Below are 110,795 nucleotides of genomic sequence, written 5' to 3' on the forward strand. Positions count from 1 at the left end.
CGTCGACGACCATGCTCGAGTTGCCGGCCGCCGGAGCGGTGGCGCACTGGTCGTTCGCCGTCCACGCCGCCGCGAGCTGGTCGAGACCGTTGTACTGGTAGCACTGGGTCTCGGCGGTGGCGGCGTTGCCCGACCGGGTGCCGGTCTGCCCGGTCAGGTTGCCGGCCTTGTCGTACGCGTACGTCTGCTGATCGGTTGTCGTGGTGACACCGGCATCGGTCCGCTTGATCAGCTGTTTGGTGGTCTTGCCGGTGTTCTCGTCGTACCAGTACCCGATCGTGGAGAACGTGGTGGTGGACGGCCCGAACTTGGCCTCCAGGGGCCGGCCGAGCTCGTCGTAGCTGGTGGTCTGGGTGTACGACGCGAGGCCGGCCAGGCTGTCGGGCAGGTCCGTCTGGCTGAGGTAGCCGTGCAGGACCTGCTCGGCGGGAAGACCGCCCTTGGCCTGGTAGATGTCGCGCAGCGGCAGCCCGAGGTTGGTCGTGTAGGTGTGCTTCGCCAGGTAGGTGCCGGCCAGGGTGCCCTCGGCGCCGCTCGGGATCGTGAGGCTGGTGCCCAGCGACTCACCGAAGATGTTGAAGTCCGTCTGCTGCGTCGTGTAGGCGAGGTGGTCGATGTACGCGGTCGACGTGGTGAGCTGGCCGATGGCGTGGGTCACGGCAGCGACGTTGTTCGCGTTGTCGTACACCCAGGCCGCGGTCTGGTTGCCCGCCGCGCCGTCCACCTGGGCGTCGGCGGCGGACGCGTACGTGCCGAGCCTGCGGTTGAGGGCGTCGTACTTGTAGGAGATCGTCTTGCCGCGGCCGTCGGTGCTCTGGGTGAGGTTGCCGGCCTTGTCGTACTTGATGTTCGTCGTCGTGCCGGCGTCCGGGTCGGACTTCTGGGTCACCTGGCCGCGCAGGTTGTACGTGTCCGTCCAGGTCGGCCCGATGCTGCCGAGCGGCGCCTGGGTGGTGACGGTCTGCTTCCCGTGCCCGTCGAAGCCGTAGCTGATCGACTGGCTGCTGCCGCCGGAGATGGCGAACCGGCCGGTGAACGTGTCACCGGGAACGGTGAGCGCCGGGCGGGTCAGATAGCTGTCGAGCTGGACCGTGCGGCCGAGCGGGTCGATCCGGGTGGTGGTGACGGTTCCGCCGTCGGGCGGGACGACGGTGGTGCGGTCGCCGTTGTAGACGGTCGTGGTGTGCGAGACCTCGACGCCGTCCTTCGCGCTCTGGTCGATCACGACCTGGCCGAGCGAGTTGTAGGTGTACAGGTTCTGCATCGGCACGCCGACCTTCAGATCCGTCGGGTTGACGGTCGTGGTGCCGGGTGTGTTCTTGTCGTCGTACCAGTTGGTGTACTTCGCCGACACCCAGCCGCGGCTGTCGTAGAGGGTGTCGTTGATCAGGCGGCCGCCCCGCGGCGTGGGCTCCTGGGTCTGCCGTTCCCGCAGCAGCCCGTCGTAGAGGAGCGTCGAGGTCTGGTAGGCGCCCAGCTCGTTCAGCTTGTCGGTGGTGACCGCGGTCGGCCCGGTGTTGCTGATCGCGTAGGTGTACACGAAGTTCGCCGCCGGAGTCGGCCAGGCGTCGTCGGTGACGACCCCGGCCCGGCTGTCGAGCCACACCGCGGCGGCTCGGCCCAGCGCGTCGTACCGCCGCACGATCACCGCGCCGTTCGGGTCGGTGCTGGACAGGGTCGCACCGCGCTGGACGTCCTGTGTGGTGCTCGACGCGTGCCCGAGGGCATCGGTGATGGAGGTGCCGGTGACCCGGCCGAGGCTGTCGGTGACGTAGCCGGTGTGCGTGTTGTTGCCGGCGCCGTCGTAGGTGTCGGTCTGCCGGCCGACGCTGTCGAACTTGGCCTGCCCGTCGACCTGCCAGGAGTACGCGCCGCCGGTGTAGTTGTCGGCGACCTGCGTCATCGTGACGTCGCCCTTGGACGGGGCGGTGGCCTGCGGGAACGTGGTGGCGAAGTTCGGATCGTCGTAGAAGGTGCGGGACGCCTTGACGACCTGGGCCGGACGGCTCACCGAGGCGGGTGCGGTGAGGGTGTTGACGCTGCCCGGCACCGAGGGCACGCCGCCGGCCGTGTAGCCGCCGCAGGCCACGGAGAGGGTTTCGCTCTGCGATTCGAGGCCGACCAGGTTCTTGGCGGTGTTGGCGGCCGCGTAGGTCGTGGTCTCGCAGGTGCTGTAGTTGGCGTCGACCGGGATGGTGTGCATGAACTCCCGGACCGGCAGGCCGAAGTTCGTATCGGTCGTCGTGTCGACGTACGAGGTGTCGGTGGCGGTGTAGCGCCAGGTGGTCGTCCCGCCGGAGGTGACCGCCTGCCGGGAGAACTGCTCGATCGGCGCCACCCACCGCGAGGTCAGGGCGGGCAGGCCGGTGCGGGACCGGGAGGCGGCCGCGTCGGAGACCCAGTACGAGGTGATGCTCGAGTGGTCGACGACGTCGCCGAGGAAGGCGCTGCTCTCCAGCGGCCGCCCGGCGAGCTGGTTCACGTCCTCGTGCACGCCGCCGAGGGAGTCGGGCACGTTGACGACCGTGGTGCTGTTGTTCTTCGACATGCCGCGGTAGAAGGTGGTCTCGGTCTTCGACGTGCGGTCGTTGGTGCCGTCGCCGACGGACGTGACGACGTCGCCGTAACCGCGGAACTGGCCGTAGGTGCGGTACTTCGCCTTGACCAGCTCGTTGTCGTCGTAGTGCCAGGCCGCACCGCCCGGGTAGTCGTACGAGGTGATCTTCACCCGGGCGCCGCCGGTGGGGTCGTCCTGATGCACGGAGAGCACGGCGTACTTGTTGAACCAGTCGATGACCGGATCGGTGTAGCCCTCCGGGGTCCAGGAGACCGGGTAGCAGGAGTACGTGTTGGACGCGGCCGACGGCTTGGTCGACGGACACGGCCGGGGCAGCCCGTACTCGACGGTGATGGTCGACCCGGTCTCGGTGTGGATGGCGCCGAGCCGGTACCGGAAGTAGGCCGGCAGCCCGCCGGCGTCGGTGCGGTTGGCCATCTGCATGGTCTGGTCGAAGGTCACCGCGGGCAGCGTGATCGCGGTGGCGTGCCCGCCGCCGGCGCCCGTCGCGGCCGCCGTGTGCACGACCTTGTCGAGCCACAGCGCCGGTGACGTGCCGTCGCCGGCCTGCGGCATCGACTGGGTCAGGGTGTAGGTGTCCAGGTCCACGTACTTGGCCCCGGACACCGACCACTGCTGCGCGGCGACGCTGGTCAGCCGGACGGTGGAGAAGTACGTCGGCGAGAACTGCTTACAGGTCGCGCCGGACGCGCAGAGCCGGTCGACCGGCACGTCCGGCCAGTTGGCGGCGTTGGCGTCGGTCAGCGCGCAGTTGGTGGCGAAGCACCGGGTGCCGGTGCCGAACGCGTACCGGTTGGGCACCGTGCCGTAGGCGTTGCCGTCGGTGAAGCCGTAGTCGATGTGCAGCAGGTGCTGGTCCCGGACGTAGGACTTCATGCTGGCGCCGTTGTAAGCGCCGTAGTAGTTGACGTCCTGCCCGTAGTAGTAGGACATCGCGTTGCTGTGCGTGTCGGTGACGTAGTCCAGGTTCCACCGGTACGGCATGGTGCAGACCGACGAGGAGAAGCCCGCCGACGAGTAGCACGGGTCGCCCGAATGAGCCGCGTACACCGGCTGGTAGGCGACCGAGCTGGTCGCCGTCTTGGACGAGGTCCAGCCGGGGAGGTGGTTGAGGCCGAACGAGTACGAGGCGCCCGACCGGTCGGTGATCTTCCACCAGTCGTTGTAATAGGTGCCGGTCGCGTTGCCGGTTCCCGCGACGCAGGTCGGGTCCGCGAACGAGGTCTGGCCCGCGGGCAGGACGCAGTAGTGGGTGATGACCGAGCCGCCGGCCGACTCGGTCTTGAGCACCTGCTTCGCGGCGTCCCAGACCAGCGCGCTGGTCTTGCCGTTGAGCGACAGCGAGTAGATCGGCCCGTCGTAGCACTGGTCGTAGGTCTTGGCCGGCGCGGCGGAGCCCTCGGGGCTCTCCGAGCAGGTCTGGAACGACTGCTCGATGTACGACTCCGGGGTCGACCAGCCGTCACCGGCCCACGACGACTGCGGCTCGACGGTCGCGGTCATCCCGTCGACCGACGCGGAGTCGTAGGACAGGCTCATGCCGGGCTCGAGCGACGACGGCGTCTCCGCGCCGGACATCGGGTACGAGTACGCGAAGCTGCCCGCGCTGCCGCCGCTGCTCCACGAGCCGGACGGGCTGAGGCTGGTCGCGTTGTAGGTGCCGAGGTTGCTGCCGCCCGCGTCGCCGGTGGCCGCCGCGGCCGCCGCCAGCACCAGGGACTTCGCCGCGGGAACGCTGACGGTCGCGGCGACGGTCCGCGTACCGGGGTCGTTCGTGGACTCCAGCGGGGCCGGCCGCTGACAGGCCGGGACCGATGGCGTCGTGAGCACACAGGACGGGTACGCGGACAGCGCGAGGTGGGCGCCGTAGTTGCCGCCGTAGGCCTCGGCGAAACCGCTGTAGTCCAGGCCGATCCGGGCCTCGCCGGCCTGGTCCGCGGCGACCGTCAGCAGGACTCCCTTGACGCCGGCCGCGGTGGCGGCGGCGTGGTCGAGGACGGTGACGTGCAGGGTCCGCGGCCCACCGGCGGTGCGGCCGCGGGAGGCCTGCAGAGCGGATCTGGCCGGCGCCGGAGTGGCGGTCACCGGCACGTCGACCGCGCCCGCCTCCGGCCAGGTGGTCCGGCTTGCGCGGTACGGCTTCGGCTTGGCGGCCGGCTTGGCGAACTTCGCCGGTACCGCCGCGACCCCTCGGACCGGTCGCACTCCCGGCGGCGTCTCCACCGCGGTCGAGCCGGAGTCGGGCGGCGCGCCGAACGCCACTCCCGCCCCAGCGATGATCATCGTGCTCGCGGCCACGGCCACGCCCAGCGCCCGCCATCCGCGTCGCTGAAAAACCCCGTATAGGTACATCCACTGCTCCCCGTTATGACCATCATTCGTCCAAATAGGACAAACGCCGGACGGCGCACTCCCGTTGCGCAGCAACGAACGGGAGAACCGCAGCCATCCAGCCGGAACAATTTCATGAACAACGGGTAAAGCGCGTTCGGTCGATGATCTCGATTTGGTCACGAACGCGGGCCGCCGCGGGGCCGCGGCCATTGATACGCTCCGCTGCCTCACCCCAAGGAGGGACACCGAGGTGAAGAAACTATCCAGCGTGGCGTCCGTGCTCGCGCTCGCCGTCGGCATCACTGTTGCCGTGACGGCGCCGGCCTACGCCGCTACGGACCGGAGCGGGGCGGAACGGCTCAACATCCCGAACAGCAGTGCGTGCCGGGCGGGTCGCACCGTCCTGGAGGGCATGGTGGCGGGGCCGGGTGGCGCGCTCTACATCATCTTCTCGAAGGGAAGCGCCGGGGAGCCGGTCCTGTCCCGATGGGTGCGTGACGGCACGACCTGGGACGGCGCCAGCTGGATCTGTTCCGGGGCGCCGATCTCCATGCCCGAGCTCGGCCACGGCAACGACCTCGCCTACAACGCGAACTATCTGGGCGGGGGGCCGGCCCTGATCGCCACGCAGGGAAGTCAATCCGCGTTTCCGAGCGACGATGTGACGATCGTGCACCTGGGCACCGACGGATCCATCGGCGCGACCTCGACAGTGCATCTGCCGACCGGCAACATCAGCGGCCTCTGCTACAGCGCGACGGCGGCCGGCGGAGCCGGCAAATATGCCGCCCGGCGGTTGAATTCGCTATGGACCCACCCCGGCGCCGGCGCGCTCACCAGCGGCTGGACGCTGGTGACGAGCAGCCTGACGACTCACGACAATCGTTCCGACCAAGGCATCGACTGCTCGGAGAACTACATCTGGAACACCAAGTCGATCAATGATTCGACGCCCGACACCGGATGGAACTGGGTGTATCAGTACAACTGGTCCGGCGGCGATGTGGAGAGCGACATCGGAGTTCCGGGCAACACCCTGACCGACGAGATCGAAGACATCACCCACGTGGGAAGCGACTTCTTCGTCGGCGTCAACCGGAACGGCGGGGTCGCCGACTCCGTGAAGGTGTTCACCGAGTGAGCGGGATGAGCATGGGATCGCCGGAGGCCCACTCGCAGTCGTCGGCGGGGACGCCGATCGGCTGGTAGTAGACGCTTACCTCGAAGCCGGCCTTCTCGGCGCTCAGGACGAACCACCACGGGCAGTTGCCGTCCGGTTTGGTCGCCGAGTAAAGGCCGGCTTTGGTGTCGTCGGGTGTCCAGCCCGAGCGCCGGGCGAGGTCGGCATAGTAGGCGCGAACGTCCGCAGGGGACGTCGACGTCGTCAGGCGCCGGCTGACGGCGCCGTTGGAGACGAAGCTGATGAGGTCGCCGGCCGGCGGCGCGGTGTTGCACGAGTACGCCTCGACCGGCTCGTCGAGGGGGCCCGCGCGCGGCGGCTGGTTGAGCACCGGCTCCGCCCGGATCGCGCGCACGGTCTCCGGCCGGCCGCGGCAGGCGCCCATGGCGTCGTCCCGATCGTCCTTGTGCGACACCTGGTACACCACGCCCGTGACCAGCAGCGCGCTCACGAGCACCGGCCCGGCCAGCCTGCCCGCCCAGGCGAGCGGGCCGCGGCGCGGGACTGGCGCATCCGTGCTCATCTGTCTTCTCCCCCGTGACGGTGTCGCACGATGATAGGCAACGCGATGCGATACTGCCGCCCATGTTGATCACGGGGAAAATCAGGATTACCTATGCCGTGTACCGCAAGATGGCGCTGACGTCCTACGGCGTCCGGCCCGCCATCGGCCGTGCGCTGCCCTTGCTGTTCATCGCCATCGGGCTCGGGCAGTGGCTGATCGGGAAGCAACCCGGCAGCACGTTCCTGCCGGCCGGAGTGTTCTTCCTGGTCATTCCGGCGGTCTACGAGGTGCTCGCGCTGGCGGGCTGGATGCTGCGCCGCAAGACGTTCGCGCAACCGTTCCGGTACGAGTTCACGGCCACCGGCATGACGCAGGTGACCGCCGCAGGCCGCACCGACGTGCCGTGGGCCGAGGTCACCCGGGTGGATCGCTGGCCCTCGACCTGGGTCGTGCGGCTCGGCCGTGGGCGGCACCTGGCCGTACCGCGCAGAGCTCTCGAACCGGCGGACCGCCGCGCCCTCAACGACTTCTTCCTCGCCAGCCCCGTGGTTTTCGGCTAACCGCGGCGCGGGTCCTCGCCCTGCTGCTTCACGAGGCGGTCGCCGACGGCGAGCTCCTTCCACATGTCCCGGCCGACCTTGACGTCCATCTGGGTCCCGTCGTCGAGCCGGACCTTCAGGCGCCGGTAGAGGTTGGAACCGTCGAGCATCGCGCGGGACTTCTTCACCACGGTCCCGGCCCAGGCGTCCTTGTTTGTCGTCATGGTCCAACGGTATGAATCCCCGAGATCGGGCGCGTCCGACATGAGACGGGTCTTGCCTCTACGACTTTAGGCGGAGGCCGCCTCAGCGGCGCGGGGCGACCGGCGCGCTCAGCCCGACCGAGAAGAGACGCTGGTCGACCTCGTTGAGCGCGAGCCGCAGCGCGCCCAGCGCGACGCTGTCCGCCCCGAGAGTCGACGCCCGCACCTCCGGCATCCGCAGGACCAGCTTCCGCAGCTCGCGATGCAGCGGCTCGAGCACGAGGTCGGCCGACCGGGAGAAGCCACCGCCGAAGACGACGACCTGGGGGTCGAGCGCCAGTACCAGCGCCGCCGTGCCGATCGCCACGTCCTTCACGTACCGGTTGACGGCCGTGCGGGCGTCCCGGTTGCCGTCGCGGGCCGCGTTGAAGACCCAGGCCGCCGCGTCGTCGGGCCCGACCGTCGGCGGAACGCCGGGGCATCTCTGCAGGTGGGAGGGGGCGGTCAGCCACTTCACGGCCTTGAGGGCGCCGATCTCGCCGGCTGCTCCCCCGAAGCCCCGCCGCAGCACCCCGTCGATGATGAGACCGGCGCCCATACGCATGCCGGCCAGCAGGAAGACGATGTCGTTCGCGTCGCGGGCCGTGCCCCGCCAGCGCTCGGCCAGCGCGGCCAGCTTGCAGTCGTTCTCGACGATGACCGGGCAGGTGAATCTGTCGCTCAAATGGGTTGCCAGGTCTACCGTTTGCCAGCCGGGCAGCGGCGTGAACAGCGTGGTCTTACCACTCGCGTCGACCGGGCCGGTGACGCCGACCGTGACCGCCCAGATGTCCGACGCCGTCTTTCCCGCGTCGCGCAGGCAGGCGGCGAGGATCTCGTCGAGGGCGGCCAGGCGCGAGGCCGGGTCGGCGTCGGCCGCGACCGAGCGGCGGGCCGTGTGCACCACGTTGCCGTCGAGGTCGGCCAGCAGCACCAGTATTTTGTGGCCGCCCACATCGACGCCGATGACGTGACCGGCGGTGGCGCGGAACCGGTAGCGCCGGGCGGGCCGGCCGACCGTGCTGCTGCCGCCGGGCTCGACGACCGTCGCCCACCCGCTGCTGACCAGGCCCTGGGCGATGACATCGACCGCCGGACGGGACAAACCGGTCACACTGGCGAGCTCGGTGACGGTGGTCGGCGGCTGGTCGCGCAGGGCCCGGACGACCGTCAACGAGTTGAGTTCCCGCAGCCGAGACAGGTCGGTACCGGCGATGACCTGTTCAGTCACAGTCTGCCCCTTGACGCGTGGAGTCGATCGGCCGCAAATATTGCTATGGAGTTTACAAAGTACGCGAGTGTTCGCAAGTCCGGTGGCGACGTGGTCACGCTCGCCGTAGTCGGAGCCGGCCTGCGCGGCCGGCATTACGCACGGCTCGCCGAGGCGAGCGGACGCGGGCGGGTGGTCGCGGTCGCCGAGCCGGACCCCGCTCGCCGTTCGGCCTTTTCCGACGCGCACGCGCTGGAGCCGGCCCAGGTCTTCGCGAGCTGGGAGGAACTGGGGGCGGCCGGGCGCCTCGCCGACGTCGCGATCGTCGCCACCCAGGACCGCATGCACACCGATCCCGCCGTACGGCTCGCCGGGCTCGGCTACCACCTGCTGCTGGAGAAGCCGATGGCGCCGACCGAGCCCGACGCCCGGCGCATCACCGACGCGGTCGAGGCGGCCGGCGTGATCGGCGCGGTCTGCCACGTGCTGCGCTACACCCCGTACACCCGCGCCCTGAAAAGCCTCATCGACTCGGGCCGCCTCGGCGAGCTCATCAACGTGCAGCACCTCGAGCCGGTCGGCTGGTGGCATCAGGCGCACTCGTTCGTGCGCGGAAACTGGCGCAACACCGCCGAGTCCGGCCCGATGCTGCTCACCAAGTCGTGCCACGACCTGGACTGGCTCGCCTACCTGATCGGGGGCGCCCCGCACGAGGTGGCCTCGTTCGGCGGCCTCACCCACTTCCACCCGGGCAAGCGTCCCGAGGGTGCGGCCGACCGGTGCCTGGACTGCGCGGTCGAGTCGACCTGCCCGTACTCGGCCAAGCGTCTCTACCTGAACTGCCTCGACGACGACATGGCCGAGTGGCCGCTCCCGGCGGTGACCCCCGAGCGCTCGCGCGAGGCCGTTCTCCAGGCGCTGCGCGAGGGACCGTACGGCCGCTGCGTCTACGACTGCGACAACGACGTGGTCGACAACCAGGTCGTCGCCATGCGCTACACCTCGGGCCTGACCGCCACGTTCACGATGACCGCCTTCACCCCGATGCAGCGCCGGCAGACCCGGCTCTTCGGCAGTCACGGCAGCGTCGACGGCGACGGTCGTTTCCTCACCGTCACCGATTTCCGCACGGGCGAGACCGAGACGATCGACGCGAGCGGCCCCGAGGACAGTTTCGGCCACGACGGCGGTGACGGCGGCCTGGTCGACGCCCTGCTGGCCGCCGTCACCGCCGGCGATCCGGCCCTGCTGAGCTCGGACATGCCGGCCAGCCTGGCCTCGCACCGCGTCGTGTGGGCGGCGGAGCGGGCCAGGCTGACCGGGACGGTGGTGACCATCTGACTACTGGTAGCCGATGCTCTCGATCGAGATCGTGCTGTTCCCGCCGTACCAGAAGCCCATGGCGAGCTGCCCGGGGCTGGTGCGGCTGATCCCGTTGGCGGCCATCGGGATCCGGATGTCCTGGTAGGCGGCGGTCAGCACCGGATGGCCGCCGCCGTCCAGGACGAAGTCGCCGAAGACCTTGGTCGTGCCGCCCAGCGAGACGTTGAAGTCGGCCGCGTTTCCTCCCTTGATACGAACGACGAGATAGCCGTACGCGGACAGATCGGTGTTGACGTCGCTGCCGAACCAGCCGCAGTTGTTGTACTGAAGAGTCAGCGCCCCGCCACTCACGACACCGCTGCCGGCCCCGTTGAGGAAGCAGTTCCCGCCCGTCCACTTGCCGAGGTCGTTCTTGGCGGCGGACGGGTAGGCGGGCGTGCCGTCGAAGTCGTCGAGCACCAGCCCCACCGGCGGTGGCGGGGTGGCGGTCGCGGCGGTCAGCGGCGCCGACGCGGCCGAGATGTTGCCCGCCGCGTCGCGGGCCTTGACCGTGTACGTGTACGACGACCCGCTCGGCAGGCCCGAGTCGGTGAACGTCGTGCCGGTGGGCGTGCCCACCTGCGTGCCGTTGCGGAACACCAGGTACCCCGTGACGCCCACGTTGTCGGTGGCCGGGTTCCAGGAGAGCCCGATCGACGACGTGGTGGTGCCGGTGACGGCGAGCCCGGCCGGCGTCGTCGGCGCGGCGGTGTCCACCGGCGGCGGCGTGCAGCCACCGGTGCAGGCGCCCACGGTGACCGCGTTCGCCAGCACGTTGTAGCCCTTGCCGCCGTCCCAGATCCCGGTGTCGGCGAGGCGGATCGAGTACGCGGGGTTGCCGCGCAGCCCGGTCGCCTGGTCGGGCAGCCACAGCGCGAGCTTGTACTGCCCGGCCACCATGTCGGGCAGGGTCACCGTCTGGGTGGGAACGGTGACCGCGCCCGGCTTCCAGGTGCGCGGGTCCAGGCCGGCCAGCGGCACGTTGTAGCGGTGGGTGCCGTCGTCGAAGACCAGGAAGACCGGGCGAGGCTTGATGACGCCCGCGTAACCGTCGTTGACCAGGTGGGCCGAGAACGTGTACGCGGCCCCGCCCGTCGCCTGGTTGCCGAAGGTCGCGTCGACCAGCCGCAACCGGTAGCCGAGCAGCCGCTTGACCCGCGTGAAGAGGGTCTCCGACGGGTTGCTCACGGTCGTGCTCTTCCACTGGTCGATGTTGACCGGCGCGTAGTCCTCGTTGAGCTCCGTCCAGTGCTGGTGGGAGAGCTCGTACTGGGCGTTGACGCCGGCCGCGTCGTTGCCGCCGGTGGAGTTGCACGTCTCCCCGCCGACGATCTTGTTGCCCCCGGTCGACGTCGTCATGTCGTACACCCATTGCTTCTTGGTGGTGACGTCGAACCAGCCGAGCCAGGAGTTCTGGTCGTAGGTGCCCATGTCGGCCGAGTCGGCCAGGAAGCAGTCGTCGTGGAAGCCGATACGGTCGAAGTCCTGCGTGGTCAGCAGGCAGTTGTCCGGCAGCGGGCAGCCGGCCGGCGGGGTGGTGCGCTGGGCCATCTCGTAGTTGAAGATCGGATAGCGGATCGCGACCGGGATAGTGGGCGGCGTGCTCGCCAGCAATTTCTTGACCAGGCGATAGCGTACGGGCGCCTGACTCTCCTCGGACGAGGCCGTGTACGGGCTCTCGTGCCATTCGCCCCAGGCGCCGAAGAAGCCGGCCTCCAGGTGCATGAGAACGTCGGCGTTGGCGGCCAGGACCGGCGCGAGCTGGTCGAGGTGCCGTTCCATCTGCGGCTCGGTGACGGCGGAGTAGCCGTCCCAGACGTACGCGAACCGGAGCACGATCTTCAGTCCCTGCGCCCGGATCGCGGCCAGGCCGGTCCCGAGGTTGTCGAGCAGTGCCTGCGGCAGGTCGGTGGTCTGGTACTTGTCGAGGTGGACGTAGCTGTGGATGAGGGTGTCGCCGTCCGCCCGCGCGCGGGCGAACGTGCGGTCGAGCATGTCCGGGTTGAAACCGGGGATGGTGTTGCTGGCGTAGTCGTTGACGGCCGGGTCGTTCACGATCTCGTAGCGGTTGTGGAAGCCGCGCTCCGGGTTGGCGAAGACGCTGGTGAGGTCCCCGGTGTAGGTGACGGTCGTGGTCGCGGCGTGCGCTGTTCCGGGCGTACCGGCCAGGATCAGGGCGAGGGCGGCCGCGGCGACAAGGAGTCTTCTCATCGTTCTCCTCAATTCGAGAAGGAGAAGCTGTCGATGCTGATCGTGCTGTTTCCGCCGTACCAGAAGCCCATGGCGAGCTGGGCCGGGCTGGTGCGGCTGATGCCGTTCGCGGCCATCGGGATCTTGATGTCCTGGTAGTCGCTCGTCAGCACGGGGTGGCCGCCGCCGTCGAGGACGTAGTCGCCGAACACCTTGGTGACGCCGCCCAGGCTCAGGTTGAAGTGGGCCGCGTTCCCGCCCTTGATCCGGACGACCAGGTACTTGTACGCGTAGACGTCCTGGTTGACGTCGCTGCCGAACCAGCCGCAGTTGTTGTACTGCAGGGTCAGCGCCCCGCCGGAGACGACGCCGTTGCCGCCGCCGTTGAGGAAGCAGTTGCCGCCGGTCCACTTGCCGAGGTCGTTCTGCGCGGCCGACGGGTAGGCCGGCGTGCCGTCGTAGTTGTCGAGCACCAGGCCGGTGGGCGTGCCGCCGCCCCCGCTCGTGGTGGAGACGCTCAGCGCGGCCGAGGCGGCCGACGTGTTGCCGGCGGCGTCATAGGCCCGCACCGAGTAGCTGTACGCGGTCGACGCGGTCAGCCCGGTGTCGGTGTAGGAGGTGGTGGTCGTGGTGCCGACCTGGGCGCCGCCGCGCAGCACCTGGTAGCCGGCCACGCCGACGTTGTCGGTGGACGCGTTCCAGCTCAGCGAGACGCTGTCGGACGTCTGGGCCGGCGAGGCCAGCCCGGTCGGCGTGGACGGCGCGGTCGTGTCGGTCCCGCCGCCGCTGCCGACGCCGATCGAGCCGAGGCCCAGCCAGCCGTCGGCGTTCTGGGTGGCGTTGCCGAAGCGCAGCTTCTTGGCGGCCGGGCTGAGCGCCTCGAGCGGGTTCTTGACCTTCAGGACGAGCTGGTACGAGCCGCCGGCCACGCCGGTCGTGCTGACGCTGGTCTGGAAGTACTGCGGGTAACCGAAGTCCCGGTAGGCCGGGTCGGCGCCGACGTTCCAGTCCGGGAACGCCCGGATCTTCAGCGGCATCACGGTACGCAGATCCCAGGGGGTGTCCCAGGTCTTGACGACCGTGCCGGCCGAGTTCTTGAGCCCGAGCGAGACCGTCCACGGGTAGTAGAACGGGGCGACGCCGTTATTGGCGATGGTGACGCCGACGGTGGCGGTCGAGCCGGTGACCGAGTTCGGGTAGTACGCGTGGGTGGCCGTCAGGTCGTACCCCATCAATCGGACCGCGGCCGCGACGTTGGGATCGGAGCCGGAGTAGCTCTGGCTGGTTTGGTTGATCTTCCAGGTGGTGTGCTCGAGCTCGATGCAGGCCTTCATGTTGTCGACCTGCCCGGAGCCGCCCGGCCACGAGGTGAACGCCGAGCTCTGGATCTCGGGTCGCACCTCGCCGCCCATCGAGTCGGTGATCCACTTGTTCTCGACGCCCATGTTCAGCGCGCGCTGCAGCTGGGCGTAGTCGGCGCCGCCGAGTGACTGCGGCAGCGTGACGCCGGCCAGCGGCGAGCCCTCCCGGTAGCAGAACGAGTCGTCGTGGTACCCGATGTCGCGGGTGTTCGCGGCGCCCCCGGCCGAGTCCGGGTAGCGGATCTCCAGCTTGGTCCTGCTGAACGCGTTGTCGAAGGCCGTCACGATCTGCGCGGCGTGCGCGTCGGTAGGCATCAGGTTGGGGTAGCCGTCGGCCGTGTCGGTGTCGAACGGCCAGGTGTGCCACTCGCCCCACAGCCCGACCAGGCCGAGGTTGATGAAGCCGATCCGCGGATCGCCGTCGTAGCGGGCCCCGAACGCCGCGATGAAGTTGGAGACCGCGGTGAGCAGATAGGCGCTGTCGTAGTCGGGCGAGACGGTGCCCCAGAACGTGTTGTTGCGGTAGGTGACGTGCCCGTCGAAGCAGTGCGGGATGGCGTTGCCGGGGTGGCTGCCGGTGCCGCCGGGGTACTCCATGTAGAGGCGGATCGCGGCCTGGTTGCCGTACGAGGCGATCTCGTTCAGTGCATTGTCCACAATGGACCAGTTGTAGCTGCCGCAGTCGGTGGCGCTGGTCATCACCTCGGACAGGCCGAAGTAGCTCCAGGACAGCGAGCGCGGGTAGCCGAGGCTCTGGTCGTCGCCGGGGAAGTAGAACCGGGCGAAGCCCTTGAGCGGGTTGTCCAGCGGGCTGGGCGCGGCGGTGAGCGGGTGGTCGGTCAGCGAGGGGCTGGGCGAGGACGGCGGGGCCGGCCGAGGTGGCGGACCGGCGGGCGCGGCAACCGCCGCCCGCGGCGCGAAGAGCACCGCGGCGGCCACCACGCAGAGCGTGACTACACGGGCAAAGCGCATGGATCAACCTTCCGACGAGAGGACGAGATTTCGAGGAGGTGTTGACAAAGTTTCCATGAGCTTCATCATTATTAGCGGCCGACCGGCCCGCGCCGCAAGACGCAAATCTCGAAGATCTTCGATAGCTGAAAGAGGACGGATCGTGACGACATCCCCTCCCCTCGCGGCGCCCGCGCCACCCAGAGTCACGCCGGTCGTCACCGGCAAGCGGCGTCGCGACGACCGGCAGGTGGCATGGCTGTTCCTGCTGCCGGTGCTGATCGGGTTCGCGGTGTTCTACCTGTATCCGACGGTCCGCGGCGCGTGGTACTCGCTCACCGACTACAGCCTGCTCAACACCCCTCGCTTCGTCGGCTCGGACAACTACGCCGATCTGATCAAGGACCCGAAGTTCTGGGACTCGATGAAGGTCACCGCGTACTACGTCGTCATCAACATCGGCTCGCAGACGCTGATCGCGCTCGGCCTGGCCGCGCTGATGCACCGGCTCACCCGCTCGGTCGTCCTGCGCGCCACGCTGCTGCTGCCCTGGCTGGTGCCGAACGTGACCGTCGGCCTGCTCTGGATGTGGCTGCTCGACGCCAACCTCGGCTTCGTCAACCACCTGCTGAACGGCCTCGGCCTCGGCACGCAGGGCTTCCTGGCCTCGCCCACCGGCGCGCTCCCGTCGATCGCGCTGATCAACACGTGGGCGTACACCGGGTACACCGCGCTGCTGCTCTACGCCGGCATGCTGCAAATTCCCCAGCACCTGTACGAGAGCGCGGCGCTGGACGGCGCCGGCGAGCTCCGGATGTTCCGCAAGATCACGCTGCCCCTGCTGCGGCCCGTGCTCGCGCTGGTGCTCGTGGTCTCGCTGATCGGGTCGTTCCAGATCTTCGACACGGTCGCCGTCACCACCGCCGGCGATCCGGCCGGGGCCACCCGGGTCATCTACTTCTACATCTACCAGCAGGCGTTCACGTACTTCCACATGGGCTACGCGTCCGCGGCGGCCATGTTCCTGGTGCTGGTCCTCGGCCTGCTCACGTTCGTGCAGATGCGGTTGCTGCGCGCCTCCCGTTCCGATCTCGCCTGAGAGGCAGCCATGAGACTCAATCCCGGCCGTCTCTTCGCGTGGGCCGTCCTGATCGCCTTCCTTCTCCTGACGATCTTCCCGTTCTACTGGATGGTCCGCACGGCGATCACTCCGGCCGGCGACATCTTCACCGACAGCACCAGCCTCGTCCCCCACCATCCGACGATGATCAATTTCTGGCGGATCCTGGGCCTGGTCGACGCCCAGACCGCCCGGGAGGCCGGCGGCTCCGGCGCGAAAATCAACTTCCTGCGGTACACCCTCAACTCGGGCATCTACTCGCTGGTCATCGCCGGCGTGCAGACGTTCTGCTGCGCGATGGCGGGATACGCGTTCGCCCGCCTGCGCTTCCCGGGGCGCGACTTCGTCTTCGCCGTGCTCATCGCGGCGCTGATGGTCCCGCCGATCTTCACGCTGCTGCCCAACTTCACCCTCGTGAAGAACCTCGGCCTGATCGACACGTTCGCTGGCATGGTCGCCCCGTCGCTGCTGATGACGCCGTTCGCGGTGTTCTTCCTGCGCCAGTTCTTCCTCTCCGTGCCCCGGGAGGTCGAGGAGGCGGCGGTCATCGACGGCGCCGGCCGCTGGGGCATCTTCTGGCGGGTCGTTATGCCGATGAGCCGCGGCCCGCTGATCACGATCGCGCTCACCACCTCGGTGTGGGCGTGGAAGGACTTCCTGTGGCCGCTGCTCGTCGGCCGCGGGGAGCAGACCCGGGTGCTGACCGTCGCGCTCGGCGTGTTTCTCCAGCAGTCCCCCAACACCCAGCCGGACTGGACCGGGCTGATGGCCGCGTCCGTGCTCTCCGTCCTGCCCGTCCTCGCGCTGCTCGTCTTCCTCGGCAAGCGCCTCGTCCAGTCGCTCAACTTCACCGGAATCAAGTAGAACCCTCCGAAGGGAAAACTCCCGTGCTCCGTCGATCCTTGGCGGCGGCGCTGACCGCCGCTGCGCTCACCACGTCCCTGGTCGCCTGCTCCAACGGCGACTCCTCCGACAGCGGCGGGCCCGTCGCTCTCAACTACTGGCTCTGGGACGACAAGCAACTTCCCGCGTACCAGGCCTGCGCGGACGCGTTCACCAAGGCCAACCCGAACATCACCGTCAAGCTCAGCCAGACCGCCTGGGACCAGTACTGGCAGAACCTCACCACCCAGCTCGCCAGCGGCAGCGCGCCGGACGTCTGGACCGACCACGCGTCGTACTACGCCCAGTTCGTCACCAGCAACCAGATCCTCGACATCCAGCCGTACGTGGACAAGGACAAGGTCGACCTGAGCCAGTACCAGGCGGGCCTGGCCGACCTGTTCACCAAGGACGGCAAGCGGTACGGCCTGCCGAAGGACTGGGACACGATGGCGGTCGTCTACAACACCAAGCTCGTGAAGGACACCAGCGGACTGGACGCCCTCACCTGGAACCCCAGCGACGGCGGCACGTTCGAGAAGGCGATCGCGGCGGCCACCGTCGACGCCAACGGCAAGAACGGCCTCGACCCGGGCTTCGACTCCAAGCACGTGAAGGTGTACGGCTTCCTGCCCGAGTGGGCCGACGGTGCGCAGGGCCAGAACGGCTGGGGCGACCTCGCCGTGTCGAACGGGTTCACCTACCTCGACAAGAACCCGTGGGGCACGCACTACAACTACGACGACCCCAAGCTGGCCCAGACGATCGACTGGTTCAAGCACCTCATCGACGCCGGCTACGCCCCCAAGTTCGACAAGCAGTCCACGCTCAGCCGCGACGCGGTGATGGAGTCCGGCACCGGCGCGTTCACCATCGTCGGCTCCTGGACGATCGGCACCTACCTCGGTGACGGCGCCAAGCAGAAGTACGCGTTCGCGCCGCTGCCCACCGGCCCGGCCGGCCGCAAGACCGCCATCAACGGCCTGTCCGACGCCATCTACGCCGGCACCAAGCACCCGGCCGAGGCGTGGGCCTGGGTGAAGTTCCTCGGCTCGCCCGACTGCCAGAACATCGTCGGCGACAAGGCGGTCGTCTTCCCGGCCATCAAGTCCGGCACCGAGAAGGCCCTCGCCGCCCACAAGGCGGCCGGCCGGGACGTGCACGTCTTCACCGACGAGGCGACCGCCGCCGGCGGCACGTTCTTCCTGCCGATCACCGACCACGGCAACGAGGTCAGCCAGAGCGTGCAGGACGCCATCCAGTCCGTCGTGCTCGGCCAGGCGCCGACCGCCGACGCCCTCAAGAAGGCAAACGACGAGGTCAACGGCCTCCTCAAGTAACACCCGCTCGCTCACACCAAGGAGAATCATGGCTGAGCTCGTGCAGCTCGACGGACGTCCCTTCGCCCTTCAGCACTCCGGCGAGGGGACAGCACGGCCCGTACCCGGCGGCGTCCTGCTACCCCCGGGCCGCGTCGCGATCCTGCACGGGCTCGGCGATGCCTCCTTCTACCGCCACGGCCAGAACTCGTGGAGTCCCTGCGGGTGGCGGCGGCTGAGCGACCCGCCGCTGCGCGTCCCCCATCCGGAACGGCTGGTCACGGCGGACGATCCCGCCTTCGACGACCCGGCCCGCCATCACGGATCGGCGGTGGCGGCCCTGCGCGGCGACGACGGGCGGACGCTTCTGCTGGGCGCGCTCGGCCTGGACACGCCGCGGCTCGTCGCCGACCGCGACACTCTCACCGGGTGGTACGCCGGCGGCGGCGACGACTGGTTTCTGGCGTACGGGGACGAGCTGGAGGTCTTCCGGGCGTACGCGGACCGGCTGGCCGACCGGTTCGGCGCGGGCACCCGCCGGGCCGGCAACGTGTGGTGCAGCTGGTACGCCTACTACGAGAACATCACCGAGACCCAGCTGGCGAAGGACGTGGCCGACCTGGCCGGCCTGCCGTTCGACGTGGTGCAGATCGACGACGGCTGGGAGGAGCTGGTCGGCGACTGGCGGCCGAACGCGAAGTTCCCCAGCGGCATGCGGGCGCTGGCCGGCCGGATCGCCGACGCGGGTTTCACGCCCGGGCTGTGGCTGGCGCCGTTCATCGCGCTGCCCCATTCGCGGCTGGCGATCGAGCACCCCGAGCTGCTGCTGCGCGACGCGTCCGGGCGCCCGGTCGAGGCCGGCTACAACTGGGGCGGCGCGTACTACGCCCTCGATCTGGACCGTGCTGACGCGCGTACCCACGTGGCGTCTTTGATCCGGACGGTGGTCCACGAGTGGGGCTTCCGCTATCTGAAGCTCGACTTCATCAACGCGGCCGCGGCTCACCTGCCCGGCCGCGATCGCGAGCGGATCTATCGGGACGCCCTGCGCGTGGTCCGCGAGGCGGCCGGCGACGACGTCTACCTGCTCGGCTCCGGCGCGATCCTGATCCCGTCGCTGGGCCTGCTCGACGGCCTGCGCAGCGGCCCCGACGTGGCCCCGATGTGGGACAACTACGCCTCGATCGACCCGTCGGACGCCACCGCCCGCAACGCCGTCGTCAACAGCGTCCACCGCGTGTGGCAGTCCCCGCTCATCGAGGTGGATCCCGACGTCGTCTACTTCCGCAGCAAGCTCAACCTGCTGACCCCGCAGCAGTTGCAGTGGCTGCGCGACCTGGCCGACGTGTGCGGCTTCCGGGCCATCTCCGACCCGCCGAGCTGGCTGACCGCGCCGGAGCTCGAGGAGTTGCGCGACTACCTCGACGCGAAGCCGGTGATCCGCCAGTTGAGCCGGTACACCTTCAGCATCGACGGCCGCGAGGTCGACTTCGCCCCCGCGGTGTCCGGCGACACCGGCGCCCAGCTCTACCCGATCTCTTGACAAGCTCCAGATTCACAAGCAATATCTTGTACAAGGAATTGCTTGTATATCGAGGAGATGTGAGATGGAGACAACGACGGAGGACTTCACCGCGGTCCTCACCCTGCCCGCCCGCCCCGCGGCCGTGTCGCGGCTGTTCACCTCCGCCGACGGCGTCAGCCGATGGTGGGGGCCGACCGAGGGCGACGCGGCGGTCGGCGGCACGCTCGTCACCAGCTTCGGCGCGTACGGTGCCAACGCCATGCGCGTGCTCGAGGCCGGGCCGGGCCGGGTGGTCTGGGAGTCGATCGCGCCCGCCGAGGGCAAGGCCACCGCGCACACGCGGGAATGGCTCGGCACCCGGATGGAGTTCGACATCATCCCCGACGGCGAGGGAACGCGGCTGCGCTTCCGGCACGCCGGGATGACCCCCCGACTCGAGTGCTGGGACGCCTGCTTCGCCGCCTGGACACAATTCATGGCCAGCATCCAGGCCTTCGCCGAGACCGGCACGGGTACGCCGTTCGAGGGCTGAGGAAAGATGAGGGGCATGGCCGACCGACCCGACACGGACACGGACACGGTTCTGCGGGCACTCGCCGACCCGCACCGCCGGCAGATCCTGCGCCTCGTCCAGCACGCCGAGCTGCCGGCGGGCCGGATCGCGGCCTCCTTCACCCTCACCCAGCAGGCGGTCAGCCAGCACATCGGCGTGCTCAAGCAGGCCGGGCTGCTCACCGAGCGCCGCGAGGGCGCCCGCCGGCTGTACGCGCTGCACCACGAGTCGCTCGCCCCGGTCCGCGAGCTGCTCGCCGAGTTCTGGCCGGACGCCCTCAGCCGCCTGAAGAAGGCGGTCGAGACCGCCCATCCTCGCCCCGGAAAGGGTCAGGCGTGACCGCCGAGATCCGCGACGACGTCATCGTCGCGACCGAGCACATCAAGGCGCCGCCCGAGGTGGTGTTCCCGTACTTCACCGACCCCGCGCTCATCGTGACGTGGATCGGCGATCGCGCGGAGCTCGACCCGCGCCCGGGCGGGGTCTTCGCCCTCGACATGGGCGCGAGCCTCGCCCGCGGCGCCTACCTCACCGTCGAGCCGCCGTACCGCGTCGTGTTCAGCTGGGGCGTCCCCGGCGACGACACGCTGCCGCCCGGCGGCTCGACGGTCGAGGTGGTGCTGACCCCGGACGGCGACGACACCCTGGTCGTGCTCACCCATCGCGGTCTGCCTCCGGTCCACCTCCCCGGCCACCGCGAGGGCTGGGAGCGCCAGCTCGGCCATCTGCCGGCCGCCGCCGGCTGACACTCCGCCGGGGATGTCAGTGGTCGACCGCGCGGAAGCACCCGTGGAGGTGGTCGTTGACGATGCCGACGTTCTGCATGAACGCGTAGACGCTGGTGGGCCCGACGAAGCGGTATCCCTGCGCCTTCAGTTGCTTGGCGAACGCCTCGGCCGGCGCGGTCGCCTTGGGCAGGTCGGCGAGTGACCGGGGCGCGTGCTTGCGGTTGATCTCGTAGGACCGCGCGAGCGCGGCGAGATCGGGCACCGCGGACATCATCGCGCGAGCGTTGCCGATGGTTGCCGCGATCTTGGCACGGTTACGGATGATCGAGGCATCCTGTGCCAGCCGGTCGAGGTCGCGTTCGGTCATGGCGGCCACCTCGGAAACGTCGAATCCGCGGAATGCCGCCCGGAACGCGTCCCTCTTGCCGAACACGATCGACCAGCTCAGGCCCACCTGGAAAACGCCCAGGGTGAGCGACTCGAACATGGCGGACTCGTCGTAGGTCCGGGTGCCCCAGACCTCGTCGTGGTACCGGCCGAACGCGGTGTCCCCGGCTCCGGCCCAGGCGCAGCGTGGCTTCCCGTCGTATCCGATGATCACGTCGCTCATCGGGAACTCAGGTCCTGTTCACAGAAGGGCGGTCAGCGACACGTCCGGGCCGGCGGTCTCGAGGCCGAACTCGAGTTCCTCGCGGATGTCCTCGATCGTGTCGTCCTCGCCCAGCACCTCGGGCACGTCGTTGCTCAGCTCCAGCTGATCGAGCAGGTCGTATGCCTCGCCGAGCGTCGACGCGCCCATCTCCTGTGCCCAGCGCAGGGTGTTCCGGGCGCCGGCCGACGGGGCGAACTCCTCATCCCATGGGTTGCTCACCGGCCCCATCCAACCACCGGCAACCGTCCGACAACCGGCGCGACCGCTTCCGGGCGCGCCGGCCAAGATCCGGTCAGCCGCAGAAGGCGTCGTTCAGAAAGTCGTCGACGGCTTTGTCCGGGTCGCCGCGGAAGTTGGGCGTGAGCCCCAGCGTGGCCTGGCGGCGCCCGTCCTCGGTGGAGTACGACCAGGCCTGATAGGCGACCGCGTCACCGTCGTTGCCGTACACCCGCACGCCGCACGAGGTGTCCCGCCACCAGGCCAGTCCGAGGCCGTACCGTGCGCCGGCGACACCCGGCGTCTTCATCTCGCCGAGCAGGCGCGCCGGCAGGAGGCGTCCACCGAGCAGCGCGGCGAAGAACCGGTTGAGATCCCTCGTCGTCGAGATCATCCCGCCGGCCGCGCTCAGCAGCGACGGATTCATCTCCGTCAGGTCGGCCAGGCGGGTCTCGCCGTTCCGCTCCACCGGCGCGTAGCCGTGCGGATGCGGCCCGGGGATCACCGGCGACGTTCCGGGCACCGACGTGCCGCTCAGCCCCAGCGGCCGGATGATGCGGCGATCGATCTCCTGGCCGTACGACCGTCCGGACGCCTTCCCGATGATCTGGGCGAGCAGCAGGTAGCCGGTGTTCGAGTAGGCGAAGGCCGAGCCCGGCGGTTCGAACGTCGCCGGGTTCGCCACCGCACGCGCCACGAGCCCGGCGGGGGTCCAGGTCCGCCACCGGCCGGCCACGAACTCCGGCGCGGGCGGCAACTGGAAGGTGTGCAGATAGTCGTACAGCCCGCTGGTGTGGTTGAGCAGCTCGCGCACGGTGATGCGGTCACCGTCCGGGACGGCCCCGGGCAGCCACGCCCCGACCGTGTCGGTGAGTCGAAGCCGGCCCTCGCCGACCAGCTGCAGCGCGACGGTGGCCACGAACGTCTTGGTGATGCTGCCCGCCCGGAACCGGCCGTCGACCGGGACCGCCCGGGTCGTGCCCAGCTCGGCGGCGCCCGCGGCGGCTCGCCAGGTGCCGTGCTCGTCGCGGACCTCGGCCAGCGCACCGACGGCGCCGGCGGCGACGATGTCGTCCAGCCGGCTCCGCAGCCCGGCCCGGTCCGGGGCGGCGGCGACAGCGGCCGGCACCGAGAGAACCGCCAGGGCCGCCGTCGCACTCATCAGTGGGCGGAGAAGAGTCATCAGATTCATGCGATCGAGCGTGGGCCTTCGCCAACGGCCGGCGCGTCCCTCGCGGGTAGGGGGCCGGATACCTCTCCCGTCGGGTGTCGGGCGAGGGCCGGCCTCGGTAACGTCGCCGCGTGATGGCGCGCTCGGGATCGAACCGCGGGCCGGTGCCCACCAAGCTCTGGTGGTGGCTGGGCACGGGCCTGCCCGCGCTCGCACTGGCGTTCTTCAACGTGGCGGTGGCCGCCTCGGAGCTCGGCGTGCCGCCGGCGGCCGCGTTCCTGGCCGGCATCGGGCAGAGTGCCGCGCTGGTGCTGATCCTGGTCCGGCCGCGGGCGGCGACCGTGCTGCAGTTCTCGGCCGTCGCCGTGTTCGCCGTGGCCATCCCGCCCGGCTCGGGACCGACCTGGCCGTTGACGGTGCTGGGCATGATCGCGCTGGTCGCCCACGTCGGGCTGGTGACCGTCCGGACCACCCGGCGGGCGGCGCTGACAGTCTGGTGCGCGAGCCTGCTGCTGCTCGTCCTGCTGGTGCTGGTCGATCCGCGCGGCCGGTCCGTCTCGGACGCCCTGCCGATCACGACCGTCTACCTTCTTCTCTCCACCGTCGTGGTCGGTCTCGCGCTGGCGGTCCGCCGCTGGCGGGAGATCCGCGGGGAGCTCGCCGGCGCGCGGCGCGACGTCGAGGCCGAGCAGAGCCGACGGGCGGTCGCCGAGGAGCGCACCCGGATCGCGCGCGAACTGCACGACGTCGTCGCGCACAGCATGTCGGTGATCCACATGCAGGCCACGTCGGCGTCGTACCGGATCAAGAACCTGGACCCGGAGGCGAAGGCCGAGTTCGGACGGATAGCCGCCGGCGCTCGGTCGACGTTGGGCGAGATGCGGCAACTGCTGGCGGTGCTGCGCGACGAGAACGCGGACGCGGAGCTGGCTCCGGTGCCCGGCCTCGGCCGGCTGGCGGAACTGGTCGAGTCGGCCGGGCGCGCGGGGGTGCCGGTCGAGGTGCGCGAGGCCGACGCCGTGCGGGCGGCGGCCGTTCCGGAGAGCGTCGCGCTGGCCGCGTACCGGATCGCCCAGGAATCGCTGAGCAACGTCATCCGGCACGCGCCCGGCGCCCGTACGACCATCTGTCTTGATCTTGAAGGTTCTGATCTTGTCTTGTCCGTCGTGAACGACGCCGCGACCCGGCCGGCCCCTTCGATGGAGGCACCCGGCCGGTCCCGTCACGGACTGCCGGGGATGCGCGAGCGAGCCCGGCTGGCGGGGGGATCATTGGAGACCGGCGCACGCGGCGAGGGCGGCTATCGGGTCGCGGCGCGACTGCCGATCGGGGGCCGGGCGTGATCCGCACGTTGATCGTGGACGACCAGTCGATGATCCGGGTGGGGATCCGGGCGATCCTCGAGTCGCAGGACGATATCACCGTCGTCGGCGAGGCGGAGAACGGGCAGCTCGGCGTCGAACGGTGCCGCGCCCTGCGCCCCGATGTCGTGCTGATGGACGTCCGGATGCCGGTGCTGGACGGACTGGCGGCGACGAGGGCCCTGCTCGGGCCGGAGCGCACCGAGGGGCACCCGCCGCGCGTGCTGATGCTGACGACCTTCGACCTCGACGACTACATCTATGCCGCGCTGCGGGCGGGCGCCAGCGGGTTCCTGCTCAAGGACAGCGAGCCCGAGGAGCTGATCCGGGCCGTGCGGGTGGTCGCCGGCGGCGACGCGCTGCTCGCGCCGAGCATCACCCGCCGGCTCATCGAGAGCTTCGTCGAGGCGAGGCCGCGGGAGCCGGCCGGCGCCGCCGCGCTCAACGGGCTCACCGACCGGGAGCGGGAGGTGCTGCGGCTGATGGCGCGGGGCCTGTCCAACGCCGAGATAGCCGCGTCGCTGTTCATCGCCGAGCAGACCACCAAAACCCACGTGAGCCGGATCCTGCAGAAACTGGGACTGCGCGACCGGGTCCAGGCCGTGGTCTTCGGCTACGAGACCGGCCTCGTCAAGCCGGGCTGACCTACAGTGACTGGCGTGAACACGCGGCAGCTGCGCAAGGAGGAGACGCGGGCGCGGATCGCCGCCGCGGCGCTGGAGTTGTTCGCGGAACGCGGCTTCGAGCGGGTGTCGGTCGCCGAGGTCGCCGCGGCCGCCGGAGTGACCGAGAAGACGGTGTTCAACCACTTCGCCACGAAGGAGGACCTGGTCTACTTCGAGGACCAGGCCTTCGAGGACGCCCTGCTCGGGGCGGTGCGGGACCGTGGCGCCGGCACGCCGGTGCTGGTCGCTCTCCGGGGGTTCTTTCTTGAGGCGTACGCGCGTGGGGCCCAGCGCCGGGCGACCACGCTGGCCGAGCTGCTCGCCTCGAGTGCGGCGCTGCGGGTGCGGGAGCGGGAGATCCTGGCCCGGTACGCCGACCGGCTCGCGGAGGAACTCGGCGCCCGGCCCGGCGATCTGCGGCCGGCGGTGGTCGCGACGGCGGTCATCGGGGTGCATCAGGCGGTGATCGCGGGGTACCGGGAGGGGCTGCTCGCTCGCGAACCGGCCGCGGCGCTGGACCGGCGGATGCTGGCGGCGGCCGGCGAGGCGTTCGACCTGCTCGCCGACGGCCTCGCCGGGTTCGGGTAGGCAGGCCGCGGCCGGACGGCTCAGGCGAAGGTCGGCGTTCCGGCCAGCAGGCCGCCGTCGATGACGAGCGTGCTTCCGGTGACGAAGGCCGCGTCCTCACCGCACATCCAGCGGATGGTGGCCGCGACCTCGTCGACGGTGCCGAGCCGGTGCACGGGAACCGTCCGGCGGACGTGCTCGCGGGCGGCGGCCCCGGCCCGCTCCAGCTGCTCGGTGTGGATGGGGCCGGGGGCGATCGCATTGACCCGCACGCCGTCCGCGGCATAGTCGAGGGCGGCGACCTCGGTCAGGCCGATCAGCGCGCGCTTCGCGGCGACGTACCCGGCCAGGCCGGAGATCGACCGGAGGCCGGCGGTCGACGCGACGTTGACGATGACGCCCCCGCCCGCCGTGATCATCGCGGGGATCTCATTGCGCATCGACAGGTACGTGCCCCGCACGGTCACGGCGAGGGCCTGCTCGAACTCCTCGGGCGGGGTCTCGGCGAGCGGCCGCGGCCGTGACCCGTGGGCGGCGGCCGCGTTGACCGCGACGTCCAGCCGGCCGAACTCGGCGATCGCGCGCCCGACCATGGCCTCGGTCGCGGCGACCTCGCTGACGTCGGCCGGGAACGCGATCGCCGCTCCCCCGGCCGCGGCGATCTCCTTCCGTACGGCGTCGAGGCGCTGCTCATCACGCGCGACCAGGACCACCGATGCCCCGGCCGCGGCGAATGCTCGTGCCGTGGCCGCACCGATCCCTCGGCTCGCGCCGGTCACCAGGACAACCCGGGTCATCGACTTCATTACAGTGACTGTAACGAAGTCGAGGACCAAAGGAAAGGTCAGGCGGCTTCCCGGTGGAGGCGGCGCTCGTTGATCTCCCAGGCCATCACGTAGAGGCGGATCATCTGGGCCATGCTCTCCGGCGTGTCGAAGGTGAGCACGACGTGCCGGCCGGGGTCACCGTGCGGGGCCTCGCGGACGGTCAGGATCGTGCCGCTCAGCTCGACCTCGCCCGACGTGCCGAGCCGGACGGCGGCCCGCAGGGCGTCACCGGGGGCCAGTGCCACCGGCTCGTCGATCCAGCAGCGCAGACCGCCCTCGCTGATGTCGAGGAGGGCCCCCTCGATCGCGTGGTCATCGGTCGCGAGACGGACGGCGGCACCGCCACCGCCCCGGACGTACTCGCGGCGGTTGTTCTGGCGCGGAGCGTCGGTGGCGGTGAGCGTCCAGCGGTACGGCGACTCGTCGGAGATGGCGATCAGGCGGGTGGCGAGCACGATGCGGGTGCTCGGCGGCACCCAGAAGACGTCGAGCTCCCGGCCCGGCGTGGGGGTGGCCGGGCCGGCGGTCTCCAGCGGCGCGGCGACCGTGAAGGTGTCGCCGTCGACCGACACCAGACGGGATCGGAAGTTCACGCCGTCGCCGAGGACGAGGAACATCGGCGTGCCGACGGCGGGGAGCTCGGTGGCGACGGAAGCCGAGACGATCATGTTGAAGGCACCTCGCGGAAGGGGGGATCCGGTCGAGTGCCTTATTCGGCCGGCAGTGCGGAAGCGTGAGCATTGTGGTTGCGATCCGGGAGTGATCCAGGTCTCGCCGGCGGGGTGGCCCGCTCCGGCTCCCCGGGAGAGCATGAGGCCATGGACGTGGTCAGCACCGACGGGGTCCCCGCCGAGGAGCGGTTCGCCTACTGGCGCGAGGTGAACGCGAAACTCGACCTGCCCTACGACCTACGCTGCGAGCCTCGGGCGCAGAGCGGGTTCGGGGCGAGCGTCGGTTTCAGCGCATTCGGCCCGGTGCAGACGGCGCTGGCGACCATGGCGCCGCACTCGACCCACCGCACGACCCGGCTCATCCGCCAGGCCGACCCCGGAATGCTCGAGGTGGGCTGCACCGTGCGCGGCCGCGGCACGGTGACCCAGGACGGCCGGCGCGCGGAGGTGTGCTCCGGAGATCTGGTTCTGCTCGACACGTCCCGGCCGTACGAGGTCGAGCACGCACCGGAGGCCGCGGTCAGCCGGGTGCTGCTGCTGCGCTTCGCACGCTCGCAGCTGCCGTTGCCGCCGAAGGAGCTGCGTCATCTGACCGCCGTACGCATCCCGGGCGATCGGGGCCTCGGCACGCTCCCGTCGCTGGTGCTGTTGCAGCTGGCCCGGCAGCTGCCCGAGCTGAGCCCGTCGGACACGTCCCGGCTGTCGACCCTGGTCGTCGACGTCCTGACCACGGCGCTCGGCCACGCGCTGGAGACCCGGAGCGCGGTGCCGCCGCACAGCCGGCAGCGGACGCTCAAGACCCAGGTGTACGCCTTCATCCAGCACAACCTGGGCGACGAGCGCCTGACCCCGGAGGCGATCGCCGCCGCTCACCACATCTCGCTGCGCTACCTGCACAAGCTGTTCCAGCAGGAGGGGCACACTGTCGCCGGCTACATCCGCGGCCGCCGCCTGGAGCAGTGCCGGCACGACATCGCCGACCCCGGGCTGGCCGCGAGCCCGATCCACGAGCTCGCGGCCCGCTGGGGATTCCCCAGCTCCGCACATTTCAGCCGGGTGTTCCGCGGCGCGTACGGCCTTTCCCCGGCGCAGTTCCGCCGGCAGAGCGCTCCCTAGGGCGGCGGAATCCGAAACCTCAGAAATGCGGGTCGAGAGCGCTGCCCCACGTGTACCAACCGTCGGACGGCAACCGGAAGTAGCAGGTGATCTGGTAGGCCCACCCGTGGGTCTTCTCGGTCAGATAGCTGTCGTGCCGGTAGTAGCCGTTCTGGTAACTCCCGGGCCAGAGCTGGTCGGTCCAGATGTACGTTCCCGCGAGAATGTGCCCGGTGAAGTTCTGGCAAGTGCCGATCGCGGCCGGGTCGACGTACGTGTACCACCCGTACGTGCCGTCCCAGAGGGTGATCTCGCGCCGCACCATCGACATGGGCATGGTGTTGGTCGGAGCGGCGGTCAGCCATTGGTTCTTCAGGTTGTACGCCGTGGGGGCCTCGGCGTACGCCGGCCCTTCGACCGCGGACACGACGAGGGCGACGACCACCGCCGCGATCAGGCCGAGCTTCTTGAATGCGAGGCGCATGAATACCTCTTTCTCCGGAATTGCGGGCCGCGGCATGTCACCGCAAAGCCTGCCCGCACCGCCCGGAGAAAGCGTTGCCGGTGCGCGTACGGCTCGTTGCCCGTACGCGCACCCGGCTCAGCCCTCGGCGTTGCTGGTGAGGAGGTAGTCCTCGCTCTCGGGGCTCCAGCGCAGGTCGACCGCGCCGCTGGTTGCCGCCGCGCGGGTGAACTGGAGGAAGCTTCGGTAGCCGAGCTTCTTCTCGCTGAAGTCGGGGGCCACCTTGCGCACCTTGTTCTTCAGGCCGGAGAGGGCGACCGCGCCGTCCGGCCCGGCCAGATCGCGGACCACCGAGCGGAGCAGCACGAACGCCGCCTCGCGGTCGCCGTGCTCGGGGAGGCTCACCTCGGGGTCGCCCTTGGCCGAGCCGGTGGCCAGCTCGACCACGTTGTGGCCGGCCAGATGGCGCAGCAGCTCGCCGAAGGCGCGGAAGCCGTAGTCGGCCTCGTTGAAGGTCGGGTCCTTGCGGAGCAGGGTCCGCTTCAGCGTCGATGCGGTGACCGGGCCGTTCGAGCTGCTCTGCAGGCCGGCCACGGTCTGCGCGACCAGTGAGGCAAGCGTGTCGACGTCTCGCGGCGAGGGCGGCGCCGACTCCGGCGAGGGCGATGGCGCCGAGGAAGGCTTCGGACGGGCCGGCGCCGGCACATCGACACCCTCGAGGCGGTCGTAGTAGAGGAACTCGTCGCAGGCCGGCGGCAGCAGCGCCGACGTGCTCTTCTCGACGCCGACGCCGATCACGCGCTTGTTGAGCTCGCGCAGCTTGTGCACGAGCGGGGTGAAGTCGCTGTCGCCGGTGCCGAACACGAACGTCGAGATGTAGTCCCGCTCGAACGCCATCTCGAGGGCGTCGACCGCCATCTTGATGTCGGCGGCGTTCTTGCGGGACGCGCCCATCCGCTGCGGGATGTCGATCAGCTCGACGTGCGACCGGGTGAGCATGCGGCGGTCCTCGTCGAAATAGGACCAGTCCGCGTACGCGCGACGCACGACCACCCGGCCTCGCTCGGCGAGCGCGTCGGCGACCGGACGCAGGTCGAAGGTCATGCCGCCGAGATGCTCGCGCGCCCCGATCGCGAGGTTCTCGTAGTCCAGGAACAGGGCGATGCGTTCCTCTTGATCCACGCCGGTCAGCGTACGCCGCCGGCCAGTTTCGCCACGTTCTCCGGCGCGAAGAACTCGGCCGGGGAGGTCACCCCGGAGTTGAGCCGGGCGAAGGCGTCCATCGCGGGCTGGTTGCCGGCGATCGCGGAGACCAGCTGGATCATCTGCTCGTCCGGCGGCTGCAGCGCGGCGATCCCCAGCGTCATCTGGTAGACCGGCATGGCCCGGGCGTCGCGGCGGGCCTGGTAGCCAGCCATGGCTTCGTCAAACGGAAGATCAGCGCTGAGGGCCTCCGCCAACGACGAAGCGTCCAGGAACGCGTCGGTGATGCCCTGCGCGGTGATGAAGTCGCGGCTGTAACCGGCGTCGCCGACGAGCGCCCAGCCCGGCCCGTACGGCGTACGGAAATAGTTGGGAACGGATGCCCCGGCGATCCGCTCCTCGCGCTTGGCGTCGCGGATGCGCTCGGCGAACGCCGGCGAGAGCTCGAACGTCCGCATCAGCTCGCCCTCGATGTCGGCGCGGTGGTCGGCCAGCTCGGCGTGCGGCCAGCCGCCGACGACCAGCGTGAGGTCGTCGTTGGTGGGGCACACCGCCCAGCCGCGCCCGGGCCGGCTGTACGCCTCGAACGTGTCGGTCGGCAGGTTGCTCCAGTACGAGTAGTACCCGACCGTGAGCGCCGGCACCTCCTCGTAGGCGGCCGGCCGGACGGCCCTGGCCACCACCGAGTTGCGCCCGTCGGCACCGACCACGACCCGGGCCCGCTCCTCGACGCGAGAAGCGCCCGAACCGCCGCGGATGCCGACGACCCGGCCGTCGGAGACCAGCACCTCGTCGACGACGAAGCCCTCGCGGACCTCCGCGCCGGCCGTCACCGCGGCGTCGACGAGGATCTTGTCGAGCAGCTGGCGGCGCGGCGCGTACGCGTACGGCATCTCGGGTGTGCCGGGAGAACCGGCGAGCGTGAGCGGGCCGAAGTCGAACGAGTAACGCCCCACCGGCGGGCACCCGGTCGCCGTGACCTGGTCGAGCAGGCCCCACCGCTGAAGGGCGGCCACGCCCGGCGTATGGACGACGTGCGTGGAGACCGTGTCGCTCGGGAAGGTGGCCCGGTCGACCAGGAGGGTGCGAAGGCCCCGGCGGGCCAGCAACATGGCGAGCGGCGCCCCGGCGCAGCGTGCCCCGACCACTATGACGTCATACATCACGCCATAGTGGACGACGCGCCACGCCGGGGCAAACGATCAGGCGTGAAGATCGAACCGGTCGAGGTTCATCACCTTCGTCCACGCCGCCGCGAAGTCGCGGGCGAACTTCTCCCCCGCGTCCTGCGTCGCGTAGACCTCGGCGTTGGCCCGCAGCTGCGAGTGCGAGCCGAAGACCAGGTCGACCGCGGTGGCCGTCCACCGGAGCTCGCCGGTGTGGCGGTCGCGGCCCTCGTACAGGTTCTCGCCCTCCTCCGCCGGCTTCCACTCGGTGCTCATGTCGAGCAGGTTCCGGAAGAAGTCGGTGGTGAGCGCGCCGGGCCGGTCGGTGAGGATGCCCTCCGAACCGACGTTCAGCGCCCGCAGACCGCCGACCAGCACGGTCATCTCGGGCGCGGACAGATCCAGCATGTACGCCCGGTCGAGCAGCAGCGTCTCGGGCGGCAGTTTCTCGCCGGAGCGCAGATAGTTGCGGAAGCCGTCGGCCCGCGGCTCGAGCACCGCGAACGACTCCGCGTCGGTCTGCTCCTGCGACGCGTCGGTGCGGCCGGGCGCGAACGCCACGGTGACGTCGTAGCCGGCGTCGCGCGCCGCCTTCTCGACCGCCGCGCCGCCGGCCAGGACGATCATGTCGGCCAGCGAGATCCGCTTGCCGGACCGCTCCCGCACGCCGTCGAGCACGCCCAGCACCCGGGCCAGCTGCGGCGGGTTGTTGACGTCCCAGTCCTTCTGCGGCGCGAGCCGGACCCGCCCGCCGTTGGCGCCACCGCGCTTGTCGGTGCCGCGGAAGCTCGCCGCGGCCGCCCACGCCGTCTCCACCAGCTCGGGCACGGTCAGGCCGGACTCCAGGACCGCCGCCTTGAGCGCGGCCACGTCCGCCTCGGTGACCAGCTCGTGGTCGACCGCGGGCACCGGGTCCTGCCACAGCTGCGGCTCGGGGATCCACGGGCCGAGGTAGCGCGGGAGCGGGCCCATGTCGCGGTGCAGCAGCTTGTACCAGGCCTTCGCGAACGCCAGGGCGAGCTCCTCCGGGTGCTGCCAGAAGCGCCGGGCGATCGGCTCGTAGATCGGGTCGATCTTCAGCGCCAGGTCGGAGGTGAGCATCATCGGGGCGTGCCGCTTGCTCGGGTCGTGGGCGTCGGGCACCGCGTCGGCCGCCGCGCCGTCCTTCGGCTTCCACTGCTTGGCGCCCGCCGGGCTGGTGGTCAGCTCCCAGTCGTACCCGAAAAGGTTGTCGAGGAAGCCGTTGTCCCAGGTGATCGGCGAGTTCGTCCACGCGCCCTCGAGGCCACTGGTGATCGCGTCGCCGCCGACACCCGTGCCGAACGAGTTGCGCCAGCCGAAGCCCTGCTGCTCGATCGGGGCGCCTTCCGGCTCGGGGCCGAGGTATTCCGGCTTGACCGCGCCGTGCGCCTTGCCGACGGTGTGCCCGCCGACGATCAGCGCCACGGTCTCCTCGTCGTTCATCGCCATCCGGGCGAACGTCTCCCGGATGTCCTTCGCCGAGGCCAGCGCGTCCGGGTGGCCGGCCGGGCCCTCCGGGTTCACGTAGATCAGGCCCATCTGCACGGCACCCAGCGGGTGGGCCAGCTCGCGCTCACCGCTGTAGCGCTCGTCGCCGAGCCAGGTGTCCTCCGGCCCCCAGAAGATCTCTTCCGGCTCCCAGATGTCCTCCCGGCCGAAACCGAAACCAAAGGTCTTGAAACCCATCGACTCGTACGCGCAATTGCCCGCGAACACCAGCAGGTCCGCCCACGAGATCTTCCGGCCGTACTTCTGCTTGATGGGCCAGAGCAGGCGGCGTGCCTTGTCGAGACTCACGTTGTCGGGCCAGCTGTTGAGCGGGGCGAACCGCTGCGCGCCGCTGCCACCGCCACCGCGGCCGTCGGAGATGCGGTACGTCCCCGCGGCGTGCCAGCTCATGCGGATGAACAGCGGACCGTAGTGGCCGTAGTCGGCCGGCCACCAGTCCTGCGACGTGGTCATCACCGCGAAGATGTCGCGCCGCAGCTGCTCGACGTCGAGGGTCTTGAACTCCTCGGCGTAGTCGTAGTCGGCCCCCATCGGATTGGCCCGGGGCGAATTGCGGTGCAGGACCGACAGGTCCAGCTGGTTGGGCCACCAGTCCCGGTTGGTGTGCGGCCGGCCCGCCTTGACGGTGGGAGCCGGGATCTCGGGATTTTCGCTCTCGCTGACGCTCTCGGTCGCGCCCTCGTAGTCAGACACCGTTGTCATCTCCCTACGCAGCCAGCCGGCTGCGACGACGTCGTCGGCACGGTGCGAGTCTCGTCCTGTTTCTGGAACCAATCAAGTCTCAGAGCACCGTTGCGACCCTACGCCGCATAGCGTGCACCCGGGCGGGGTATGGCGGCATTCATGTCCCTCGCAACGATCCGCACCGACGTCCCCGCCCGGCTCGACCGCCTGCCGTGGGCACGGTGGCACTGGATGATCGTCATCGGGCTCGGCACGGTCTGGATCCTGGACGGCCTCGAGGTGACGATCGTCGGCAACCTCTCCGGACGGCTGTCCGAGCAGGGCAGCGGCCTGGACATTACGCAGAGCCAGGTCACCGGCCTCGGCGCCGCCATGTACGTGGCCGGGGCCTGCGTCGGCGCGCTGTTCTTCGGCTGGCTGACCGACCGGTACGGCCGCAAGAAGCTATTCATGATCACCCTCGGGGTCTACCTGTTCGGCACCGCGATGACCGCGCTGTCGTTCCACGCCTGGTGGTTCTTCCTGTTCCGGTTCATCACCGGCGCCGGCATCGGCGGCGAGTACGCGGCGATCAACTCGGCGATCGACGAGCTGATCCCGGCCAAGCACCGCGGCCGGATCGACCTGGTCATCAACGGCACCTACTGGGCGGGCGCGGCGTTCGGCGCGCTGCTCACCGTGCCGATTCTGACCCAGTTGCCGGTCAGCTGGGGCTGGCGGGTGGCGTTCGGGCTGGGCGTCGTGCTCGGCCTGGTGATCCTGCTGGTCCGGCGGCACGTGCCGGAGAGCCCGCGCTGGCTGTTCATCCACGGGCGCGGCGACGAGGCCGAGGCGCTGGTCCGCGGGGTCGAGGAGGAGGTCGAGCGGGAGGACCGGGTCACCCTCGACCCGGTCGACACCACGATCGAGATCCACCAGCGGAAGACGATCGGCTTCGGCACGATCGCGAAGACGCTGGTCACGCGGTACCCGAAACGGTCCGCCCTCGGGCTCGCGCTCTTCATCGGGCAGGCGTTCCTCTACAACGCCATCACCTTCGGGTACGCGCAGATCCTGCAGACGTTCTTCAAGGTGCCCTCCGGCAACACCGGCTACTACTTCGCGGCGATCGCGGTCGGCAACCTGCTCGGCCCGCTGCTGCTGGCGCCCCTGTTCGACTCGATCGGCCGCAAGGTCATGATCACCGGCACCTACGTGATCTCCGGCGTGCTGCTGCTCGGCACCGCGTGGCTGTTCGGCCACGGCGCGCTGAACGCGACCACCATGACGGCCTGCTGGTGCGTCGTGCTGTTCTTCGCCTCGGCCGGCGCCTCCTCGGCGTACCTGACGGTCAGCGAGATCTTCCCGATGGAGACCCGGGCGCTGGCGATCGCGTTCTTCTACGCCGTCGGAACCGCGGCCGGCGGGATCACCGGGCCGCTGCTCTTCTCGCACCTGGTCGGCACCGGCCAGGTCGGCGACACGGTCACGGCGTTCGTGATCGGTGCGATCGTGATGATCGCGGGCGGCCTGGTGGAGGCGGTGCTCGGGGTGCGGGCCGAGCGGCGGAGCCTGGAGGAGATCGCCACGCCGTTGACCGCGACGGACGCGCGTACGTAGAGAATTGCTCCATGCTCGCGGTGGCCCACCGGGCCGGCAACACACTCGCCGGCCTGCGGGCCGCCCTGGCGGCCGGCGTCGACCTCGTCGAGGCCGACGTCCATCTCTATCGGGGCGCGCTCGAGGTGCGGCACAGCCGGGCGATCGGACCGCACCTGTACTGGGACCGGACGACCGGCGTGACCCGGCGGCGCGACATCGTGGTCCCCGAGCTCGAGGATGTGCTCGCGGTCGCGGGCGACGACCCGCGGATGATGCTCGACCTGAAGGGGACGTCGCTCGCCGTCGCGGACCGGGTCGCCGCCACGCTGCGTGAGCGCCGGCCGGGCGTGCCGGTCGCGGTGTGCACGAAGCAGTGGCGGATGCTCGACGCGTTCGCCGATCTTGACGACGCGAGGCGGCTCTACTCCGCGGCCAACACCCGGCAGCTGCGCCGCCTGCTCGCCCTGACCCGCGGCGGGCGGGTGGACGGCGTGTCGATCCGGCTGCGGCTGCTCACCCCGCCGGTGATGGCCGAGCTGCGCCGGGCCACCGGCCTCATCCTGGCCTGGTCGGTGGACACCGAGCAGGAGCTGGCCCGGGCCCGGCAACTCGGGGTCACCGGGGTGATCAGCAAGAACATGCCGATGCTCAGCCGGCTCGTGACGTAGCCGCCAGCCGCTTGCGCTCGTACATCCGCAGGTCGGCCCGGTTCAGCAGACTCTCCGGATCCCCGGCCGGCCCGGCGGCGCATCCGATGCTGGCCCGCACGGCGACGAGCCGGCCCGCGATCGGCACCGGCACCTCCAGCGACTCCCGGAGCCGGGCCGCCGCCCGCTCGGCCGTGGCCAGGTCGGCGCCGGGCAGCAGCACGGCGAACTCGTCGCCGCCCAGCCGGGCCGGCAGGCCACCGGCGTCGCAGCAGTCGCGCAGCGCCGCGGCCACGTGCAGCAGCACCTCGTCGCCGGCCGCGTGGCCGTACGCGTCGTTGATCGGCTTGAAGCCGTCCAGGTCGATCAGCATCACCGCGGCCGTGCCGTCGCCGAGCTCGGCCATCCGCTCGGCGAGCCGCCGCCGGTTGGCCAGGCCGGTGAGCGAGTCGTGGGTCGCCTGGTGCTGCAGCAGCTCCTGTGCCGCGCGGGCCTCGGTGACGTCGCGGGCGTTGCTGACCAGGCCGTTGATGCCGGGCTCGTGCAGCAGGTTCACCACCACCACCGCGAGCCAGCGGTACGAGCCGTCGGCGTGCCGGAACCGGGCCTCGTAGCTGATCTGCGCGCCCGGAGCGCCGAACAGCACGCCCAGCCGGCTGCTCAGCTCGACCTGGTCGTCGTCGTGGATCGTGGTGATCAGGCGGACGCCGATCATCTCGTCCGGGTCGTAGCCGAGCGTCTCGCTGACCGCGGGCGTGAGGTAGGTCAGGTGGCCGCCGCCGTCGCAGACCGAGGTGATGTCGGAGGAGTGCCGCAGCAGCGACTCCAGCCGGTTGCGCTGCTGCCGGGTCTCCTCGAGGCTGTCGTCGAGCCGGTCCACGAGCCGGTTGTTGTCCCGCAACACCAGCAGTTGCCGGGCCGCGACCAGCGCGAAGTTGACGAACAGGCCGGCCACCGCGCTCCAGCCCTGGGCGCCGACACCATGGCGCAGCGATTCCACCAGCACGGCGAAGACAACGGCGCTTCCCGCGTACGGGAGGACGCTGACGCGCCGCCGGGGGCGGCGGGCCGGCCCCGCCGAGTCGTGGAGCACCGCCCTCTCCTGCAAGCGTGCGGCCAGGGCCACCAGCAGGCACGGCCAGACCAGGGACAGCCCCTGCAGCGTCAGCAGCGTGCCGTGCGCACCGAGCGGGAGAAGCATGTTCGCGAAGCCCTGGATGGCCGCGGCGGCGATCATCGGGACCGCGGCCGCGCCCCGGATCGGGCTGGTTCCCGAGCGGCTGAGCTTCATCGCGACGAAGACGCCCACCATGAGGACGGCGAACCCGGACATCGCGGTGGCGAACTGCTCGGGGCCGGCGGTGGAGAGACCCGACCGGGTCAGCAGGCACCAGAAGAGGACGGCGGCGGCGCTCAGCACGCTCGCCGTGTCGAGGCCGAACCGCAGGCGGGCCCCGCCCGGCATCGCGCCGGCCGGGAGGGTGAGGATCACGACGCCTACGACGAGCAGCACGCCGGCGGCCGCGGTCACCGACTGGATGGGGATGGGGGCGAGCGTGCTCCCGGCCCGGCCGGTGAGCGCGACCCAGGCCTGGACGGAGTCGCCCGCCAGCCAGAGGGCGGCGCCCGCCGCCATCGAGGTCCAGAACCGGCGGGGTGCCGGGGCCTCGGCCACGGTCCGGCGCACCCGGCCGGCCAAGACGAAGAGGACGAGGTCGAGGGGCGGCAGAAACAGCCAGGTGACCAGGACCCGCGTGTGCTCGCCGGCGCCCGCGGCCGCGTACCAGAGCGTGGTGACCAGCGCCACGACGCCGAGACCGACGACGACCGGGTCACGCCACGGTCGCGCGGGCGGGGCAGCGGGCATCTCGTCTCCGGGGCCGAGTCAAAGGAACGAGACGCCCCATCGGCCCACTGCTCGGACAGCTGAGAAGAACGCTCCGCTTCGCTGCCGGCTGAATCCGCGGGCGACCCGGATCGCCCGCGGATCGGTAACGTGAGGGCATGGCAGAGAAGCGGCCCCTGTTGCGCACCGTCGTCGGCGAGGTGCTGCGACGGCACCGGCAGGAGCAGCGGCGCACGCTGGCCGAGGTCGCCAAGGAGGCCAACGTCTCGGTGCCCTACCTGTCCGAGGTCGAGCGCGGCCGCAAGGAGCCCAGCTCCGAGGTGCTGGCCGCGGTCTGCGACTCGCTGCGCCTCGGGCTGCCCGACCTGCTGGCCGAGGTCCGCCACGAGCTCACCTTCGCGTACGCGCCGGTGATCCGTCTCGACGCCGCCCGGCTGGAGCTGGCCCGGCGGGAGACGCGCCGCCAGGCTCATCGGCCCGGCGACGCCCTCCTGCTCGCCGCGTGATCAGGCGGCGTTGTCCAGGCGGTACGCCCTCGCCTGCCGCCGCGTGATCACCTGGTCGGCCAGGCCGTAGGCGACGGCCTCGTCCGCCGTCAGCGTCATGCTGCGGTCGGTGTCCGAGCGGATCTTCGCGACCGAGTGGCCGGTGTGATCGGCGAGGATCTGGTCCATCTCCGCGCGCACCTTGGCCACCTCCTTCGCCTCCACCGCGAGGTCGGGCAGCGTGCCGCGGGCCTGGCTGGACGGCTGGTGCAGGGTCACCTTCGCGTGCCGCAGCACCGACCGCTTCCCGGGAGTGCCGGCCGCGAGCAGGGCCGCCGCCGCCGAGGCCGCCTGCCCCACGCAGATCGTCGCGATGTCACACCGTACGAAATGCATGGTGTCGTAGATGGCGGTGAGCGCGCTGAAGGACCCGCCCGGGGAGTTGATGTAGAGACCGATCTCCTGCTCCCCCGACGACTCCAGGTGGATGAGCTGGGCGATCACGACGTTGGCCACGCCGTCGTCGATCTCGGTGCCGAGGAAGATGATGCGGTCGGACAGCAGGCGGGAGTAGATGTCGAAGGCGCGTTCCCCGTTCGGCGTCTTCTCGACAACGGTCGGGATCGTGTACTGGCTCATGCTGTGCCTCCTTTGGCATGCGCTCCTGGCCCTATGCCTGCTCCGCCTGCTCCGGTGCAGTCGCTCATACCGTCAGTCCCATCGGCTGGCGCGCCATCGCCGGGCGCACGTCGTCCACGCTTTCCAGGATGTGATCGATGAGGCCGTAGTCGCGGGCCTCGGTCGCCGTGAACCAGCGGTCCCGGCGGCTGTCGCGCTCCACCGTCTCGTACGGCTGCCCGCTGTGCTCGGCGGTGAGCCGCACCATCGTGTTGCCGATCCGTTCCAGCTGCTCGGCGTAGATCTCGACGTCGGCCGCGGTGCCGCCGAACCCGGCCGAGCCCTGGTGCATGAGGATCTGCGCGTGCGGCAGGGCGAACCGCTTGCCCGGCGCGCCCGCGGTGAGCAGGAACTGGCCCATGCTGCCGGCCAGCCCGAGCGCGAGCGTGCTCACGTCGTTGGGGATCATCCGCATGGTGTCGTAGATCGCGAGGCCTGCGCTGACCGACCCGCCCGGCGAGTTGATGTAGAGGCTGATGGTGCCGCGCGGGTCCTCCGCCGACAGCAGCAGAAGCTGGCCGCAGATCCGGTTGGCGATCGGATCGTCCACCTCCTGGCCGAGCACGATGATGCGCTGGTGCAGCAGGCGGGCGGTCACCTGGTCGTCGACGGACCCGATCCCGATGGCAGGTTGCATGATGTTCTCCTCTCCTGCACCCACCATCGGGTCGGTATCGGCGCCACACCAAGCCGATCTGCTGTTAGCAGATGAGCCCGTGGTCAGCCCTCGATCAGGTCGCGAACCATCGGCGCGACCTTCGTGCCGAAGAGCTCGACGGCGCGCGTGCGAGCGCTCGCGCTCTGGGCGCCGGCCGTGTAGATCAGGTCGAAGCGGCCCACGCCGAGCGTGTCGACCGCCTTGGCGATCTTCCGGGCCACCGTGTCCGGCGAGCCGATGTACAGCGAGCCGTGCGCCACCTCGGCGTCGAACTCCGCCCGGCGCAGCGGCTGCCAGCCGCGCAGCTTGCCGATCCGGTCCCGGATGACCTTGTACGCCGGGTAGAACAGCTCCTTGGCCTCCTCGTCCGTGTCGGCCACGAAGCCCGGCGAGTGCATGCCGACCGGGTGCGCGACCGTCCCGAGCTGCTCGGCCGCCCGCCGATAGAGGTCGATGTACGGCGCGAACCGGTCCGGCTGCCCGCCGATGATGGCCAGCATCAGCGGCAGGCCGTACCGCGCGGTGCGCACCACCGACTGCGGGGAGCCGCCGACGCCGACCCAGGTGTCGAGGTGGCCGGACTCGGTCTTCGGGAACACGTCGGCGTTCTCGAGCGCGGCCCGCGTCGTGCCCTCCCAGGTGACCGGCTCCTCGTCGAGCAGCTGCGCGAACAGGTTCAGCTTCTCCTCGAACAGCACGTCGTAGTCGGTGAGGTCGTAGCCGAACAGCGGGAACGACTCGGTGAACGAGCCGCGCCCGAGGATCGCCTGGGCCCGGCCGTTGGACAGGGCGTCGACGGTCGCGAAGCGCTGGAACACCCGGACCGGGTCGTCGGAGCTGAGCACGGTGACGCCGGAGGCCAGCCGGATCCGCTTGGTGCGGGTCGCGATGCCGGCCAGGACCGTCTCCGGGGTGGAGATCGAGTATTCGGGGCGGTGGTGCTCGCCGAGGGCGATCACGTCGACGCCGAGCTCGTCGGCGAGCACGGCCTCGTCGACGACCTGGCGGATCGCGGCGGCCTGCGAGATGGGCGCGCCGGAGTCGTCGACCGGCACGTCGCCGAAGGTGTCGAGCCCGAGCACGAGATCACTCATGGTGGAGCCTCCTGTAATTGACATGTCAATCATGCGGACGTCGCCTCCAACGCGATCGGCACCGGCGTTATGCCCGCCCCCTCGACGTCGATGACCGGCACCACACGGTCCAGTCGCCGCGGCAGCCACCACGCCGCCCGCCCGAACAGCGAGATCGCCGCCGGGACCAGCACCAGCCGCACCACGAACGCGTCCACCAGCACGCCGACCGCGAGCGCGAACGCGATCGGCCGGGTCACCGGGTCGCCGCCGGCCACGCCGCCGCCGAACACCCCGATCATGATCAGCGCCGCCGCCGTGACCACCTTCGCGCCGCGGGCGAAGCCATCGGTCACCGCCGCCCGCGCGCCGGCGCCGCGCCGGTGCTCCTCGTGCATGCCCGAGACCAGGAACATCTCGTAGTCCATCGACAGCCCGAAGAGCACCCCGATCACGATCGTCGGCAGGAAGCTGAGCAGCGGTCCGGGCGGGTCGGCCACGCCGAACCACCCCCACTGGAAGACCGCGACCGTGCAGCCGAGCGCCGCGCCGAGGCTGAGCAGGAAGCTGAGCACCGCCTTGAGCGGGATCAGCACCGACCGGAACACCACCATGAGCAGCAGGAACGCGAAGCCGACCACGAGCGCGAGATACAGCGGCAGCGCGTGCGCGAGGTGGTCGGAGATGTCGATCGCGACCGCGGTCTGCCCGGTGACCAGGAACGTTCCCGGGACGGGTGGGTGATCCCTCAGCTCCGCGACCAGGGTCGCGGTCGCCGCATCGTCAGGACCACTTGCCGGTACGAGGGTGAGCAGCGCGTCCTTGCCCTTCACGCCCGAGGGCAGCACGTGCGCGACGCCGGGCATCGCGGCCAGCCGCTGGGTGGCCCGCTCGACGGCCGACGCATCGGTGAGGATCAGCAGGGGTCCGTTCGCGCCCGGCCCGAAGCCCTCGGCGATCAGATCGTACGCCCCGCGGTCGGAGCTGGTGGCCGGGTCGTCGCCGTCGTTGGGCAGGCCGAGGCGCATGCTCAGCACCGGCGCCGCGAGCACGGCGAGCAGCAGCACGGACAGCGCGACGGCGACACCGCGGTGACGGACCACCGCCTCGGCCCAGCGCGGCGCGATCCGCGGCTTCGGCAGGAACTTCCGCCCGATCACCCGCCGGCCCACGAGGCTCAGCAGCGCCGGCGTGAGCGTCAGCGCCATCAGCATCGCGACCAGCACGGCACCGGCGGCGGCCAGCCCCATCTGGGTGAGGAACCCGACGCGGGCCACGGCCAGGCCGGCCAGCGCGATGATCACCGTGAGCGCCGCGAAGACCACCGCCGACCCGGCCGTGCCGGTGGCCAGCGCGATCGAGGTCCGTACGTCCGGCTCGCCGTTGATCAGCTGGCGGCGGTGGCGGTCGATGAGGAACAGCGCGTAGTCGATGCCGACGGCCAGCCCGAGCAGGATCGCGAGGGTCGGCGCGACCGAGTTGATCGGCACCAGCGCGGTGGCCGCGTGCACCAGCTCCAGCGAGATGCCGAGGCCGAGCACCGCGGTGAGCAGGGGCAGCCCGGCCGCGCTCAGCGACCCGAAGGTGACGAGCAGGACCACCAGCGCGATGAGCAGGCCGATCCCCGGCGAGCTGCCCCCGCCCGGCGGCGGCGCCAGCTCGGACGACTCCTCCACCTCGAGCCCGGCCGCCCGCGCCTGGTCGATCGCGGCGGCCGGCGCGCTCGCGACGCTGAAGTAGCCGATGCGACCGGCCGGCGAAAGCGTCGGCCGAGCGTTCAGGGCCTGGCCGAGCGCGGTGAGGGCGGGCCGATAGGCGGCGAGCGTCTGCCCGGCGGGGGCGGCGACGACCACCCGGCCGCCGTCGCCCCCGCCACCGAACTCCCGGTCCACCTGGTCGAGGGCCTCGGTCGACTGCAGTCCCGAGACGGTCAGCTTCGTGTCGAGGGGCTCGGCGAAGCGGGCCGCGAGACCCACCGCCACCACCAGCACCACCAGCCAGGCGCCCAGCACGAGCCAGCGCCGCCGGGCGCAGAAGGCTCCGATCCGCGCGAGTGTCGCGGCCACGATTGTTCTCCCTGTCTCCGTACCTGAAGGTCGTTCCGAATGCTGGCCGCGGCAGCGGAAAGACAGCACCAACCACGGGTGGGGATCAGGGTGGGAACCGGCGTTACTCGGAGCGGCCCAGGGCGATGGCGGCGGCGTGGGCGCGGTCGCGGGCGCCGAGCTTCGCGAAGATCGAGTTGATGTAGCTCTTCACGGTGGCGACGCTGAGGAACAGGTCGGCCGCGATCTGGGCGTTGTTGTGGCCGAGCGTGATGGCCTCGAGGACGTCGGCCTCGCGGGCGGTGAGCGCCGGGAAGCGTTCGCGCAGCCCGGGCCGGGGCGCGGCGGTCGTGAAGCCCAGCACCAGCCGGTCGGCGATCTCCTTGGCGAAGGTGGCCTGGCCGGAGGCGACCGAACGGACCGCGGCGGCGAGCTCGGCGCGGCCCGCGTCCTTGGTCAGGTAGCCGCGGGCGCCGGCTCGCAGCGCGCCGGCCAGCGAGTCGTCGTCGGCGTACGTGGTCAGCACCAGCACGGCCGTGCCGGGCGTCTCGGCCATGATCCGGGCGGTGGCCCCGGCGCCGTCGAGCCGGGGCATGCGCAGGTCCATCAGCACCACGTCGGGCCGCAGCTCGGCGGTGAGCCGCACCGCCTCCTCGCCGTCGGCGGCGTCGCCGACCACCTCGACCCCGTCGGTGAGCCCGAGCAGCGTGACCAGACCGTCCCGCACGGTGGCCTGGTCGTCGGCGACGAGCACGCGGATCACGCGCTCCGCTCCCCCGGCAGGTGCAGCACAACCTCGAACGGCGGCCCGGGCCGGACGGTCATCGTGCCGCCGGCCTCGGTGACCCGCTCGCGCATCCCGGCCAGCCCGTGCCCGCCGCCCGGGGAGGAGACGCCCGCGGAGGCGACGTCGGCGCGGTGGCCGCCGGGCGTCGACGCGGTGATCGTCAGCATGTCGTCGTCCCAGTCCAGGTCCAGGGTCGTGGGCGCGCCGGGCGCGTGCCGCCGGGCGTTGGTGAGTATCTCCTGCACCGCCCGGCGCACCGCGACCCGGCCCGCGGCGCTCAGCGTGCCGCGGTCGGCGTCGCCGCGCACGGCCACCTGGCCGCCGATCGTCCGGTGGGTCTCGGCGAGCCCGGCGACCACCACGGAGACCGGCTCCTCGGGCTCGCGCAGCGCGCTGACCGCCTGTTTCGCGTCGTCGAGGCCGGAGACGGCCAGCTTGCGGGCGGACTGCACCCGGGCGCGGGCCTCCTCGGCGCGGCCCGACTCGAGCAGCGCGTCGACCGCCTCCAGCTGGATCACCAGGCCGCCGAGCGAGTGGGCGAGCACGTCGTGCAGGTCGCGGGCGATGCGGGAGCGCTCGGTGAGGGCGGCGACGTGGGCGCGCTCCTGCTCGACCGTGATCCGCTCCTCGAGCAGCGCCCGGGACTGGGCCTCGGACACCCGGTACTGCCGGCGACTCAGCCCGCCGAGCCCGCAGATGACCAGCAGCGACGCCTCGCTGATGAGGACACCGGCCGGTGCGTGATCGACCGCGACGCCGATCCCGATCAGCACCGCCGACCCGGCCACGGCCGCCCCGACCACGCGCATCGGGACGGCGGGGGTGCCGGTCAGGACGATCAGGCCGACCACGGCCGGGACGAAACCGACCACGTTGGTGGTGGAGCCGGCGAACGACCCGAAGGCGATCATCGCGAGGTAGCCGACGGCACGAAGGCGTACGTGCTGCTCGGGAATCAGGGTGACCACGGCCCAGAGCGACCAGGCCGCCCAGGCCGCCACCGCGATCGACGCCGGCGCGTCGCGCAGCGACCGCTGCGCGAGATCGATCCCGACCAGGACGACACCGATCAGGTTGAGCGCCACGGCCCACGCGCGCCGCGCCGGGAAGAGGAACACAGATCTATCTTCCGGCCATCGCGTACGCGCGGCGAGGCTGGCGCGCCGAGAGGACCAGCGCGTTCGCGCCCCGGTTGAGCGCGAGGACGAGCAGGATGCTGCCGGTCGAGACGGCCAGGTCGGAGCCCATCCGGTGGCCGGCGACGTCGAGCGCGACGCGGATCGCGATGAGGCCGAACCAGATGGCGACCCCCATCCAGCCGGTGCGGCTCTCGACCAGGCGCGGGTCGGCCGCCGACGGGCGGAACCGGGCGATCCGGGCCATCAGGGCGCCGGAGGCCAGCGCCGACACCGCCGAGATGCCCAGGATCACCGCGTCGACCGGGTGGATCGTGAGGTGCTCGCGGGCCAGCGAGATGACGCCGGCCGCGCCGAGGATCAGCGGCAGCTTCCACATCCGGGCCGGGTCGACCGGGCGCCAGGACAGCTGCTTGGCGCAGAGGTAGGCGATGAGGGCGAGGGCGAGGGCCACGTCGATCAGGGCGTTCGAGGTCATGCGTCGAGGATCGGCAGGACGGGTTCCCGCCGGTACCAACCCTGGGTGGTAAAGCGGGTGGTGACGCACGGGCCGACCACGCTTGGTGACGGCATGCTACCGTGCCGCGTACGCAGGGCGGTCGATGTCTTTGAATCGGGGGGAGCCGCGATGCCACCGGCGGATGCCGTGCGCCAGGCCGAACGGATGCGGGGGTTCCTCGAGGACGTCGAGGGGCTCGCCCGGTCCGCGCCCCCGGGGCGCTGGCCCCGGCTCGGGCAGATCGAGGGCACCGATCCGTCGGGCACGGTGTCGTTCGTGATCGACGACCAGGGCGCGTTCGTGACCGTCTACCTCGCCCCCGAGTGGAGCGAGAACGACGACGGCCTGCCGTCGGCCCTGAAGGCCGCGCAGCGCAACGCCCTCGACAAGCTGAACGTGGCCCGGCTGACCTTCCGCCGGCTGCTCGGCCCGTCGCCCGCGCCACCGGCGAGCGACGACGGTTTCCGGCCGCGGTACGGGCTGAGCCGGACGACCGACTACGAGGAGCTTCTCGGCTCCTGGCGAACCATGACGGCCGAGTCCTACCAGCGCTTCTACGAGTACGAACGGCGGGGCGCGGGCGGGCCGGTGGAGGTTTCCGGGCCGGCGGGGCTGGTGCGCCTCACGGTGGACAACGGCGTGATCACCGACGTGCGGCTGCCCGTCGGCGGCGTGACGAGCGAGCGGCTGGCCGAGGACATCCGGGCGGCGCTCCACGAGGCAGGGGGGCACCATGGGTGACGGCGATTTCGACTACTACGCGCCGAACATCCTGCGGGCCGCGGGCGACGCGATCCGCAAGGAGGCCCACAAGTGGGACGACATGTCCGGTGACATGGGCAAGGTGGCGTCCTCGGCCAAGGACCTGTGGCTCACCCCGGCCGCGTTCATGGTCGCCGACCCGTGGGCCGGGCCGGCGGTGAGCATCGACCAGTTCGCCGCGTACGAGCAGGTGCACAAGCTGCTGACCTCGCTGTTCGACGGCGCGGTCACCGAGTTCGGCCAGATCGGCGACGCGCTGCGCAAGAACGCGACCGAGTACGAGCGGTCCGACGAGCGCAGCTACATCGACATCAGCAAGATCTACGAGGCGTGATCATGGCACCCACGAAGCCCCTGCCCACCCCGTCCGAGGCCAGCGCGATCCTCGGCCAGTTCCGCACCAGCAAGGAGCTGTTCGCCGACATCGTCGCCGGCGTCGAACGGGAGTGGAAGAACCTCTGCGACCAGGTCGACGCGATGCTCCGGCGCGGCGAGCACATCGTGCACTCGGACAGCGCGTGGTCGAGCTTCACCGGCTGGATAGCCGACCTCAACCCGTTCCAGAAGGCGCTGGTCGAGATCCTCGAGGACATCCGGAACATCTTCGAGAAGATCCGCGGCAAGGTGGACGAGCTGCTGCCGAAGATCCGGCTGGTCGTCGAGCGGTCGGTGCCGGTGCTCTCGCTCTGCGACCACAGCTTCATCTGGCTGTCGAAGGTCTTCTCGCCGCTCGGCGACCTCTACACCACCTCGGGCAGCCTGGTCCCCGACGCGTACTACTGGGGCGGGCCGACCAAGGAGTTCTACGAGAAGGAGGTCGTCGGCGACCAGGAGGCGGCGCTCGACCGGGTCACCGACCACGTCGAGGCGCTCAGCGGCTGGCTCGCGCAGACGGCGGCGCAGAACACCGACTACATGGCGACGATCGTGCACAACCTGAGCCCGATCCCGAACGCCCTGGCCGCCGCGGCCGCCGATGCCGCCGCCGCGACCGCCGACTTCGTGCAGGCGTTCTGGGCGCTCGACAAGCTGGCCCAGGCCATCGGCAACGCGGTGCAGGCCGTGCTCGACCAGACCGCCGACCTGATGAGCTTCCTGGTCACCGTCGTCGCCGGCATCCAGGAGCTCACGGTGATCAAGTCGGAGCGCCGCGACCTGGCCGGCGGTGTCTGGCCGCAGTCGGTGGCGGGCTGAGGGTGAAGCTCGTCGCTGGGCTGACGGGTGGCGCTCTGGCGCTGGCGCTCGGTGTCCCGTCGCTCGCGCTTGCCGCGCCGGCTGCGCCTGAGGCCTGGCAGGTTGCGTCGCTGAAGCTGGCCGCGGCGCACAAGGTCTCGCGGGGCGCCGGCGTCACCGTCGCCGTGCTCGACAGCGGGGTGGCCGCGCACGCTCAGCTGGCCGGAGCCCTGTTGCCCGAGATCGACGTGGTGGCCGCGGGCGATCCGGCTCGCGGGACGGAGCTGGCCGGTCTGATCGCGGCCCGCGACCTCGGCGTCGCTCCACAAGCCAAGATTCTTCCCGTACGGGTGGGAGCAAAGGGATTCGACGCGGGGGCGAACGCGGTGGCCACCGGGATCGACCGGGCGATCGCCGCGGGCGCGAAGGTCGTCGTCAGCTCGTACGCGAAGCCGGAGATCAGCCCCGCGCTCTCCGCGGCCGTGCGTCACGCCGTCGCGGCCGATGTGCTGATCGTCGCGCCGGCCGCGCCCACGACCGCGACGACGGTGACGCTCGGCGACCTGCCCGGCGTGCTCTCGGTGACCGCCTCCGACGAGAGCGGGCGGCCGGTGCGCGAGTCCGTGTCCGGCCTGCGCATCGACGTGGCCGCGCCCGGCGATCACCTGGTCGCTCCCGTACATGCCAGCCTCGGCGACGCGTACGCCGAGGTCAGCGGCGCCGATTTCGCGGCCGCGCTGGCCGGCGGGGTGGCCGCCCTGGTCCGGTCGAAGTATCCCGGCCTTTCCGCGGCCGACGTGGCCCGGCGTCTCGGCTACGGCGCGAGGCGGGACTTCTCGCTCGGCCATGGCGTGATCGACGCGGCCGACGCGCTCGGCCTCCCGCTGAAGAAGCTGCCCGACCCGAAGCGGGGCGCGCTCCTCCCCCGCGACGAACAGTGGTATTTCGGCGCTGTCCGGCTGACCGATGCCCAGCGGGTCACGCTGGGTGAGGGCGTCGCGCTCGGCCTGGTCACCGCGAGTGTCGACGCCACCCGGCCGGAGCTGACCGGCCGGGTCACCCAGCAGCCGCCCTGGGGTCCCGCCGGCCGTTCTGGCACGGAGGCCGCGTTGGTCGCCGCCGGCTCGGGCGGGGACGGCCTTCTCGGCGCCGCCCCCGCGGCCCGGCTGATCGTGGCGGCCGACTCCCGGTGGGTCGTCGACCACGGCGCCAAGGTCGTGCTGGTCGTCGACGGCGCCTTCACCGAGGACGACGCCGCCTACGCCGTGGCCCACGACGCGGTGGTGGTGGCGCCCTGGTCGGACACCGCGCCGGTGATTCCCGGCGTGATCTACGTGCGTGGGGTGGGGCAGGACGAGCCGACCGCGGCGGCGCATCCGCCCGCGCTCAGCGCGCCGGCATACGCGGCGGCCGGGGGCGGCGGCGGCTCAGCGGCCATCGGCCGTGGCCCAGCGGCGGCCGGCGGCGGCTCAGCGACCGCCAGCGGTGGCCCAGCGACCGCCGGCGGCGGTTCGGTGGCGGCCGGGGGCAGCTCGGCGGCCGGGGGCGGAGTGTCTGCCGCGGCTTTGGTGGCCGGTGTCGCCGCGCTCGTCCGCGCCAAGGACCCCGGCGCGAACGCGAACAACGTCGTCGCCCGCCTGCTGGACACCGCGACGCCGATGACCGGCGCGTCGGCGACGGCCTACGGGCGCGGGATCGTCGACCCGGTGGGCGCGCTGACCGAGGGCACGTTCTCGGTCGGCAAGAACCCGCTCGGCGAACCGGCCGCGACGACCCCGGCCGCCGACGGCGACAGCGGCAGCCGCTGGGCCTGGGTCGCCGTCCCGATCGTGGTGCTGGTGGCCGGGTTACTGGCCTGGGTACTGCTGTGGCGGCATCGGCGCCGGCCGGTAGTCGCGGCGGAGGAAGACTAGCTTTCCCTCGTCGGCGAAGTTGACCACGCGCCAGCCCTGCGCCTCGAGCAGCTCGGCCGCGGCCATCGTCATCTCCAGCGCCCGCGCGCCCATGACGTTCACCGCGCCGACGGCGACGAACGTGCCCGGGAAGGAGTGCAACTGCACCTGTCCGGAAAGGACGTCCGCGGCCTTGAACCAGCGCGGTGGCGGCGGCATCGTCATGCGCGACAGCATAGTGATCCGCCGCCACCGCGCCCGCTCAGCTGACCGCCTGCTTCAGCAGCGCGCCGATCCGCGCCTCCGCGTCCGGCGTGAGCTCGGTCAGCGCGTAGTACGCCGGCCACATCGCGCCGTCGTCGAGGTTCGCGGCGTCGCTGAAGCCGATCATCGCGTACCGGGCCTTGAACTTCGCGGCCGCCTGGAAGAAGCAGATCATCTTGCCGTTCCGGTAGTACGCGGGCATCCCGTACCAGGTCTTCGCGGTCAGCTCCGGCACGCTCGTCCTGATCAGCTCGTGCAGCCGCTCGCCGAGCTCCCGGTCGGCCGGCGGCATCGCGGCGATCTTCTCGAGCACCTCCGCCTCCGTGCTGGCGCCGCCCTTCAGCTCGCGGTTGCGCTCCTTCATCGCGCCGCGCTCGGACTCGGTGAAGCCCTTTTTGGTGGTGGCCATGGCTGAGATCCCCTCTAGTTGACGCTCGTCCGGCGGGTTGCCGTGGCGAGCCGATCGATGGCATTGGTCAGTGCGATGGCGAGCAGCAGCGCCGCCAGTTCCTTCTGGTCGAAATGCGTGGCGGCCCGGTCCCACACCCGGTCGGGCACGGGGTCGTCCTGATCCGCGATCCGGGTGACCGCCTCGCTCAGGGCAAGCGCGGCACGTTCCTCATCGCCGAGCCCGGCCGCACTCTCCGACGGCCGGCCCCCGCTCTCCGGCGAGCCGGTCCCGTTGATCTGGCTGGCCCGCCGCCGGCTCAGCGCCAGCAGCCCGCTGTCCACCCCGGCGCCCGCGATGGCCGCCTCCAGGGCCGCCAAGGCTTCCGCCGCACCGGGGACCAGATCCGCCGGGCTCGGCATTCGCTCGGTTCTCATCTCGCCTCTCTCTCGGTCCGACCCGTTCGTTCCGACGGGATTCATCCGACCACCGAGTTGTGCCGCGCCGCGCGGCCCGTGGGACACCGTGGGACACTCGGATCCGCCCTGACCAGCCAGAACGCGTACGTGATCCGGCACGGTGGGCCGGGACGATACGGTGTTGCACGTGCCCGGAGCGCAGGAGCGGCTGGTGGCTCAGCTTGCTCAGATCAAGGAGCTGAGCGGGCTCAGCCTGCGGTCGCTCGCCCGCGAGGCCGGTCTCAGCAGCTCGTCGCTCTCGCGGTACCTGACCGGCCGGCTCGTGCCGCCGTGGGAGGCGGTCGTGGCGCTGTGCCGGGCGGTGCGGCGCGACCCGCGGCCGCTGCGGGCGGTCTGGGCCGAGGCCGCCCAGGCCGGACCGGCGGCCGCGCCTCGGCGCAACGACCTGCCCGCCGACCTGTTCGACTTCACCGGGCGCGAGGCCGAATCAGCGCGGGTCGAGGAGCTGCTGCGCGAGGCCGGCGCGGCCTCCGTCGACGGCATGGCCGGTGTCGGCAAGACCAGCCTCGCCCTGCATGTCGCACACCGGCTGGCGCCGGTGTACCCGGACGGCGGCCTCTACCTCGACCTGCAGGGGTTCACCCCGGGTCAGGAGCCGCTCGAGCCGCAGGCCGCACTCGGCCGGCTGCTCGCGGGCCTGGAGGTCACGCACCCGCCGGCCGGCCTCGCCGAGCGCGCGGCTCTCTGGCGGTCGGAGCTGTCCCGGCGCCGGGCGCTCGTTGTGCTCGACAACGCGGCCGACGCCGATCAGGTGCGTCCGCTGCTGCCCGGCGCCGGCAAGTCCGCTGTGCTGGTCACCAGCCGCAACCGGCTGGTCAGCCTGGACGTGCCGCCGGTGTCACTGCGGCCGCTGGCCGACGGCGACGCGGCCCGGCTGTTCGGGCGGGCGGCCGGGTTGACCTTCGAAGACCGGGCCGGAGGCGGCGGCCGCGCGGAGCCGCCCGGCGGCCGCGCCGAGCCGCCCGGCGAGCACGAGGCGGTCGGCCAGGTGCTGCGCGAGTGCGGCGGGCTGCCGCTGGCGCTGCGGATGGCGGGCGCCCGGCTGCGGCACCGTCCCGGCTGGACGGTAGCCGTGCTGGCCGAGCGGCTGCGCGACAACGCCGGGCGCTTCGACGCCGTGTTCGGCATGTCGCTGCAGCAGCTCGACGAGGCACAGCGCCGCACGTTCCGCCTGCTCGGGGTGTTGCCGGGCGCCGACTTCGACGCCGGCGTGGCCGGTGCGCTCGCCGATCTGCCGCCCGGCCGGGTCGACGCGGTACTGGAGGAACTCGTCGACGCCCACCTCGTGCAGGAGACCTCGCCCGGCCGGTACCGGATGCACGACCTCATCCGCCGCTACGCGGCCGACCTCGCCGCCGAGGAGGAGCCGGGGGCCGACGAGGCCCTGCGCCGGGCGCTGAGCCATTGGCTCGCGGTGGCCGTAGCCCACGATCGGATGCTGCCGTCGCCGCAGCGACCGCGGCCCGAGCCGGGCGACCCGGATGAGGCGATGGCCTGGTTCGACCTGGAGTACGTCAATCTGGTCGCCGCGTTCGACGCGGCCGTGCGGCTCGGCGCCGACGAGGTGGTGGCCGGGCTGCCGCAGGCGATGCGGGTCTGGTTCTTCCGGCACCGCGGCACCGACGACCAGGCGCGCATGCTGACGGCCGCCGCGGACGCCGCCGGTCGCCTCGGCCGTCGCCGGGAACTGGCCGCGCTGCTCGCCGATCTCGGGTTCGTCCTGGCCACCGCGGGCCGGCCGGCCGAGGCGTTGGAGGCGTACGAGATGGCCGCCGCGGGCCGGCCGGACGAGGCGTACGGGATGGGGGAAAAGGACGACGACGAGCTCGCGGCCGGGCTGGAGCTGCGGATCGGTTTCGTGCACCGGGACCTCGGCGACTTCGCGGCGGCGCGCACGCACCTGCGGCGGGCCCGCGAGCTTTTCGAGCGGCTCGGCCGGCCCGGTGGGCAGTCGCAGGCCCTCGCCGTCGAGGGCTGGGCGGCGCTGCACCTCGGCGACCGCGACGAGGCGATCGACCTGGCCCGCGCCTCGCTCAGGCTGGCCGACGGCCCGGCCCGGATCACCGGGCTGGTCACGCTCGGCGTCGCACTGGCGCCGGTGGATCGGGCAGAGTCGCTGCGCACGCTGCACGAGGCGTTGGGGCTGGCCGAGGAGCACCGCCTCCCGCACCAGCAGGCGTGGTGCCACAGCTGCCTCGGCGTCGCGCTGCGCGAGAGCGGCACGCCCGGCGAGGCGCTGGAGCATCACCGGCGCGCGCTCGAACTGCTGGAACCGCTGGCCGAGGCGCAGCTGGAGATCGACTGCCGGCGGGCGTACGAGGAGACCCTGAGCGCGGTACGGATCGCGAACGATCGATCGGCATGACAGCATCGACGGGCGGGCCCCGCCATGCCCGGCCGGGCCGCGACGATCGCGGGAGGAACAAGTCATGCCCGTCACCGTGAACCTCGACGCCGTCCTCGACCCGGATTTCCAGAACAGCCCGATCACCGACCTCGTCAACGCGCCCACCTCCGCGCTCTCCGGCATCGACGAGGCACAGGCGGAGGGCCTGCGGCTCGCGTTCGGCATCGAGACGATCGGCGACCTCGCCGACAACACGTTCGTCCGCGCCGCCGTCGCCATCCGCGCGCTGGCCGACGTCGCCCAGTAGGCAGCCACGGTCGCGCAGTAGACAGCGGTATCGGCATGCCACGCCGGTGACCCGCGTGGCATGCTGGGCCGGTGAGACAGGTGGTGGAGTTCGCCGCCACGCCCGCGGGCCGGGTCGCCTACGCGGTGACCGGCAGCGGGCCACCGCTGCTGTGCCTGCCCGGCTGGGTGTCGCACCTCGGGCTGATGTGGGAAGACCCCGCCCATCGGCGGTACGTCGAAGCCCTGTCCCGCGAGCACACGGTGATCCGGTTCGACCGGGTCGGGTGCGGGCTGTCCGATCGGGAGCGCACCGAGTTCACGATGGAGTCCGAGCTGGCGGTGCTCAAGGCGCTCGCCGGGCACCTCGGGCTCGACCGGTTCGCGCTGTTCGGCACCTGCGAGAGCGGGCAGGTCGCCGCCGCGTTCGCCGCGACCCATCCCGGCACGGTGTCGTCGCTGATCGTCTACGGCAGCTGCGCCCGCGGGGCCGATCTCGCCCCGCCCGCCGTACGGGAATCGGTGTTGTCGCTGGTGCGGGCGCACTGGGGCCTCGGCTCGCGGGTGCTCGCCGACATCTGGTTCCCCGAGGCGCCGGTCGAGGTGACCGGGATGTTCGCCCGGGTGCAACGGGCCGCCGCGAGCGCCGAGATGGCCGCCTCGCTGCTCGACATGTTCTACCGGTTCGACGTGACCGACCTGCTGCCGACGGTGCGGGTGCCGACGCTGGTGGCGCACCGGCGGGGCAGCCGGGCGGTCAAGTTCGAGCTCGGCCGGCAGCTCGCCGCGCAGATCCCGGGGGCGCAACTCGCGGCGCTCGACGGCCGGGTGCAGCCGATCTACGCCGAGGACGGCGAGACCGGCGCCGCCACGATCCTGTCCTTCCTGCGCCGGGAGAAAAGCGCCGAGATCGCGGACGGCCCGCTCACCGCCCGGGAGTACCAGGTCGCCGACCTCATCGCGGACGGGCTCACCAACAGCGAGATCGGGCGGCGGCTGGGCCTGTCGGTGCGCACGGTCGACGCGCACGTCGAGCACATCCGCACCAAGCTGGGGGTTCGCGCGCGCACGCAGATCGCGGTCTGGGCGCGGGTAGGTAGTTTCCCGGCCGGGTCGCCGGTAGGGCAACCGATTCGGCCGGGCGGCGCGCGCCGCTAGCTTCGGGGCATGACCAAACCCATCAAGATCGATCCCGCGTACGAGGGACCGCCCGGCTCGGCCAACGGCGGTTACTCCTGCGGTGTCCTGGCCGCCCACCTGGACGGCGACGCCGAGATCACCTTGCGCCGGCCGGTGCCGCTCGGCACCCCGCTGCGGGTCGCGCCCCGCGACGGCGGGGTGCTGCTGCTCGACGGCGACGAGACCATCGCCGAGGGAGCGCCGGTACGGCTCGAGGACAACTCGCCGAAGGCGCCCGCCTTTGCCGACGCGCTCACGGCCACCGCCTCGTTCCCGGGGCTCGGCTTCCATCCGTACCCGAAATGTGTGGGATGTGGGACGGCCCGGACCGACGCACGAGCCTTGCGGATCTTCCCTGGTCCGATCGAGGAGCGGAAGCTGCTCGCGGCGGTCTGGTACCCGGGCGGGCCGATCGGGCCGGCGGAGGCGTGGGCGGCGCTGGACTGCCCCGGCGGCTGGGCGGCGATGCACTTCGGCCGGACCGAGCGGCCCGCGGTGCTGGGCCGGATGGCGGCGCACCTGTCGCTTCCGGAGGACCCGCAGAGCGCGTACATCGTGGTCGGCTGGCTGGAGAGCGTCGACGGGCGCAAGCTGACCGCCGGGACCGCGCTCTACTCGCGCGACGGGACGCCGCACGGCTTCTCCCGCCAGACCTGGATCACGCTCCGATGAGGCGCGGCATCGGGATCACACCGATGGAGACCCGCGGCGACGTCATCGTGCGGGCCGCGCGGCTCGCCGACGAGCTGGGCTACGAGGTCTTCTCGGTCGCCGAGGGCTGGGGTCTCGACTCGACGGTCGTGCTGGCCGAGCTGGCCACGGTCACCCGCCGGATCACGCTGGTGGCGGGCGTGCTGTCGGTGTGGGGCCGTTCCCCCGCCACGATCGCGATGACCGCGGCGTCGCTGAACCGGCTCTCGGGCGGGAGGTTCGTGCTCGGTCTGGGGGCGAGCACGCGCCAGCTCACCGAGGGCTGGCACGACCGGGCGTACGAGCGTCCGGCCGCCCGCCTGCGCGAGGTCACCACCCGGGTGCGCGCTCTGCTGAACGGCGAGCGGGCGACGCTCTCGACCGTGCCGGAGGCGCGACCCCTGCGGCTCGGCCAGCCGCCGGCGCCCGAGGTGCCGATCTGGCTGGCCGCCACCGGCGAGCAGACGGTACGGATCACCGCCGAGCTGGCCGACGGCTGGTACCCGATCTACCTGCGCCGCGACCGGCTCACGGAGCTCGCGTCCGAGATGTCCCGGCCGGTCACGGTCGCGGCCGGACCGTTCACGATCGTCGACCCGGACCTCGCCGCGGCCCGGGCGGCCGCCGCGGCCTGCACCGCCGGATACCTCGGGGTGATGGGCGACGTCTACCCGCGGCTGGTCGCCTCCCAGGGGCTCGCCGCCGAGGTCGGCCTGGTCCGCTCCAGCCGGACCGTCCCGGAGGAGGCGCAGATCCTGCTCGACGAGTTCACCGTCTACGGCGACGCGGCGACCGTCCGGGACCGGCTGGAGCAGTGGGAGAAGGCGGTCGACGTGCTCATGGTCGGGCTGCCGCCGGGCCTGCCGTGGCCCCGCATAGAGGAGACGATCCGCGCCGCCGCCCCCGCGGGGTGACCGGGTTTCCGCGCTACCCGGCCACCGGGTAGCGTGCTCCCCTGTTTCTCAGGGGGCCCGGATTGCCGACGGATGACGAACTCGCCGAGGCGCTGGCCGCGGCGCGCGCCGGCGACGAGCGCGGCTTCGCCGTTCTCTGGCACGCGTTGCAGCCCGCGGTCCTGCGCTACCTGCGGGTGGTCGCCGGCGCCGGCGCCGAGGACGCCGCCTCGGAGACCTGGCTGCAGGTCGCGCGCGACCTCGACCGGTTCACCGGCGACCCGGGCGCGTTCCGCGGCTGGTTGTTCCGCGTGGCCCGGCACCGCGGCGTCGACGAGCTCCGGCGCGCCTCCCGGCGCCGCGAGGACCCGGCCGAGACGGTCGACGACGGGCAGATCGCCCCGGACGCCGCCGACGAGATGGTCGAGGCCGCCGAGACCACGTGGGCGCTGAGCCGGGTCAAGGCCCTGCCCGCCGACCAGGCCGAGGCCGTGATGCTGCGGATCGTGGCCGGGCTCGACGTCGCCACCACCGCCCAGGTGCTGGGTAAGCGCCGCGGTGCGGTGCGCATCGCGACCATGCGTGGCCTGCGCCGGCTCGCCGAGGACCCGGAAGTCCGCGAGCGCGGCGCCGATCGCGCGCGCCCGGAAACCGTCGAGGAGGTGTAACAGGATGCCACTCCTCAGCGCTCTCCTTCGTGCGATGCGTATGCGGCGAGCCGGCCGGATCGGCCTCGACGAGGCCGACCGGCTGGCTGCCGGCGGACGGGCCGGCCCGGGCAAGCCCGGGCTGGACCACCTGCTCGACGCCGTCCGGGCCCCCGCCACCGCGGGGGAGAAAACCGGCGGGCAGGCGGTGGCCGCCGGTCTTGCCGCGGAGCGTCGCCGTGCCGCGCTGACCACAGGGCCGAAGGGAAGCATTCGTGTCGAGGTGCCAAGAGCCAGGAGGACGGTCGTCGTGAGCATCGCGACCGGAATTGCCGTCCTGAGCCTGGGCGGCACCGCTGTGGCGGCTGGGACCGGAAGTCTCCCCGCCGGTCTTCAGGAGCGCGCGCACAGCCTGTTCTCGGCGCTTGGCGTACCGGCGCCGAGAACAGGCCCCAGCATCTCGACGCCGGCTCCATCCGGGTCCACGGCCACCCCGCGACCCACCTCGGCACCGGCCACGCCCACTCCCACGGCCACCTCTCCCCGGCCGGCGCAGGTGGTGGCGTGGTGCGCGGCGTGGCGTACGGCCGAGGACGGTGGCAAGCCGATGAACGGACGGGATCGGCGCGAGCTGACCACCGCGGCCGGCGGGGCGGAGAGCGTCGCGCGGTACTGCGCCGGCGTGACCGGCTCCGGCACCCCGGGCGCCACCACCGGGACGACGAAACCCGGCGCGGCGCCGTCGCACCGCGCGACGCCGTCCCACCCGACCCCGCACGCCACCACCCCCAGCCACCCCGGCCCGAACAAGTGATCGTCGATCCCGTCTTCGTCGACCGCTCCGGCCGGCGCCGCCGCCTGATCGTGGCCGCCGGCCTCACGGGATCGCTGGCACTGCTGGTAGCGGTCGCCGCCCTGCTGGCCGGCTTCACCGGGGCGGGGCCCGCGGGCGTGCCCGGCTGGCCCGGCGCCGACGCCGGTGCCGGCGCCGGTCAGCGCGCCCCGCGGACTCACATCGCCGTCCCTGCCACGACCACCCCCGCCCCGGCCGCCGCGACCACCACCGCACGGCCTGCCGTCGCGGAAACCAGGTCGTCCCCTCCGGTCGCGACCGGTACCAGCGCCTCGGCGACCCCGTCGGCCCGCGGCAAGGGCCGCGGTCACTCGCCCAGCGCGCGGCCATCCCGGAAGAACTGAACGTGGGCAAGCGTGTCCTGCGCCGTGAGCCGCGCGCCCACTGGCCGCTGCTCGTCATCGCCATGCTGGTCCTGCTCGCGGAGCTCTGTCTCAACGGGTACGTCACACACGCGGGGTCCGAGAACGGCGACACCTCGCCCGAGCCGTCCTCGGACCCGGCTCCCGTCGCCGCCACCGGCGGCGCCGCCGTCCAGCGCCTCGAGGCCGGGGGCAGGGTGACCAGCCGCGCCGCCCCGGCGAAGACCATCGCGCTCACCTTCGACGACGGGCCCGACCCGGTCTGGACCCCGCGCATCCTCGCCGTCCTGGCCAAGTACCACGCCCGGGCCACGTTCTTCGAGGTCGGATCGCGCGTCAACCAGTACCCGGACATCGCCCGGCAGGTCGTGTCGGGCGGCAACGAGATCGGCTCGCACACGTTCACGCACATCGCGGCCGGTGTTCCGGCGTGGCGGATGCGGCTCGAGCTGACCCTCACCGGCAACGCGGTCGCCTCGGCCGTCGGGAAGAGCCCGGTTCTGCTGCGACTGCCGTACTCCGCCACCCCGGAGGCGCTCACCGGCGCCGAGTACGCTGCCTGGCGCGACGCCGCGCCCGGCTACCTGCTCGTGCTGACCGACCACGACACCGGCGACTGGCGACGGCCCGGCGCCGCGGCGATCGCGCGGGGCGTCCGCCCGGGAGTCGTCATGCTGCACGACAGCGGCGGCGACCGGTCCCAGACGGTGTCCGCGCTCGACCAGGCCATCCCGCGACTGCAGGCCCAGGGCTACCGCTTCGTCACGGTCTCCGAGGCGCTCGGCCTGCCGGCCACGCCCGCCGCGACCGCGCCACAGCGGTGGCGTGGCCAGGCGCTGCGGCTGGCGCAGTCGGCCGCCGCCGGGCTGGTCCGGATCCTGACCGTGGTCATGGTGGTCGCCGTCGTCCTGGGCCTGCTGCGCCTGGTCGTACAACTCGTCACGGCCGGCCTGCACGTGCGCCGGGTACGCCGCCGGCATCGCCGCCCGCTGCGTGACCTGGGACCGGTCAGCGTCGTCGTTCCCGCCTTCAACGAGGCCGCCAACATCGCGGCGACGGTCCGCTCGCTGATCACCAGCGACTACCCCGCGGTCGAGGTCATCGTGGTGGACGACGGCTCGACCGACGACACCGCCGGCATCGTGGAACGACTCGGCCTGCCCGGCGTGTACGTCGTACGGCAGCCGAACGCCGGGAAGCCCGCGGCCCTCAACACCGGCATCCGCCACGCCCGCGGCGAGATCCTCGTCCTGGTGGACGGCGACACCGTCTTCGCGCCCGACGCGATCGGCCGTCTCGTGCAGCCGATGGCGGACGCCCGCGTCGGCGCGGTCTCCGGAAACACCAAGGTCGCCAATCGCACCGGCCTGCTCGGCCGGTGGCAGCACCTGGAGTACGTCCAGGGCTTCAATCTCGACCGCCGGATGTTCGAGATCGCCCGCTGCATGCCGACGGTGCCGGGCGCGATCGGCGCGTTCCGGCGCGCCGCCGTCCGCGACGCCGGGGGCGTGCCCGCCGAGACGCTGGCCGAAGACACCGACTTCACGATGGCCGTGCTGCGTGCCGGCTGGCTGGTCGTCTACGAGCCGCGCGCCGTGGCCTGGACCGAGGCGCCCGCCACCGTCCGCCAGCTGTGGCGCCAGCGCTACCGATGGTGCTACGGAACGATGCAGGCCATGTGGAAGCACCGCCGCACGGTCCTGCGGCGGGGCGCCGCCGGGCGGCTCGGCCGGCGCGGGCTCGGTTACCTGCTTCTCTTCCAGGTCCTGCTGCCACTGACCGCGCCGGTGATCGACGTGTACGCCCTCTACAGCGTGCTGTTCCTGCCGCTGGGAAGGACGGTCGCGGTCTGGGCCGGATTCACCGCCGTCCAGGCCGCGACGACCGCCGTCGCGTTGCGCCTGGACGGTGAGCGGTACGGCCCGCTCTGGAGCCTGCCCCTGCAACAGGTCGTCCATCGCCAGATCATGTACCTGGTGGTGATCCAGTCCACCGTGATGGCGCTGCTGGGCGGCCGGCTCCGCTGGCACCGCATTGTCCGGACGGGTGCGGCCGCCGAGCACGCGGTCCGCTAGTCGTTCGGCGCGCGCCCGGCAATTCATCACTCGTTGAAATCGTCCGGGATTGTGCCGGAGAATGGTCGGCGTGAGCAATGGTCTGACCCAGGCGCGACGCGGGCCCCGGCCGGGCGGGGTCGACACCCGGGCGGCCCTGCTCGACGCGGCCCGCGAGGTGTTCGCCGAGCGCGGCTACCAAGGCGCCACGATGCGCGCGATCGCCGCTCGTGCCGACGTCGATGCCGCGATGGTCAACCACTGGTTCGGGAGCAAGGAGGGCTTGTTCGCCGAGGCCGTGATGGACATACCCTTCGACCTCGACGGGCTCGTCCGCCGATTGCTCGACGGCGATGTCGGCCGGCTCGGCGAACGGATCGTGCGCACCTTCCTCACGAACTGCGACACCGCGGGCGGCGGTGTCTTCGCGGCCCTCCTGCGCAGCGGTGCCGACCCCGGGCCGGGCGGCCACCATCTGCACGACTTCGTGATCACGAGCATCCTGGCGCCGGTGCTGCGCGCGGTGGGCGTGGATCAGCCGGACTTCCGGGCGATGCTGGTGACGACCCAGGTGGTCGGCATCGGCGTCGTCCGCTATGTCGCCCGGTTCGACCAGTTCGCCGCCGCGGACGTCGACCGGATAGTCACCGCCGTGGCTCCTGCCATCCAGCGCTACATCACCGGCGACATCGCGTGACGCGGCCCGTCGTCCGCACCGCACACGGTCTCCTGCAGGGCTTCACCGAGGCCGGCATCCACAAATTCCGGGGCGTGCCGTACGCCGAACCGCCCGTCGGCCGGCTGCGCTGGCGACCGCCCGGTCCGATGGCCGAATGGACTGGCATTCGCGACGCGACAGAGTTCGGTCCAATCTGCCCTCAGACCGTTGGAGCCGTCTTCACGACGCGCGCCTCGCGGGAGAGCGAGGACTGCCTGTACCTCAACGTGTGGACCCGCTCCCTGGACAGTCGGGCCCGACAGCCGGTGATGGTCTGGATCCACGGCGGCGGCTACCTGGGCGGTGGCGGCTGCGAGGATGGCACGGATGGCTCGCAGCTGGCCGCACGGGGCGCCACTGTCGTCAGCTTCAATTACCGGCTGGGCGCCTTCGGCTACCTGGCGAGCCCGGAGCTCGGCAGCAATTTCGGCGTTCAGGACCAGATCGCCGTACTCCGATGGGTGCGGGACACCATCGACCAGTTCGGCGGCGACCCCGGCTGCGTCACGATCTTCGGCCAGTCCGCGGGCGCCCATTCGGTGCGCACATTGCTCAGTTGCCCGGCCGCTGAAGGACTGTTCCACCGCGCGATCCTGCAGAGCGGTGGCGGAGAACGCTTCGCCTTCGACCGTCGCGAACCGAACTCGCGGACCTGTGCCGCGAGCCGGGAACTCATCGCCCGTCTCGGCGGCGGCAACGCGGAGGACCTCAGGCGCGTGCCGACCGACGCGGTCAAGGCGGCCTCGCATCTCTTCAGCGGCGTCATTCCCCGGCGCGGGCGGGTGCACACTCCGGCCAATCTGGCGTGGATGCCGGTGGCCGACGGAGAGATCGTGCCGGCGGACAACCCTCCACCGGCACCGGTGCCACTGCTTCTCGGCTACACGCGCAACGAGGCGAGATACTTCATCAAGCCCGGCATGTTGCCCTACAACCGGCTGCTCCTGTGGGCGATGACAAGAGCCCTGGCCGGCTCCGAGGCCAGGGCCGTTCGGTCCGCGCTAGCGGCAGGCAAACCACCGATGTATGAACGGTTTGACCGTGCGTACACGTCTGCCGTTTTCGCCGAACCGCTCCTCGCGACGGCCGAGCGACTGTCGGACTTGGACCGCGTGTTCCACTGCTACCGCTTCGACCGGGTCTCACCCGGCGCCGCACGATCCGCGGACCTGGCGAAACACACCGCCGAGCTGCGCTACCTGTTCGGCACCCTGACCGCGGACGGCTACGACGGGACTGACCGGCAGGTGTCGAGCTGGATGCAGGCCCGCTGGATCGCGTTCGCCCGCGACGGCGCACCGGCTGACGAGTCCGACTGGCCGGCCTACGGGGACGGCGGACATGTCACCCTCATCGACGGAGTCCCGGCCCAGGGGCGGATCGACGAAGACCCCGTCGTGCCGCTGCAGCATCGGATACGCCTCTCCTCAGTCGCCGGCGATCTCGGCTAGGGCGCTCGGATCGCCGGAGCGTGCCACCTCCAGGAACGCGCCCAGCAGCCGGAGCTGGTCGGCGGGGGACGCGGCGCGGCCGTGGTCGACGGCCACCCGCGCGCGGGCGCGCCGGATCAGCTGGCGGGCGTTGGCCTCGGTGAGGCCGAGCAGCTCGCCGATCTGGCGGTGCGGGTAGTCGAAGGCCTCCCGCAGCACGTACGCGGACCGTTCGCGCGGGGTGAGCCGCTCGACCAGCAGCCGGACCGCGTGCCGGAACTCCTCGGCGCGGGCCGACTGCACGGCCGGGTCGTCGGCGAGATCCGGGCGCTCGACCGGCCAGAGCCCGGTCGAGCTCTGATGCCGGGCGTACGCCGTCTGGATCGCGTTGATGGACAGCCGGGCGGTCGTACGGCAGAGAAAGCCCGGGATGTTGTCGATGACGCTGCGGTCGGTGTGGCTCCAGCGCAGCCACGCGTCCTGCACGACGTCCTCCGCGTCGGAGCGGCCGCCGGTGATGCGCCGGGCGATGCGCAGCAGCCGGTCGCGGACGTCGAGGAACTCGGTGAGGTGCTCTTCGCGGGGCCGGGGCCGCTCGAGGACTGCTTCGGACATCGGTGCCTCCTGGTCGTAACCCTGATGATCACGACGCTAGGAGCGCGCAGGTCAGAAGCAGTTGCAAAGAAGTGCGGCTTTCAGTGACGTCCTGATATGTGCTCCGGATCACAGCCGGTTCTGTCACAACCGGGCGGGCTGGCGGGTCTCCGCTTGCGAGAGATCCGGAACAGGGAGGGCACCGACCATGACGGCCGTAGAGTTCCGGATCCTCGGCCCGGTGCGCGCCCTGCACGGCCCGGCCGACGTCGAGCTCGGCGGCCGGCAGCAGCGGCTGGTGCTCGCCCTGCTGCTGGCCCGGGCCGGGTCGGTGGTCAGCGTGACCGAGCTGATCGACACGATCTGGGACGAGGAGCCGCCGACCAGCGCGATCAACGTCGTGCACCGCTACATCGGCGCGCTGCGCCGGCTGGTCGAGCCCGACCTGCCGGTACGCACCACGGGCCGGTACCTGATCCGGCAGGCGGCGGGCTACCAGCTGCGGGTCACCGAGGACACGCTCGACCTGCTGCGCTTCCGGGCACTGGTCGCCCGGGCCCGGCAGGCCGGAGATCCCCGGCTCTTCCTCGACGCGCTGGCCCTGTGGCAGGGCCCGTGCGCGGCCGGGCTGGAGCCCACCTCCCGTACCCATCCGGCCTTTGTGGCCATCGCGGCCGAGTACTCGCAGGCCGTGCGGGACGCCGCCGACACCGCGCTGCGTACCGGGCAGGTCCGGCTGATCATGCCGGCGCTGCGCCAGGCCGCCGGGCAGGATCCGCTGGACGAGGCGCTCCAGGCCCGGCTGCTGGTGGCGCTGGCCGCGGAGGGCCGGCAGGCGGAGGCCGTCGACCTGTTCCGGGACGTCCAGCGGCGGCTGCGCGACGAGCTCGGGATCAGTCCGGGGGCGGAGCTGCTCGAGGCGTACGAACGTGTGTTGCACCAACGCACCGGCCTGGTGGTCGCCACCAGAGCGGCCACGACGGTGAGACCCGCGATGATCGGCCGGGAGGCCGAGCTGAGCACGTTGCGGAACCTGCTCGCCGAGGCCGGCCACGGGCGCGGGTCCACGCTGCTCGTCCACGGCACCGCCGGGGTCGGCAAATCGGCGCTGCTGCGCGCGGCCGGCGCGGATGCCGCCGAACGCGGCTTCACCGTGCTCTCGACGGCCGGGGTGGAGACCGAGCGGTGGTTCCCGTTCGCCGCGCTCCACCTGCTGCTTCAGCCGATGTCCCGGCTGGTCGACGAGCTGCCCGAGGCGCACCGGCACGCGCTGCGCGGGGCGTTCGGCGGCGCCGAGAGCCAGCCGGACGCGTACCGGGTGGCGTTCGCCCTGCTGGAGCTGCTCGCCGACGCCGCCGACCGGCAGCCGATCCTGCTGCTCTGCGACGACCTGCAATGGTTCGACTCGCCCAGCCGCGAGGTGCTGAGCTTCGTGGCCCGGCGCACCCGCGACCACGCCATGCTGGTCGTCGGCGCCGCGCGTACCGACAATGCCGACTGGCCCATCGTGATGGACCAGCCGACCCTGCACCTCGGGCCGCTCGACCGGGCGCCCGCCGCCGAGCTGCTCGACGTCGGCGCGCCCGGCCTCCCGCCGCCGGTGCGGTCGCTGATCCTGGAACGGTCGGCCGGCAACCCCCTCGCCCTGGTCGAGCTGCCCAAGGCGGTGCAGGGCAACCACGAGCGGGTCCACGACCTGCCGCTGACCACCCGGCTCGAGGTCGCGTTCGCGGCTCGCACCGACGTGGCGAGTCCCGGCTGCCGCTCGTTCCTGCTCGCCATGGCGGCCGAGCCGACCGCGCCGCTGGACCGGCTGCTGGACCTGTCCAGCCGGCTCACCGGCGCGCCGGTGACGCAGGAGGTGCTGCACGAGGCCGTCGACGCGGGGCTGGTCGTCTTCGCCGACGACCGGCTGGAGTTCCGGCACCCGCTGATGCGCTCGGCCGTCTACAAGCGGGCGAGCGTCGCCGACCGGCTTACCGTCCACCGTGCGCTGGCGGCGGTGTTGCCGGACAACCAGGAGCGCCAGCTCGCGCACCTGGCCGCGGCGACCCTCGGCCCGGACGAGGAGCTGGCCGGGCGACTGGAGAGCTTCGCCGACGCCGCGCAGGCGCGGGGCAAGGTCGCCGCCGCGCTCCCGGCCCTGAGCCGGGCGGCCGGGCTGGTCAGCGACGTGCGGCGGCGGACCGGCATCCTCGTCCGGGCGGCCGAGCTGTCCAGCGACCTCAACGACCGCGACCAGGCCCGCACGCTGCTCGCGCGGGCCGACATGAGCGTGGCCGGCCCGATCGAGCGCGCCCGGCTCATGCTCGTGTCGGACAACGCGGCGTTCGAGCCGGACGAGCCGAGCCGGCGGATCCAGGAGATGGTCGAGGCGGCGGTCGCGGCGTACGACGACGGCGGCCGGGACGTCGCCGAGAACCTGCTGTGGCGGGCGGCGGCCCGGTGCTTCTTCCACGACGGCGACGCGCGGACCCGGGCCGGGACGGCCGCCGTGCTCGAACGGTGGGGCATCGACCCGGCCAGCCCGCTGGCGCTCACGGTTCGCGCGTACACCGAGCCGTACCGCTACGGCGCCGAGGTGCTGGCCCGCTTCGAGGACATCGCTCCCGACCCCGGCAACGGCCGCAATCTGCACATCCTCGGCACCGGCGTGATGGCGCTCGGCGACTTCAGCAACGCCTCCCGCTGGCTGGCGCAGGCCGCCTCGGCCTGGCGCGAGCAGGGCCGGCTCGGGCTGCTCGCCCGCTCGCTCGCCGGTTCCTGGCCGCGGGTCTACCTGGGACAACTCGACCAGGCCCGCAGCGAGTCGGAGGAGGGCCGGTTGCTGGCCCGCGAGGCCGGGGAGGCGATCGTCTGGCTCGGGGTGACCGCCACGGCCGGGCTCGTGGCGGCGATGCGCGGGGAGACGGCCGAGGCCGCCCGCCTGGTCGCGGAGCTGCGCGACGGCGACCTCTTCGGCCACATGCCGTTCGCCACGGTGATGGCCCAGCAGATCGACGGCCTGCTCGCGCTGTTCGAGGGGCATTCCTTCCGGGCGTACGGGCTACTCGCGTCCACGTTCGACCCGGCCGACCCGCATTACCACTCCGTGAGCCGCTGGCGGGGCGCGCCGGACCTGGCCGACGCCGCCGTTGCCGCGGGCACGGCCGAGCACGCCCGGGACCTGCTGGCCGAGCTGCCCGAGCTGGCCCGCGGCCTGCCCTCGGAGATGATGCTGATGGCGCAGGCGTACACCACCGCGGTGCTGGCCCCCGGCGAGGAGGCGGAGCGGGCGTACGCGGAGGCGCTGACCACCCTCCCGGCCGGCTGCCGCCTGGTGCGCGCCCGCCTGCACCTGCACCGCGGCCGCCACCTGCTCGGCGAGCACCGCCGGGCGGAGGCCCGCGAGCTGCTCCGCACCGCCCGCGACGAGTTCGACCGGCTCGGCGCCAGCCCCTGGGCCGAGGCCGCCCGCGGCGAACTGCGCGCGGCCGGCGAGTCGAGCGGCCGCCGCCTGCCGAACGCCGGCGAGCAGCTCTCCGGCCAGCAGATGCAGATCGCCGTGCTGGCCTCGCGGGGGCTGAGCAACCGCGAGATCGCCCAGCGCCTGTTCATCTCCCACCGCACGGTCGACTCGCACCTCAACCAGATCCTCCCCCGGCTGGGCGTCGCCCACCGCGGCCAGCTGGCCGCCGCCCTCGGCACCGGCGCCGACGACTCGGAGGACGTGGCCTGACACGGCGGAGGTCGTCGCGGAGAAGCCGTCCCGCGCCTCGATGGCGTCGGTGGTCGGCTGGGTCAGATCGGCCGCGCTCGCGTCGGTGAGCACCCGGGCGACCGAGGGCGGTAGAGCCGGCGCCGGTCCATCGCCGGCATATCGGGACGTATCCGGTCGAGCAGGCCGGCCCGGGCGGCCGCGCTCAGCGCCGCGGCCGAGCGATGTCAGCAGATTCCGAGTGGCGGAGAGCACTCGCGTATTCTGGCAGCACCCGCTTTATCAGCATTGACCCGCCGAAAACCTAGGGCTAGCGTGCTGATCATTCGCGGGGAACGGCGGCGCGGCAGTGATCATCACGTTGGTCATCGACACGTTCAACGTCAACAACAACGGCACCACCATATCGGCAAACCGGTTCGCGGCCGCACTCGTCGCGCGCGGACACACCGTACGCGTGGTGGCTTGTGGCGAACCGGCCGGCGACGGTGAGCGGGAGTCGAAAGGCCCGGAGATGTTCTGGGTTCCCGAGCTCGTCGTGCCGATCGCGAGCCGCCTGGCCCACCGGCAGAGCACCGTGTTCGCCAAGCCCGTGCGCGAGGTGCTGACCGCGGCCATCAAGGACGCCGACGTCGTGCACATCTACCAGCCGTGGGCCCTGGGCCGCGCCGCCGAGCGGATGGCGCGCGAGTTCGGGGTGCCGGCCGTCGCCGCCTTCCACATTCAGCCCGAGAACATCACGTACAACATCGGGCTTGGTTGGTTCTCCCCCGCCGCGCATTTCGTGTACGTCCTGATGCGTGTGCTTTTCTACCGCCGCTTCGCCGACATTCACTGTCCATCGACGTTCATCGCGGCGCAGTTGCGTCACCACGGCTACCGCGCCCGCCTGCACGTGATCTCCAACGGCGTCGACGACAGTTTCCGGCCCGGCCCGCCCCGCGAGCGTGCCCCCGGCGAGCCGTTCCGGATTCTCATGGTGGGCCGGTTCGCGCCCGAGAAGCGGCAGGACGTGCTGATCCGGGCCGTGCGCCGCTCCCGCCACCGCGACCGCATCCAGCTGCACTTCGCCGGCCACGGCCCGGCCGAGAAACGCCTGCGCCGCCTCGGCGCCCGGCTGCCCCGGCCGCCGGAGTTCGGCTACTACGGCCAGGACGAGCTCATCGAGCTCATCCGCGAGTGCGACCTCTACGTGCACGCCTCCGACGTCGAGATCGAGGGGCTGTCCTGCCTGGAGGCCTTCTCCTGCGGCCTGGTGCCGGTCATCTCCGACAGCCGGCGCAGCGCGACCGGCCAGTTCGCGCTCGAGTCGCGCAACCTCTTCCACGCCGGCGACCCGCGATCGCTGGCCGGGCGCATCGACGGCTGGATCGAGGACCCGGCCGGGCTCGAGACCGCGTCCGAGACGTACGCCCGCTACGGCCGGCTGTACGCGGTCGACCGCAGCATCAAGGCAATAGAGCGCGTCTACGAGCGTGCCGGCAGCGCGCCCGAGGCGCCGGCCGGGTATTCGGGCCGCATCTTCCGGTTCATCTCGACCGGTTTCTACTACGGGGTCGCGGTGCCGCTGCTGTTCCTCTGGACGCGGGTCGTGCTCGGCGTCCGCAGCGAGGGCAAGAGCCATCTCCCCCGCGGCGGCGCGCTGACCGTCTGCAACCACGTGCACCTGCTCGACAGCGTGCTGGTCGGGCTCGCCCTGTTCCCGCGCCGCGTCGTCTTCACCACGGCGCCGATGAACCTGGAAAACCGCTGGTACGGTGGCATCGTGCGGCTGCTGGGCGGGGTGCCGGTGCCGCTCACCCCGGCCGGCCTGACGCAGTTCTTCTCCGAGCTCGAGCTCTTCCTGGCCAAGGGGCAGATCGTGCACTTCTTTCCCGAGGGCGAGCTGAAGCCGTACGACACGAGTCTGCGCGACTTCAAGCGCGGCGCGTTCCACCTCGCGGCGCTGGCCCGGGTGCCGGTGGTGCCGCTGTCGATCCGCTTCACGCCCCCGCGCGGCCTGCGGCGCCTGGTCCGGCGCAAGCCCACGATGGTGATCGTCCTCGGCGAGCCGATCGTCCCGGCCACCACCGACCCGCGCAGCGACCGTACGATCCGGATGGAGCTGGCCCGGCGCAGCATGCACGACCTGATCACACGGGAGGCGTCATGACCCGCACCTATCCGGACGGCTTCCGCTGGGGCGTGGCCAGCGCCGGCCACCAGACCGAGGGCGACAACACGAACAGCGACACCTGGTTCGCCGAGAACGTGTCGCCGACCGTCTTCCAGGAGCCGTCCGGCAAGGCGTGCGACGGCTATTCGCGGTGGCGCGACGACGTCGACCTGGCCGCCGGGATGGGCCTCTCCGCGTACCGCTTCTCGGTGGAGTGGTCCCGCGTCGAGCCGCAAGAGGGTGTTTTCGAGCCGGCCGCGCTTGCCCACTACTCCGACATCGTCGACCGTTGCCTGTCCCGCGGCATGGCCCCGGTGGTGACGTTCAACCACATGACGTCCCCGCACTGGTTCGCCGCGCGCGGTGCGTGGCTCGACCCGGCGGCGCCGGCCCTGTTCGCCCGCTACTGCGACCAGGTGATGGCCGCCTTCGGCGACCGCATCGCCGTGGCCGTCACCCTCAACGAGCCCAATCTTCCGCGCCTTCTCACCTGGATGGACATTCCCGATTTCGTACGGGACATGGAGCGCGCGACGCTCGAAGCAGCGAGCAAGGCGGCGGGCGTGCCCCGCTACCGCCTGACGAATGTCCTGCTCCCCGAGGAGATGGACGCCATGGCCGACGGCATGGAGGCCGGCCATCGGGCGGCCCGCGACGCCATCAAGGCCTGCCGCGCCGACCTGCCGGTGGGCTTCTCCCTCGCGGTCGTGGACGACCAGGTGGTCGGCGACGACCCGACGGTCCGCGATCGCAAGCGCGCCGAGGTCTACGGCCGATGGCTGGAGCTCGCCCAGGGTGACGACTACATCGGCGTGCAGAACTACGAGCGCCAGTACTACGACGCGACCGGCCCGGTCTCGGCGGGCGGCCCGCTCTCCGGCGTCGATGCTCGCTCGCTGGGCGAGGCCGCGCGATACGCCCACGCGCAGACCGGCGTCCCCGTCCTGGTAACCGAACACGGAATCTCCACAGAGGACGACAGCCGCCGGGCGGCCTTCCTCGGCGAGTCCCTCGCCGGGCTGCTGACGGCCGTGGAGGACGGCATCCCCGTCCTCGGCTACTTCCACTGGACCCTGATGGACAACTTCGAGTGGATCTTCGGCTACGGCCCGAAGCTGGGCCTGCACGCGGTCGATCGGGCGACCTTCGCCCGCACGCCGAAGCCGAGCGCCGCCGTCTACTCCACAGTGGTACGGGCCAACGGCCTCCCTTAACCCAGGTGCAGCTCGCGCGGCGTGGTGAGGAAATGGTCGAGCCGCAGACGCGTCGAGTGATCCATCTCCAGGGTCTCGATCTCCGCGACCGGGACCCAGCGCACCTCGGTCGACTCGGCGCTGGGCGTCGGTGTGCCGGCCACCGGGCGCGCCGCGAACACGACCGAGAACTCCTGCCGTACCTCGCCGTCGCTGGTGTACAGGATGACGTGCCGAGGGTCGGTGAAGATGCCCACCAGCCCGGTGATCTCGACGTCGATCCCGGTCTCCTCGAACGTCTCCCGCACGGCCGTTCCGGGCAGCGACTCGCCGATGTCCATGGCGCCGCCCGGAAGCGCCCACAAGTCGTTGTCCGACCGGCGAATCAGCAGGATCTCGCCGTCCTCGTTGACAACCACCACGTTCGCCCCCGGTACGAGCGATGTGGCGGCGGGCGCGCCCGGGTCGTCGTAGAAGTCGATCCGCCGTCCCACAGTTACCCCATTTCCTCGCCCGGCCGCCCTCCCCTAGTCTCCGCCTATGCGTCGTGAGCCGCCGATCACTTTCCGTGGCGCCCTGCAGCTCCTCGGCCACTACGGTCGCCCGTTGGTCGACCGCCTGGACAAGCTGCTGGGCGGCGCGATCCTCGCCGCCGGTGCCCTGGTCACCGTTCCGGCGTTGGCCGCGCTGGCACCTCTGTTCGGTTGGGTCGACCAGAAGAACGAGGCCGCCGGCCTGCTGCGGACATGCCTCGACAAGCTGCAGTCTCGATTGTCCGGCGTGCAGGGATACGACCGGATCGAGCTGCTGGCGGCAGCGCACACCATGATCGCCGTGGACGCCTTCTTCGAGGTGATGCACGAGGAATATCCGAGTCTCGAGTTGTCCGCCGCCGAACGCGAGCGGCTCGCGACCGGTCGATGGCGCAAGCCGGATGATGATCTGCTGACGGTGCTCTGGGCAAACGAGGTGCCGGCACCCAGCGGCGCACGGGGCTTTTACGAGACCTCAGTCCTCGTCCAATTCTGGGCCACGCAGCTCTGCCTTCGCGTTCTGACCTTCGCCGACGACTCGGAGGCCACTTCCCGGGCCACTTCCCGGGCCGCTGAGTCGGTCGCCGTGGCGGACATGATCGTTCGGCGGTATCGCGAGTCCTACCTGCGGCTCGCCGACACCGTGCCGGACTTCTGGATCTGGGCACAGTTGGACGAGCACGCCGCCACCCGGGTGACGGTGGCCACCGCGCTGTCCCGGATCGAGACACTGCTCGGAGGGCTGACCGCCGGCTCTCCGACGCCCGGCCGACAACGCGCGGCACTGGCCCGGGCCAATCGGGACGTGCTGGACCGGCCCGTGGTCGGCTGGCCCGGCAGCGGCGACCATCCCGGCGCGATCACGTTCCCGGCGGTCGGCGAGAGCTACGTCAACCCCCGGTACCGGATGGCGACCGCGGGCGGCTTCGCCGAGGACCACGCCATCTTCGTGATCGGCGGTGACGGGCCGGTGCCTATGGGATCGGTGACCGGATCGCTGTCCGAGGGCCGAACGAGGGATCTCGACGGGTCGGCGCCCGAGGTTCTCGAGTAGCCGGCCGCACCTCGGAAAGGCGCGGCCGGCCGTCGAGACTGCTCAGCTCACCGCCACGTCGAAGATGTGCATGATGCCCTTGTCGGTGGACTCGGGCAGGAGCACGGCGTCCACCGTCTTGGTCGAGTCGAGGGCTGCTGGGTCGGTGGCGAAGACGCGGAAAGTTCCGGTGCCGGCGGTGCCGTTGGCGTTGTTGCGGCCGGACAGGGTGATCAGCGCGGTGTTGCCGGGTGGGGCGGCGGCGGCCCAGTCGGCGAAGGAGAGCGGCACCGGCTGAACGGTGCCGTCGGTGTAGACGACCGTGGCCGTGCCCGACGCCGGGCCGTTGGTGGCCAGGCCGAGGAACGACACGCTCGTGGCCTGATGGTTGGGCAGGTCTACGCGCTGACCATGCGGGATCCAGTTGTCGGGGGTGCCGGGCGCGGCGGACGGCCAGGTGAACGAGATGCCCGTGGTGCCGAACGGCAGTGCCGCGCCGGGTGCGGGCACGCCCGAGCGGGAGAGCGACCAGTCGCTCAGGTCGAGCAAGCCGAGGTTGCCCTGGCCGTCGGGGGTGGTGCCGACGTTGTTGCGGGCGTCGGCGCCGTCCGTGTACGACGGCGGCACGTCCGCGGCGCCCGTCCCCCACGCGCCGGGGGTGGCCGACATGGTGAAGTCGAGGCGGCCGCCCGAGCGGACGAAGCTGGAGGGCAGCCAGTTCGCGGTGCGCTTGGTGCCGTTCACGCGGAGGCCGGCGACGTAGCGAGCGCCGTCCTGCACGCCGGGTGCGGTGATCCGGATGGTGCGGTGGCCGCCGACCGGGTCGATCGCGATGCTGCGGAACATCGGTGCGCTGATCACCAGGTCGCCGGTGCCGTAGATGGCCGGGTAGACGCCGAGGTTGGCGAACACGTACCAGGCGCTGAGCGAGCCCTGGTCGTCGTTGCCGGGCAGGCCGGACGGCGTCGTGTCATACATCTCGGCGACCGCGCGGTAGAGCACGTCCGTGGCCTTCGAGGGCGCCCGCAACCAGTTGTAGACCCACGGCGTGCCGAAGGCCGGCTGGTTGGACAGATAGTTGCCGGTCTGCGTGTATGCCCCGGCGTCGAGCTGGGCCATCAGCACGTCGAGCTGGGCGGTGGCCGCCGCCACGCCGCCGCGCTTGGCGATCAGCGTGCTGAGGTTCTGAGGGACCAACCATCCGTACTGATAGCCGGTCGATTGGTTGAACTGGCCGCGGCCGGCGCCGTCGTCGCGCACGCTCAGGTCGAACGAGCGGTCGAAGCCGGTTCGCTCGCGCGGGCGGATGTGCTGGGTGACCGGGTCGAAGACGTTCATCCAGTTCTGGGCGCGGGCCATGAAGAAGTCGTGGTCCGCGCGGGCGCCGAGCCGGGACGCCAGCTGGGCGATCGCGAAGTCGTCGATCGAGTACTCGAGGACGCGGGACGTCGCGAAGTCGCCCTTCCGGTTCTCGATCAGGCCGGTCGCGAAGTACTGGTAGCCATCCGATCGCGTTGTCAAAACCGCCGGCAGCTTCTGGGTGGCCACCATCGAGGCCAGCGCGGCCTTCCGGTCGTACCCGGTCGCACCCATGTCGTCCAGCGTGGACAGAATGACCTGGTAGTTGTCACCCTGCATGCGGGCCGCGCCCGGCGCCCATGAGCCGCGCTGCGCAACCATGTCCACGATGGACTGCTGCATGTCGTCGGCGACCTTCGGGAAGGTCAGCGCGATCAGCTGCGCCTGGCTGCGGTACATGTCCCAGCCCGAGCCCGCGAAGTTCAGGTTCTCGTAGAAGTGCCGCCCCTTCGCGACGACGTGCACCTGGTTGTCGTATCCGAGGTACTGACCATTGACGTCGTCGCGCACGTTCGGGTGCAGCAGCGCGTGGTAGAGCGCGGTGTAGAACGCCGTCCGCTGTGCGTCGGTGCCGCCGCCGACGTCGATCGTGCCGAGCGCCTGCTCCCACTGGCAGCGGGCGCGGGAGCGCACGGTCTCGAACCGGTCGCGGCCGACCTCCGCATCCCGGTTGGCCGCCGCATTGGCCACGCTCACGTAGCTGAAGCCGGTCTTCGCCGTCACCCGCGCGCCGTCCGCGAACGTGATCCACGCGCCGGTGTCGTGCCGGTAGTCCACGCTCACATCGGTGTCGCTCTTGACGGCGTGGGCCGAGCCGGCGGTCATCTCGCCGTCGTTCCAGGTCCCGTAAGACGCGAATGGCTTGTCATAGGTCGTCGAGAAGTACGCCTTGTAGTAGTTGCCGACGTCGCAGACATCGACGCCGTACATCCAGCCCGAGACCGTACGCGTGGCCGGGTCAATGGTCACCTCGCTGCCGAACGTCCGGTTGTTCGGCCCGGACACGTCGAGGATCAGCGACGCGTGCCCGGCGAACGAGAATCGGCTCACCGCCGCCCGCGGCGAGGCAGTCAGTTCGGTGGTCACACCATTGTCGAGAGCCACCTTGTAGTACCCCGGCTCGGACACCTCATTGGTATGACTGAACCCGAGGTAGTACCCCTTGACGTCCGTCGACGGATTGACCGGCAGCACGCCGTCGACCAGGTCCCCCGCGTACGGAATGGTAGGAAATTCATACCCGCCGTAGCGTCCCGTGCACCCGGTCCCCGAGTACCGCGTCATGCCGAAACCGCGGATGAGCCCGGCCGTGTACTCGTAGCCGCCCTTCTCCCCCACCAGCGCGTTGCCCGGCTTGTAGGTGGTGGGCGACGGCTGCACCATGCCGAACGGCACCGCCGCGCCCGGAAAGGTATTTCCATAGGCGTCGTTGCTCTTGTTCTGCGTGGTGTCCATCTCGGTGCCGATGAACTGGTCCACCGCGTCGAACGGCGAGAGCGCCCTGCTCGCAGCGGCCGGCGTCGCCAGCCCCACCGTCGCGAGCAGAGGCGCGAGCCCCCAGGCCAGAAGTCTTCTACGCATAGACCGATCCTGCTGTCTTCAAAGGACGACAAAGTGACCGGTAGTCGGCCCAAAGATCAACAAACCGCCTAGCCCAGAAGCTCCGGCGGATTCCACTCCACGCCTCGGACATGGTGGTCCAGGAAGGCGAGCACCGTCGCGTACCAAATCTTGGAATTGCCGGGTTTGAGGATCCAGTGGTTCTCGTCCGGGAAGTAGAGGAACTTGTGGATGCTCGACCCGTCCTCCGCCTTCGACCGGGACAGCAGGTCCCACCACAGGCTCAGCGCCTCGCCGATCGGCACGCGGTAGTCCTTGTCGCCGTGGATGACCAGCACGGGCGTGGTGATGGCGTCGGCGAAACGGTGCGGCGAGTTGTCCCGCATGCGCTGCCCGGTCATCTCGCGCGCCCAGTAGTAGGCGGCGTCGGTGGTGCCCGTCATCTGCTCGAGCCCCCACAGCGACGCGTGGGTGACGATCGCGCGGAACCGGTCGGTGTGACCGGCGACCCAGTTGGCCATGTAACCGCCGAACGACCCGCCCATCGCGGCCGTGCGCGCCGCGTCGATGTCGGCACGCCGCTCGGCCACATCGGTGATCGCCAGCAGATCGGTGTAGGGAGCGTCGCCCCAGGCGCCCCAGCCGCGCTTGATGAAGTCGTTCCCGTAACCGGTGGACAGGGCCGGATCGGGCAGCAGGACGGCGTACCCGCGCGCCACCGCCACCCACGGGTTCCACCGCCAGTTCCATCCGTTCCACGACGACTGCGGTCCACCGTGGATCCACAGCAGCAGCGGCGCCGGTTTCTCGGCACTCGCTCCGCTCGGCAACGCCAGCCAGGCGCGGAGCGAGGTGCCATCCCCGGCCTCCGCCGCGATTTCCAGCAAATTTCCCGGTACGGAGGGAAGCGCGGCCGGGCCCGGCAGGTGCTCCGCGTCCCCGGAGCCGTCGGCCCGCACCCGCACCGGAGCCGGCGGGCTGTCGATCGCGGCCCGCAGCGCGTAAACCCAGCGCCCGTCCGGCGAGACCCGGATCTCCCCGTAGTAGCCGTGGTCGGGCGTCAACCGCGTCACGGCACCGCTCGTCGCGTCGACCCGCCATAGTGGAGCGCGCCCGTGGTCGTCGGCGGCCACGATCAGCGCCGCGCCGTCCGGGGTCCACCGCGCGCCGTGCGGGCGCCGGTCCCAGTCCGCGGTCAGATCGCGGACCGGCCCACCGGCGAGCGACACCTCAGCCAGCCAGCTGTCGCCCGGATCGTCCACCGAGGACCGTCGGTAGACCGTGAACGCCACCCGGGACCCGTCCGGCGAGACCCGCGGCGAGCCGTAGTCGTGGGCCGGGTCGTCGGCGAGCACCCGCCGCTCCCCCGTCCCCACGTCGATCGCGACCAGCGTTCCCCGCTGCGATCCGCCGCGCTCGGCGACCGTCCACCCGGCGACCACGGTGCGGCCGTCCGGGGAGATGTCCCACGAGCCCTCCTCGTCGAGCGCCCGCCCCACGTGGCCGGTGAGGTCGCGCAGCTCCAGCTCGTCACCCAGATCGCCGGCGAGCAGCCGCGGCCGGGCCGGGCCGAGGTCCTGGTCCCAGAAGCGGATCGGGTAGCTCTCGTGCAGGATCGCCGAGACTCCCGCGTCCTTGCGCTGTTTACGCAGGTCACGGTCGTCGTCGGGCCCGTCGGCCGACGGCAGCAGCGACGATCCCGCCACGACCGTCCCGTTGTCGCTGACGACCACGCCCTGCACGCCACCGGCCGGTTTCGCGATCACCCGGGCGTCACCGCCCGCGGCCGGAAGCAACCAGAGCGCCGCCTTCGGCTCGTCGTCGTCCTCGCCGTCCGGGTCGGGCCGGGCCGAGGTGAACAGCAGGTCGCCGCCCGGCGTGAACGCGGCCGCCGCCTCGCCCTTGGTGCTACGCGTCAACCGCCTCGCCGGTCGTTTCCCGTCCGGGTCGACCTCCCACAGTGCGGTGGCGTAGCGGGCGTTCTTCTTGTCCGGCGTCCCCACCCCGACCACCAGCCGGCGGCCGTCCGGCGAGAGCCACAGCCCGCTCAGGCGCGGCATGCGCGCGTACTCGTCAAGGTCGAGGAAAGGATCGGCGCTCATCGGACATTCTTATCACCGGTCGCGACGCCGCTCGGCCGCCGGGATCGCCAGCGGGACGGCGAAGCGGCAGATCTCCTCGGCCGCGTCGAACTCCTGGCTGACCGGCTCCCGCCAGCCGGGCCCGGCCGGCATGCCGGGCCAGCTGTGGCCACCGTCCGGCAGGGTCCGGGCCGCCACCGCCGTGCCGCCGATGCCCGGCGGGAAGCGGTCGATCTCCCGCCAGCGCGCGGCGGTCTCGTCGAGCGACAGCGTGCGCCCCCGCAACTCCCCGTTCGGCCCCCGCCGCCGCGACCATCCACCGCCGATCGGCGCCAGGCCGTCGAGCGCACCGTGGATGAGCAGCGCCGACACGGCATGGCTCGGTTCCCGCGAGGCAAGCGCGGCCGGCAGCGTCCCGGCCACCGCGGCCAGCACCGCGACCCGATCGGACGCCTCCAGGCCGAGCCGGGTGCGCCATGAACGCGCCGTTCGAGATGCCGGCCACGACCGCACGGTCGGCCGGCGTCCCGTGCTCGGCGGCGGACCACTCGATCAGCGCCCGCAGGAACGCCACGTCGTCGACCCCGGCCTCGTCGGCGGTGGTGACCCCGCGCCCGTCCGCCCAGCAGTCGCCGATCCCGTCCGGGTAGGCGACGGCCAGCCCGAACGCCTCGGCCTGCCGGTCGAAGGTGGTCCACTCCCGCATCGCGCGCCCGCCACCGGCCCCGTTCCCATGCAGCACCAGCACGAGCGCCACCGGATCGGCCTGCGGCACGACGATCCCGAACGTCCGGCTGACCCCGCCGACGATGATCTCGGCCATCACCTCACCCTAGCCGCGGGTGAAGACCGGCATCGTGTCGAGCGTTGTGGTGACCGTGGCGGTGGTGCCGCCGGCGTACGTGCGTCCGGTGAAGTAATCGGTCCAGGTGTTGCCGGGCGGGAACCAGACCGTGGTGGTGGCGCTCGTGCCCGGTGTGGTGACGGGGGCGACCAGGAAATCGGGGCCGTAGAGGTACTCCGTGCCGGCGGTGGCGTAGGCCTCCTGCTCGCCCGGGTAGGCCAGGTAGAGCGGGCGGACGATCGGCGTGCCGGTCCGGGTCGCCTCGGCGGCGGTCCGATAGGTGTACGGGACCAGTTGCTCCCTCAGCTTCAGGAACTTCGTCGCCGACGCCTTCGCGGCCGGGCCGTACTGCCACGGGAGCCGGTCGCTGTGGTTCGAGTGCAGCCGGTCGATCGGCTGGAACGTTCCGAACTGAACCCAGCGGGCGTACAGGTCGTCGGGCAGTTTGGTGCTGCCCGGCTCGGTGCCCGGCTCCTGCAGGCCCTGAGTGTGGCCGCCGATGTCGTGGCTGATCGCGGCCAGCCCGGTCGCCACCGACTCGCCACCGGTGTAGCCGACCTCGAATTGAAGGGTCGCCCAGTCGGAGATGGTGTCGCCCGTGAAGTGCAGGGTGGTGCGCTTGTCGGCCCACGGCCCGGTCGGCACCGAGGTCGGGTTGCCGTATCCGCCGGACTGCAGCGACCCGTACGCCCGGGAGAAGGCGAAGCCGGTCTCGTCGGCGTACTTCTGGTTGATCCACGCGTCCGGGGTGACGTTCGGCAGCGAGGAGCGGGAGCCGTCGCAGCACCAGTCCAGCCACCAGAAGTCGGGCTTTCCCGGGAGGAGCTGACGGTGCAGCTGGAGGTACGCCGCGAGCTGGTCGGGGTCGCCCCAGTCGAAGACGTAACAGTCCGCGCCGCCGTTGCAGCCGACCCGCTGGAGCCTGCCCTTCGCCGTGGCCTGTGCCGCCGCGAACCGCGGGTCGGAGCCGAGGATGCTCGGGTGGATGTTGAAGCCGGTGTGCAGGCCCTGCGCGTGCACCCAGTCGACGAAACCCTGCGGGTCGGGGAACTTCGCCGGGTCGAAGTTCCAGCCGTTCCACCGGTCCGGTGACTTGAAATCGGTGTCCACCACGACGGCGTCGAGCGGCACGCCCTCGGCCCGGGCACGCTGGACGATCTGCTGGAAGCCGGCGGCGGTGCGGTCGTAGTACTCGGAATACCAGACGCCGTACGCCCACTGCGGCAGCAGCTTCGTGGGACCGGTCAGCACGGACAGCTCCTGCAAAGCCCGGGCGTAGTTCTGCCCGTACCCGAAGAGGTAGCCGTCCTGATGGTCGAGGGAGTCGTTCAGCAGCGACCAGCCGTCCTGGTACAGCAGCCCGGGCGAGGTCGGTGCTCCGCCGTCCACCCCGTCGAGGCCGCGGCGGTACCCGCCGAGCGGGGCGTGCGGGGCGAGCAGCGGCGCGTCCGCGGCGGTGACGGCGACCGTGTCGAGGTTGACGTTGCAGCTGACGTCGGTCGGGCACCCCAGCGCCACCGTGTTGCTGCCGGCCGCGAGGGTGACCGGGATCGACACCGTCCGCCAGTAGTCCCAGCCGGAGGTCGGCGCGAGCGTGGCCGTCGCCCCGTTGACCGTGATCGTGCGCGACTGGACGGGCTGGGCGCCGGCCTTGCCGTTGGCGTAGCGCAGTTGCAGCCGGTACGCGCCCGCGCGGGGAACGCCGGTCACGGTGATCGCGTCGCCGGCCCCGGCTCGTTCCAGCCCGGCGAGGAAGCCGGCGCCGGAGTGTCCATTGTGGTCGTGGGCGGCGGTCGCGCCACCGGACAGGGCGCCGGTCTCCGCTTCACACAACGTGCCGTACGGGCACGGCTGCGGACCCGGCGTGACGGGCGCCGGGTAGGCATCCCCGGGGCGCCCGACGGCCACGCTGTCGATGTTCACGTTGCCGGAGTCGGCGGCCGTGCGCGCGATGCTGACCTGGTGCCGCCCGGCGGTGAGGTCGAGCGGCACGCCGGTCACGGCCCACGTGTCCCAGTTCGCGGTGGGCGGGAGGGTGAGCGTGCGGGCCGCGCCGCCGTCGACCGTGACGGTGAGCGTGCGGGTGGTGTTCTGGCCGTCGCCGCCGGTGCTGTTGGCGTAGCGGACGCTCAACTGGAACGTTCCCGTCGCCGGCGCGGTGACCGGGAATCCGAGCGAGTCACCGGTAGCGACGAAGCCGGCCGCGAAACCCGTTCCGGTGTAGCCGCCGTGGTCGGTCGCGACGCCGGGACCGCGCAGCGCGAGCGACTCGGCCTCGCACAGCGTCCCGAAGGCGCATTCCGGACCGGCCCACGGGGTCGCGTCGACGGTCTGGAGCCCGGCGGTCAGGCGTACGGCCAGATTGTCGTGATTGAACTCGCCCGAACCGACCCGGTAGCGAAGGGTCAGCGCCCCGGTCTCGACGATGAGCCAGCCGTTCTCGGTGCGGCTGCGGAACGGCGTGGCCGCGAAGGAGTCCCGGCCGATCACGTTGAACGTGGCGGCGTCGGTGAAGTGGCCGCCGGCGGCGTACTCGGTGCGGATCAGCGTCGGCGAGAGCACCTCGAAGCGCGCGTCCCCGGAGATCACGGCCGAGTCGGTCGCCGCGCGCCGGTGGGCCTGCGCTGGCATCGAGGGGACCAGCAGGAGGCCCACGGCGGCGCCCCGGAGGAAACGATTCTCGAGCATGGCGGCGCTCCTCGTACCCGTCGATATCCGTCGACTTCCGTCGATGACAACGCTGTCGCTTACAGTCACAAGTGTCAATGGATTGAAGTGCAGGCCGCACGGGCGTACGGGCAGCGGACGAACGGCCGGTCGTGCCGGCGGATCACATCGGCCAGGATGAGGGCCTGCGTCTTCTGAGGAGGTCCGATGTACGACAACGCGCCGGTAGCCGCCGGAGCCCCGCGCCGCCGGGCCTGGCTGCGCGTCTTCCTCACCGGGCTCGTCCTGTGGCTGCTCACCGTCGTCGTCACGATGGTGACCAAGAACCCGAACCTGATACCCACGCTGGTGCTGCTGGGGAGCTTCCTCGTGCCGGTCAGCTTCGTGGTGTGGGCCTTCGGCCGGCGGCACAGCGGCGAGGTCACGGCGGAGCTGCTGTTCAGCACGTTCGTGACCGGCGGGGTCCTCGGCGTGCTCGCCGCGTCGCTGCTGGAGTCCTACCTGCTGCACCCGTCGCCGTGGCTGTTCCTCGGGGTGGGGCTCATCGAGGAGGCGGCGAAGCTGGCCGTGCTGGCCTTCCTGAGCCGCCATCTGGAGCACAAGTACGCCCGCGACGGCATCATCCTCGGCGCGTCCGTCGGCTTCGGGTTCGCGGCGTTCGAGTCGGCCGGGTACGCCTTCACGGCCCTGTTCACCGAGCAGGGGCTGTCGCTGATGCAGCTGGTGCAGACGGAACTGCTCCGCGGCATCCTCGCCCCGGTCGGGCACGGCCTGTGGACCGCGATCCTGGGCGGAGTGCTGTTCTCGGCCAGCGGGCGGCGGCATTTCGCCTTCACCGGCCGGCTGCTGGTCACCTACCTGGGCGTCTCGGTGCTGCACGCGCTGTGGGACAGCATGCACAGCATCGCGCTGCTCATCACCCTGGTGCTGACCGGGACGCCGTACCAGTTCCAGCTCCTCCAGCGCGGCTACGAGCCCCAGCCGACGGACGCGCAGGCGACGCTGTTCACCGTGCTGTCCTGGGGCGGTCTGATCCTGGTGGCGCTGGCCGGGATCGCGTGGCTGTTGGTGGTGCGCCGCCGGGCGGACGAGGAGGCCCGGACCGTGCTCTGGCGGATGCCCATCCGGAACGGTCCCGGCTCATGAGGTCAGGTCGGCGCAGTCGTGCTCGTACGGCAGCAGGGGACGGACGCGCAGGGACAGCGGGCGATCGCCCGACGACCATCGGGTATGGAAGGTGGCGGTCCGAGCGCCGTCCAGCAGCGGCCGTACGCCGGCGCCGCTGACGATCAGGCACGGCCGGGCGGGGAATCCGGGCATCTTGTCGGCCGGCACCGCCAGCGGCCACGGGCGCACGTCGGCGGTGTCGTCGCTGTCGCCGACGACGATCGCGGCGACGCGGTCGGGCGCGTAGACGCCGTCCGGCGAACCGGCCTCCAGCACGCCGGAGGCGAAGTCGACGACCCGGCCCCGGGCGCCACCCTCGCGCGTGTCCGGCTGGACGACGACGGTCTGATAGCTGCCCTTTGTCGAGGTAATCCGTATGACCATTGCCGAAGCGTCGAGGATTGCGTCTTGGCGGTATTCGTGCGAGCGGAACAGATTCGCGCGCGCGGCTCCCCCGTACACCTCATGAATTTGATCTGTGGAGAGCCGGCGCCGGGTCGCCGAGAGCACGATGCCCTGGTCCTCGGCGCGCGAAAGAGCGGTGCCGTCGGCCAGCAGGACGTAGCCGGGAAGCGCGAACCGCTCGGCGGCCGGCGCCAGGCCGGAGTAGTTCTCGATCACGAGGATCGGCTGGTCACCCGCGGTCGGCGGTTGTTCGGCGTGTCTGCCGCAGGCTGCCGGCGCGAAAATCAACAACAAGACGGCGGCCGTACGCGAAATCCTCATGCGGCTCTGACGGGCGACCGGGCACGGCCGGTTCCGTCAGCCCGCTGGACGTGTGCGGTGCCCCGCAGCGACACCCCAGGACATCCGTCATCGGCCCAGCAGCGCGCTCAGGGTGACCAGCTGGTAGCCGCCCGCCCGGAGCCGAGTGATGATCTGCGGGAGGGCCTTGGCCGTCGCCGGGGCGTTGGCCTCGGTGATGTGCAGGACGACGATCGATCCCGGCCGGGCCTGGGCGACCGTGTCGTCGGCGATCCGCTTCGGGTTGTGGCCGAAGGCGTCGCCCGAGACGTCGTCGTACTCGACCGCGGTGCAGCCGGTCGGGGCGATCGCGTCCAGCGCCGCCTGGTCGTAACAGCCGCCGGGGAAGCGGAAGTACCGGGTCGGGCGGTCGGTGTAGCGGGCCAGCACCTGGAACGAGCGCTCGACGTCGGCGGCCATGTCGGCCCGGGCGATCGTGCCGAGGCCGTAGCAGGGCGCGTGGAAGCCCTCGTGCGCCCAGGAGTGGCTGGCCAGTTCGAAGTCCGGGTCGGCGGCGAGCCGCCGGGTGAGTTGGGGGTACGCCTCGACCCACTTGCCGGCCAGGAAGAAGGTCGCCGGCGTGTGGGTGCGCTGCAGCTCGTCGACGACGGAGTAGTTGGCGTACGACCGGACCTGCCGACCGGCCAGCCGCCGCAGCATGGCGTCGGTCATGTTCGAGTCGAAGGTCAGCGCCACCCGCTTGTCGTCGCGAGGCCCATGGAAGATCAGCGGCGGGCGGGTGCCGCGCGGGAGTGCGCCGGGTCCGTGCGGCGCCGGCAATTCCAGCAGCCGTACGGCGGGAAGGGGCGCGGCTTCGCCGAGCTCGGCGCCCGCGGCCCGACCGGCTCGCGGGTCGGCCAGGGCGATCAGCGGGGCGGGGCGCGTGGTCGCCGCTGGTGCCGCGCTCGCGGGCGGCGCTCCTGTGGGTGCGGTTCCCGCGGGTGCCGTTTCCGCGGGTGCCGTTTCCGCGGGTGCCGTTTCCGCGGGCGCCGCGGAGGGTGCCGCACCGGACCGGCAGCCCGCCAGCGTCAAGACCAGGATCGCGGCAACCGGGACCAGTCGCCTCAAGAAGTCGCCGAACCACAGCCGGTGCAGAACATCGCCCCCGCGCCCAGCTTCGTGCCGCACTGCCCGCAGAAGCTCTTCGCCTCCGGCGCGGCCGCCAGCGGAGTACCGCAGTGCTGGCAGTACTTGCCGCCGCCGGTGTCGTTCGCGCACGACGGGCACCGCCCCACGGCCGTCGTGCCGTAGTTCGTCCCCTCGGTCCAGTCGACCTGGCGGATCTTGTCGTTGAGCTGCTCCACCTGTGCCCGCGCCTGAATGCCCGCGATCTCCTGGTCGAGCTTGGGCGCGCAGTTCACGCAGACCCCCCGCTGGTCGTTCCAGCAGACCTGTCCGCACACCCACTCACCGCAGCGGTGGCACTGGTGGAAGTGCGGCCGGATCTCCTCGACCGCGCCGTTCAGCGCCTTGTCCCAGGCCGGGCCGCGCGTGCCGTCCCGCATCCAGTTGGCGTCCCACCCCAGCTCGGACGCGCGGCGCCCCCACTCCCCACCGATCAGGTCGCCGCCCATCCGCAGCAGCTTCCCCCCGAAGTTCACGGCCGACCGCCGGAACGTCGACGTGTACCCGTTCCCGCACCGCTCGCAGAAGAACTCGAACTGATATCCCTCGTGCGTCGACCGATCCTGGTAGTTGTCGGTGAAGCCGATCATGCCCATACCCTGCCCCCTACATTTCGCCGCCCCAGACCGTACCCAAGCGGTCTGATTTTTTCGACGCCCCCACGAGCGACCCGCCGAGGCCAAGGTCACCACAGCTTGAGTTGGCCCGGGTTGTCCCCCAGCCGGCGAAGAGGTGTCGGCCAGATGTCGAGCAGGGGCCGCATGCCGCACTCCCGCGGAAAGGTCATCGACGGCGCGCCTCGGCGTGAGCCGTCAGGGTGCCGCGGAGAAGGGGCCAGACGATGAGGGTCGACGAGTGCGCATCCGGCCGGTCGTTCACGCCTCATAGGATCCGGCTCTGGGTGGCAAGCGCCCTTATCGGGAAGAGCGGCGACGACACCACGTGGACGCGATGGGGCGACGTGGGGCAAGCGTTCGGGGTCGTCAGTGCGTCGGCTTCACGTCACCCTGACCCGCATGGCAATCGACAATCCCCATCTGGCCGAGGTCTGGCCTCCGACCACGCCGGAAGACTCGGTGACCCAGTCGCAGCACATGTACGCCAACTTGCTGCTTCAGCATGCCTGGTTGCAGTACACGACCGGGGAGTGAGTCTAGGCGCGGCTACCTCCGCAGATCGTCCGCGGCCGCGAGCAGGGTGTCCCGGGTGATCACGACGATCCGTTCATAGGGCGCGACGCCGGCGTCCTCCGGAAGTTGTCCCGTGAGCTCGGCCGTCCGATCGGTCCCGACGATCGCGAAGTTTCCGTCCTGCAACTCGAAGACGTCGGGGCAAGTGCAGTTGGTCGCACTTCCACGGACCGAGGGAGGCAATCCAACCCGTCTGCTGATCGACGCTGCGGGCAGGGCACCAGCCGTCCCGCCCTGCGTTGCGCTCGCGGTCAGTGTCCGAGAGGGCGATAGCGGAGGTGAACGACGCCGCTGGGGAAGCGGCGTTCGTCTAGGAGCTCGAAGTTGGTGCGTAGGCCGGTGGGTAGACCTGCTTTGCCGCCTCCGACGGCGAGGGGCCAGATGATCAACTGGCACTCGTCCACAAGCCCGGCCCGCATGGCCTGCGCCGCGAGGTTGGCGCCTCCGATGGTGATATCGCTGCCGGCCGTGGCCTTCAGTTGGCGTACGGCAGTGGGATCGAAATGGCGTTCCAGTCGGGTCTTGGCCGTTGACGTCGCGGTCAGAGTCGTGGAATAGACGACTTTGTCCGCCGCCTGCCAGGCGCTCGCGAAGTCGGCGGTGAGGCTGGACTGCGCGGCCAGAGCGGCGTCGGTCTCCCAGACGGCCATCATTTCGTACAGGCGCCGCCCGTAGAGGAACGTGCCGGCGGACCGTATGAGGTCGGTGGTGAACGCGAACACCTCGTCGTCGCGAGGGAACCAGTCGAAGGCGCCCTTTTCGTCCTCGATGTAGCCGTCAGTCGACACATTCGTCACGTAGACCAGCTTGGCCATGCCTCTTCCTCCAGCGCATACCGCGGCGGCGCTGCCGGCCGCCTCTCATCTGTTCTACGAACGGCTCGGCCCAGATCCGACACCCGACGGAGGGAAGGTCAGCGGAAGGCCGCGTCGCGGAGTTGGCGGGGCAGGGCCCGGTCGAGGTAGGTCGTGGTTCCGCTGTCGCGCAATTCCGTGGCAGCGTGCACCAGCGCGCCGTAGGCCGTCCAGGCCAGGCTGCCGCCGGTCGACACGCGGCGTACGCCGATTTCCGCCAACTGGGGCACGGTCGGGGCGTTCGGAAGGGCCAGCACGTTGATCGGGGCGCCGACCTCGCCGACCACCCGGGCGATGTCGTCGAGGTCGGCCAGCCCGGGCGCGTACAGGCACGTCGCACCGGCGTCGCGATAGGCGCTCAGGCGGGCGATCGTGTCGGGCAGGTCGTCGACGCCGTGAAGGTAGTTCTCCGCGCGGCCGGTCAGGACCATGCCGTGTCGGGCGCACACGCTCGCGGCGGCGGCGATCCGCTCGGTGGCGACGTCCACGGGGTCAATGCCGCCGGTGGCCGGGTTGTAGTCCTCGATCGACACGCCGCTGGCGCCGGCCTCGGCCAGCATCTGGACCGTCTCCGCTACGCCCTCGGGATGCTCGGCATAGCCTCTTTCGGCGTCGACCGACACCGGCAGGCGTACGGCCGCGGTGATGTTTTTGACATGAGCGACCAATTCGTCGCGGGTGACGTGCTGGTCCGCGCGGCCGAGCGTGGCGGCGAAGCCGGAGCTCGTCGTGGCCAGGGCCGGGAAGCCGAGCTGTTCCAGCAGCCGAGCCGACGGCACGTCCCACGGGTTGGGCAGCACGAATGTGCCGGCCGAGTGCAGTTGCCGGAAGGCGCCACGAATGTCCTCGATCACGGCACCCGATCCTACGGAATTGAACTGCGGACCGCTGTGGACCGTTCTCCCTGCAGGGTGGGTGTCGTCGGACGTACGGGGGACGGTTCGTGACGGAACGACCAGAGCGTGGCCGAATTGCGGGGCTTGACGGCTTGCGTGGCCTGGCGGCGCTCTACGTGCTCCTGTTCCACGCCTGGCTGTTGTCCTTCCAGTTCTTTCCGCGCAACACCGGACCGGCCTACCTGACCTGGGCGATGTACGGCCGGCTCAGCGTCGTCTTCTTCCTGGCGCTGTCCGGTTTCTCGCTGGCGCTGTCACCCGCGGTGAATCAGTGGCGACTCGGCGGAACGGCCCGGTTCCTGCGCCGGCGGGCGTGGCGGATCCTTCCGGCCTACTGGGCGGCACTTGCGTTCAGCCTGGTCGTCGCCGTGTTCGTCGTGAAGGCCACCCACACGGGCCCGCCGAATCACCGGTCGGCAATGGTCTTCGGCCTGCTGCTGCAGGATTTCATCAAGGCCCGTACGCCGAACGGGGCGCTCTGGTCGGTCGCCGTCGAGGTCGAGCTCTACCTGCTCTTTCCGGTGTTCCTGCTGATCCGCCGGCGGCTCGGGGCGTTGGCACTCCTCGCCGTGGTCACTGTGCCGGTTCTCCTGCTGGCCGTGGCGGCACCGCGCTTGACCCCGCACGAGGGCGACACCGGGCTGACCTCGCACCTGGCTCCGGTCTTCGTCGCCGGCATCATCGCCGCCGGGGTGGTCACCGCATCGGCCCGCGTACGCGCCGTGCCGTGGTTGTGGCTGGCGTTGGCGGCCTGCGCCCCGGTGTTGCTGTTGATCTACGTCAAGGGCTCGTACTGGACCGGCCACCACTACTTCTGGGTCGACCTCGCGATCACGCCCGGCCTGACGATGCTGATCGTGGCCGTCGCCACCGGCCGCGCCGCCGCGCTGACCCGTTGTCTGTCGAGTTGGCCGCTCGAGCGCCTGGGCAGGATCTCGTTCAGCCTGTACCTGATCCACCTGCCGATCCTCACCGTGCTCGCGAAGAAGGTCGCGCCACATTACGCCGAGCGCGGTCCCCACACGTACGTCTTCGTGGTGGTGGTTGGTTTGCCTTTGTCGCTGATGGCCGCCTGGCTCTTCGCGGCCGTGTTCGAGTTCCCGTTCCAGCGTCACCGCTCCTGGCGCGCTCTGCTGGCGGCCTTCTCGGGCGGGCTGGCCGTCCTCCGGCGCTCCCCGGCGGCTCCCTCGCCGACGCCCGATCCGGACCCGAGGCCGGAGCGAGCACCGGCCCGCGTGGGCTGAGCGGTCGCCCGCCACCTCTACGACCGTTGTCCATGCGCGGCCCCTTAGGCTTCGCGCCGGGGATGCACGATTCGCGGAGGAAGAGGTGGCTGACCTTGTGGAAAAGGATGTGGCGAGCCGTCGGGGCCTGGCCCGGGTTCACGCCGGTGGCCCGCAGCCTGGTCAGCGTCGACCGCCGGCTCGGCCGGCTGACCCGCGGGCGGGTGGTGGCGCTGGGCATGGCCCCTTCGCTCATGCTGACCACCACCGGGCGCCGCTCCGGGCAACCCCGGAGCAATCCCCTGCAATACGTACGGGAGGGCGACGATCTCATCGTCATCGCCTCGAACTGGGGCGGGACGAACGATCCCGGCTGGGCCTGGAACCTGAGCGCCGACCCGCGCGCCCGGGTGCTGCTGGGCGGGCGTGAGGTGCCGGTGACGGCGCACGAGTGCGAGGGCGCCGACCGCGACCGCCTCTGGCTGTTGATAGTCGACCAGTGGCCGGGCTACCAGGCGTACAAGACCCGCGCGTCGCACCGGAAGCTGCGCATCTTCCGCCTCACCCCGGACCGCCCCGCTTGAGGATTTTGTCCGATACCGACCGCTAGGAGCGTCAATGCCGACCCTGTTCACCCGCATCATCAACGGTGATCTGCCCGGCCGGTTCGTCTGGACGGACGACCGCGCGGTCGCGTTCCTCACGATCGCCCCGCTCACGGCCGGGCACACCCTGGTCGTACCGCGCGCCGAGGTCGACGACTGGACCGACCTCGAACCGCAACTGCTGGCGCATGTCATGACCGTCAGCCGAACGATCGGCGCGGCGCTGAAACGGGCCTTCGATGCGCCGCGGGCCGGCCTGGTCGTCGCGGGTTTCGAGGTACCGCACGCGCACGTTCATGTCTTTCCGGCCTGGCAGATGACCGACTTCGACTTCGGCCGCATCGATCCGGACGTGTCCGCCCAGGAACTCGACGCCAACCAGAAGCGGATCCTGGCCGCCCTCGCCGACCGCCCGGGCTGAGCAGCCGGCCGCCGGCGGTCAGTCCGCGAGCATTTCCGCGAATTCGGCCGGGTCGATGATGGGGATGCCGAGCTTGGCGGCCTTCGTGGCCTTCGCCGTGGTTGTCTCGGACGTGACCAGCGCTGTGGTCGTCGCCGAGACGTTGCCGGTGGCTCGGCCGCCCAGCTGCTCGATGCGCTCGCTCACGGTCGTGCGCGTGTAGCCGGGGACGCTGCCGCTGACCACGTACGTCCTGCCCTCGAGCGGTCTGTCGCCCGTGGTCTCGGGGACGCTCATGGTGACGCCGGCGGCAGCCAGCCGGTCGATGACGCCGGCCATGCCCGCCAGGCCGTCGACGACGTGTTGTGCCTTGATCAGGCCCATCTTGTCGATCTCGGCGATCTCCTCGACGGTGGCGGCCCGTAGCGCGTCCATCGTCTTGAAGCGAGCGGCCAGCCAGCGGCCGACGCTGCGGCCGGTCATGCGGATGCCCAGGCCGGTGATGACGCGGTTGAACGGCTGGGACTTGCTGCGTTCCAGCGACGCGACGACCTTGGCGGCGTTGAGCTTGCCGAGCAGGACCACACCGCCGGCCTTGGTGTTGCCGACGGGCAGGCCGGCCAGCTGTTCCTCGGTCAGGTCGTACAGGTCGGCCACGTCGGTCGCCAGGCCGGCGTTGACCAGGGCGACGCAGAGGGCCTCGCCGGCGCCTTCGACATCCATGGCCTCGCGGCTGCACCAGTACTCGAGCGCGTTGGTGGCGCTGCACGAGGCGGTGTGGCAGCGCCAGAGCAGGCTGGACTTGTCCCACGGCTCGCCGCACTGCGGGCAGGTCTCGGGCGGCACCCACGGGGTGAGCCCGTGCGGCTGCTCGCCGATGGGCGCGGTGACGCGCGGGATGACGTCGCCGGCCCGCCACACCGCCACGGTCTGGCCGACGGCGAGGCCCTGTTCCTCGACGAACTTCGGGTTGTGCAGCGTCGCGTAGGTGATCGTGGTGCCGTCGACGAAGACCGGATCGAGCACCGCGCGCAGCGAGATGCGCCCGGTGCGCCCGACCCGCACCTCGATGTCGCGCAGCACGGTCGAGCCCGTGTCGGCGGGATATTTGAAGGCGGCCGCCCAGTACGGCGTGCGGCTGCCGGAGCCGAGCCGCCGGCGCGTCGATTCCAGGTCGGCGGTGAGCACCGCGCCGTCGATCGGAAACTCCAGGCCGCCACGCAGCTCGCCGATGCGCGCGACGGCGGCGAGCGCTTCCTCCGCGTCCACCGCGACCTGGATCTCGCCCGTGGCAAGCCGCCCGGCCACGGGGAATCCAAGCTCGGCCGCGCGACCCATGCGCTCCTGGTGAGAATCAAAATCGCCCGAGATGTCGTACGCCGAGAAGGTCATCGGCGCCTCATAGTTGCGGTCGACGCTGCGGATCGACCCCGCGACGGCGCCGCGCGAGTTGATGAACGCCTTGCCGCCGGCCGCGACCCGGTTGGCGCCGGCCGCCTCGAAATCACCGACGGTCATGTAGACCTCGCCGCGGACCTCGCCCGTCCACGGGGTGCCGAGCCGGGCAGGCAGGCCGGCGATGCCCCGCAGCACCTGTGCGGTGACGTTCTCCCCGGTGCTGCCGTCACCGCGCAGGGCGGCCAGGGCGAGGCGCCCCGACTCGTACGCCACGCGGATCGCGAGCCCGTCGAGCTTCACCTCGACCAGGCAGGGGTCCCCACCGAGGCTCGCGACGAACGCGCGCACCTCTTCCTCACCGGTGACCTTGCCGAGCGACATCATCGGTTCCGGGTGCCGCACGTCGCCGCCGCCGGACACCCCCGCCGCGACCCTCGTGGTCAGCCCCCGGTCGTCCCACTCCGGGTGAGCCTTCTTAGCCGCGGCGATCCGGTCGAGCAGCACGTCGTAGTCGGCGTCGGTCATCAGCACGTCACCGGTGTCGTAATACGACTTGGCGGCGGCCGAAGCCCGCTCGACGTCGGCAACGAAGTCGCTGAAGGCGCTGTCCGTCATGCCGACAACCTACGACGCCGGTACGACAATGTGGCGAACCGCCTGGCGAACCGCGATCGCGCCATGCGCTCGCCGCGATCTTCTGCGTGATGAGTGTGCTGACACTAAGACAAATGGCGCCCCGCCGTTGTAGCGCAATCTCTTCCCAGCAGGCCGTGCGCTATCTGCACGAGAGGTAGCTTGTCCGGTGGCGGTGTCGTGTCGGCTCCCACTGCACCTAGCTTCTGCATCCGCCTGACCCAGTCGTCCAGGTCACGGACGTGGTTGGTGAACGATTCGGCTGCGTGTGGACCGAGGAGCAGCATGAGGAGGTCTCCGGCCACCGCCCCGTTGCTCATGACAGTAATGTGCGGTGGATCCAAGAGCGCCGATTGTGGGGTGTCGTTCAACGGGGCCGGCGCGTCCTCTTGATCGCGCTTTCGGTCACCCGCGATCTCGTTTCTACCGGTGAGCCAGACGTCGATTCCCATTTGTTCGATCCGGCGTATCGCCTCGAAGTACTGCATAAAGGCAAGTCGAAGCTCTTCGCGTCGCCTTTCTGATCTTTCGCGGTGCCATCTTCGACTCTCTGCCTTTTCGTCCCATCGTCGCTTCAATGCGGCTGCTCCGAAACCGGTCAAAATGGCCGCAACCACGGTTCCGCCGGCTGTGATCAAAGGCACCGCCACCTCTACCATATATGTATGCTACGGCTATCGAGTTAGGTCAGAATCAGACTGGGCTGCGGCCGACATTTACGCCAGAGCTGATACAGGGTTGGGCCTTCGATACACGAGCTGTTGGTCAGTCGCCCTTGCTCGTACCGAAGACCCTTCCTGATGCCGTCTAGTGAGTGTGCACGACCAGGTGGAAAGCGCGATCCGCGAGGCGGCCGTTGGAGTCGTGAGTGTCTACCCAGACGCCCTTGTTCTCCTCGGGACTGGCGAGGCAGCAGCGCAGCGCGACAGTGATCTCACCGGGTGGTTCGGTGGCGATGCCGGGCCGGCCGATCGTCGCGACGAACACACCCTCGCTGACGTCGCTGGTGAAGACCACTTCGTAGACGCCGTCCTCGAGACGAGCCACTCTCGCGACGTTTCGTCCGCGGACCAGGGTGCCGTCAGTCTCGACCACCGCCCAGAATGTGCGGACGCAACAGCCTTCCACGCCGTACTTGGCCGAGTCGTCGCGGTCCGGACGGATCGCCCGTGCCTCTTCGGCGGCGCGTGCATCGGGGGCATTGTTTCCGTTACTCATGTCAATTCTCCCTCGCCCGGGCCGGCCTGCGCCTCCGTCCGCCGGAGAATCAACGTGACAGACCGGCCACACGGCAAGAGACCCGGCGCGCCCGGCCGGAAATACCGTGGCGTCGGGGCATTCTGTCGAGACTGCGGATTCCCGACAATCCCGGAGAGTCGATCTTGCGATTCGTCACGAAAATGTGTAGCCGGGTGCGCGAGCGACACACACCGCGGCGGGGGCGTCCGGTTCTTCGTGCTCGATCTCGTAGCCGCACTCACCGCAGCCGCGACCAGGATGGTGCTCCCGCCAATCGTGCCGGCACTTGTCGCACACACCGTAGAAGGCGCGGGCTGCGCGTCGCTGCTTGTGCTCCGTGTAGCCCGCCGCCAGGGTGCTGATCCACCTCACCGTCAAAGTCAATCGCGGCTCGATCCCGGCCCGATACGGGCGTCAGGACCGGCGGCTGTGCCGGGCGGGGGCCTTGGGATCTACGCCCCAGCTTGTGACCCAGGTCGGGGTGATTCGGATGACTTCGCGGCTCATGAACGGCACTGGCGGGTCGACGTCTTCCAGCGCTACCGCGGTGCCGCGGATCTCCAGGCCGCGTACGGTCCATGGGTCCCGCGAGACCAGGTCGTCGACGACGATGGCTACCTGGCGGTTGGCTTGGACGTTGCGGAACTTGCGGGTGGTGCCCAGGGCGGCGCCGCCGACCAGGATGTCGCCGGTCGCGTCGTCCAGGAACACGCCGACCGGGTTGTTCTGGGGGGCTCCGCTCGCATCGACGGTGGCCAGGCGCGCCAACGGCTGGCCCTTGAGGTAGCTGCGCTCGGCCTCGGTCAGAGTGACTGTCATAACCGCAGCGTACGACGCAAGCGGATCCCCTCCGACGTCAGTGTGCGTACACCCCTCGGTTGATTGATCTTGCCTGGTCCGGTCGTTTGTCTGGCTTTCAGGCCATCACGCTCGCCGTCCGTCGTTACTTAGCGTGGTCGACAGATCCGTTCCCTCGAGAGGAGCCCGACGGCGATGTCACATGCTCGTGTCACGCGCTTGCTGGTCGTCGCCGCGGTGCTGGCGGTGTCGGGCTGCGGTTCGTCCGACCCGAAACCTACGGCCGCGGGCGGCGGAGACGGCGCCTCCGCCGAGCCGGTTGCCTCCAGCGAGCCGATCGCGTCCGCCGCGCCGGCGGGACCCGGGCCCGGTACGACCGACCTCGGTGACAACACCGGCCCGGTCGGGCAACCGCGCGTGTTGTGGCAGGGCCACGCCGGCGCGGAGTATGCCGGCTACAGCGGTCAGGCCGTGTTGTTCAGCGAGAGCACGCCGAACCCGGCCGGCGGCGTCACCGTCAACGACATCGTCGCCGTTGATCTCGCGACCGGCAGTCCATCGTGGACGTTTGCCGCGTCCGGCCTTCCCGCCGGTGAGATCTTCTACAGCCCGTCGGAAGCGGTCGCCGACGGCTACCTGTTCGTACTGACCCGCCCGAACAAGCAGTTCTCCGATCCGGACGCGGTCAGAGCGATCAAGGTCGGCACGTCGACGGTCGCCTGGTCGGTGCCGCTCGACGCCAGGAACCAGCGTCCGCTGCTCAGCGTTCTGGGCTCCGATCTCGTGGTCGGAAGAGGCGACGGCGGGGGTGGAACGCGGTACACCGCCGCCACCGGGAAGCCCGCCGGCCCGTTCCAGGGCGCGGTGCCGCGGTTGCCGGGGCCGGACAACCACGACGGGCTGTACGTCGACACCACGGGCATCCACCACGACGCCACGACCACGGCGGCCGTCAACGACCAGAGCGGGATGTGCGCCTGGAGCGCCACCGCCCTGGTCGAGGACCTGTCCGGGGGGCTGACCCTGTACGACCGGACCAGCCGCACCGAGAGCTGGTCGACCCCAGAGCACAGCTACGCCTGTCAGGTCGCCACCAACAACGGCGTGGTCATCACGCAGCAGGAGGCGGACGGGCCGATCGTGGGTCTCAGCGCCACCGACGGAACGGTGCTCTGGACAGCGCCCGAGCTCGAGTCGAACGGCCAGAGCACCAAGTGCACCGTGCCGTTCGTGGGCAGCGCGGTCGTCATCGAAGAATGCGACGACACGTTCTACGCGCTCGGCTGACCCGGTTGTCCTCGGGATCGAGGAAGAATCGCCGGTTGTGGGGATTCGACGAGGGAGCGGGTGCGGCCTCGCCGTACTGGCGATGATGGTTGTTCCGGTCGGGCTGGCCTGGCTGGTTCTGCACTTGGCCGGCGCCGACGGATGGCTCGCGCTCAGCACGGCGGCCACCGTCGCGGTGCTTTTCGCCGCGCTCGCCCTGGGCGTGGTCGCGCTCCTCACCGACCAGGTCCCGCATCCACTCCCCCGCCGCGTCTACCTGGCCTGGCTCCTGCCCGTCATCCCGCTCGTGGCTCTGGCCTCGACGATCGCCGCCTGGATCACCAGGAACTCCGGCCTCGCCCCGATCCCGTGGATCTCCGGCGCGGCCCTGGCCCTCACCGCCGCCATCGTGCTGAGCGGGCTCGCCACCGATTGAGCCCGGCTACCGAGATCGCCGTTGAAATGGTCTAAGCATTCCTGCGTCCAGTTGGTATGACGTTCACGCAATTTGGCCGCGGTCAGATCGGTGCGGCCGAGGTCGTGGTAGTTCGGGAGCCAGGTCTCGACGGTGCGGTAGGAGTTGTCGAGGGCGAACAAATCCCACAGAGCCAGGTCGGGCACGGCTCCTGCGGCTTGCTCGTACGCCGCCAGGAATGTCTCGGCCGAGTCCGGGCCGTGCAGCAGGGTCAGATCGAGGCGGCACCAGCTCACGTCGAGGCCGCGCGGCGCCTGTGCGGCCCCCGACCAGTCGACGACGCCGGTGATCACCCCGTGCTCCCACAGGACATTGCCGGACCAAAAATCAAAGTGCGTCAGTACGGGTTTCCGACCGGCAAGCCGATGAGTGTGGGCAGCCAGGATCGCCGCGGCAGGCCCCGAGTCGGCGGCGGCAGAGGATGCGGCGGATGCCGGGTCGGCGCCGGCAGAGAAGGAAGCGGATGCCGAGTCGGCTGCGGCAGAGGAGGAAGCGGATGCCGCCGCGAAGCCGTCTCGCAGCCCGGCAAGCCGAGTGAGTGCCGCCGGCGAGTCGCCGAACGGTGCGCGCGGAGGCGCCCGGACCGGCGACTTCGGCCGCCCAGGCAACGGCCGATGAAGGAGGCTGCGACCCGGTCACCGCGTCAGGGCGGCGCCCAGCCGGCGGATCGTCTCGGACTCGCCGGCGTCGACGTCGTCGCCGGCCGGGGCGTGCTCGGTGATGGCAGCGCCGACGATGTCGTCCACCTGAGCGATCAGGTCGATCAGTCGTTGCGGCCGCACGCCGTCCGGCTCGGGGTAGCAGGTCGAGCCGAAGACCGTCGGCTCCAGGACGTCGAGGTCGACATGCACGTACACCGGGCCGCGCAGACCGTCGAGCACCTGCTCCAGGTCGTCGACGCCGTGCCGGCGCAGGCCGGTCTCCGCGAGATACGCATGCTCGGACGGCACGTTCGCCCGCTCGCCGCCAATGACGATCTGGCGCGGCGTCAGCGGCTGCTCCGGCGTGAGCCCGGCCGGTGCATCGCCGAGCAGCGCGCGTACCACCATGGCGTGAAAGGCACCCGACTCCAGGGTCTGCGGGCTGTACACGTCCGGGTGGGCATCGATCCACAACACCGTCAACGCATCGCCGTAGCGCGCTCGGGCGGCGGCGATCGGCGCGATGTCGACCGAGCAGTCGCCGCCGATCGTGATGACCCGGCCGTCGATGGCGGCGAGCGCTTCCCGGGTCAGTCGCTGGTTCTCGACGAGAGCGTCGAACGCGCGGATACCGGAGACCTTCTCACCGGCGGTTTCCACCACCGGCACGGTCACCACGGCGGCGCCCGGCACAAGGGCGGCGGCGCGGCGGGCACCGGCCATGAGCCGCGGCGCCTTGCTCGATGCCGAACCTTGCCACTGGGGTACGCAGAGCACAGTCATCACGCAGGGACCATAGAGGCCGATCGACGTCGAAATCCAGGATCAGCCGGCGGTGTCGGTGGCGGCCTCGACGAACGCTCGGATCAGCGCTGTTTCGCTTCCGCTGCGCCACACCGGGGCGTACCGCAGAATTGGTCCGTTGTTTATGGGTAGGAAGGTTATGTCGCGGCGCACCCGGGACGCCGCCGAGAACTCCCCGATCGGGGACACCACGCGGCCGGTGCCGATCGCCGTGAATGCCTCCTCAAGGGTGGCCACGGGAGCACCGCGCTTGATGGGGCGGCCGGACGGGGTCACCGACGGCGTGTGCGACTCCCACACGTAGTCCGGAATGGGCCCGTCAGGATAGACAACCTGATGGTCTGCCAGATCCTCCATTTCGACCCGGTCGCGTGCGGCCAGTGGATGGCCGGGCGCGACGGCCAGCACCAGGCGCTCGGTGTACAGCTCCGGCCCGACGACGAGGTCGGGCTCGCGGATGGGCTGCCAGAGCAGGCCGACGTCGACCCGGCCGGCGCGCAGCCCGCCGAACGGGTCGACCGGCGGAACCTCCCGCATGCGCAGCTCGCATCGCGGGTGCCGCTGCCGGAACAGGTCGAGAACGGCGGCGATCTCCTGATGGTGGGTGTCAAACGTTCCGATGGTCAGGGTGCCTGACTGTCCGCGGGCGGCGGCGACGGCCTCCTCGAGACCCCCCATGATCTCGCGGTAGCCCGCGTCGAGCCGCGCGCGCAACTGCTCGCCCAGCGGAGTCAGTCGCACACTGCGGCTGGTCCGCTCGAACAGGGCGCCGCCGATCCGGCGCTCCTGCTGTTTGATCGACTGGCTGACGCGCGCCTGCGAGACTCGGAGTCGTTCGGCCGTACGCCCGAAATGCAGCTCTTCGGCCAGCGCCAGGAAGATCTCGACGTCGCGCAACTCCACCAGGCCGTCTCCTCTACCGGTCACCGCGCGCCGGAATCTCGTCCCTGACCTGCGCGAACCGGAAGTGTACGGCGGCGGCGACGGCCCGTCCCGCCCGGGGCGCGGCCAGGAACGATAACCGCTGGCTTAACCGCCGGTTCGATCTTTCGCGTTGTTCGGCACCGGCGGCCGAGGCGATCGTGGTGCCCGTGAGCGAACCATCGATCGACATAGTGCCGGCGGCATCGCGGTGGGAGGCGGTGGCACCGAACGGGACCGTGGCCGGGGTGGCTGCCCTCTGGCCAGTGCCGGCCGTGATTCCGGGCGTACCCGAGCTGAGCCTGCACGTCGAGCCGGAATGGCGGCGGCGCGGGATCGGCTCCCGGCTCCTGGCCGCCGTCCGAGCGGAGACCGTCGAACCACGCCTGGTCGCGGACGTGGCCGCGGGCTCGCCGGGCGAGGCGTTCTGCCGACGGCACGGCTTCCGGCACACCCGCTCCCTCCGGCACGACCTGCTCACGTACTGCGGTGTCCATCAGGCCTGGCTCGGTGAGCTGGTCGACGCCGAGCATCCCGGCTATCGCCTGACCCACTGGACCGGCGACCTCCCTCGCGCGCCGCGCGTCGAGGAGCTGCTGCGGAGCTCGAGCCGCCCCGGCAACACCCTGTTGACCGCCGCGGACACGGACGGCGGCCTGGCGGCCTATGCCGTCGCGGTCGTCGGCGCGCTGTCCACGCAGGGCGGCATCACCAAGGCGGACGCCCGGGCGCGCGCCCGCCAGTACGGACCGGCCGTGCTTCCCGGTCATCGCGGGCGGCGGCTGGGCCTCTGGGTCAACGCCGCCCTCGTTCAGCGCCTGCGCGAGATCCACCCGTACGTCGATGAGATCGAGACCATCACCGCCGGAAGCGACCCGGTGCGCGAGCACCTCGGCTTCCAGCTCCTGCGGCGAACTCACCTCTACGAGTTCCCCCCGCCGTAGCCCGAGAGGTTTGTCATGAACATCCGAAAAACATGGCTTCTTGCCGCCGGCGCGCTGGTCGAGCGCGTCGCCCCCAGCGTCTCCCCCCGGAGCCGCCGGTGGCGTTCACTCCACAACCATTGCAACAAACGAGCCACCAACGTTGCATTAGATTCATCGCCATTGCAACAACTTCGGCCCATTTACCTGCTAAGACATCGCGAGCGAGCAACAAGGGTGTTGCGGAATTCGTGAACGCAACTTAGCGTTTCTCTCATCGGAAACAACGAGTGCAAGGAGAGCACGATGCAGAAGTTCGACACCCCCGCCGCCATCTCCGCCGTCCTGGCCATCCCGGCCGGGCGCATCCAGGTCATCGCCGCGGAGCGGGCCGACACCACCGTCGAGGTCCTGCCCACGGACGCCGCCAAGGGCCGCGACGTCAGGCTGGCCGAGCAGACCACCGTCGAGTACGCCGACGGCGTCCTGCGGATCAGCACCCCCGAGCCGGCCAACCAGCTCATCGGGCCGAAGGGATCCCTGCAGGTCACCGTCCAGCTGCCCGCCGGCTCCCGCCTCGAGGGCAAGGCCGCCGCCGCCGAGCTGCGTGGTGTCGGCCGCCTCGGCGAGGTCGTCTTCGACGGCGCGTACCAGCAAATCAAAATCGACGAGGCCGCGAGCGTACGACTGACCGCGGTCGACGGCGATGTCGAGGTCGGCCGGCTCGGCGGCCCCGCGCAGATCAGCACCACGCGAGGCGACATCCGGATCGCCGAGGCCGTCGGCGGGACGGTCGTGCTGAGCACCCAGTCCGGCGACATCTCGGTCACCGCCGCCGCGGGTGTCTCGGCCGCTCTCGACGCCGGCACCGGCCTCGGCCGGATCAGCAACGCCCTCAAGAACGACGGCACCGCCGAGCTCGACATCCGCGCCACCACCTCCATGGGCGACATCACCGCCCGCAGCCTCTGAAGGAGAACACTCACCATGACCAACCTGGCCATCGCGGCGAACCAGCTACGCAAGTCGTACGGCGAGAAGGTCGTGCTCGACGGCGTCGATCTGGCCGTGCCCGAGGGGACGATCTTCTCCCTGCTCGGCCCGAACGGCGCCGGCAAGACCACCGCCGTCCAGATCCTCTCCACCCTCATCGCGGCCGACCCGGCCTCCGGCAGCATCAGCGTCGGCGGCCACGACCTGGCCACCGACCCGCAGGCGGTGCGCGCCGCGATCGGCGTGACCGGCCAGTTCTCCGCGGTCGACGGCCTGATCACCGGCGAGGAGAACATGCTTCTCATGGCGGACCTGCACCATCTCTCCCGCGGTGAGGGCCGTCGCATCGCGGCCGGACTGCTGGAGCGCTTCGACCTGGTCGAGGCGGCGAAGAAGCCCGCGTCCACCTACTCCGGCGGCATGAAGCGCCGCCTCGACATCGCGATGACCCTGGTCGGCAGCCCGCGGATCATCTTCCTCGACGAGCCGACCACGGGTCTCGACCCGCGCAGCCGGCACAACATGTGGCAGATCATCCGCGAGCTCGTCGCCGACGGCGTCACCGTCTTCCTCACCACGCAGTACCTGGACGAGGCGGACGAGCTCGCCGACCGGATCGCCGTGCTCAACGACGGCAGGATCGTCGCCGAGGGAACGGCCGAGGAGCTCAAGCGGCAGGTCCCGGGCGGGCACGTCCGGCTTCGCTTCGACGACCCGATGGCGTACGAGCGGACGGCCGTCACGCTGCGCGATGTCGTGCGCGACGACCCGGCGCTGTCGCTGCAGGTCCCCACCGACGGCACGCAGCGCGAACTCGGCGAGATCATCCAGCGGTTGAACGCCGCCGGCATCGAGGCCGACAGCCTCACCGTGCACACCCCCGACCTCGACGACGTGTTCTTCGCCCTGACCGGCGGCGCACGCGTCCCCCACCAGCCCAAGGAGGCCGTCCGATGAGCACCTTCGCCCTCGCCGCCCGCGACTCGTCCACGATGCTGCGCCGCAACCTGCTGCACGCGCGCCGCTATCCCTCGCTGACTCTGAACCTGCTGCTCACCCCGATCATGCTGTTGCTGCTCTTCGTGTACATCTTCGGCGACACATTGAGCGCGGGCATCGGCGGCGGGGTTCCGGACCGGGCGAAGTACATCGCCTACCTCGTACCGGGCCTGCTGCTGATGACCATCGGCAGCACCGTGATCGGCACCGCGGTCTCCGTCTCCAACGACATGACCGAGGGCATCATCGCCCGCTTCCGCACGATGGCGATCCACCGCGGTTCGGTGCTCATCGGCCACGTCGTCGGCAGCGTGCTGCAGTCGGTGCTGAGCGTGGTCCTCGTCGGCGCCGTCGCCGTGGCCATCGGCTTCCGCTCCACGGACGCCACCGCCCTCGACTGGCTGGGGGCGTTCGGGCTGCTGGTGCTGTTCGCCCTGGCGCTGACCTGGATCGCGGTCGGCATGGGCCTGGTCAGCCCGAACGCCGAGGCGGCCAGCAACAACGCGATGCCGCTGATCCTGCTGCCGTTGCTGTCCAGCGCGTTCGTCCCGGTCGACGCGATGCCCGGCTGGTTCCAGCCGATCGCCGAGTACCAGCCGTTCACTCCCGCCATCGAAACCCTGCGCGGCCTGCTGCTCGGCAGCGAGATCGGCCACAACGGATGGCTCGCGGTCGCCTGGTGCCTGGGCCTGACCGTCCTCGGCTACTTCTGGTCGACCTCGACGTTCAACCGCGGCCCGAGGTAACGCACGAAAGAGCGGCGTACACCATTTCGGTGTACGCCGCTCGTGTTTGTCGCGGTTCGAGGTCGTAGCCGGAATCGAACCGGCGTGTTCCGCTTTGCAGGCGGATCCCTTGGCCACTCGGGCATACGACCGTGGTGCCCCCGGCTGGACTCGAACCAGCGGCCTCGGCGCTCGGAACGCCGCGCTCTCTCCGCTGAGCTACGGGGGCTTGGTGCGCGTCCCTGGTGCCGACCCAGGTAAGCCACGATGGCAACGGTTTTACGGACCGCCGGACGTGCCGCCGTCCACGACGCGCGCGAGAGCGGCTGACCGGGATCGAACCGGTGACCTCCACCATGGCGAGGTGGCGCTCTACCATCTGAGCTACAACCGCATGTACATATGGAATTCTCAAAGGACAAACAAAAAAGCCGCCGATCCCGTACGGGGGACGGCGGCGTGAGCCTGGCAGCATTGGCTAGCTGCGCCACCGTTCCCGGTAGTAACCGCTGACATAGGGCCGGCCGGAACAGGACACGGCAGCCTCACCGCGCGGCGAGCGCCGCTGCGGAGAAATCGAGGACTGTCGCATCACTCCATGCTCCTTGACCGTGGTGATCGGTGGTGACTCCCAAGGTAAATACCGCCGCGGAAACGGACAACGCATTTATCGACCGTCAAGCGAGTCGCGGGCGCTCGCCGGGGTTGGCGAAGTAGTACGTCAGCGCCTCGTAGGCCGGCACCGCGTTGGCGCCGAGCCACGACGTACGGATGACCATGAAGGGCAGGAACTGGGCGCCGGCGCCGATCCGCCCGGTGTGCCGGCGCTGCCGGGCGCCGTCGGCGGGCACGGCCCGCACGGTGATCCACGGGGTCGGACCCGGCCGCGCCACCACCTCGACGACCCCCTCCCACGGCACGAAATGCTCGTGCGCCAGCCCGCGGTGGTAGATGCCGGTCGGCGTCACCACGACAACCCCGGGCGCCAGCCGCAGCATGACCAGCAGGAACCGGGCGAGGAACACCGCGCCGGCCACGAAGACGACCGCGAACACCCCGCCGCCCACCGACCCGGCCACGGCGAGGACCACCGCGAACCCGGCCAGGCTGAGCACCACGGTCACCAGCACCGCGCCGAGCCAGTAGTACGCCCACCGGGAGTACCGGAACGCGAGCCCTCGCTCCCCCTGGTCGGTGACCCCGGCGGCGGGCGGGCCGGCGGCGGGCGCGGGCCGGCGCAACATGCTGACGATCAGGCCAACCAGGTGGCCGAACATCAGCGTGACAAACGCTAAGACCACCGACCGCGCGACGTCGCCGGTGGTGACCGCGGAAACCAGGACCGCCGCGGCGATCACGGTGAGCAGGGCGAACCCCGCCAGCGACACGATTCGCGTGACGGTGGGCCGTGGCCTCGGCCACCCGGCCGGTGGCTCCTGGTTCGGAAGCATCCGGTACGCCTCGGCGCCGTCCTCGGACACGTCACCCATAGGCGGGAGTCTACGAATCAGACCATGACGATGGTGTACGCAACCAAGCCGCAACCCACACTCAGCTAAAGGTCGCCCCGTAGCCCGGCGATAGGGCCGCGCATGGCGATCAGAGACACCATGCGGCGCCGGATCGTGCCGGCCGTGCTCGCGGCGGCGCTGGTCCTCGCCCCGGCCACCGCCCCGGCCGGCGCGGCCGCGAAGGGCAACCCGAAGGCGTACGCGTTCCTCAGCCGCTCGTCGGGCGACCCGGTGCCGATCGCCCGCTGGAACCCGTGCAAGCCGATCCGGTACCGGGTCAACCTGGACCGCTCGGCCAGTGGGGCGCTGGCGGACGTCAAGGGCGCGATCGCCCGCATCGCCCAGGCCACCGGGCTGCGCTTCACGTACCAGGGCACCACGAAGGTCGTTCCGGAGGCGGCGAAGGACTACCCCGGGACCTACCCGATCGGCACCGACCTGATCGTGGCCTGGGTCAACCCCGGCAAGCAGAGCACCATGCTGCCCAACGTCTCCGGTCTCGCCGGAATGGGCGGCGGCTACTGGACCAGCGCGTACACGAAGAAGGGCGTCCCGGCCTACATGTTCACCAGGGGCCAGGTGGTGCTGAACGCCTCGATGAAGCTCCCGGGCGGCTTCGGGCCCGGCAACGACACGGGGTGGCAGGGCACGCGCGGACAACTCCTGATGCACGAGATCGGCCATGCCGTGGGCCTCGATCACCCCAAGATCAAGGACCAGGCCGAGATCATGTACCCGATGATGGCCCACAAGGCGGCGGTCTGGGGAGCGGGAGATCTGAACGGGCTGAAGGCGCTGGGCACGTCGGGAGGCTGCCTCTACACCAGCGATCCGACCGCCGCGGCCAGCGCGGCCGCCATCACCACCGGGCACCAGGCCCAGTCGTAGGCCGCCGCCTCAAAGAGTTCCGCCGCGGGTGCTGACCCACGAGCCGAACGCGGCGACCGCGTCGATGACGTACGTGTAGCGGAGCGAGAAGTACAGGTCGAAGCCATGCTGGCCGCCCGGCAGCTCGGCGTAGAGGACGGGCTGGGCGCTGGCCGCGCGCAGCCCGCCGACAAGTTCGCGGGCGTCCTCGACCAGGACCGAGCTGTCGTTGGTGCCGTGCACGATGAGGATCGGCGGCGCGTCGCCGAGCCGGTCGAGCGGCGACGAGCCCGGCCCGTCGAGGCGCCCGTAGTACCCGCCGAAGCCGATCGCCGCCGCGACCGACGTGTCCTCGTCCTCGAACCCTGGCTGGAAGACGGGGTCGTTCGGGGTCAGCGCGATCATCGTGGCCAGGTGACCGCCGGCCGAGCTTCCGGAGACGACGATCGTACGGGGGTCACCGCCGTACTCGGCCGCGTGCGAGCGCGCCCACGCGACCACCTTCTTGGCGTCGACGTGATGGTCCGGGTATTGGGCCGGCGCGAGCCGGTAGTTGGCGTTGACGCACATCCAGCCCTGGGCGGCGAGCCGGTTGAGCATGGCTCGCGCCTCCCGGTTCTTGCTGCCGATCCGGAAGCCACCGCCGTGGAAGAAAACCAGGATCGGCCCTCCGGCCGGGCGGTCCCGCTGGTGGTAGACGTCGAGCAGGTTGTGCTTGCCGGCGTCGCCGTACGAGATGTTCCGGATCCGCGCGACCTCCCGCCGCCGGTACCCGAACGGCGCGAGCAGGATGTGCGCCCACGGCCGCGGCCGAAGCGTCAGCTCGATCCCTGCGCCCTCGGCGAACGCCCGTCGCACCGCCGGCCCGGCCAGCACGGCACGCTGAACCAGAACCACGAGCCCCACGACGGTGAGCACCGCGAACCCGAAGATCTCGATCCCGCCCGGCGAGGCGAGATCCCCCTGCGAGAACGCGAGCAGGCTGCTCGCCGCCAGCACGTACAGCGCCACGAACGGCACCTCGTTGATCTGGAACGTCACCCAGAAGCCCCAGAAGGACGGCGTCGTATGCGGCGGCCGCGGCCCGATCACCGCCACCGCGGTGCAGAACGCGATGAGCGCGACGGTGATGGCATATCCAATCGGCATGGGCTCCACGCTAGGTTCCGGCCGTGCCCGGAGAAAGGTCCACTTCGATGCCCGCGCAGTGGTCCGCTTCAGACCACGAGGCCTCGGCGGTACGCATAGACAACGGCCTGGACCCGGTCGCGGAGGTCCAACTTCGTCAAGATCCTTGAGACGTACGTCTTGACGGTCTCATGGCTGATCACCAGGTGCGCGGCTATCTCGCTGTTGGAGCGGCCGTCGGCGATCAGGCGCAGGACCTCGAGCTCGCGCGGCGTCAGCGGGATGTCGTCCGGGGCGCCACCGCCGGCCGGGCGGATGCGAGCGGCGTAGCGGCCGACGAGCTGGCGGGTCACCTCGGGGGCGAGCAGGGCGGCGCCGGTGGCGACCGTGCGGATGCCGTTGAGGAGCTGGGCGGGCGGGGCGTCCTTGAGCAGGAAGCCGCTGGCGCCGGCGCGCAGTGCCTCGTAGACGTACTCGTCCAGGTTGAACGTGGTCACGACGAGGACCTTGACCGGGTCGGTGACGCCGGCGCCGGCCAGCAGGCGGGTGGCCTCGATGCCGTCCAGCACAGGCATGCGTACGTCCATCACCACGACGTCGGGGCGCAGCCGGGTGGCCAGCTCGACCGCCGCCCGGCCGTCGCCGCACTCGCCGACCACCTCGAGGTCGGGCTGGGCGTCGATGATGGTCGCGAAGCCGGTGCGGATCAGCGCCTGGTCGTCGCAGACCAGCACGCGGACCGTCCCGGTCACCGGCCGCCCCCGGACGGAACGGCGGGGATGCGGGCACGCACGAGGAAGCCGCCGCCGGGCCGGCCACCCGCGCTGAACTCGCCGCCCAGCACGCCGACCCGTTCGCGCAGGCCGGCCAGTCCGCGGCCGCTGCCGCCGGGCGAGGCCGCGCTCGAGCCGGAGCCGTCGGTGCTGACCTCGACCGTGATCTCGTTCGCGCCGTGCCGCACGCGTACCTCCGTCTGACTGCCGTGGGCGTATTTCAGGGCGTTGGTCAGCGCTTCTTGCACGACCCGGTAGGCCGCGACCTCGGCGCTTCCGGCCGCGGCGGGCGCGCTGCCCTCCTCGGTGAACTCCACCGGCTGACCGGCCCGGCGGGTGTGCTCCACGAGGTCGCCCAGTTCGCCCACCGACGGCGTACGCGGCTCGGTGTCGTGCTCTGGTTTGAGGAGGTCGAGCAGATGCCGGAGGTCGGCGATGGCCCGGCGGCCGGTGTCGGTGACCGCCGTCAGTGTCTCGTCGAGGCGTTCGGGGGCGGCTGTCAGGTAGCGCGCCGCCTCGGCCTGCACCACCATCGCCGTCACGTGGTGGGTGACGACGTCGTGCAGCTCGCGGGCGATCCGCGTGCGCTCGGCCGTGCGGGTGGCCTCGGCGACGTGGCGGCGGTGTTCCGCCTCGGCGAACCGCGTGGTCCGCAGCCAGGCCCCGATGCCCCAGGCGATGGCGAGGATCAGGTAGAAGGTGACGAAGCCGGTCACGCCCTCGGTGGAGCCGTCCCGGTCGAGAGCGACGGCCAGCACCCCGTACGCGATGGTGGCGGTGACCATCGTGGTGCGGCGGTGATGCTCGAGGTGGGCGCCCGCGCTGAGCAGGGCGATCGGCAGCGCGGCCCCGGCGGCGGTGTGGTACCCGCGAAGCTGGTCGATGGCGAAGCCGAGCGACACCAGCGCGAGACAGACGGCGGGCCGGCGACGGCGCACGGCCAGGGGCAGGCACTCGAGGGCGATCACCAGGGCGGTGAGCGCGTCCCACGGGCGGTTCGGCAGATCGCCGAGCTGCGTGCCGTGGCCGCGCAGGCCCGGCACCACCGACGCGAGCGCGAGCACCAGCCCCAACGGGAGATCCCGGACCGTGACGTCGAGCCGACGCCACCGATCCGGGACACGCCGGAGGTCGATCACGGGACGAGCGTAGCGGCCGGGGTGGCGGCGGCGGGCCGGCGGCGGGGCACGATGTGGCCGCGGCGACGGGCCAGCACGAGGAAGACGATCGTCACGATCGTGCAGGCCAGCACCGAGTAGAGGCTCGCCTCCGGGCCGAACTCGCCGCCGCCGATCAGGCTGGAGCCGGAGACCGTGCCGTGCAGCAGGCCCACGGGCGTGTCGCTGCCGGAGACCTGGGTGCCGAAGATGGCGCCCTCGGCAAGGTTCCAGCCGAAGTGCAGGCCGATCGGCAGCCACAGGGTGCGGGTGGCGGCGTACGCGGCGGCCAGCATGCCGCCGGCCTCGATCGCGATGGCGATCGCGCCCCACAGCGTGGCGTGCGGGTTGAACAGGTGCGACAGTCCGAACAGGACAGAGGTGAAAATCAGCGCGAGCCACGTGCCGAACCGTCCCTCGACGATCCGGAACAGGATCCCGCGGAAGATCAGCTCCTCGGTGACCGCGGCGGCCGCGCTGAACCCGAACAGCGCCACCGCGCCGCCGAACGAGCCCCGGCCGGCGTGGTAGTCGCCGAGGAACGCGATGTTCAGGATGACCGCCGCGAACAGCCCGATCCCCAGCAGCGTCCCCCGGCCGAGAGCGCCGGCGGCGCCTTTCAGCGCCACCTCCGTCACCTCACGCTTCTCGGTGCGTCCGACGATCCAGCGGTACGCGCGGAGCGCGAGCACCGCCGTCGCGAGCCCAAGGATGAGCGTGAGCGGCGCGTTCCAGTTCACGGCTCCGACGGCGAGACTGCCGGCGAGGGCGACCACCGCGACGACGACGAATTGTTTCACCAGGCGCATGACGGCTCCTTCGGGAGAATCCCGCGGCCGTGCGCCGCGGACACGTCGAACGCTATGGATACGACGGTCCGAAATCGTCACCGTGCGGTGGACACCTGCCGGTAGCTCGCTCGGGGGACAGCTTTCAGCCGACCGGGCCCGTGGCCAGCTTGACGGTGGCCGAGTGCGACTGGCCGTTGACGTCGGTCCAGGCCAGTTTCACCTTGTCGCCGGGGTGGTAGCGGTCGAGCACCGTGGTCAGCGCCGTGGCCGAGTCGACCGAGGAGCCACCGATCGCGGTGATCGCGTCGCCGCGGGTGAGCCCCGCCGACTCGGCCGGGGAGCCCTCGACGACGCCGAGGACGACCGGGCCGGACTGGCCGGTGAAGCCTTGGCCGCTTGCGCTGCCGGAGGTCTCGATGCCCAGGTACGCGGTTTCGCCGATGTGCACGGTGCTCGACGACTTGCCGGCCCGGATCTGGTCGGCGATCGTCGTCGCGTGGGCGATCGGGATCGCGAAGCCGTCGCCGCCCGCCGCCTGGTACTGGAAGCCGGCCGACGCCGCGGTGTCCACGCCGATGACCTCGCCGCCGGTGGTCAGCAGCGGGCCGCCCGAGTCGCCGGCGAGGATGCCGGCGTTCACCTCGATGAGCCCGGTGAGCTTCTCCGACGAGCCGGTCCCCTCGTCCTGCGCGGTGATCGACTGATCGAGCGCCGTGACCACGCCGCCGACCGCGCTGGGCGTCCCGCCGGTGCCGCCCGCGTTGCCGATCGCCACGACCTGCTGGCCGGCCTTGACGGTGGCCGTGGAGAGGGTCGCGGTGGCCAGCCCGGAGGCGCCGGAGAGCCGCAGCACCGCGACGTCGCCGGAGCGGTCGTAACCGACCACGGCCGCGCGGTAGCTCTTGTGGTTGCCGATGTCGGTGACGGTGATGCTGGTGGCGCCGGCCACGACGTGGTTGTTGGTCAGCACGATGCCGTCCGAGCCGATCACGATGCCGGTGCCGGCCGCCGCGCCGTTCTGCGCGCCGAGCACGGTGTCGATGTCCACGAGCGCGGGGTCGACCTTCGCGGCGACGGCCGAGATCGTGCTGTCGCTGGGCCCGCCGGCCCCGGCCGTGCTGCCGTTGCCCTGATCGGGAAGGCCGTTGCCGTTGCCGTTGCCATTTCCGTTGCCGGTGCTGCCGTCACCGGGATTGAAAGGCAGATACGGCGCGGAGTAGCCGCCGTTGTCGCTGGGTTGCGCCTGCGTCGACGCGACCGGCCGCAGCGCCCAGCCCGCGGCGAACCCGCCCGCGCCCACGAGCGCGAGCAGAGCGATGCCGCCGCCGACCGCCGCGACGATCCGCCCGGTGTGCCGCTTGCGCGGCGGCTCGGGCTGCTGGGGGTACTGCTGCCACTGCCCTGGTGGTGGCCACCCACCCGGGGAGGGCGTGTAGGTGTACTGATCGGGAATGGTCACCACTCCCTTGTACTTCCGGATTCTCGAAGTCCGCTGAACGCTCGCTGGACGTATGCGGGGATCGGCACCGGAAGCGCGGCGGCAATCTGGGCAGAGCCCTAGGCCGCGAAGATGGTCACGAGGGTGGCGATCTTGCCGTCGCGGACGGTGATGATGTCGATGCCCCGCGCCACCGGCTCGCCGGACGGGCCGAAGGACCAGGCCAGAGCGCCCGTCTCCGGGCCGGCGTAGCGGCGCCCCTCCTCGGTGAAGGCGAAGGTGGGCGGGACGTTCTCGAGCAGCTGCCGGGCCTTCTCCTCGAGCGCGTCGCGGCCGTGGGCGACGCCCTCGGGGTCGGTGAAGACGACGTCCTCGGTGTAGGTGCGCTCGATGGCCGCCCGGCGGGTCGCGGCGTCGCGGTTGCCGAACACTTCGTGCAGGTTGGCCGCGAGCAGGTCGGACACGATGATCATGAGATTCCTCCGGACTTTTTCGGGGCGCGCGGGGCGGCGGATCGGGGTGGGGCGGCGCGCATGTGGTCGCGGACGCGGGTCAGGACCTCGGTGAGCACGGCGATGTCGGCCTCGGTGAGGGACGACATCATAAGGCCGTCCACGACCTCGACGTGGCCCACCATCACGTGGGCGAGGAGGTCGCGGCCCGGCGGGGTGAGGGTGACCTCGACGCTGCGCTCGTCGTCGGCGCCCGGGGTGCGCGTGACCAGGCCGCGTTTCTCCAGCTGGGCGGCCTGGTAGGTGAGGCCGCTGCGGCTGTAGACCAGCCCGTCGGCGAGGTCGGTCATGCGCAGGCGGCCGCCCGCCGCGTTGAGCCGGGCGAGGATCTGGAACTGCGGGGTGGTGAGCCCTCCGTCGGTCTTGAGCTGCTGTTCGACCGCGTGCTGCAGCAGGCTGCTCACCTCGGTGAGCGCGAAATAGGCGGCCAGCTGCGCGGGCGGCAGACGTGTGGGCTCAGTCACGCGAATTCCTCGGGGTCAGCCATTGCTTCGAGTTCGAAGCAGTTCTACCTTTGCTCGTGTGCTTCGAGTTCGAAGCAAGCCTACAGGAGGTCTTGTCATGAAGGCAGTGCGGTTCCACGAGTACGGCGAGCACGACGTCCTCCGGTACGAGGACGCCGACCGGCCGGCGGCCGCCGACGGCCAGGTGCTGGTCCGGGTCGCGGGCACGACGTTCAACCCGGTCGACGCCGCGATCCGGGCCGGATACATGCGGGAGGCGATGCCGGTGACGCTGCCACACACCCCGGGCATCGACCTGTCCGGCACGGTCGAGGGCACCGGTGAGGCGGTGATCGCGTTCCTGCCGATGCTCGCCGACGGCGCCAGTGCCGAATACGTCGTCGTCGACCGGGCTCTGCTGGCCGCCGCGCCCACCAACGTGCCGCTGGCCGACACGGCGGCGCTGCCGTCGAGCGCGCTCACCGCGTGGCAGGCGGTCTTCGAGCACGCCGACATCCGGCCGGGGCAGCGCGTCCTGGTCAACGGCGGCGGGGGCGCGGTCGGCGGGTACGCGATCCAGCTGGCGGCCCAGGCCGGGGCGTATGTGATCGCCACAGCCGGCCCGCGCAGCCGCGACGCGGTCCGCGCGCACGGCGCCTCGGAGGTCATCGACTACACGGCCGGCCCGATCCGTGTCGGCGAGCCGGTCGACGCCGTCCTGCACCTGGCCCGGGCCGACGCGTCCACCCTGGTCGAGCAGATCCGGCCGGGCGGCGTGCTGGTCTCGACGGTAGGCCCGGTCGAAGCGGGCGGGGCCGCGGGCATCCGGGTGGTTCCGATGGGTGTACGCAGCGACGCCGCCCAGCTCACCGAGATCGTCCACCGCGTCGAGGCCGGCACGCTGAGGCTCGACATCAGCGCCCGCTACCGGCTGCCCGACCTGCCCGAGGTGCACGCGCTCGGCGAGAAGGGCGGCTTCCGCGGCAAGGTGGTCGTGACCGTCGGCGAATGAGAGCCGCCGAGCCCGGTGAGAGCCGGCCGGATCTCGCCACGGACCGCGCCGCCGGCCGAGCGCCCGTCAGCTTTCGGCGGGCGCCCGGTTTCGGCGGGCCGCCCGGCCTCGCCGCCCGGCCGATCTACGGCTGCGGCAGGGTGCCGGCCTCGGCGCGGCGGCGCAGCTCCGGCGGGATCAGCTCGAGCAGTTGGTCGCGGCGCACCGGCAGGTCGAGCAGGCTCAGCTTGATGCGGCTGCGGCTGGCGTGCTCGCTGGCCGCGAACCGCACGACCTGGGCGGCGCCCGGCCGCAACATGGCGGTCAGCCGGTCGCCGGGCTGCAGCTCGCCGCCCGCCACGCCGTCCACGTCCACGACGATCGGCGCGCTCTCGGCGGCCACCGACAGCATCACGCGATCGCCCGCGCCCAGCACGACCGGGCGGCCGATGCCCGACATCGGCGCGACCGGGGTGATGACCAGGGCCCGCGACGACGGCGACAGCACGGGACCGCCGGCCGCGTAGTTGTACGCCGTCGAGCCGGTCGGCGTGGCCACGATGACCGCGTCGCCACGGTAGTAGCCGTAGCGCTGCCCGTTGACCGCCAGGTCGACCGAGATCGAGCCGGACCGCGCGGCGCGGCCGAGCACGAGGTCGTTGAAGCCGTACTTGGCGGACAGTCCGGTGACCTCAAGGCAGGCGTGCGGCTCGACCGTGAAGTCGCCCTCCGCCAGCCGCTTCAGCGCCGACGGCAGCTCGGCCGGGGTGACCTCGACCAGGAACCCGAGGTGGCCGTGGTTGACGCCGAGCACCGGGGCCGGCCGCCCCACCATGAGCCGCAGAGCGCCGAGCATCGTGCCGTCGCCGCCGAGCGCGACGACCCCGTCGACCGAGGCCACGAATTCCGGCTCGGTAACGATCTCGACGCCGGCCGGCACCCGCTCGCGGTCGCTGTCGCGGGCCAGCACCCGGATCTCCTGCTCGCGGCCGAAGGCCAGCAGGGTCTCGACGGACCGGTCCACCAGCTTCGTCGGATGCAGAACCAGCCCAACGGCCCTGACGCCCCTCTCGGAACCCATGCCATCCACCCTAGCCGCGCCCCCTGCCCCGGTCGGCCCGGCTTCGGAGGGAGAGAGCGGGACGGTGGCACACTGGGCGGCATGCGCGCAAAGGCCGCGATCCTGGCCACCTCCACGGGCCTGGCCCTGACCCTGGCCGGCTGCAGCTCCGGCGGAGGCGGAGGTTCGGCGGTCGCGCCCCCGGCGAGCGCTCCCGGCGTCGCCAGTGCGAGCCCGGGCGCCAGCTCCGGCGCGGCCGAGTGGCCGATGTACCACGGCACCCCCGACCACGCCGGCGTCTCGACGACGATGCCCGCCGCCTCCGGCGCGCCGCGCCGCATCCAGAACCTGAAGCTGGACGGCGCCGTCTACGCCTCTCCCCTCGTCGTCAACGGCCTGACCATCGTCGCCACGGAGAACGACTCCGTCTACGCCTTCGACGGCTCGTACGCCCAGGTCTGGAAGCGCAGCCTCGGCACGCCCTCCCCGGCCGAGGAACGCCAGTGCGGGAACATCAACCCGCTGGGCATCACCGGCACGCCGATCTACGAGGCGTCCACGGGCAAGGTCTACGTGGTGGCCGAGCACGGCGGCGCCGTACGGCACGAGCTCTACGCTCTCGACCCGGCGACCGGGGAGGTCGCCTGGAGCAAGAGCGTCGACCTCCCCGGCGTGAGCGCTCGCGACATGCAGCAGCGCGGCGCCCTGGCGGTCACCGGCGGCAAGGTCTGGATCCCGTACGGCGCCCAGGCCGGCGACTGCGGCGACTACAAAGGCCGGGTCGTCGGGGTGCCGCTGGACGGCGGTGACGGCGTCGTCTACTACAGCCCTCCGACCAAGCGCGGCGGTGGCATCTGGAACCCGGCCGGCCCGACGGTGACGGCCGACGGGCATCTGCTGGCGGTCTCCGCGAACGGGGCCGGCTTCCCCGGCGACAACTACGACCACACCAACACGGTCCTCGAGCTGGACTCGTCGGCCAAGCTGGTCGACTCGTTCGCCCCCTCCGACTGGGCCGAGAACAACCAGGGCGACGTCGGCCTGGGCTCGCAGGGCGTGGCGCTGATCGGCACGAAATGGGCGGTGCTCGGCGGCAAGTCCGGCCCGGTCTACGTGCTGCGCCAGGGCGACCTGGGCGGCATCGGCGGCCAGGTCGACGTGCAGGACATCTGCCTGGTCTTCGGCGGCTCCGCCGTCAGTGGCGACACCGTCTTCCTGCCCTGCACCGACGGGGTACGCGCGGTGCGGGTCGACGACGCCGGCAAGCTGCACGTCGTCTGGCACGCCGACGACTCGATCACCGGCTCCCCGGTGATCGGCGGCGGCCGGGTCTGGGTGCTCGATACGAGCGGCGGGGTCCTGCACGGCCTCGACCCGGCCACGGGCAAGAGCCTCGGCGAGGTGGAAGTCGGTGATGCGAACCGGTTCTCGACCCCGGCGCTGAAGGGCACGGACGTCATCGTCGGCACGCTCACCGGCGTCGCGGTGGTCCGCACCAGCTGACGCTCAGCGCCGCTCAGCGCCCCATGCCCGCGGTCAGCCCCTCGACGATCTGCTTGGTCGCCACCAGGAACAGCACGACCAGCGGGACCGTGGCGATGACCAGGCCCGCGAACAGCGCCGACCAGTTCGTCTGGAACTCACCGAAGAACTGGGTGAGCCCGACCGGCAGCGTGTACCGGTCGGTG

Annotated in this window: 105 protein-coding genes, 3 tRNA genes and 1 pseudogene (2 of these 109 running past the window's edge); 51 read left to right on the forward strand and 58 right to left on the reverse strand. The window is 71.2% G+C overall.

The window, feature by feature from the left end:
- Window positions 1-4,930: the 5' portion of an RHS repeat-associated core domain-containing protein gene (locus A3CQ_RS0101725; RefSeq protein ID WP_157295165.1), read on the reverse strand. The gene continues 1,595 nt to the left of window position 1, outside the view; the window shows 4,930 of its 6,525 coding nt (coding positions 1-4,930); its start codon is at window positions 4,928-4,930; its stop codon lies off the left edge, out of view.
- A 232-nt stretch (window positions 4,931-5,162) separates the two neighbouring features.
- Between A3CQ_RS0101725 and A3CQ_RS0101730 the strand changes: the two genes are divergently transcribed.
- The gene (locus A3CQ_RS0101730; RefSeq protein WP_157295167.1) at window positions 5,163-6,053 is read left to right on the forward strand and encodes a hypothetical protein; all 891 of its coding nucleotides are present in this window, start codon (window positions 5,163-5,165) and stop codon (window positions 6,051-6,053) included.
- Here A3CQ_RS0101730 and A3CQ_RS0101735 read toward each other — a convergent pair.
- Entirely contained in the window at window positions 6,043-6,615 is a 573-nt protein-coding gene (locus tag A3CQ_RS0101735) for a hypothetical protein (RefSeq protein WP_020509186.1), read from the reverse strand. The two genes, A3CQ_RS0101730 and A3CQ_RS0101735, sit on opposite strands and share 11 nt — an antisense overlap.
- Window positions 6,616-6,677: 62 nt before the next feature.
- On the opposite strand from A3CQ_RS0101735, the gene A3CQ_RS0101740 reads away from it, so the two are divergent.
- A complete protein-coding gene (locus A3CQ_RS0101740) occupies window positions 6,678-7,157 on the forward strand; it encodes a YcxB family protein (RefSeq protein WP_084698861.1) in 480 nt (159 codons plus the stop codon).
- On the opposite strand, the gene A3CQ_RS0101745 is transcribed toward A3CQ_RS0101740, so the two are convergent.
- On the reverse strand, window positions 7,154-7,360 hold the full coding sequence (locus A3CQ_RS0101745; RefSeq protein WP_026205190.1) for a DUF7489 domain-containing protein: 207 nt from the start codon (window positions 7,358-7,360) through the stop codon (window positions 7,154-7,156). The two genes, A3CQ_RS0101740 and A3CQ_RS0101745, sit on opposite strands and share 4 nt — an antisense overlap.
- Window positions 7,361-7,442: 82 nt before the next feature.
- Complete coding sequence (locus A3CQ_RS0101750) at window positions 7,443-8,609, reverse strand: ROK family transcriptional regulator (RefSeq protein WP_020509189.1); 1,167 nt, start codon at window positions 8,607-8,609, stop codon at window positions 7,443-7,445.
- 45 nt (window positions 8,610-8,654) lie between these two features.
- Here A3CQ_RS0101750 and A3CQ_RS0101755 point away from each other — a divergent pair, with 45 nt between their 5' ends.
- Window positions 8,655-9,929: a Gfo/Idh/MocA family protein gene (locus A3CQ_RS0101755; protein WP_051115117.1), complete on the forward strand. Its 1,275-nt coding sequence runs from the start codon at window positions 8,655-8,657 to the stop codon at window positions 9,927-9,929.
- Here A3CQ_RS0101755 and A3CQ_RS58620 read toward each other — a convergent pair whose 3' ends face one another.
- Together A3CQ_RS58620 and A3CQ_RS51055 are read right to left on the reverse strand one after the other, a co-directional pair.
- Entirely contained in the window at window positions 9,930-12,161 is a 2,232-nt protein-coding gene (locus tag A3CQ_RS58620; protein WP_020509191.1) for a DUF4832 domain-containing protein, read from the reverse strand.
- Between the two features lie 8 nt (window positions 12,162-12,169).
- Window positions 12,170-14,473 carry a DUF4832 domain-containing protein gene (locus A3CQ_RS51055; RefSeq protein WP_020509192.1) on the reverse strand — a complete coding sequence of 768 codons (2,304 nt, stop codon included), beginning with the start codon at window positions 14,471-14,473 and terminating at the stop codon, window positions 12,170-12,172.
- Between the two features lie 142 nt (window positions 14,474-14,615).
- Here A3CQ_RS51055 and A3CQ_RS0101770 point away from each other — a divergent pair, with 142 nt between their 5' ends.
- The 7 genes from A3CQ_RS0101770 to A3CQ_RS51070 all read left to right on the forward strand — a co-directional run bounded on the left by A3CQ_RS0101770 (window position 14,616) and on the right by A3CQ_RS51070 (window position 20,597).
- Window positions 14,616-15,551 carry a carbohydrate ABC transporter permease gene (locus A3CQ_RS0101770; protein WP_245576968.1) on the forward strand — a complete coding sequence of 312 codons (936 nt, stop codon included), beginning with the start codon at window positions 14,616-14,618 and terminating at the stop codon, window positions 15,549-15,551.
- Window positions 15,552-15,560: 9 nt separating this feature from the next.
- Window positions 15,561-16,436, forward strand: coding sequence for a carbohydrate ABC transporter permease (locus A3CQ_RS0101775; RefSeq protein WP_020509194.1), 876 nt, complete (start codon window positions 15,561-15,563; stop codon window positions 16,434-16,436).
- Window positions 16,437-16,459: 23 nt separating this feature from the next.
- Window positions 16,460-17,794, forward strand: a complete 1,335-nt coding sequence (locus tag A3CQ_RS0101780; RefSeq protein WP_040431242.1) for an ABC transporter substrate-binding protein — start codon at window positions 16,460-16,462, stop codon at window positions 17,792-17,794.
- A 28-nt stretch (window positions 17,795-17,822) separates the two neighbouring features.
- Window positions 17,823-19,316 carry a glycoside hydrolase family 36 protein gene (locus A3CQ_RS0101785; protein ID WP_020509196.1) on the forward strand — a complete coding sequence of 498 codons (1,494 nt, stop codon included), beginning with the start codon at window positions 17,823-17,825 and terminating at the stop codon, window positions 19,314-19,316.
- A gap of 64 nt (window positions 19,317-19,380) precedes the next feature.
- Window positions 19,381-19,830 carry an SRPBCC family protein gene (locus tag A3CQ_RS56965; RefSeq protein WP_020509197.1) on the forward strand — a complete coding sequence of 150 codons (450 nt, stop codon included), beginning with the start codon at window positions 19,381-19,383 and terminating at the stop codon, window positions 19,828-19,830.
- 15 nt (window positions 19,831-19,845) lie between these two features.
- Window positions 19,846-20,190: an ArsR/SmtB family transcription factor gene (locus A3CQ_RS0101800; RefSeq protein WP_020509198.1), complete on the forward strand. Its 345-nt coding sequence runs from the start codon at window positions 19,846-19,848 to the stop codon at window positions 20,188-20,190.
- On the forward strand, window positions 20,187-20,597 hold the full coding sequence (locus tag A3CQ_RS51070; protein ID WP_020509199.1) for an SRPBCC family protein: 411 nt from the start codon (window positions 20,187-20,189) through the stop codon (window positions 20,595-20,597). Before A3CQ_RS0101800 ends, A3CQ_RS51070 begins: the two co-directional genes overlap by 4 nt.
- A 16-nt stretch (window positions 20,598-20,613) precedes the next feature.
- Here the strand turns inward: A3CQ_RS51070 and A3CQ_RS0101810 are convergent, their stop codons facing one another.
- The 3 genes from A3CQ_RS0101810 to A3CQ_RS0101820 all read right to left on the reverse strand — a co-directional run bounded on the left by A3CQ_RS0101810 (window position 20,614) and on the right by A3CQ_RS0101820 (window position 22,639).
- Window positions 20,614-21,189 (reverse strand): DNA-3-methyladenine glycosylase I, encoded by a 576-nt coding sequence (locus A3CQ_RS0101810; protein ID WP_020509200.1) that lies wholly within the window; start codon window positions 21,187-21,189, stop codon window positions 20,614-20,616.
- 18 nt (window positions 21,190-21,207) lie between these two features.
- On the reverse strand, window positions 21,208-21,459 hold the full coding sequence (locus A3CQ_RS0101815; protein ID WP_020509201.1) for a hypothetical protein: 252 nt from the start codon (window positions 21,457-21,459) through the stop codon (window positions 21,208-21,210).
- 64 nt (window positions 21,460-21,523) lie between these two features.
- Complete coding sequence (locus A3CQ_RS0101820; protein ID WP_211216434.1) at window positions 21,524-22,639, reverse strand: serine hydrolase domain-containing protein; 1,116 nt, start codon at window positions 22,637-22,639, stop codon at window positions 21,524-21,526.
- Between the two features lie 113 nt (window positions 22,640-22,752).
- Between A3CQ_RS0101820 and A3CQ_RS51075 the strand changes: the two genes are divergently transcribed.
- From A3CQ_RS51075 to A3CQ_RS0101835, 3 genes are read left to right on the forward strand one after another with little or no spacing between them, the layout of a single operon-like run.
- Window positions 22,753-23,961 carry a sensor histidine kinase gene (locus tag A3CQ_RS51075; RefSeq protein WP_020509203.1) on the forward strand — a complete coding sequence of 403 codons (1,209 nt, stop codon included), beginning with the start codon at window positions 22,753-22,755 and terminating at the stop codon, window positions 23,959-23,961.
- Window positions 23,958-24,623, forward strand: coding sequence for a response regulator (locus A3CQ_RS0101830; RefSeq protein ID WP_020509204.1), 666 nt, complete (start codon window positions 23,958-23,960; stop codon window positions 24,621-24,623). Before A3CQ_RS51075 ends, A3CQ_RS0101830 begins: the two co-directional genes overlap by 4 nt.
- A 15-nt stretch (window positions 24,624-24,638) precedes the next feature.
- A complete protein-coding gene (locus A3CQ_RS0101835) occupies window positions 24,639-25,232 on the forward strand; it encodes a TetR family transcriptional regulator (protein WP_020509205.1) in 594 nt (197 codons plus the stop codon).
- A 20-nt stretch (window positions 25,233-25,252) separates the two neighbouring features.
- On the opposite strand, the gene A3CQ_RS0101840 is transcribed toward A3CQ_RS0101835, so the two are convergent.
- Both A3CQ_RS0101840 and A3CQ_RS0101845 read right to left on the reverse strand, forming a co-directional pair.
- The gene (locus A3CQ_RS0101840; RefSeq protein ID WP_157295173.1) at window positions 25,253-26,017 is read right to left on the reverse strand and encodes an SDR family NAD(P)-dependent oxidoreductase; all 765 of its coding nucleotides are present in this window, start codon (window positions 26,015-26,017) and stop codon (window positions 25,253-25,255) included.
- A 38-nt stretch (window positions 26,018-26,055) separates the two neighbouring features.
- Window positions 26,056-26,706 carry a flagellar brake protein gene (locus A3CQ_RS0101845; protein WP_020509207.1) on the reverse strand — a complete coding sequence of 217 codons (651 nt, stop codon included), beginning with the start codon at window positions 26,704-26,706 and terminating at the stop codon, window positions 26,056-26,058.
- Between the two features lie 150 nt (window positions 26,707-26,856).
- On the opposite strand from A3CQ_RS0101845, the gene A3CQ_RS0101850 reads away from it, so the two are divergent.
- Window positions 26,857-27,825: a helix-turn-helix domain-containing protein gene (locus A3CQ_RS0101850; RefSeq protein ID WP_020509208.1), complete on the forward strand. Its 969-nt coding sequence runs from the start codon at window positions 26,857-26,859 to the stop codon at window positions 27,823-27,825.
- Window positions 27,826-27,844: 19 nt separating this feature from the next.
- Here A3CQ_RS0101850 and A3CQ_RS0101855 read toward each other — a convergent pair whose 3' ends face one another.
- The 4 genes from A3CQ_RS0101855 to katG all read right to left on the reverse strand — a co-directional run bounded on the left by A3CQ_RS0101855 (window position 27,845) and on the right by katG (window position 32,859).
- Window positions 27,845-28,288 (reverse strand): hypothetical protein, encoded by a 444-nt coding sequence (locus tag A3CQ_RS0101855; protein ID WP_020509209.1) that lies wholly within the window; start codon window positions 28,286-28,288, stop codon window positions 27,845-27,847.
- Window positions 28,289-28,405: 117 nt separating this feature from the next.
- Entirely contained in the window at window positions 28,406-29,449 is a 1,044-nt protein-coding gene (locus A3CQ_RS0101860) for a PIN domain-containing protein (protein WP_020509210.1), read from the reverse strand.
- A gap of 5 nt (window positions 29,450-29,454) precedes the next feature.
- Entirely contained in the window at window positions 29,455-30,633 is a 1,179-nt protein-coding gene (locus A3CQ_RS0101865; protein WP_040431529.1) for an NAD(P)/FAD-dependent oxidoreductase, read from the reverse strand.
- Window positions 30,634-30,672: 39 nt separating this feature from the next.
- On the reverse strand, window positions 30,673-32,859 hold the full coding sequence (katG, locus tag A3CQ_RS0101870) for a catalase/peroxidase HPI (protein ID WP_020509212.1): 2,187 nt from the start codon (window positions 32,857-32,859) through the stop codon (window positions 30,673-30,675).
- Window positions 32,860-33,009: 150 nt separating this feature from the next.
- Here katG and A3CQ_RS0101875 point away from each other — a divergent pair, with 150 nt between their 5' ends.
- The gene (locus A3CQ_RS0101875; protein WP_020509213.1) at window positions 33,010-34,449 is read left to right on the forward strand and encodes an MFS transporter; all 1,440 of its coding nucleotides are present in this window, start codon (window positions 33,010-33,012) and stop codon (window positions 34,447-34,449) included.
- A gap of 11 nt (window positions 34,450-34,460) precedes the next feature.
- Window positions 34,461-35,099 (forward strand): glycerophosphodiester phosphodiesterase, encoded by a 639-nt coding sequence (locus A3CQ_RS0101880; RefSeq protein WP_020509214.1) that lies wholly within the window; start codon window positions 34,461-34,463, stop codon window positions 35,097-35,099.
- Here A3CQ_RS0101880 and A3CQ_RS0101885 read toward each other — a convergent pair.
- Complete coding sequence (locus tag A3CQ_RS0101885) at window positions 35,080-36,945, reverse strand: sensor domain-containing diguanylate cyclase (RefSeq protein WP_020509215.1); 1,866 nt, start codon at window positions 36,943-36,945, stop codon at window positions 35,080-35,082. The genes A3CQ_RS0101880 and A3CQ_RS0101885 overlap by 20 nt on opposite strands.
- Window positions 36,946-37,082: 137 nt before the next feature.
- Here A3CQ_RS0101885 and A3CQ_RS51080 point away from each other — a divergent pair, with 137 nt between their 5' ends.
- Window positions 37,083-37,430: a helix-turn-helix domain-containing protein gene (locus A3CQ_RS51080; RefSeq protein ID WP_020509216.1), complete on the forward strand. Its 348-nt coding sequence runs from the start codon at window positions 37,083-37,085 to the stop codon at window positions 37,428-37,430.
- Here A3CQ_RS51080 and A3CQ_RS0101895 read toward each other — a convergent pair whose 3' ends face one another.
- The 7 genes from A3CQ_RS0101895 to A3CQ_RS51085 all read right to left on the reverse strand — a co-directional run bounded on the left by A3CQ_RS0101895 (window position 37,431) and on the right by A3CQ_RS51085 (window position 44,264).
- Window positions 37,431-38,048, reverse strand: a complete 618-nt coding sequence (locus A3CQ_RS0101895; RefSeq protein WP_020509217.1) for a ClpP family protease — start codon at window positions 38,046-38,048, stop codon at window positions 37,431-37,433.
- Between the two features lie 64 nt (window positions 38,049-38,112).
- Entirely contained in the window at window positions 38,113-38,724 is a 612-nt protein-coding gene (locus A3CQ_RS0101900) for a ClpP family protease (RefSeq protein ID WP_020509218.1), read from the reverse strand.
- Between the two features lie 83 nt (window positions 38,725-38,807).
- Window positions 38,808-39,839: an LLM class flavin-dependent oxidoreductase gene (locus A3CQ_RS0101905; RefSeq protein ID WP_020509219.1), complete on the reverse strand. Its 1,032-nt coding sequence runs from the start codon at window positions 39,837-39,839 to the stop codon at window positions 38,808-38,810.
- 29 nt (window positions 39,840-39,868) lie between these two features.
- A complete protein-coding gene (locus A3CQ_RS0101910; RefSeq protein WP_020509220.1) occupies window positions 39,869-41,884 on the reverse strand; it encodes an MMPL family transporter in 2,016 nt (671 codons plus the stop codon).
- Between the two features lie 103 nt (window positions 41,885-41,987).
- Complete coding sequence (locus A3CQ_RS0101915) at window positions 41,988-42,626, reverse strand: response regulator transcription factor (protein WP_020509221.1); 639 nt, start codon at window positions 42,624-42,626, stop codon at window positions 41,988-41,990.
- Window positions 42,623-43,768 carry a sensor histidine kinase gene (locus tag A3CQ_RS0101920; protein WP_020509222.1) on the reverse strand — a complete coding sequence of 382 codons (1,146 nt, stop codon included), beginning with the start codon at window positions 43,766-43,768 and terminating at the stop codon, window positions 42,623-42,625. Before A3CQ_RS0101920 ends, A3CQ_RS0101915 begins: the two co-directional genes overlap by 4 nt.
- A 4-nt stretch (window positions 43,769-43,772) precedes the next feature.
- Window positions 43,773-44,264: a hypothetical protein gene (locus A3CQ_RS51085; protein ID WP_020509223.1), complete on the reverse strand. Its 492-nt coding sequence runs from the start codon at window positions 44,262-44,264 to the stop codon at window positions 43,773-43,775.
- A gap of 150 nt (window positions 44,265-44,414) precedes the next feature.
- On the opposite strand from A3CQ_RS51085, the gene A3CQ_RS0101930 reads away from it, so the two are divergent.
- From A3CQ_RS0101930 to A3CQ_RS63545, 4 genes are read left to right on the forward strand one after another with little or no spacing between them, the layout of a single operon-like run.
- Window positions 44,415-45,026 carry a hypothetical protein gene (locus tag A3CQ_RS0101930; RefSeq protein ID WP_020509224.1) on the forward strand — a complete coding sequence of 204 codons (612 nt, stop codon included), beginning with the start codon at window positions 44,415-44,417 and terminating at the stop codon, window positions 45,024-45,026.
- A complete protein-coding gene (locus A3CQ_RS0101935; RefSeq protein WP_020509225.1) occupies window positions 45,019-45,381 on the forward strand; it encodes a hypothetical protein in 363 nt (120 codons plus the stop codon). The genes A3CQ_RS0101930 and A3CQ_RS0101935 overlap by 8 nt, the downstream gene beginning before the upstream one ends.
- Before the next feature lie 2 nt (window positions 45,382-45,383).
- A complete protein-coding gene (locus A3CQ_RS61580; RefSeq protein WP_169516242.1) occupies window positions 45,384-46,241 on the forward strand; it encodes a hypothetical protein in 858 nt (285 codons plus the stop codon).
- 2 nt (window positions 46,242-46,243) lie between these two features.
- The gene (locus A3CQ_RS63545; protein ID WP_020509227.1) at window positions 46,244-48,133 is read left to right on the forward strand and encodes a S8 family serine peptidase; all 1,890 of its coding nucleotides are present in this window, start codon (window positions 46,244-46,246) and stop codon (window positions 48,131-48,133) included.
- Here the strand turns inward: A3CQ_RS63545 and A3CQ_RS0101950 are convergent.
- The 3 genes from A3CQ_RS0101950 to A3CQ_RS0101960 are packed head-to-tail and all read right to left on the reverse strand — an operon-like array spanning window position 48,068 to window position 49,201.
- Complete coding sequence (locus tag A3CQ_RS0101950) at window positions 48,068-48,337, reverse strand: hypothetical protein (RefSeq protein ID WP_157295177.1); 270 nt, start codon at window positions 48,335-48,337, stop codon at window positions 48,068-48,070. The two genes, A3CQ_RS63545 and A3CQ_RS0101950, sit on opposite strands and share 66 nt — an antisense overlap.
- A gap of 37 nt (window positions 48,338-48,374) precedes the next feature.
- Complete coding sequence (locus tag A3CQ_RS0101955; protein ID WP_020509229.1) at window positions 48,375-48,785, reverse strand: iron chaperone; 411 nt, start codon at window positions 48,783-48,785, stop codon at window positions 48,375-48,377.
- A gap of 14 nt (window positions 48,786-48,799) precedes the next feature.
- Window positions 48,800-49,201 carry a carboxymuconolactone decarboxylase family protein gene (locus tag A3CQ_RS0101960; RefSeq protein WP_051115119.1) on the reverse strand — a complete coding sequence of 134 codons (402 nt, stop codon included), beginning with the start codon at window positions 49,199-49,201 and terminating at the stop codon, window positions 48,800-48,802.
- 169 nt (window positions 49,202-49,370) lie between these two features.
- Here A3CQ_RS0101960 and A3CQ_RS0101965 point away from each other — a divergent pair, with 169 nt between their 5' ends.
- The 11 genes from A3CQ_RS0101965 to A3CQ_RS51105 all read left to right on the forward strand — a co-directional run bounded on the left by A3CQ_RS0101965 (window position 49,371) and on the right by A3CQ_RS51105 (window position 60,722).
- Window positions 49,371-51,608 (forward strand): ATP-binding protein, encoded by a 2,238-nt coding sequence (locus tag A3CQ_RS0101965; RefSeq protein ID WP_245576969.1) that lies wholly within the window; start codon window positions 49,371-49,373, stop codon window positions 51,606-51,608.
- 64 nt (window positions 51,609-51,672) lie between these two features.
- The gene (locus tag A3CQ_RS0101970) at window positions 51,673-51,897 is read left to right on the forward strand and encodes a hypothetical protein (RefSeq protein ID WP_020509232.1); all 225 of its coding nucleotides are present in this window, start codon (window positions 51,673-51,675) and stop codon (window positions 51,895-51,897) included.
- Between the two features lie 71 nt (window positions 51,898-51,968).
- On the forward strand, window positions 51,969-53,033 hold the full coding sequence (locus A3CQ_RS51090; protein ID WP_063713511.1) for an alpha/beta fold hydrolase: 1,065 nt from the start codon (window positions 51,969-51,971) through the stop codon (window positions 53,031-53,033).
- A 9-nt stretch (window positions 53,034-53,042) separates the two neighbouring features.
- Window positions 53,043-53,726, forward strand: coding sequence for a hypothetical protein (locus tag A3CQ_RS0101980; protein WP_020509234.1), 684 nt, complete (start codon window positions 53,043-53,045; stop codon window positions 53,724-53,726).
- Entirely contained in the window at window positions 53,723-54,658 is a 936-nt protein-coding gene (locus tag A3CQ_RS51095; protein WP_084698863.1) for an LLM class flavin-dependent oxidoreductase, read from the forward strand. The genes A3CQ_RS0101980 and A3CQ_RS51095 overlap by 4 nt, the downstream gene beginning before the upstream one ends.
- A gap of 62 nt (window positions 54,659-54,720) precedes the next feature.
- The gene (locus A3CQ_RS51100) at window positions 54,721-55,305 is read left to right on the forward strand and encodes an RNA polymerase sigma factor (RefSeq protein ID WP_020509236.1); all 585 of its coding nucleotides are present in this window, start codon (window positions 54,721-54,723) and stop codon (window positions 55,303-55,305) included.
- Between the two features lie 34 nt (window positions 55,306-55,339).
- The gene (locus A3CQ_RS60400) at window positions 55,340-56,098 is read left to right on the forward strand and encodes a hypothetical protein (protein ID WP_157295179.1); all 759 of its coding nucleotides are present in this window, start codon (window positions 55,340-55,342) and stop codon (window positions 56,096-56,098) included.
- Window positions 56,095-56,481 (forward strand): hypothetical protein, encoded by a 387-nt coding sequence (locus A3CQ_RS0102000; RefSeq protein ID WP_020509238.1) that lies wholly within the window; start codon window positions 56,095-56,097, stop codon window positions 56,479-56,481. The genes A3CQ_RS60400 and A3CQ_RS0102000 overlap by 4 nt, the downstream gene beginning before the upstream one ends.
- A 2-nt stretch (window positions 56,482-56,483) precedes the next feature.
- Complete coding sequence (locus A3CQ_RS0102005) at window positions 56,484-58,574, forward strand: bifunctional polysaccharide deacetylase/glycosyltransferase family 2 protein (RefSeq protein WP_020509239.1); 2,091 nt, start codon at window positions 56,484-56,486, stop codon at window positions 58,572-58,574.
- 61 nt (window positions 58,575-58,635) lie between these two features.
- The gene (locus A3CQ_RS0102010) at window positions 58,636-59,250 is read left to right on the forward strand and encodes a TetR/AcrR family transcriptional regulator (protein WP_020509240.1); all 615 of its coding nucleotides are present in this window, start codon (window positions 58,636-58,638) and stop codon (window positions 59,248-59,250) included.
- Entirely contained in the window at window positions 59,247-60,722 is a 1,476-nt protein-coding gene (locus A3CQ_RS51105; protein WP_020509241.1) for a carboxylesterase/lipase family protein, read from the forward strand. The genes A3CQ_RS0102010 and A3CQ_RS51105 overlap by 4 nt, the downstream gene beginning before the upstream one ends.
- Here the strand turns inward: A3CQ_RS51105 and A3CQ_RS51110 are convergent.
- A complete protein-coding gene (locus tag A3CQ_RS51110; RefSeq protein WP_020509242.1) occupies window positions 60,699-61,316 on the reverse strand; it encodes a sigma-70 family RNA polymerase sigma factor in 618 nt (205 codons plus the stop codon). The genes A3CQ_RS51105 and A3CQ_RS51110 overlap by 24 nt on opposite strands.
- Window positions 61,317-61,503: 187 nt before the next feature.
- Here A3CQ_RS51110 and A3CQ_RS0102025 point away from each other — a divergent pair, with 187 nt between their 5' ends.
- The 3 genes from A3CQ_RS0102025 (at window position 61,504) to A3CQ_RS51115 (ending at window position 68,361) form a co-directional block, all read left to right on the forward strand.
- Window positions 61,504-65,013 (forward strand): ATP-binding protein, encoded by a 3,510-nt coding sequence (locus tag A3CQ_RS0102025; RefSeq protein ID WP_020509243.1) that lies wholly within the window; start codon window positions 61,504-61,506, stop codon window positions 65,011-65,013.
- Window positions 65,014-65,341: 328 nt separating this feature from the next.
- Window positions 65,342-67,144: a glycosyltransferase gene (locus A3CQ_RS0102030; protein ID WP_020509244.1), complete on the forward strand. Its 1,803-nt coding sequence runs from the start codon at window positions 65,342-65,344 to the stop codon at window positions 67,142-67,144.
- Window positions 67,141-68,361, forward strand: a complete 1,221-nt coding sequence (locus tag A3CQ_RS51115; RefSeq protein ID WP_020509245.1) for a glycoside hydrolase family 1 protein — start codon at window positions 67,141-67,143, stop codon at window positions 68,359-68,361. Before A3CQ_RS0102030 ends, A3CQ_RS51115 begins: the two co-directional genes overlap by 4 nt.
- Here A3CQ_RS51115 and A3CQ_RS0102040 read toward each other — a convergent pair.
- Window positions 68,358-68,834 carry an NUDIX hydrolase gene (locus A3CQ_RS0102040; RefSeq protein WP_020509246.1) on the reverse strand — a complete coding sequence of 159 codons (477 nt, stop codon included), beginning with the start codon at window positions 68,832-68,834 and terminating at the stop codon, window positions 68,358-68,360. The genes A3CQ_RS51115 and A3CQ_RS0102040 overlap by 4 nt on opposite strands.
- 46 nt (window positions 68,835-68,880) lie before the next feature.
- Here A3CQ_RS0102040 and A3CQ_RS0102045 point away from each other — a divergent pair, with 46 nt between their 5' ends.
- The gene (locus A3CQ_RS0102045; RefSeq protein WP_020509247.1) at window positions 68,881-69,927 is read left to right on the forward strand and encodes an NACHT N-terminal helical domain 7-containing protein; all 1,047 of its coding nucleotides are present in this window, start codon (window positions 68,881-68,883) and stop codon (window positions 69,925-69,927) included.
- 42 nt (window positions 69,928-69,969) lie between these two features.
- On the opposite strand, the gene A3CQ_RS0102050 is transcribed toward A3CQ_RS0102045, so the two are convergent.
- The 3 genes from A3CQ_RS0102050 to A3CQ_RS0102060 all read right to left on the reverse strand — a co-directional run bounded on the left by A3CQ_RS0102050 (window position 69,970) and on the right by A3CQ_RS0102060 (window position 75,341).
- Window positions 69,970-72,846, reverse strand: a complete 2,877-nt coding sequence (locus A3CQ_RS0102050; RefSeq protein WP_026205195.1) for a GH92 family glycosyl hydrolase — start codon at window positions 72,844-72,846, stop codon at window positions 69,970-69,972.
- A 68-nt stretch (window positions 72,847-72,914) separates the two neighbouring features.
- Window positions 72,915-74,927, reverse strand: coding sequence for a S9 family peptidase (locus A3CQ_RS0102055; RefSeq protein ID WP_020509249.1), 2,013 nt, complete (start codon window positions 74,925-74,927; stop codon window positions 72,915-72,917).
- 12 nt (window positions 74,928-74,939) lie between these two features.
- Window positions 74,940-75,341 (reverse strand): alpha/beta hydrolase family protein, encoded by a 402-nt coding sequence (locus A3CQ_RS0102060; RefSeq protein ID WP_020509250.1) that lies wholly within the window; start codon window positions 75,339-75,341, stop codon window positions 74,940-74,942.
- Between the two features lie 41 nt (window positions 75,342-75,382).
- On the opposite strand from A3CQ_RS0102060, the gene A3CQ_RS60405 reads away from it, so the two are divergent.
- Window positions 75,383-75,556, forward strand: a complete 174-nt coding sequence (locus A3CQ_RS60405; RefSeq protein WP_020509251.1) for a hypothetical protein — start codon at window positions 75,383-75,385, stop codon at window positions 75,554-75,556.
- Between the two features lie 182 nt (window positions 75,557-75,738).
- Here A3CQ_RS60405 and A3CQ_RS0102075 read toward each other — a convergent pair whose 3' ends face one another.
- Window positions 75,739-78,438 carry a TIM-barrel domain-containing protein gene (locus tag A3CQ_RS0102075; RefSeq protein WP_020509253.1) on the reverse strand — a complete coding sequence of 900 codons (2,700 nt, stop codon included), beginning with the start codon at window positions 78,436-78,438 and terminating at the stop codon, window positions 75,739-75,741.
- Between the two features lie 186 nt (window positions 78,439-78,624).
- Between A3CQ_RS0102075 and A3CQ_RS0102080 the strand changes: the two genes are divergently transcribed.
- Complete coding sequence (locus A3CQ_RS0102080; RefSeq protein ID WP_020509254.1) at window positions 78,625-79,563, forward strand: PrsW family intramembrane metalloprotease; 939 nt, start codon at window positions 78,625-78,627, stop codon at window positions 79,561-79,563.
- On the opposite strand, the gene A3CQ_RS0102085 is transcribed toward A3CQ_RS0102080, so the two are convergent.
- The 3 genes from A3CQ_RS0102085 to A3CQ_RS0102095 form a co-directional block, all read right to left on the reverse strand.
- Window positions 79,558-80,310, reverse strand: a complete 753-nt coding sequence (locus A3CQ_RS0102085; RefSeq protein ID WP_157295181.1) for a hypothetical protein — start codon at window positions 80,308-80,310, stop codon at window positions 79,558-79,560. The two genes, A3CQ_RS0102080 and A3CQ_RS0102085, sit on opposite strands and share 6 nt — an antisense overlap.
- A gap of 87 nt (window positions 80,311-80,397) precedes the next feature.
- The gene (locus A3CQ_RS0102090) at window positions 80,398-81,396 is read right to left on the reverse strand and encodes a polysaccharide deacetylase family protein (protein WP_245576970.1); all 999 of its coding nucleotides are present in this window, start codon (window positions 81,394-81,396) and stop codon (window positions 80,398-80,400) included.
- Window positions 81,393-82,043: a double zinc ribbon domain-containing protein gene (locus A3CQ_RS0102095; protein WP_211216436.1), complete on the reverse strand. Its 651-nt coding sequence runs from the start codon at window positions 82,041-82,043 to the stop codon at window positions 81,393-81,395. Before A3CQ_RS0102095 ends, A3CQ_RS0102090 begins: the two co-directional genes overlap by 4 nt.
- A gap of 396 nt (window positions 82,044-82,439) precedes the next feature.
- On the opposite strand from A3CQ_RS0102095, the gene A3CQ_RS62480 reads away from it, so the two are divergent.
- Window positions 82,440-82,604, forward strand: coding sequence for a DUF6082 family protein (locus A3CQ_RS62480; RefSeq protein WP_281171418.1), 165 nt, complete (start codon window positions 82,440-82,442; stop codon window positions 82,602-82,604).
- Between the two features lie 12 nt (window positions 82,605-82,616).
- On the opposite strand, the gene A3CQ_RS0102105 is transcribed toward A3CQ_RS62480, so the two are convergent.
- From A3CQ_RS0102105 to A3CQ_RS0102115, 3 genes are all read right to left on the reverse strand, one after another.
- Window positions 82,617-82,769 carry a hypothetical protein gene (locus tag A3CQ_RS0102105; RefSeq protein WP_020509259.1) on the reverse strand — a complete coding sequence of 51 codons (153 nt, stop codon included), beginning with the start codon at window positions 82,767-82,769 and terminating at the stop codon, window positions 82,617-82,619.
- A gap of 125 nt (window positions 82,770-82,894) precedes the next feature.
- Window positions 82,895-83,458 carry a dihydrofolate reductase family protein gene (locus A3CQ_RS0102110; RefSeq protein ID WP_020509260.1) on the reverse strand — a complete coding sequence of 188 codons (564 nt, stop codon included), beginning with the start codon at window positions 83,456-83,458 and terminating at the stop codon, window positions 82,895-82,897.
- A 98-nt stretch (window positions 83,459-83,556) separates the two neighbouring features.
- Window positions 83,557-84,351: an isocitrate lyase/PEP mutase family protein gene (locus A3CQ_RS0102115; protein ID WP_020509261.1), complete on the reverse strand. Its 795-nt coding sequence runs from the start codon at window positions 84,349-84,351 to the stop codon at window positions 83,557-83,559.
- Window positions 84,352-84,440: 89 nt separating this feature from the next.
- Between A3CQ_RS0102115 and A3CQ_RS0102120 the strand changes: the two genes are divergently transcribed.
- The 3 genes from A3CQ_RS0102120 to A3CQ_RS0102130 all read left to right on the forward strand — a co-directional run bounded on the left by A3CQ_RS0102120 (window position 84,441) and on the right by A3CQ_RS0102130 (window position 86,642).
- Window positions 84,441-85,637 (forward strand): acyltransferase family protein, encoded by a 1,197-nt coding sequence (locus tag A3CQ_RS0102120; protein ID WP_157295183.1) that lies wholly within the window; start codon window positions 84,441-84,443, stop codon window positions 85,635-85,637.
- A gap of 107 nt (window positions 85,638-85,744) precedes the next feature.
- Window positions 85,745-86,200 (forward strand): nitroreductase/quinone reductase family protein, encoded by a 456-nt coding sequence (locus tag A3CQ_RS0102125; RefSeq protein ID WP_020509263.1) that lies wholly within the window; start codon window positions 85,745-85,747, stop codon window positions 86,198-86,200.
- 34 nt (window positions 86,201-86,234) lie between these two features.
- Window positions 86,235-86,642, forward strand: a complete 408-nt coding sequence (locus A3CQ_RS0102130) for an HIT family protein (protein ID WP_020509264.1) — start codon at window positions 86,235-86,237, stop codon at window positions 86,640-86,642.
- A gap of 18 nt (window positions 86,643-86,660) precedes the next feature.
- On the opposite strand, the gene ligA is transcribed toward A3CQ_RS0102130, so the two are convergent.
- The 4 genes from ligA to A3CQ_RS0102145 all read right to left on the reverse strand — a co-directional run bounded on the left by ligA (window position 86,661) and on the right by A3CQ_RS0102145 (window position 90,710).
- Entirely contained in the window at window positions 86,661-88,634 is a 1,974-nt protein-coding gene (gene ligA / locus A3CQ_RS0102135) for an NAD-dependent DNA ligase LigA (protein ID WP_020509265.1), read from the reverse strand.
- Window positions 88,635-88,738: 104 nt separating this feature from the next.
- On the reverse strand, window positions 88,739-89,311 hold the full coding sequence (locus A3CQ_RS60410) for a hypothetical protein (RefSeq protein WP_157295186.1): 573 nt from the start codon (window positions 89,309-89,311) through the stop codon (window positions 88,739-88,741).
- A 148-nt stretch (window positions 89,312-89,459) separates the two neighbouring features.
- A complete protein-coding gene (locus tag A3CQ_RS51120; RefSeq protein ID WP_020509266.1) occupies window positions 89,460-89,870 on the reverse strand; it encodes a hypothetical protein in 411 nt (136 codons plus the stop codon).
- Between the two features lie 435 nt (window positions 89,871-90,305).
- Window positions 90,306-90,710 (reverse strand): PPOX class F420-dependent oxidoreductase, encoded by a 405-nt coding sequence (locus A3CQ_RS0102145; protein WP_020509267.1) that lies wholly within the window; start codon window positions 90,708-90,710, stop codon window positions 90,306-90,308.
- Between the two features lie 174 nt (window positions 90,711-90,884).
- Here A3CQ_RS0102145 and A3CQ_RS0102150 point away from each other — a divergent pair, with 174 nt between their 5' ends.
- Together A3CQ_RS0102150 and A3CQ_RS62485 are read left to right on the forward strand one after the other, a co-directional pair.
- The gene (locus A3CQ_RS0102150; protein ID WP_157295188.1) at window positions 90,885-91,976 is read left to right on the forward strand and encodes an outer membrane protein assembly factor BamB family protein; all 1,092 of its coding nucleotides are present in this window, start codon (window positions 90,885-90,887) and stop codon (window positions 91,974-91,976) included.
- A gap of 82 nt (window positions 91,977-92,058) precedes the next feature.
- Entirely contained in the window at window positions 92,059-92,391 is a 333-nt protein-coding gene (locus tag A3CQ_RS62485) for a hypothetical protein (protein WP_020509269.1), read from the forward strand.
- Window positions 92,392-92,594: 203 nt separating this feature from the next.
- Here the strand turns inward: A3CQ_RS62485 and A3CQ_RS63980 are convergent.
- The 3 genes and pseudogenes from A3CQ_RS63980 to A3CQ_RS0102165 all read right to left on the reverse strand — a co-directional run.
- Window positions 92,595-93,038 (reverse strand): annotated as a pseudogene (locus A3CQ_RS63980) (phosphotransferase); the annotation flags it as partial.
- Window positions 93,039-93,065: 27 nt separating this feature from the next.
- On the reverse strand, window positions 93,066-93,854 hold the full coding sequence (locus tag A3CQ_RS0102160) for an arginase family protein (RefSeq protein ID WP_051115120.1): 789 nt from the start codon (window positions 93,852-93,854) through the stop codon (window positions 93,066-93,068).
- A gap of 42 nt (window positions 93,855-93,896) precedes the next feature.
- Window positions 93,897-94,778, reverse strand: coding sequence for a LysR family transcriptional regulator (locus tag A3CQ_RS0102165; protein WP_020509271.1), 882 nt, complete (start codon window positions 94,776-94,778; stop codon window positions 93,897-93,899).
- A gap of 188 nt (window positions 94,779-94,966) precedes the next feature.
- On the opposite strand from A3CQ_RS0102165, the gene A3CQ_RS0102175 reads away from it, so the two are divergent.
- The 4 genes from A3CQ_RS0102175 (at window position 94,967) to A3CQ_RS0102190 (ending at window position 98,457) form a co-directional block, all read left to right on the forward strand.
- Entirely contained in the window at window positions 94,967-95,740 is a 774-nt protein-coding gene (locus A3CQ_RS0102175) for a GNAT family N-acetyltransferase (protein ID WP_157295190.1), read from the forward strand.
- A gap of 285 nt (window positions 95,741-96,025) precedes the next feature.
- Entirely contained in the window at window positions 96,026-96,691 is a 666-nt protein-coding gene (locus tag A3CQ_RS0102180; protein ID WP_020509274.1) for a DUF4097 family beta strand repeat-containing protein, read from the forward strand.
- Between the two features lie 15 nt (window positions 96,692-96,706).
- Window positions 96,707-97,669, forward strand: a complete 963-nt coding sequence (locus A3CQ_RS0102185) for a daunorubicin resistance protein DrrA family ABC transporter ATP-binding protein (protein WP_020509275.1) — start codon at window positions 96,707-96,709, stop codon at window positions 97,667-97,669.
- On the forward strand, window positions 97,666-98,457 hold the full coding sequence (locus A3CQ_RS0102190) for an ABC transporter permease (protein WP_020509276.1): 792 nt from the start codon (window positions 97,666-97,668) through the stop codon (window positions 98,455-98,457). The genes A3CQ_RS0102185 and A3CQ_RS0102190 overlap by 4 nt, the downstream gene beginning before the upstream one ends.
- 59 nt (window positions 98,458-98,516) lie before the next feature.
- Here the strand turns inward: A3CQ_RS0102190 and A3CQ_RS0102195 are convergent.
- The 4 genes from A3CQ_RS0102195 to A3CQ_RS0102210 all read right to left on the reverse strand — a co-directional run bounded on the left by A3CQ_RS0102195 (window position 98,517) and on the right by A3CQ_RS0102210 (window position 99,926).
- Window positions 98,517-98,588: transfer RNA gene (locus A3CQ_RS0102195), tRNA-Cys, on the reverse strand.
- Between the two features lies 1 nt (window position 98,589).
- Window positions 98,590-98,665: transfer RNA gene (locus tag A3CQ_RS0102200), tRNA-Arg, on the reverse strand.
- Between the two features lie 92 nt (window positions 98,666-98,757).
- Window positions 98,758-98,830 (reverse strand) — tRNA-Gly (locus tag A3CQ_RS0102205).
- Window positions 98,831-99,113: 283 nt separating this feature from the next.
- Window positions 99,114-99,926 (reverse strand): hypothetical protein, encoded by an 813-nt coding sequence (locus tag A3CQ_RS0102210; RefSeq protein ID WP_020509277.1) that lies wholly within the window; start codon window positions 99,924-99,926, stop codon window positions 99,114-99,116.
- A gap of 102 nt (window positions 99,927-100,028) precedes the next feature.
- Here A3CQ_RS0102210 and A3CQ_RS0102215 point away from each other — a divergent pair, with 102 nt between their 5' ends.
- Window positions 100,029-100,835, forward strand: a complete 807-nt coding sequence (locus A3CQ_RS0102215; RefSeq protein WP_020509278.1) for a zinc metalloprotease — start codon at window positions 100,029-100,031, stop codon at window positions 100,833-100,835.
- Window positions 100,836-100,844: 9 nt separating this feature from the next.
- On the opposite strand, the gene A3CQ_RS0102220 is transcribed toward A3CQ_RS0102215, so the two are convergent.
- The 7 genes from A3CQ_RS0102220 to A3CQ_RS0102250 form a co-directional block, all read right to left on the reverse strand.
- On the reverse strand, window positions 100,845-101,963 hold the full coding sequence (locus A3CQ_RS0102220; protein WP_020509279.1) for an alpha/beta hydrolase: 1,119 nt from the start codon (window positions 101,961-101,963) through the stop codon (window positions 100,845-100,847).
- A gap of 68 nt (window positions 101,964-102,031) precedes the next feature.
- Window positions 102,032-102,694, reverse strand: coding sequence for a response regulator (locus A3CQ_RS0102225; protein ID WP_026205200.1), 663 nt, complete (start codon window positions 102,692-102,694; stop codon window positions 102,032-102,034).
- Complete coding sequence (locus A3CQ_RS0102230; RefSeq protein ID WP_020509281.1) at window positions 102,691-103,854, reverse strand: sensor histidine kinase; 1,164 nt, start codon at window positions 103,852-103,854, stop codon at window positions 102,691-102,693. The genes A3CQ_RS0102225 and A3CQ_RS0102230 overlap by 4 nt, the downstream gene beginning before the upstream one ends.
- The gene (locus tag A3CQ_RS0102235; protein ID WP_020509282.1) at window positions 103,851-104,681 is read right to left on the reverse strand and encodes a CPBP family intramembrane glutamic endopeptidase; all 831 of its coding nucleotides are present in this window, start codon (window positions 104,679-104,681) and stop codon (window positions 103,851-103,853) included. Before A3CQ_RS0102235 ends, A3CQ_RS0102230 begins: the two co-directional genes overlap by 4 nt.
- Window positions 104,682-104,805: 124 nt before the next feature.
- Window positions 104,806-106,122: a S1C family serine protease gene (locus A3CQ_RS51125; RefSeq protein WP_245576971.1), complete on the reverse strand. Its 1,317-nt coding sequence runs from the start codon at window positions 106,120-106,122 to the stop codon at window positions 104,806-104,808.
- 98 nt (window positions 106,123-106,220) lie between these two features.
- Window positions 106,221-106,574: a nuclear transport factor 2 family protein gene (locus A3CQ_RS0102245; RefSeq protein WP_020509283.1), complete on the reverse strand. Its 354-nt coding sequence runs from the start codon at window positions 106,572-106,574 to the stop codon at window positions 106,221-106,223.
- Window positions 106,571-107,077, reverse strand: coding sequence for a MarR family winged helix-turn-helix transcriptional regulator (locus tag A3CQ_RS0102250; RefSeq protein ID WP_020509284.1), 507 nt, complete (start codon window positions 107,075-107,077; stop codon window positions 106,571-106,573). Before A3CQ_RS0102250 ends, A3CQ_RS0102245 begins: the two co-directional genes overlap by 4 nt.
- A 97-nt stretch (window positions 107,078-107,174) precedes the next feature.
- Here A3CQ_RS0102250 and A3CQ_RS0102255 point away from each other — a divergent pair, with 97 nt between their 5' ends.
- On the forward strand, window positions 107,175-108,068 hold the full coding sequence (locus A3CQ_RS0102255; protein WP_026205201.1) for an NADP-dependent oxidoreductase: 894 nt from the start codon (window positions 107,175-107,177) through the stop codon (window positions 108,066-108,068).
- A 124-nt stretch (window positions 108,069-108,192) separates the two neighbouring features.
- Here the strand turns inward: A3CQ_RS0102255 and A3CQ_RS0102260 are convergent, their stop codons facing one another.
- A complete protein-coding gene (locus tag A3CQ_RS0102260) occupies window positions 108,193-109,128 on the reverse strand; it encodes an NAD(+)/NADH kinase (RefSeq protein WP_020509286.1) in 936 nt (311 codons plus the stop codon).
- 81 nt (window positions 109,129-109,209) lie between these two features.
- Here A3CQ_RS0102260 and A3CQ_RS0102265 point away from each other — a divergent pair, with 81 nt between their 5' ends.
- Window positions 109,210-110,610 (forward strand): outer membrane protein assembly factor BamB family protein, encoded by a 1,401-nt coding sequence (locus A3CQ_RS0102265; protein ID WP_020509287.1) that lies wholly within the window; start codon window positions 109,210-109,212, stop codon window positions 110,608-110,610.
- Between the two features lie 13 nt (window positions 110,611-110,623).
- Here the strand turns inward: A3CQ_RS0102265 and A3CQ_RS0102270 are convergent, their stop codons facing one another.
- A protein-coding gene (locus tag A3CQ_RS0102270; RefSeq protein ID WP_020509288.1) for a carbohydrate ABC transporter permease crosses the window boundary here: on the reverse strand, window positions 110,624-110,795 show its final stretch. Its footprint extends 644 nt past the window's final position; 172 of the gene's 816 nt are visible here — the last part of the coding sequence; the start codon falls outside the window, past its right edge; it ends in the stop codon at window positions 110,624-110,626.

Source organism: Paractinoplanes globisporus DSM 43857 (assembly GCF_000379645.1).
Classification (GTDB): domain Bacteria; phylum Actinomycetota; class Actinomycetes; order Mycobacteriales; family Micromonosporaceae; genus Actinoplanes; species Actinoplanes globisporus.

Excerpts from the sequence above, each read along its gene's own strand:
- A3CQ_RS0101735 (WP_020509186.1), bottom strand. The coding sequence starts at position 6,615 with ATGAGCACGGATGCGCCAGTCCCGCGCCGCGGCCCGCTCGCCTGGGCG.
- A3CQ_RS0101740 (WP_084698861.1), top strand. The coding sequence starts at position 6,678 with ATGTTGATCACGGGGAAAATCAGGATTACCTATGCCGTGTACCGCAAG.
- A3CQ_RS0101745 (WP_026205190.1), bottom strand. The coding sequence starts at position 7,360 with ATGACGACAAACAAGGACGCCTGGGCCGGGACCGTGGTGAAGAAGTCC.
- A3CQ_RS0101755 (WP_051115117.1), top strand. The coding sequence starts at position 8,655 with ATGGAGTTTACAAAGTACGCGAGTGTTCGCAAGTCCGGTGGCGACGTG.
- A3CQ_RS58620 (WP_020509191.1), bottom strand. The coding sequence starts at position 12,161 with ATGAGAAGACTCCTTGTCGCCGCGGCCGCCCTCGCCCTGATCCTGGCC.
- A3CQ_RS51055 (WP_020509192.1), bottom strand. The coding sequence starts at position 14,473 with ATGCGCTTTGCCCGTGTAGTCACGCTCTGCGTGGTGGCCGCCGCGGTG.
- A3CQ_RS0101775 (WP_020509194.1), top strand. The coding sequence starts at position 15,561 with ATGAGACTCAATCCCGGCCGTCTCTTCGCGTGGGCCGTCCTGATCGCC.
- A3CQ_RS0101785 (WP_020509196.1), top strand. The coding sequence starts at position 17,823 with ATGGCTGAGCTCGTGCAGCTCGACGGACGTCCCTTCGCCCTTCAGCAC.
- A3CQ_RS56965 (WP_020509197.1), top strand. The coding sequence starts at position 19,381 with ATGGAGACAACGACGGAGGACTTCACCGCGGTCCTCACCCTGCCCGCC.
- A3CQ_RS0101800 (WP_020509198.1), top strand. The coding sequence starts at position 19,846 with ATGGCCGACCGACCCGACACGGACACGGACACGGTTCTGCGGGCACTC.
- A3CQ_RS0101810 (WP_020509200.1), bottom strand. The coding sequence starts at position 21,189 with ATGAGCGACGTGATCATCGGATACGACGGGAAGCCACGCTGCGCCTGG.
- A3CQ_RS0101815 (WP_020509201.1), bottom strand. The coding sequence starts at position 21,459 with ATGGGGCCGGTGAGCAACCCATGGGATGAGGAGTTCGCCCCGTCGGCC.
- A3CQ_RS0101820 (WP_211216434.1), bottom strand. The coding sequence starts at position 22,639 with ATGAATCTGATGACTCTTCTCCGCCCACTGATGAGTGCGACGGCGGCC.
- A3CQ_RS51075 (WP_020509203.1), top strand. The coding sequence starts at position 22,753 with ATGGCGCGCTCGGGATCGAACCGCGGGCCGGTGCCCACCAAGCTCTGG.
- A3CQ_RS0101840 (WP_157295173.1), bottom strand. The coding sequence starts at position 26,017 with ATGAAGTCGATGACCCGGGTTGTCCTGGTGACCGGCGCGAGCCGAGGG.
- A3CQ_RS0101845 (WP_020509207.1), bottom strand. The coding sequence starts at position 26,706 with ATGATCGTCTCGGCTTCCGTCGCCACCGAGCTCCCCGCCGTCGGCACG.
- A3CQ_RS0101850 (WP_020509208.1), top strand. The coding sequence starts at position 26,857 with ATGGACGTGGTCAGCACCGACGGGGTCCCCGCCGAGGAGCGGTTCGCC.
- A3CQ_RS0101855 (WP_020509209.1), bottom strand. The coding sequence starts at position 28,288 with ATGCGCCTCGCATTCAAGAAGCTCGGCCTGATCGCGGCGGTGGTCGTC.
- A3CQ_RS0101865 (WP_040431529.1), bottom strand. The coding sequence starts at position 30,633 with ATGTATGACGTCATAGTGGTCGGGGCACGCTGCGCCGGGGCGCCGCTC.
- A3CQ_RS0101875 (WP_020509213.1), top strand. The coding sequence starts at position 33,010 with ATGTCCCTCGCAACGATCCGCACCGACGTCCCCGCCCGGCTCGACCGC.
- A3CQ_RS0101880 (WP_020509214.1), top strand. The coding sequence starts at position 34,461 with ATGCTCGCGGTGGCCCACCGGGCCGGCAACACACTCGCCGGCCTGCGG.
- A3CQ_RS0101885 (WP_020509215.1), bottom strand. The coding sequence starts at position 36,945 with ATGCCCGCTGCCCCGCCCGCGCGACCGTGGCGTGACCCGGTCGTCGTC.
- A3CQ_RS51080 (WP_020509216.1), top strand. The coding sequence starts at position 37,083 with ATGGCAGAGAAGCGGCCCCTGTTGCGCACCGTCGTCGGCGAGGTGCTG.
- A3CQ_RS0101895 (WP_020509217.1), bottom strand. The coding sequence starts at position 38,048 with ATGAGCCAGTACACGATCCCGACCGTTGTCGAGAAGACGCCGAACGGG.
- A3CQ_RS0101900 (WP_020509218.1), bottom strand. The coding sequence starts at position 38,724 with ATGCAACCTGCCATCGGGATCGGGTCCGTCGACGACCAGGTGACCGCC.
- A3CQ_RS0101905 (WP_020509219.1), bottom strand. The coding sequence starts at position 39,839 with ATGAGTGATCTCGTGCTCGGGCTCGACACCTTCGGCGACGTGCCGGTC.
- A3CQ_RS51085 (WP_020509223.1), bottom strand. The coding sequence starts at position 44,264 with ATGACCTCGAACGCCCTGATCGACGTGGCCCTCGCCCTCGCCCTCATC.
- A3CQ_RS0101930 (WP_020509224.1), top strand. The coding sequence starts at position 44,415 with ATGCCACCGGCGGATGCCGTGCGCCAGGCCGAACGGATGCGGGGGTTC.
- A3CQ_RS0101935 (WP_020509225.1), top strand. The coding sequence starts at position 45,019 with ATGGGTGACGGCGATTTCGACTACTACGCGCCGAACATCCTGCGGGCC.
- A3CQ_RS61580 (WP_169516242.1), top strand. The coding sequence starts at position 45,384 with ATGGCACCCACGAAGCCCCTGCCCACCCCGTCCGAGGCCAGCGCGATC.
- A3CQ_RS0101950 (WP_157295177.1), bottom strand. The coding sequence starts at position 48,337 with ATGACGATGCCGCCGCCACCGCGCTGGTTCAAGGCCGCGGACGTCCTT.
- A3CQ_RS0101955 (WP_020509229.1), bottom strand. The coding sequence starts at position 48,785 with ATGGCCACCACCAAAAAGGGCTTCACCGAGTCCGAGCGCGGCGCGATG.
- A3CQ_RS0101960 (WP_051115119.1), bottom strand. The coding sequence starts at position 49,201 with ATGAGAACCGAGCGAATGCCGAGCCCGGCGGATCTGGTCCCCGGTGCG.
- A3CQ_RS0101970 (WP_020509232.1), top strand. The coding sequence starts at position 51,673 with ATGCCCGTCACCGTGAACCTCGACGCCGTCCTCGACCCGGATTTCCAG.
- A3CQ_RS0101980 (WP_020509234.1), top strand. The coding sequence starts at position 53,043 with ATGACCAAACCCATCAAGATCGATCCCGCGTACGAGGGACCGCCCGGC.
- A3CQ_RS51095 (WP_084698863.1), top strand. The coding sequence starts at position 53,723 with ATGAGGCGCGGCATCGGGATCACACCGATGGAGACCCGCGGCGACGTC.
- A3CQ_RS60400 (WP_157295179.1), top strand. The coding sequence starts at position 55,340 with ATGCGTATGCGGCGAGCCGGCCGGATCGGCCTCGACGAGGCCGACCGG.
- A3CQ_RS0102010 (WP_020509240.1), top strand. The coding sequence starts at position 58,636 with ATGGTCGGCGTGAGCAATGGTCTGACCCAGGCGCGACGCGGGCCCCGG.
- A3CQ_RS51110 (WP_020509242.1), bottom strand. The coding sequence starts at position 61,316 with ATGTCCGAAGCAGTCCTCGAGCGGCCCCGGCCCCGCGAAGAGCACCTC.
- A3CQ_RS0102025 (WP_020509243.1), top strand. The coding sequence starts at position 61,504 with ATGACGGCCGTAGAGTTCCGGATCCTCGGCCCGGTGCGCGCCCTGCAC.
- A3CQ_RS51115 (WP_020509245.1), top strand. The coding sequence starts at position 67,141 with ATGACCCGCACCTATCCGGACGGCTTCCGCTGGGGCGTGGCCAGCGCC.
- A3CQ_RS0102045 (WP_020509247.1), top strand. The coding sequence starts at position 68,881 with ATGCGTCGTGAGCCGCCGATCACTTTCCGTGGCGCCCTGCAGCTCCTC.
- A3CQ_RS0102050 (WP_026205195.1), bottom strand. The coding sequence starts at position 72,846 with ATGCGTAGAAGACTTCTGGCCTGGGGGCTCGCGCCTCTGCTCGCGACG.
- A3CQ_RS0102055 (WP_020509249.1), bottom strand. The coding sequence starts at position 74,927 with ATGAGCGCCGATCCTTTCCTCGACCTTGACGAGTACGCGCGCATGCCG.
- A3CQ_RS60405 (WP_020509251.1), top strand. The coding sequence starts at position 75,383 with ATGAACGCGCCGTTCGAGATGCCGGCCACGACCGCACGGTCGGCCGGC.
- A3CQ_RS0102075 (WP_020509253.1), bottom strand. The coding sequence starts at position 78,438 with ATGCTCGAGAATCGTTTCCTCCGGGGCGCCGCCGTGGGCCTCCTGCTG.
- A3CQ_RS0102080 (WP_020509254.1), top strand. The coding sequence starts at position 78,625 with ATGTACGACAACGCGCCGGTAGCCGCCGGAGCCCCGCGCCGCCGGGCC.
- A3CQ_RS0102085 (WP_157295181.1), bottom strand. The coding sequence starts at position 80,310 with ATGAGGATTTCGCGTACGGCCGCCGTCTTGTTGTTGATTTTCGCGCCG.
- A3CQ_RS0102095 (WP_211216436.1), bottom strand. The coding sequence starts at position 82,043 with ATGATCGGCTTCACCGACAACTACCAGGATCGGTCGACGCACGAGGGA.
- A3CQ_RS0102110 (WP_020509260.1), bottom strand. The coding sequence starts at position 83,458 with ATGGCCAAGCTGGTCTACGTGACGAATGTGTCGACTGACGGCTACATC.
- A3CQ_RS0102125 (WP_020509263.1), top strand. The coding sequence starts at position 85,745 with ATGTGGCGAGCCGTCGGGGCCTGGCCCGGGTTCACGCCGGTGGCCCGC.
- A3CQ_RS0102130 (WP_020509264.1), top strand. The coding sequence starts at position 86,235 with ATGCCGACCCTGTTCACCCGCATCATCAACGGTGATCTGCCCGGCCGG.
- ligA (WP_020509265.1), bottom strand. The coding sequence starts at position 88,634 with ATGACGGACAGCGCCTTCAGCGACTTCGTTGCCGACGTCGAGCGGGCT.
- A3CQ_RS60410 (WP_157295186.1), bottom strand. The coding sequence starts at position 89,311 with ATGGTAGAGGTGGCGGTGCCTTTGATCACAGCCGGCGGAACCGTGGTT.
- A3CQ_RS51120 (WP_020509266.1), bottom strand. The coding sequence starts at position 89,870 with ATGAGTAACGGAAACAATGCCCCCGATGCACGCGCCGCCGAAGAGGCA.
- A3CQ_RS0102145 (WP_020509267.1), bottom strand. The coding sequence starts at position 90,710 with ATGACAGTCACTCTGACCGAGGCCGAGCGCAGCTACCTCAAGGGCCAG.
- A3CQ_RS0102150 (WP_157295188.1), top strand. The coding sequence starts at position 90,885 with ATGTCACATGCTCGTGTCACGCGCTTGCTGGTCGTCGCCGCGGTGCTG.
- A3CQ_RS62485 (WP_020509269.1), top strand. The coding sequence starts at position 92,059 with ATGATGGTTGTTCCGGTCGGGCTGGCCTGGCTGGTTCTGCACTTGGCC.
- A3CQ_RS0102160 (WP_051115120.1), bottom strand. The coding sequence starts at position 93,854 with ATGACTGTGCTCTGCGTACCCCAGTGGCAAGGTTCGGCATCGAGCAAG.
- A3CQ_RS0102180 (WP_020509274.1), top strand. The coding sequence starts at position 96,026 with ATGCAGAAGTTCGACACCCCCGCCGCCATCTCCGCCGTCCTGGCCATC.
- A3CQ_RS0102185 (WP_020509275.1), top strand. The coding sequence starts at position 96,707 with ATGACCAACCTGGCCATCGCGGCGAACCAGCTACGCAAGTCGTACGGC.
- A3CQ_RS0102190 (WP_020509276.1), top strand. The coding sequence starts at position 97,666 with ATGAGCACCTTCGCCCTCGCCGCCCGCGACTCGTCCACGATGCTGCGC.
- A3CQ_RS0102210 (WP_020509277.1), bottom strand. The coding sequence starts at position 99,926 with ATGGGTGACGTGTCCGAGGACGGCGCCGAGGCGTACCGGATGCTTCCG.
- A3CQ_RS0102215 (WP_020509278.1), top strand. The coding sequence starts at position 100,029 with ATGGCGATCAGAGACACCATGCGGCGCCGGATCGTGCCGGCCGTGCTC.
- A3CQ_RS0102220 (WP_020509279.1), bottom strand. The coding sequence starts at position 101,963 with ATGCCGATTGGATATGCCATCACCGTCGCGCTCATCGCGTTCTGCACC.
- A3CQ_RS0102235 (WP_020509282.1), bottom strand. The coding sequence starts at position 104,681 with ATGCGCCTGGTGAAACAATTCGTCGTCGTCGCGGTGGTCGCCCTCGCC.
- A3CQ_RS0102245 (WP_020509283.1), bottom strand. The coding sequence starts at position 106,574 with ATGATCATCGTGTCCGACCTGCTCGCGGCCAACCTGCACGAAGTGTTC.
- A3CQ_RS0102255 (WP_026205201.1), top strand. The coding sequence starts at position 107,175 with ATGAAGGCAGTGCGGTTCCACGAGTACGGCGAGCACGACGTCCTCCGG.
- A3CQ_RS0102260 (WP_020509286.1), bottom strand. The coding sequence starts at position 109,128 with ATGGGTTCCGAGAGGGGCGTCAGGGCCGTTGGGCTGGTTCTGCATCCG.
- A3CQ_RS0102265 (WP_020509287.1), top strand. The coding sequence starts at position 109,210 with ATGCGCGCAAAGGCCGCGATCCTGGCCACCTCCACGGGCCTGGCCCTG.